This window comes from Tropicimonas sp. TH_r6 (genome assembly GCF_033101155.1).
Classification (GTDB): domain Bacteria; phylum Pseudomonadota; class Alphaproteobacteria; order Rhodobacterales; family Rhodobacteraceae; genus Tropicimonas.
This window is the reverse complement of record NZ_JAWMPX010000015.1, coordinates 1-115,343: the sequence shown is the minus strand read 5'-3', so window position 1 is coordinate 115,343 and position 115,343 is coordinate 1. Positions and strand designations below refer to the sequence as shown.

The window sequence follows — 115,343 nt, the reverse complement described above, 5'->3', positions numbered from 1 at the left end:
AATGGCGAAGCGCTGGCCAAGATGCCGGAAATGGGTGTGACGACCTATGACTGGTCGGCCGAGGACCGCGCACAGTTCCGCGAAGCCGCCAAGGGCGCCTGGGACGAGTGGGCCAAGAAGACGCCTGAAGCCGCCCAGATGGTCGAAAGCCACAAGACGTTCCTGAAGCGGATCGGCCTGAGCGACTGATCCCTCGGATCTCTCTGGCCCCTCGGTCTCACATGACGGGGGGGCCAATCCCCACATGCATTTCTCCGGTAGGAACCGCGGGATCCGTTTGCGGCCGTCATTGACCGGCCTCAGCAGCGGACGCGGTGCTTTCGCGGAAACCCTCAGGAAATCAAAATGGCAAGGATCCAATCCGTCCAGACCCGCCTGTTCGACGTGCCGCTCGCAGAAGTGCTCGTCGATGCCAGGCACGGCGATCACACCAAGTTCGAACTGATCACCGTCACCATAACGCTTGAAGATGGCAAGGTTGGCACCGGCTATACCTATACTGGCGGCAAAGGTGGCCGGGCGATCGCGGCGATGCTGGACTTCGATTTTGCGCCACTCCTCACGGGCCGCGATGCCGCTGACGTGGAGGACCTCTGGGAGGAGATGCAATGGCATGTCCACTATGTGGGCCGGGGAGGGGTCGCCTCATTCGCAATCTCGGCGGTCGATATTGCCCTTTGGGATCTGCGCTGCCTGGCCGCCGACCTCCCCTTGTGGAAGATGGTCGGCGGAACCTCGGATCGATGCCGGGCCTATGGCGGCGGGATCGACCTGAATTTCCCTATTCCGAAGCTGCTCAAGAATGTTCAGAAATACCTCGACAGCGGCCTGAACGCCGTGAAGATCAAGGTGGGCCAGCCGACTTTGGCGGAAGATATCGCGCGCGTGCGCGCGGTTCGGGAGCATATCGGGCCGGATGTCGCCTTCATGGTCGACGCAAACTATTCGATGGATGTCGAGCAGGGGATCGCCGCGGCCCGGGCCTTCAAGCCCTTTGATCTTGTCTGGTTCGAGGAACCGGTCATCCCGGATGACTACATGGGCTTCGCCCGCATCGCAGACGCCACCGATCACCCGCTGGCCGCCGGCGAAAACCTCCACACAATGATTGAATTCGAACTCGCGTTCGAACGGTCCAAACTCTCCTATATCATGCCCGATACAGGGAATTGCGGGGGCGTGACCGGGTTCCTGCAGGTGGCCGAGATGAGCCGGAAGCACGGGCTGCCGGTCTGTAGCCACGGGATGCAGGAACTCAATGTCAGCCTGCTGAGCGGGCAAGCCAATGCCGGTTGGCTGGAGGTTCATTCCTTTCCGATCGACGCCTACACGACCCGCCCACTTGTCATCGAAGACACTCTCGCAGTCGCACCTGGCGACCCCGGCACGGGGGTCCGCTTCGCTTGGGACAAGCTTTCTTCTTTCGACGCAAAGCCGTGGTGAGCGAGCGGTGCGATCCTGTCGCTGCGGTCTCGACCTCGGTCGAGGCCTTCCTCGCCGCCACGAGGTCCAGCGACACCGCACAGATCAGGGGCGCCGTGGGCTGGGTCGAAGAACCCCTTGCAAGGCCGTTCGTGACGTTCGGCTGAGCGTGGCCCCGACCGGCGTCAGAAACCGCCGCCGATCTTTCGGTGCCGTTGCTGGTCGGCCTGGGAGCCATACGGATAAACACCATGCGCCGGGGCGCTGATTTCGTTCAGCAATTTCAGGTTCTCCAGAGAAAGTTCGAGATCGGCCGCTGCAAGATTGTCGGCAAGCTGTTTGGAATTGCGCGCACCAACAAGCACGGACGTGACCGCCGGTTGCGCAAGCAACCAGGCGAGCGCCACCTGGGCCATGGAACAGTCCTGCCGCTCGGCAACCTTTTGCACGGCATCGAGGATTGCCCATGTCCGCTGCTCGGCATTTCGCGGAGCATAGGCTTCCATTCCGCGATCCGGCTGCTCTCCGAGCCGGCTCTCACCGCGCGGCGTCTCGTCGCGTTGGTACTTGCCGCTCAACCATCCTCCGCCCAGCGGAGACCAGGGAAGCAGGCCGATACCCGCATCCAGCGCTGCCGGCACGATCTCGAACTCGATGCCCCGGACCAGAAGATTGTATTGCGGTTGCAAGGTTACGGGCGCGCTGAACCCGCGGGCCCGGGCAACATGAACCGCCTTCGTCAATTGCCAGCCGAGAAAATTCGAGACGCCGTAATGGCCGATCTTTCCCGCGCTGATTGCATCATCGAGAAAACGCAAAGTCTCGTCGATCGGGGTCAGGGCGTCCCAGGCGTGCATCTGGTAGAGGTCGATGAACTCGACCTTGAGCCGCTTCAGGGATGCCTCCAGGGCCTTGCGCAGGTGGACGCGCGACAGGCCAAGGTCATTCGGCCCGTCGCCCATCGGAAAACGTGCCTTGGTGGTCAGCACGACCTTGTCCGCGTCGGCCGGGTGATCGGCCAGCCAGCGACCGACGATTTCCTCGGAGAGACCGTTGCTGTAGACATCGGCCGTATCGATGAAATTGCCCCCCGCCGCGACGAAATCGCTCATCAGTTGGCGGGACGTCTGCTCGTCGGCCTCGTCGCCGAAGGTCATGGCCCCGAGGGCGAGTTGCGATACGATGGCGCCGCTGTCGCCAAGCCTGCGATATTCCATGACCATTTCCTCCCGTTACAGCCACTCGCCACCATGACCCGGGTTGCATCGCACAGGTCAAGCGCAGAAGCCCGGACAAAGCCGCGCATGGCGACCGCAGGGCGACAGTATGGGCCGTGCGGACTCGGACTGGCAGTCCGAACGTTGAAACCCGCGGGCTCGGACGATACTGTCCCGGCAAGTATCAGACGCAGTTAGGGAAAACCGGCAATGTCCATCGTCCACGTCCTGGCCTTCATCACCACCAAACCCGGCCAGCGGGAAGCTGTCCTGGAAAAATTCAACGCCAATGTTCCGGCCGTGTTGGCGGAGAATGGCTGCATCGCCTACGAGGCGACAATTGACACGAAGGACGCCGGCCCCATCCAGACCGCCGTGGGCCCGGACACGTTCGTTGTTGTCGAAAAATGGGCCAGCCTTGAAACGCTCGCCGCGCATGGCGCTTCCGCGCATATGAAAGCCTATGGCGAAAGCACCAAGGATATGGTTGCCGACCGCGCGATCCACGTCCTGTCTGCGACCTGAGCACAGCCCTTTCGAGCTTCGTCGGAAACACCGGACAAGATCGTCACGGCCGCCTGGAGCCGTGCGACCATGACGTGTCGGGCGACCAAAACAGCGCCGCGCAACGGTTCCTGTGGATGCGGGGACCGTGTGAAACCTTATTTTTCCATGGAGTCAGGCTGGGGCGTCGAGTCGGGAAAGACGCGTTGACGGGTCTCCCTATCCCAGGTGTCTAAGGCCCGCCATCAGGCTGTGAAACTTCTCGCCCTGCACGGCGACGTGGTCGCGCATCGCCTGTGCGGCGGCGTCGGCGTCGTTCTGCGCGATGCTCTGGACGATGGTTTCGTGTTCGCGCAGGGATTCCTTCATGCGCCCACGGACGCCAAGTTGCTTGCGGCGAAATGGCGTGAGCCGTTTCTGCAAACGTTTGGTTTCCCGTCTGAGAAATCCGTTTCCGGCTTCCAGGTAGATGATCTGATGGAAGCACTCGTTCTCGGCGTAATAGGTGTCGCTGTCGCAGGAGCCGACTGCGTCGCGACATTTGTTATTGGCATCCATCAGACGCTCGAGGCCATCCTCCGTGATCCTGCGCGCCGCAAGACGGGCGCAGGAGGCTTCCAGTTCCGCCATGACTTCGAACATCTCCATGAGATCCAGCGGTCCCAGTTGATGAACGAATGCTCCCCGGCGCGGCACAAGTTCCACGAGCCCCGATTGCGCAAGCCTTTGCAGCGCTTCGCGAAGCGGTGTGCGCGAGACATCGAAACGGTCGGCAAGGCGCACCTCGTCCAGCTTCTCGCCATTGGAGAATGTGCCATCGAAAATGAGGTCTTCGAGTTCGTGAACGATGTTTTCGACGCGCGAGGAAGTCATGGCCAAAGTCTATCCTGACAAACCAAAAATGCAATTGGGCTTATCTTGCATGCAGGATCGTTGACTCAAAATACATCTGCCACATAATGCCCGTGTGAACCGATACCCATCGGTTCACCAAAGGGAGGACATCGTGAAAATCATACTTGGAACCGCTGCGGCGGCTATTTCTATTGCATTCGCGGGATCGGTGGCGGGGGCGACCGAACTTCGCCTGTCTCACCAATGGTCCAACAAGGACGTGCGCCATCAGGTGGCGCAGATCGTGGCCGATGAGGTTGCCGCCGCCGATGTGGATCTGGAGATCAAGATCTTCGGCTCCAAGTCACTGTTCGCGCCGCGCGAACAGTACAAGCCGCTCAGCCGCGGACAGTTGGACATGACGGTCCTGCCGCTCAGCTATGCCGGTGGCCAACAGCCGGCCTACAACCTGACGCTGATGCCGGGGCTGGTGAAGAACCACGACCACGCGGCGCGCCTGAGTGACAGCCCCTTCATGGAGGCACTCGAGGCCAAGATGGCCGAAGACGATGTGATGGTGCTGGTGCACGGCTATCTTGCGGGCGGGTTTGCCGGCAAGGACAAGTGCATCACCGGACCGGACGACGTGAAGGGGCTCCAGACCCGTGCTGCCGGCAAGAGCTTCGAGCTGATGTTGGCGGGCGCTGGCGCGTCGATTGCATCCATGGCGTCATCCGAAATCTACAACGCGATGCAGACGGGCGTTCTCAACGCGGCGAATACATCGTCGTCGTCCTTCGTGTCCTACAGGATCTACGAACAGGTTTCCTGCTACACCCCGGCCTCCGATATCGCGCTGTGGTTCATGTACCAGCCACTGCTGATGAACAAATCCGCCTTCGAGGACCTGTCGGAAGAGCAACAGGCTGCGCTGCTGGCAGGGGCCGAGAAAGCCGAAGCGCATTATCTCGCCGAGGCAAAGAAGCAGGATGCGGCATCCGTCGAGGTCTTCAAGGAAGCCGGTGTCGAGATCGCCGAGATGAGCGCGGAGGATTTCGAAGCCTGGCGCGCGATCGCCCAGGACACCTCCTACAAGTCCTTCGTGGAAGAGGTTCCGGACGGGCAGGCGTTGCTCGACCTCGCTCTCGCCGTCGAGTGATCGCGTCTTGAGACAGTCGGGGCGGCGCCGCGCCGCCCCGCGACAAACAAGCAAAAGAAATCCCCGGAGACATCCATGGCGAGCCACAGCTCAGCAGCCGTTGCACGTACAGGGAACAACCCGTTCCTGAAAACCGTGGCAGCCCTTTCCACCCTCGCCGGATGGTGTTCCGCCGGCATGATCGTCGCAGCCGTCGCGATCACTTGCCAGATGATCGTCATCCGGTTTGTCTTCAACGGGTCCACCGTCTGGCAGACCGAGGCCGTGATCTATCTCATCATCGCGGCCACCCTCGTGGGCCTGCCTTATGTCCAGCGTTTGCGGGGCCATGTGAACGTGGACCTTGTCCCGATCTCGTTGGCGCCCAGGGCGCGGTTCGCAATGGCGATCCTGACGTCGGTTCTGTCCATCGCCATCGTGTCAGTGATGTTCTGGTATGGTTTCGAATACTGGCACTTTGCATGGGATCGCGGCTGGAGATCCGACACTGTGTGGGGCGTCAAACTCTGGATCCCCTATCTCGCCCTTCCCATCGGGTTCGGGTTGTTCCTGCTGCAACTGATCGCCGACCTCGTGGCCTTGCTTCTGGGGATTGAGAAGCCCTTCGGCCTGGAGATCGGTTGATGGATCCGCTTACACTTGGCGCGCTTGTTGCCCTTGTCACCATTCTCGTGCTGTTTTCCGGCGTCTCGGTCGCGATCGGGCTGCTGATCGTTTCAGCCGGGTTCCTGATCATCTTCGACGGCATGCGCTCTCTGGAACTCATGCCCGAGATCCTGTTCGGAAAGCTCGACAATTTCGCGCTGCTCTCGATCCCGATGTTCATCATCATGGGCTCCTCCATTGCCTCGACCCGTGCGGGCGCAGACCTTTACGAGGCGCTGGAGCGCTGGCTTTCCCGGGTGCCGGGCGGCCTGGTGGTGTCGAATCTCGGGGCCTGCGCCCTGTTTGCCGCCATGTCCGGCTCCAGCCCCGCCACCTGTGCGGCCATTGGCAAGATGGGCATTCCCGAGATGCGCAAGCGCGGCTATCCGGACGGCGTCGCCGCGGGCTCTGTTGCCGCGGGAGGGACGCTGGGCATCCTGATCCCGCCCTCGGTCACCATGATCGTCTATGGTATCGCCACGGAGACCTCGATCGGCAGGCTGTTCCTTGCCGGCGTCTTTCCGGGGTTGATGCTGGTGGGGCTCTTCATGGCGTGGTCGCTCTACTCGACCTGGCGCTCGGGTGAGGCCTCCCGGCTCAGTGCCGGCAGCTACACATGGGCCGAACGTTTCGAGATCCTGCCCCGCGTCCTGCCTTTCCTGGCGATCATTCTCGGCGTGCTCTACGCCATGTATGGGGGCATCGCGACACCGTCGGAAACGGCCGCAGTGGGGGCTCTGCTGTGTCTGCTGATTGCCATGATCATCTACAAGCTCTGGCATCCCGCCGAGCTCTGGGTCGTCCTGCGGGACAGCACCAAGGAATCGGTGATGATCCTGTTCATCATCGCGGCGGCCGGCGTCTTCAGCTACATGCTGTCGAGCCTCTTCATCACGCAGTCGATCGCCGAGTGGATCGGAACATTCGATGTGAACCGATGGGTTCTGATGGGGGCGGTAAACGTCTTCCTGCTGATTGCCGGGTTCTTCCTGCCGCCGGTTGCGGTCATCCTGATGGCCGCTCCGATCCTGCTGCCGATCATCACCAGCGCCGGGTTCGATCCGATCTGGTTCGCGGTTGTGCTGACCATCAATATGGAGATCGGCCTGATCTCCCCGCCGGTCGGACTGAACCTCTATGTCATCAACGGGATCGCGCCCGATATCCCGCTCAAGACCATCCTGCTCGGTTCGTTGCCCTTCGTGGCCTGCATGGTGATCGCCATCATCCTGCTCTGCCTCTTCCCCGGTATCGCGACATGGCTGCCCAATGCCGTCATGGGAACATCGATCTGACGTCTTGGCGCTCCCGGCGTCGACCCGATTTGATCGAAGCTGACCCGTTTCGGGGGACGTGAAACCCGGTGCCGGGGTCGCTATCCCGGCCGTCGCTCGGACCCATTCAAACGGCGTTTCGCCGGATCTTCCCGGCGGTCGGGCATGTCGGGCAAACCTGCTTGCCACGGGGCAGGGGGCCGGGCAGCCCCGCTGCGGGATCGCCCTCAGAATCGTCCGGCCTTAGAAATTTGCGACCGATACGCTCTGCTCCCGTGGCATCGCCTCGACACAGTAAGAGAGACAGCTCTCCTGCTATTAAAAGAGGCGCGGACGAATTTGCCTTTTATCACCGATCTTTATGTCCCGATACGCAATGCGGAATTGAGCCGAGAAAAGATTGCCAATCCGGGATGCACAAAGCCGATATCATGTCAAGGTTGACAATAAATACAATTGGGCGAAGCTGTACCTCTATATTTTGAGTCAGCCATAGCGCGCTGAGTATTGTTCGACCATTTGTGCTTTTGGGTGTGGTTTAGGGATTATGATTGGAGATGCGCTTGAATATGTCCGGCGTGAGCTCAGGACACATTTGGACGTCTCGGACGGTGAGGTGCGGATCGATTCCGCACGATCGCTGAACGAGGCGGGGCCGCAAGGCGCGCTGATTACCCTGCTGAACATCGAAGAAGAGGCAGCTTTGCGCAATACGCGTCAAAGCATTGAATTGGGTGGATCGCCGCATTACCGCGAACCATCGGTATTCATGAATATTTATCTTCTTTTCAGCTTTGATTTCATAGATTACGGCGCCTGTCTCCTGAATCTTTCGCGCACAATCGAGATGTTTCAGCATCGCCGTTTCCTGAGTGCAGCAAATGCGAATCCGGCTCTGATTTTTCCGAGCGGAATCGAGAGGTTAATCTTCGAACATCACAATATGAGCTTCGAAGCGCTCAACAATGTGTGGTCGGTGCTCGGCGGCGAGCATTACCCGTCGGTGATCTACAAGGTGCGCTTGCTGGAACTGCGGGATGTTCAGCCAACGGTCGAGGCCGATGCAATCACGCGCATCGACCTTGAAACGGTGCGGCGATGAGCTTTTCGATCGCAGCACAGCGGTTCATGTCGGTGTCGTTCCAGGATGATGCGGGGGCCGCGATAAGCGACTTCACTCTGCAACCGACGCGGCGGACTGTCGGGCTGATGAACGATCATGGCATCCTGTTTCGCCAGGTGACCGGGGGGATGGCGCTGTATTACACGACAAACCCATTCGCGACGCCGCCACTCACATCTCCGATCGGCGATCGGGTGCGGTTCAGCTTTTCCCTGACCGCCGCGGCAGGAGATCCCGGCCTGCGCTATGATGGGATGAGCGGCGCGGGCGGGTCGCACCTGTTGCTCGACAATCTCGACGGGGCGGGCACGATCCAACCGGCGGGACCGATCACCACGGCGGCGCAGGTCGGGTCCGGCGAGCATATCTATGCCGGACCGCGCGCCTATCCGGTGCAGCTGGACCTCACGGGCGGCATCCCGGCCGTGATCGAGGCGCAGGACCGTTTCACCGGCACCGTTGCGGCGAGCACGCCCGTGAATGACCCATTGGCGGAGCCGCCGGTTGCGCCGCCTCCGGGGAGCAGCGCGATCTTCGCCACTGTCGACATTCCCGAAAGCCGGGCTGGGGCGCTCCAGCTGGTGACGCCCGCACCGGGCACGCTCAATCGTTTGATTTACGCCGATGACGACGTCGCCGCAGACCGCGCGATCGGCATCGTCGATCTGTATTGGACCGGGCCGCAAAGCACGGCCCCGGCCAATACAGGCACCGCATATACCGCCGCTTTCCAGCGACGTTGATGACGAACTCCCGGGTTTTACGGGAGAAAGATTGATTTTCATGGGCGCGGAGCGCCTGCCTGTTGGAGGAAGACCATGCGCACATTGACGACCCCCGGCGTTTTCGTGGAAGAGATCGCCTCGTTTCCGCCCTCGGTGGCTCCTGTTGCAACCGCGGTGCCCGGATTCATCGGGCACACCCGGCAGGCGGTGGACCTGAATGGCGATGACCTTACCAACGTTCCCCGGCGCATAACCTCGCTGCTGGAATATGAGCGGATGTTCGGCCGGCCCGCGGCGGCGGCGGTGTCGGTGCAGGTCACCAAGCGGGTCAGCGCGGCGGGCGCGATCCTCGGCGTGAATGTCGGTTTCGCGACCCCGCCGCCGGCGCTGCCGCCCAACATGATGTATTACGCGATGCAGCACTATTTCGCGAATGGCGGCGGCCCCTGTTACGTGCTGTCCATCGCGGACGAGACAACGGCCCGGACCGAAGGGCGCTACACCACGGCGCTCACGACGCTGCAATCGGTGGACGAGGTCACGCTGATCCTGTTCCCGGACGCGATCTCGCTGGCCAACGCGACGCAGCATGGCAATATCATGGTCGCGGCGCTGCAATCCTGCGCCGCGACACAGGACCGGATCGCCGTGGCGGATGTGTTCGGCGCCGATGGAGCAGCACCCGATCCCTTCACCGTGGGGACGGCTTTCCGAACGAACGTGGGCTCCAATTCCGAGGACCTGCTGAAATATGGCTGCGCCTATTACCCCTACCTGCGGACCTCGCTGCCGCGGATCGTCGAGGACAGCACCATCACCATCGCGGGGGCATCGGAGCTGATAACCGTTGCCGATGACGGCACCGAAACGACGGCCGCGCTGTTCGATACCGATGCGGACACCGTGGGGGACGACACCACGCTGGACGCTGACGTCGTGCAGGGCACGGCAACGACCCCCGGCGACAAGGCGGTTCTGAACGCGGTGCGCGCCTTCCTGACCTCGGACTACGTCACCCTGCCGCCCTCGGCCGCGGTGGCCGGTGCCATCGCCCGGCAGGACCGGCTGAAGGGGGTGCATTATGCACCGGCAAATATCGGCCTCTTCAACACGCTCGGGCCGGTGGTGCCGATCACGAATGACCTGAACGGGCGGTTGAACGTGGATGCCACGGGCGGCAAATCGATCAACGTGATCCGCACTTTCACCGGCAAGGGGACGCTGATCTGGGGCGCGCGCACGCTTGCGGGCAATTCCAACGACAATCGCTATCTCAATGTGCGTCGGTTCCTGAACTTCGCCGAGGAAAGCATCGAGAAGGCCGTCGGCGCCTTCGTCTTCGCACCCAATGACGCCAATACATGGGTGCGGGTCCGCTCGATGATCGAGAATTTCCTGACCAACCAATGGGCGGCGGGCGCGCTTGTCGGGCCGAAGCCCGAGGACGCCTTCCAGGTGCAGGTGGGCCTGAACCAGACGATGACGTTCGATGACATCCTCAACGGGTTGATGATCGTCCGCGTCGGGCTCGCGATCAGCCGGCCGGCGGAGTTCATCGTTCTGCAATTCGAACAGATCCAGCAACAGGCGTGATAGGGCGGGACACAAGACATGGAAAACTATCCTCTTCCGAAATTCCACTTCCGGGTCGAATGGGGCGGTGCCCGCATCGGCTTCACCGAGGTCTCCGGTCTCGATGTGGAAACCGAGATCATCGAGTATCGCACCGGCGATCAGCCGGAATATTCCAAGATGAAGATCCCCGGCATGCAGAAATACTCCAACGTCACGTTGAAGCGCGGCGTGGTGCAGGCGGATAACGAGTATTTCAACTGGTGGAACACCGTGGCGCTCAACAAGGTCGAGCGGCGCGACATCACCATCAGCCTGCTCAACGAAGAGCACGCGCCGGTCATGGTCTGGAAGCTGAAGAACGCCTGGGCGTCCAAGATCCAGTCCACCGACCTGAAGGCGGATGGCAACGAGACGGCGATCGAAAGTGTCGAGATCGTCTATGATTCCATGAGTATCCAGAACGAGTAGGCGCGGGCAGGATGGTCGACGAGACGCTCCCCATAAACTACCCCTACCAGCCGCCTGTCGGGTTCCACTTCCGGGTGGAGTTTGACCTCGGCGATGCGGGCGAGCAGGACATTCGCTTCCGCGAAGTGTCGGGCCTGTCGATGGAGCTGGAGGAAGAGACCTTCAACGAGGGCGGTGAGAACCGTTTCACGCACAAATTCCCGGTGCGCGGCCGCTATCCCGACCTCGTGCTCAAACGCGGGCTGATCCGCGACAGCGCGGTGTCCAAATGGTTGCAGGATGCGCTGGTCAACCCGATCACCGTGCCGTTCGTGCTGCCGACAACTGTCTGGGTCACACTGCTCAACGACGCGCATGAACCGCTGGAGACCTACACGGTGGTCAATGCCTGGCCCAAGAAGTGGTCTGTCTCCGATTTCAACGCCGAAGCCAGCGAATACGTCACCGAGACGCTCGAGCTGGCCTATGCCTATTTCAGGGTGAACTGAGCATGCCGGTTTTCATCAACGAGATCGTGTTTCGCGGCCGCGTCGAGGAGGCGGAGAAGCCGAAACCCGAGGCAGAGCGCACGCGCACCGACTGGGTGCGCGACCGGGACCGGATCATCGCCGATGCGGTGGCCGAGGTGCTTCGCCAGCTTGACCGGCAGGGGAGCAGGTAGATGGACGGTGCGCTGCTGAAGCTGACAATCCTTCCCTTCCTGACCTCGCGCACCTTCGCGGGCGGCCCGCCCTCCGGCCCGCCTTTCGTGGCGCAGTTCAACCCGACGGAGCTGACCGACAGCTACGAGGTCAATTTCCAGAACGAGACCAAGCAGGGCGATAGCGGCGAGCCGGCCAAGCAATATTACATCAAGCCGCGCAATTTCACCTTCGAGCTGATGCTGGACGGCTCCGGCGTGACTTCGGCCACCGGCTTTCCGGAGAACCTGCCGTCCACGCCGGCCTCGGTCATCGGACAGATCGAGCTGTTCAAGCTGACCACGGGCTATAACGGCAAGATCCATCGCAACCCCTATCTGCTGCTTGTCTGGGGGCCGTTCTTCGTCACCTCGGTGCTGGAGAGCTATTCGATCAACTACAAGATCTTCAACTCCATCGGCCTGCCGGTGCGGGCGATCCTCTCGGCGACCTTCCGGGAGCATAAGGACGACGTGCTGGGCAACCTGCTGGACAATCGCAGCTCGCCCGATGTCGCGCATGCGCATCTGACAGGCGAGGGGGATACGCTGCCGAACGTGGTCAACGAGGTCTATCGCGATCCGGGGCGCTATATCGACGTGGCGCGGGCCAACGGGCTGAACACGGTGCGGGCGCTGGAAACGGGCAGCGAGATCGTGATGCCCCCGGTGAGGTCGGCCTGATGCTTCTCGATCTCACACAACAGGACAGCTCGACCCCGAGTTTCAGCATTCTCGTCGATGGGACGGATATCAGTGAAGACCTGTCATTGATCTCGCTGGAAATCTGCCGCGCGCTGGATCGGATCCCATACGCACAGCTGGTCCTGCGGGACGGCGACGCGGCCACCCAGACTTTCGAGCTAAGCGAAGGGCCGCTCCTGCCGCCCGGCGCGCCGATCGAGCTGCTCCTGGGGTACAATCAGGCGGATGAGACCGTCTTCAAGGGCACGATCACGCGGCAGCGGCTGGACGCGCCGCTGGGCGGGTCGACCCGGCTCCTCATCGAGGCCAAGCATGACGCCTTCAAGATGGCGCATGCCCGCAAGAGCCGGGTCTGGCAGGAGGTGACGGATGCGGATGCGCTCGCGGAGATTGCCGATGCGCATGGGCTGGGCTTCGATGGCCTGACGCCCGTGACCCGCCCGAGCCTCGTGCAGCACCAGGCGACGGATTGGGACTTCATGGTGATGCGCGCGCAGATGGTCGGGCAGGCGGTGCTGGCAGCTGATGACGGGTTGCAGCTCGTGGTGCCGGGGCCCGCGGCGCCCGAGGCGACGGTGGCCTATGGCGCGGATGTCTTTGCGCTGGAGATGGAGTTGGATGCCGAGCGCCAGCCTGCATCGGTGCAATCGGGCGCATGGACGGCAGCGGATGCGGCGGTGACCACGGCCGAGAGCGAGGGACCGCCCTTCGTCGGGCCGGGGAACACGGATTACGGCGCGTTGGGCGAGATCGGCGGAGACGATCCGCATGAGCGGACGAGCGGCGCGCGCGATCAGGCGGAACTGGATGACTGGGCCGGGGCCACGGGGGTGCGGCGGCGCTTGTCGGCGGTGCGGGGCGTGCTGGAGGTGCAGGGCAAGGCGACCTACCAGCCGGGCATGACGATCCAGCTGGAGGGCATGGGCGCGCGGTTCAACGGGCCGGCCTATGTGGCGGGTGTGCGCCATCAGTTCTCGCGCGGGGACTTTCGGACCTTCCTCCAGGTGGGGATCGAGCCCGAGTTTCATCGCGAGCGGGTCGATGTCGAGGCGCCGGCGGCGGCCGGGCTGCTGCCGGGCATCCGTGGCCTGCAGATCGGGACGGTGGATGCGCTGGAAGGCGATCCGGCGGGCGAGGAGCGCGTCGCCGTTCTGCTCGCGACGGACACGGAGACGGCCGAGACCGTCTGGGCGCGCCCGCTCTCGATCGGCGGCGGGGCGGAGCGCGGGCTGGTCCTGCTGCCGGAGATCGGCGACGAGGTGTTGCTGGGGTTCCTCGATGGCGATCCGCGCGATCCGATGCTGCTCGGAGGGCTGCACAGCTCTGCCAGCGCGAGCCCCTATCCGGGCGCCGATGACAACCACGTCAAGGGGCTGGCCTCGCGCGCCGGAATGAAGATCTCCTTCGACGACGATACCGTCGCCCTGACGCTCGAGACGCCCGGTGGACACAAGCTGGTGCTGGATGACGATGCCGGCAGCGTCCTGATCGAGGATTCGAATGGCAACACGGTCGAGCTGAGCTCCGACGGCGTCAGCGTCAGCGCGCAGGGGGATCTGACCCTGGGGGCGACAGGCGACATCAACCTCGAAGGCACGAATATCAGCATCGCGGCCAATGCCGAGGTGAAGGCCGAAGGCTCTGCGGGCGCCAAGCTCCTGAGCAGCGGACAGACCACCATCGAAGGCTCCTTGGTGACGATCAACTAGGAAGGGAAGGCTATGCCGCCTGCAGCACGCGTTGGAGACAATCATGTTTGCCCCCAGGTCACACCGGGCGGCACCCCGCATGTGGGCGGCCCGATCATCGGGCCCGGCGTTCCGACCGTCCAGATCGGCGGGCAACCGGCGTCAGTGGTGGGCGACAGCTGCACCTGCGCTGGTCCGCCCGACACGATCACCGCGGGGTCCGGGACGGTCAAGATCGGCGGTGCGGGCGCGGTGCGGCTGGGCGACAGCACCGCGCATGGCGGAACGGTCATCGGGACCGGGGCAACAGTGATGATCGGGGGTTGAGCGTATGGGTATCGAAGATCCGTTCATCGGTCAGGGCTGGTCCTTCCCGCCGCGTTTCGAGGCGGGCGAGGTCGAGGTCACGGGCGGTCAACACAGCATCACCGAAAGCCTGCGCGTGATCGTGGGCACAGGTTTGGGCGAGCGCCTCATGCGACCCGATTTCGGCTGCGCGATGGATGGCGAGGTCTTCGGGCTGATGAACACAAGCCGCATCACCTGGATCGAGAACGTGGTGCGTCAGGCAATCCTGCTGCATGAGCCGCGCATCGACGCGAAGGCTGTCAACGTCACCTCGGACGGGCCGGAAGGCCGGCTGATGGTCGAGGTGATCTATGAAGTGCGGGGCACGAACTCGCGCTTCAACGTGGTTTTCCCCTTCTACCTTGAGGCCGAGACATGAGCACATGTGACCGCAGGGGTGTGTTGAGCCGGTCGGGGACCGCGCAACCGGACCGGGATCCGGTCGAGCGGGATCCGGGGTATTTCCGGCTGGATGAGCGCGATGCGGGGGACCTGATCCTGTTCGGGCGGCGTTTCGCGCGGCATGTGAAATACTATGACCCACAGAACCGCTACACTGCATCCGATCCCGCCTTGCGCGACTGGCTCGCCTTCTTCGAGCGGGACATCTCGGCCATCCTGGCGAGCCTCGCGAAGCTCCCGGTCGTGCCCTTCCGCGCCGCCTTCTCGGATATCCGGACTTTCCTCGAGGAGGACCCGGCGCGGCCCGAAGCGGAGCTCTCCGCGCATCTCAACGCCATCTTCCACCTGCCGCTCACGCTCTATCGCGAGATGGCCGGGCGGATGGCCGTGGTGCCGGCCGAAGATCCGCTCTGGCCGGTCCTGAAACAGCTGAGCCTCTCGGATATCGCCGCGCCGCTGGCCGATTTGGCAGCGTATCATCAGGGCGCCGTCGCGCAGGGATTGTTCACGGCGGATGCGCTCGATCGGAGCGATTTCACGCTGACCGGGCAACCGGGGGTGGGGCCGCGCCTGACGGACCAGGTGGCAGGGTTGCTGCTGTCGGAGGAGGCTTTCGGCGCCATGGCCGTCCCCCAGCGGGCGCTGGCGCATTTCGCGCCGGATGGCTGGGCCGCCTATTACGCGGCTCAGGCGGCCAAAGAAGGCCCCTATGTCGATGCCACCGACAGCTATGGCAAGATTTTCGATGCGTTGAACCACAACCTTCTGGTCTCCACCATCGAGCGGGTGTTTCGCGCCATGGTGCGGGTGCAAGCGGAAGCCAGCGCGCGGCTGACCGAGAGCCTGGAGGCCTTCGCCGGGCACACGCCGCATTACGCGCTCTGGCTTGCCTTCCTGACGATGTTCGACCGCGCACAATCCGAGTTGAACGATTTCACCGGCCGGCATCTGGACTTCTATTACGAAGAAATCCTGCGGCTTGCGCGGCGCGGACCGGAGCCGGATCACGTCCACGTCACCTTCGAGCTTGCCAAGGGGCGCGAGGCGCATCTGTTGCCGGCAGGCACAGGGCTGCGCGCTGGCAAGGACGCGCTGGGCCGGGAGGTCAGCTATGTCACCGACGAGGACATCGTGGTGAACCGCGCCGAGGTCAGCGCGTTGCGCGGCGTGCGGATCGACCGCTGGATGCAGGGCGGCGCGGCGCATGAAACCCTGCGCGCGGCACCGGTCCTGGCCTCGTTGGACGGGCTGGGCGAAGAGGATTTGCCCGAAGAAGCACCGCATTTCGCGCCCTTCGGCTCGGAAATCGCACCTTTCGGGCGCATGGGCCTTGCGGTGTCGCATCGGCAGCTCTTCCTGCGCGAAGGGGAGCGCATCTTGGTCCTGACGGCGACGCTGACCAGCGCGCCGGGCGACGCGAGCGGGCTTGGCGGGATGATGGTGCGCCTGACCGCCGAGGAGGACTGGCTGGAGCTGCGCGCGGGCGACAGCCGGCTGGAGGTGGAACTCGACGGCGCGCGGATCACCGTCACCATCACGCTGGACGGGGCCGACCCGGCGATTGTTCCGCATGATCCCGAGTTGCATGAAGGCCCGTACCCGGCCGACCGTCCGGCGATGGAGCTGCTGTTTGATTTCGACGGCGCGACGGACGCGGCGGCCAAGAGCTTTGCCCGTCTGCGCGGCGCGAGCCTTGCCAATGTCGCGATCCGCTCGGAGGCCTCGAACCTGCGGCAGATGTCCATCCGGGCGGCGGATGGCGTCGCCGACCCCTCCGACAGTTTCATGCCCTTCGGCGTGACACCGCGGATCGGGGCGCGCTGGATCATCGGCTCCTCGGAGCTCTTCGCCAAGCCGCAGGCTGAGATGAAGATCCACGTCACCTGGGCCGAGGCCTACACCCAGGACGGGTTCCTGCGGAACTTGCCCGCGACGAGCTTCGGCATCGGCTTCGAATACCTCCGCGCCGGCAAGTGGCAGGCCTTCGAGAATTACTTCGTGCTGCTGCTTCTTGCTTTGATGGAGGAACTCGGGGAGGAGCAGCCAAGCGAGCTGGGCTTCGAGTCGAAGGACTCGGAGATCTTCGTCGAGACGCCGGGCTTTGCCGCGACCGATGCCGGGCTCGTGCTGGAGGAACCGGCCTACGGGGCGGGCAGTGTCACCGGTTTCATGCGGATCACGCTGGGCAATCACTTCGGCCATGGCGCCTATCTCGATCACAAGACCCAGATCCTGATCGAGAAGGCGAAGCCGACGGCGGACCAGACAGATCTGAAGGATACGACCCGCTACAACTACTCGTCGGATGGCCTCACCGATGATCCCTATGCGCCGGATGTCCTGCCCAAAGAACCTTATACGCCCGAAATCGAGGAGATCGCGCTCAGCTACAAGGCAAAGACGCAGGCGGTGGACGAGATCTGGCATGTCCACCCCTTCGGTGCCGCTGCACGGTCCGCGACCGGGCCGGTGCTGGACCCGACGCCCTTCGAAGGGGCGCTCTATGTCGGTCTCGATGCGCTCGATCCTCCTGAACGGGTGATGCTGCTGGTGCAGGTTGCAGACGGCACGGGCGACCCGCTCCTGGCCGTGCCCGACCTCGATATCAGTTATCTGGGCGCCAGCGATTGGGAACATTTCGTGGCACAGGGCATTGATGACCGCACGAAGGACTTCACGACCTCGGGCGTTCTCGGTCTTGCCGCCCCGCGCGAGGCGCGCCCCGGCGCCGGGTTCATGCCGGCAGGCAAGCACTGGCTGCGGATTGCCGCGCCCGAAAACGCGGGTGCGATAAACCGGGTGCTGACGATCGAGGCGCAGGCCATGCGGGCGACGTTTCAGGACGCGGGCAACGATCCCGCCTTCCTCGAAGTGCCGCTGGAGCCAGAAACGATCTCCAAGCTCAAGCTGCCGGACCGGGCGGTCAAGACCGTGACCCAACCCTTTGCCTCCTTCGGCGGCCGGGGGATGGAAGGCCGCACGGCCTATCACCGTCGCGCCTCGGAACGGTTGCGACATAAAGACCGTGCCGTAACGCTCTGGGATTACGAACATCTCGGGCTGGAGGCCTTCCCGTCGCTCTATCGTATCAAGGCGCTGAACACGACGGAGTTGAAGCGGGTCGGCGGCGTGGTCGTGGCCGATAACGAAGCCGCGCCGGGGGCAGTGACCGTAGTCGCTGTTCCTTACACGCAGGGCCGCAGCCAGCTTGACCCGCTCCGACCTTATACCGACCAGGCGACGCTGACCGCGCTCGATGCGCATCTGCGCCGCCGCCAGTCGCCCTTCATATGCTTCGAGGTCGCCAATCCGAAATTCGAGGAAATCCATGTGGATATGCAGGTGGCCTTCCTGCCGCATATCGCCGATCTCGATTTCTATCGCGACCTGGTGGAGGCTGCGCTGATCGAACACCTAACTCCGTGGCGGCAGGCGGGCGCACAGGGGGTCGAATTCGGCGGGCTGGTCTACAAGTCCACCATCATCGATTTCGTCGAGGAACTGCCCTACGTCGACTACCTTCAGGATGTGCGCATGTTCCACCGGCCGGACCCGAACCAGCCCGGCTGGACAAAGGTCGACGCTGAAATCGCACGGGCCTCGACGGCAAGGTCTGTTCTGGTCTCGGCCGGTGAACATTTGATCGGGGTGCTGTCATGACGTCCGAAGCCTTCATCCCGCGTGTGCAGGTCCTGCCCGGGGCGCAAAACTATGCGGATCTGCGCGCGCTTGGCCTGCGCCGGATACAGGAGCTCTCCGGCGAGATCTGGACCAATCACAACACGCCCGATCCCGGCATCACGATCATGGAAGCGCTGGCCTACGCGATCACCGACCTGGCCTATCGCACCTCCTTCCCGATGCGGGACCTGATGACGGGGCCGGACGGGCGGATCGGTACAGCCGAGGAGACCGGCCTGTTCCCGGCCGAGGAGGTGTTGACCACCACGCCGGTGACCATCGATGACCACCGGCGGCTCCTGCTGCGGATCGAGGGCGTCAAGAACGCCTGGCTCGACCCCATGACAGACCCCGAGCGCGCCAATTTCCGCAGCAGCGAGACGCCGATTCATGCCGACTGCCTCGCCGATGCGCTGTCTCATGAGGCGCTCAATGCCGATGGTGGCGCGAACCATCCCGTGCAGCTCAGCGGTCTCTACGACGTTCTGGTCGAGCTGGAGCTTGACGATACGCTGGGCGCGCTGAGTGAAACCGCGCTGGTCACGACCCTGCGGCAGGGACCGCTCAAGGGGGTGGTGATCTCGATCGACCACGCGACGCCCTTTGGCCCGCCGCAAACCGCGCCGCGCATCGACGGGCCGATCACTCCCACGAGTGTCGAGGCGAGCAACATGACCGCCGTTGGCAACGGTGTCGAATTCGGCGCCGACCTGCGGGCGCTGGACGGGGCGGTGGAAATTGGCGCCGTTGCCGGTCTGGCCATCACTGTTCTGGAGGATCGCCCGCGCCGCGCGCCCGCACCGATCCCGGTCACGCTCGCGGACCTTCGCGCGGCGCTTGAGCTGCCCGGCCCGGACGGCCCGGCGGCCATGTTCCTGCGCAAGCGCGAAGCTCGTCGGCGGGCGATGGTGGCCGTTGAGCGGGTGCTGCACGCCCATCGCCCGCTCTGCGAGGACTACCTGTCCATCGACACGGTGGCCCCGTTCCGCGTGGGCGTTTGCGCCGATATCGACCTGCTCGCCGAGGCCGATCTCGAGGCGGTCGAAGCGACGATCCTGCATGCGATTGCGCAATACCTGAACCCGGCACCGGTCTTCGAGACGCTCGACGTGCTGCTGGCGCGCAACGTCCCGGCGGACGAGATCTTCAACGGTCCCTTTGTCGATTTCGGTTTCGAGGTCGAGGCGCGCGAGGTCTTCACCAAGCCCGGCTTCCTGACAGAGGCGGCGCTGGCGAATTGCGCGCTCCGGAAACGGGTACATGCGTCCGACCTGATCAATATCATCGTCGATCTCGACGGTGTGCGCGGGGTGCGCAACCTCACATTGCGCGGCTATGACGGGCAGGGCGTGCCCATCGGCGAGAGCGAAGCATGGACGCTGGACGTGCCGCCCGGGCACCAGCCCGTGCTGTTCGCCTCCGGGACCAAGCTGCTTCTGTTCAAGAACGAGCTGCCCTATCGCGCGCAGCCGGCCGAAACACAGCAGACGCTGGCGCATTTGCAGGCGCTGGCCCGCTCCGCGCTCTATGTCCCGCCCGATCAGGTCCTGCCGGCGGTGACGGGGCAGTGGCGCGAGCTTGACGCGATCTATTCGGTACAGAACGACCTGCCGCCGATCTACGGCACGAGCGCGGTGGGGCTCGACCCCGATGCGCCCGCCGGGCGGGTTGCACAGGCGCGGCAGCTCAAGGGCTACATGACTTTCTTCGATCAGGCGCTCGCCGATTTTCTCGGTCAACTGACCGCGGCTCGGAAGATGCTCTCGCCGAAGGAGATCGACCGGATGTGGCACAGCCCCTATCTCGACGGGCTGCCGGGGCTGCGGCGGGACTTTCCGGAGGAGTTCTACGTGGACCCGCCGGTGCTCGCCGATGACACCACCCGCACGCGGCTGAACGAGACCGAGGACCAGTTCCTCGACCGTCGCGCCCGCGCGCTCGACCACCTGATCGCGCGGTTCGCCGAGCGTTTCGCGGATTACGCCCTGATGTCCTTCCGCCTGAGCGGCGCCCGGTTGAAGACGGCGCGGGAGTTGCTGACCGACCGGGCCGATTTTCTCGCCGATTACCCCAGGACGAGCCGGGAACGCGGCAAGGGCTACAATCAACGGCCCGAGGACCTGAGCGAGCTCTGGGACAGCGACACCGTGGCTGGGCTGGTGCGGCGGGCAACGCGGCTTCTGGGCATCGATCCGGCGTCCGGGCCGATGGCGCGCGACCTGCATTGCGCGGCACTGGCCGACCAGCTCTTCGCCGCGCGCGCGCTGGCTGGGCAGTTCGTGGCGGTGATCCGGGGGCCGGGCAGCCAGCGGCTTCTGACCTCGGAGGAAACCTTCGTCGATTCCGCTTCGGCGCTGGCGGCGGCACGGGCCTTCGCCTTCGCGCTCACCAGGGCCGAGACCTACGAGGTCGATGCAAGTGCCGGCGTTGGTGCCGTGCGGCTGCGGCTGGTGACAGACGGCGTAACGCTCACCGCCCGGCGACAGTTCGACACCGAACAGGACGCCGTGGCTGCCGCGCGTGCGATTATCGACCGGCATAACGAAGTGCTCGCCTCTGATCTCTGCGACAGCGAGGGCATGCACCTGATCGAGCATCTCCTGCTGCGGCCGCGACGCCCCGGCGACGGGCTGTTCGAGGTCTGCCTCGGCGATGAATGCGATTTCTGCGGCGAGGAGGATCCCTATTCCTTCCGCATCTCGGTCATTCTTCCCTTTTGGCCCGAACGCTTCGCCAATCTCGATTTCCGCCGTTATGCCGAACGGCTGATCCGCGAGGAATGTCCGGCCCATATCCACCCCAGAATCTGCTGGATCGACAATGCGCAGATGGCGGAACTGGATGCCACGCATCGCGCCTGGCGCGTCGCCCGCGCGGCCGACCCCGTCGATTCCGGTGATCTTGGGGCCGCCTCGGACGCGCTGATCGCCCTCATGGATCGGCTGCGGACGATCTACCCGCCCGCCACGCTGCATGACTGCGATGAAGCCGGCGATGATGACAACCTCGTGCGTCTCGGCAGCACGAATCTCGGTCTTTTCTGAAGGAGACATGCCATGACTGTTCAAACCTTCTATCCGATCTTCGAGCACGGTCAGGTGCTGACCTCCAGCCAGCTGAACGACATGGTGGACTATCTGGAACAGCAGGACCGGCTGTCCCGGCGGATGCTGAGCGGGGTCGGGATCGTCTGTGGCTTCGAGCTGGATCGGACGGGACGGCAGGTGGAGATCTCCGGCGGGGTGGCTGTCACCTCCGAAGGCTTCCTCATCACCTCCGGGGCGCAGAGCTATGACCGGGTGCGGCCTTATATCGTTCCGGTGCCGACGGCCGAGGAAGCCACGCCGGCCGAGATCGCCGAGGCACAATATCCCTTCCTGTTCGATGGGGCGGGCAACCAGATCCCGGTGCTTGAACTGATCGACACGGATTTCGTCGCCGCGCCGGGCGAGGACGACCCGCGCGTGATCACCGAACCGGATCTCGGCGAGGCGGTCGTGATGCTGTTTCTCGAAGCGGAGCGGGCGGCGCTGAAGAGCTGTGACGTGAATGATTGCTCCGACAAGGGCGCCGAGCGGCGCTTTGCCTTGCGGCGCCTGCTGCTCACGCGCGCGCAGGCGGAAACCATCCTGGCGCGGGAGGCCGGGATCGCTGCCCGTCCCGTCGATCTCGGGCGACACCCGAGGCTCGAGCTGCCTTACATGCGCGTGGAGAAACTGGCCCTAGCTCGAGAAGGTGTCGACAATTTCGGGGCCCTGGTGCAGCGCATCCTCGTGATCGCCCAGCGGCTGAGCGGGGAATTGCCGGGGGCTTTGCGCGATGCCTATGCCGCCTATGACTACCTGCTGCGCGACCTCTTCGAAGACGGCGCAAACCCCTTCCCGGACAGCTATTTCAGCAATGTCTGGGGGCAGCTCGCGAACAATATCTTCCTTGTGCAGTATTTCTACGACTACATGCGCGACGCCTCGATGGCCTATAACGAGTTCACGCAGGCGGCGATGCGCTTCGAGGCGGAGTGCCAGCCCGACATGGAGCGATTCCCGCGCCATGTGCTGCTGGGCGATCTCCGCGACGCGCCGGACGCCTTTGCCACCAGCTTTGCCACCGCCGCGGATGTGGCCGCCTTCAGCCCGCAAAGCGCCAACAGCGGGGCAGGACTTTCGATCCGGCCACCCTTGCGACGGACGCATTTCATCCCGTCGCCCGCTCATGACGGCACCGGGTTGGCGGATCTGCGGGCGCTCTTCCTGCGGATGCACCTGCTTGCCTATAACTTCAACCTGCAGGGCCGCCTGACCGCGCCGATCCGCATCACGCCGGACCGCCATGCCAGGGCGCCGCTCTCCGAACGCGCCATCCCTTATCACTATGACTTCAGCACGTCGTCGGACCTGTTCCGAAACTGGTCGCCACGTAAGACCCGCGAGAACCTGCTGAACACGGTCCATTCCTACGAGTTCAACCCGCCAACCGCGTCGCACCCGCTGTTCTTCCGCATCGACGATCAGGAGTTCTACCGGATCGAGGGGGTCGTGGGCAAACCGCTGGGCACGGCCATGGCCGAACTGATCGCGTGGAAGCGGGAGCTGGCGCTGAGCTTCGGGATCGAGCCGGTCTATATGCGGCTCTCCACCGGGGCGGAGGACGATGTCGGCCGGGAGATCGATATCGAAGCGCTGGCGGTCCTCGCGCAGGTGCTGCGCAAGCTGCTGCTCTGCCGGATGTCGGATTTCGACGCGCTCCTGCTCACGCTTCTCAAGACGCTCTTCGCGCTCCTCGTGTTCATCGTGCGCGCGATCGGGCAGGCAATCGCGCGGTTGCAGGCCGAGATCGATGCCGCGGGAGACGACACGCCCGCCACCCCCGGCAGTGCGGTCATTGGCAATATCGCCGCCAGCGACCTTGTGCTCCTGAATCGGGGCGAGGTGAATGTTGCCAGCGTTGCTCTCAACGAGATCGCGGCGCGACGCTTCCTCGTCGATCTGCCGCCGCAGGACCAGGAAAAACTCAAGCAGGACGCGGTCCTTATACAGACCCAACTCAAGGGCCAGGGATTCGCGCGGGGAGCGGCGATCTCGCTTGCCGTGCCCGAGGCGCAGGCAGGCAGCATCGCCAATGTCTACAGCGCTGTCAGGGACGACGCGGCCGGTGGCAACCTCTTTGACCGAACGCAGACCTTCGTCACCCGTGCCGGCGGCGGCGAGGCGGAAACGCAGGTGGTCTATGCGCAGGTGGCGATGCTCGATCAGGGCGACCAGCTGATGCAGGTGCTGAACGTGGACCGGCTCGCGGATTTCGACACGGGTGCGTTCGATCAGGCCTATCGCGGCTTTGCCGGGGCCTATCGCAACTACGCCCAGATTGTCGGTGCTATGCCGGAGAAGGCGGGCACCACGCCCGAGGCGACCTTGCAGGTCAGCTCGGCGGCCAATGCCGTGGCCTCCGACAGTACGGCCTTTGCTGTGTCCAACCTGCAGGACGAGATAGGGCGGGTCGTGGCCGGTGTTCTGAGCGGGCTGACGCTCGACGGGTTCGCGAAGCGTCATCCGGGGCTGGAACACAGCGCCGGTGTGCCGAAGGGCGGCACGTTCGTGCTTGCCTATGTGGGACGAGCCGAGTTGGAGCGGCATCTTGCGGCCATCGCCGGCAAGTTCAGCGCACGCAGCGACGCTGTTGCCGGTATCCTCGGGCGCGGCGTGGCAGTGAATTTGGGCAACAGTCTGACCGAGCTGCGCAAGACCCTTGCCGGGCGGACCGAGGAGCAGTTCGACAATTACGTCGTGATGGCCGATTTCTGCCTGCCTTACAAATGCTGCGACAGCGACTGCTCGGACGTAGAGCTTTCGGACATGATCCTTGCCGACCCGTTCGGTCGCGCGGTGGCGCCCGCGCCGATGGCCGTCCCGCCAGTTCGGCCGTCGACAGGCAGCGACCCGATCCGACCGCCGTTCGATGGCGGAGGGTTCGAACTGCCGCCGCCAGTGGTCTTCGTCGCCCCGCCCCGGCTCGACCGCGTCGTGGTCGCGGATCTCAATCGGTTCGAGAGACCGCCCGGCGTGACGGAGCTGCTGGCGGACCGTTTCCGGCGCGTGGACCCCGTCCCGACCGATGATCCTGCGCCAACGGACGATCCCGCGCCTGATCCGGTCGTGAACCGGCCAACGCGCCCGACGACGCGGGAGAGTGCGCTGCTCTCCGGCCAGGTCGTGACGGGGACCGGGCGCCTCCCGCGGCCCGTGCCGAACGCTCAGATCGTGGCCGAGCCCGAGGGGGGCAGAGAGGTCGTCGCGACCGCCGATGCGCGCGGCAATTTCAGGATCGAGGTTCCGGCCGGGAGCCTCGCCATTCGCGCCGTGCTGCGCGGTTTCACGGGCCGCCGGCAGACCCTGGTGCTGGAACCGGGCGAGGCGCGGGAGCTGACCCTGCGCCTCACGGCACGGAGCTAGGGCGGGGTCGTGGCGCAGGCACATCATATCGGCCGTATGCGGTTCGAGATGTCTGCCGCGCGCGAAGGTGATCTTCTTGGCCTCCGTCAGAAGCTGGAGGCTGCCGCCCGGCACCGTCTGCAAGAGGCGCTGGCGCGGCGGCTGGACCAGATGGCCGGATCGGGCGAGGTGCTGCATTTCGACAGGCTCGAGGTCGATCTCGGCACCCTGCCGCCCGGTGCGGAACCGGATGTCGATGCTCTTGCCGAGGCCGTCGCCGACGCGATCATCCGCGCCGCGGGAGGACGCATCGAGACAATGGACGCCGCGGGCGATCCGGATCTGGAGGCGGCTGCCGCCAAGCCGGTTCGGCAAACGATCGGGCAGGCGCGGCTTCGGGCTTTCCTGACCTATCTCGCGCAGGGCGTCCTGCCTGCTTTCGTTCCGGAGCGCGCGCTTGACGCGCTTGTTGCCGCTCTCTTCGAAGCACCGGACGGTCCTCTTGCAATGGCGATCCTGCAAGCGGTGCACCGCCATCCGTCCGCCGCGCGGCGTGTTCTGAAGGGGATATCAGCCGCGCACCTCCTGACGCTTCTGGCTCTCGCGGAAACCGATGCTCCGCAGGAGCTTGCGGAGAGACTCCGGGAGACCTCCTCGCAGATCCGGGCTGGCCTCGCGGCGGACGGGTCTTCGCCCCAACGACTTGCCACGCTCCTGACCGAATTCGCCTCCACACTGGTCGTTGGCGTCGCTCTGCCGGATCATGCCAACAGGCTTGGCAATCCGCAGAGCGCGTCGACGCCGCCTGACGCGGTCCGCGCGCATCCGGGCCCCGAAGCCCCGGAAGACGAGACCGCGCAGGTCCCGGCCGATCTTCCGGTGCCCGTCGCCGATGCGGGACTGGTTCTGCTGTGGCCCTTCCTGCCGCATCTCCTTGAGAACCTCGCGTTGGATATCAGCGACGAAGGCGCTCCGCGTGCCGCGCAGGTGCTGCATTTCCTGGCGCGGGGACGGAGCGTCGCACAGGAGCCTGACCTGCTGATCGCCCGTATCCTGCTGAACATTCCCGGTCATGTCCCCTTGCTTGAGGACAGCGAGTTGCCTCCCGACATGCAGGAAGAATGCGGCAAGCTCCTGCAAGCCGTGATCGGGCATTGGAACAAGCTGGGCCGGACCTCTCCGGACGCGCTGCGCGAGACCTTCCTTCAGCGCCCCGGTCTGTATGATGCGACAGCCGCGCAGATCTCTGTCGAAACCCGCGGAACGGACGCGCTTCTGGCGTCGATCCCGTGGTCGCTGGGGAGTGTCATGCTGCCCTGGCTGGATCGGCCCATCAAGGTTGCCTGGGCATGAAACAGGCGGCGGCGAAACAGGGCATGCCAGCGGAACGGGGCAGGGGGAAAGCACCGGAGCCCTTCTTCACGCCACTTCAGACCAAGCTCAATGTGTCCCGTCCCGGCGAGAAGCTGGAGCAGGAGGCCGATCACGCGGCGGATGCGGTCGTCCATGGTCGCGGACCGATGGCCGGTGGCGTGCGGATTTCCGAACAGGTGAGCCCGATCGCGCAACGCAGCGAGGAGGAAGCGCAGGCCGCGTGCGAAAGCCGCGAGAGCGACCCGCTCTGGCACCAGCATGAGCCGGCCTCTGACATGCGCCCCGGCGATGTCGCGGATGAGCCGTTGCAGATGATGGCGGAGCCGGAGGCGCAAAAGCAGGAGGAGGGCGAAGAAGAAGAGCTGCAGGCGCGGGAAGAGGATGCGCAGGCCGTGTCCGAACAGGAGGAGGCGGTTCAGGCCCAGGAGGAAGAGGAAGCCGTACAGTCCCGCGAAGAGGAAACACAGCGTCAGCCCGAGGAGGAAGAAGAACCCGTCCAGGCGGCATCCGAGGCGGATGCGCAGCTGGAAGCCGAGGAGAAAGAGGACCTGCAGGCCCGGGACGAGGAGGCGCAACGACAGTCCGAGGAAGAAGAGGAACCGGTTCAGGCCAGGGACGAGGCGCAGCGTCAGCCGGAGACCGAGGAAGAGGAGCCGGTGCAGATGCGCGCGGCCAGACCGGCCCTGTCGCCGCGCGCGCTTCGGCTCAACCGCGTCGAGACCCAGCTGCGTGCCTCGCGCGGACGCGGCAACCCGCTGCCCGAGGGTGTGCGTCGGAAGATGGAGCAGGGGCTGGGGGCCGATTTCTCCGGTGTGCGCATCCATACCGATCATCCGGCCTTCCTGATGACGCGGCTGTTGAACGCAAAAGCCTTCACGTCCGGGCGCGACATCTATTTCTCCCCGCATCGCTTCTCGCCGGGATCGCAGGACGGGGACCACCTGCTGGCGCATGAGCTGGCCCACACATTGCACCAAGCGGCTGTGCCCGTGCGTGAGGATACCGTGGCGCAGCGCGTATTCGAGGAGAACCAGCAGCAGGTGCGGCCCGAAACGCTTGAGGCGCTGCGGATCGCCTATAGCTACGAGGGCAAGATCAACTCCAACTTCACCGACGAGACGGGCGAACGGATCGGGTGGGAGCAGCTGAAGGAGGTCTTTCATGGCGCCTTCGACCGGGACCTCTTCCCGGATGCGCTGATGAAACGTCCGCTCGCTCATCCGCAAGACCTGCCGCATTGGTGCGGGATCTTCGCATGGTCGGCGTTGCGGCGTGCTGGCGTGCCGCTGCCACCCTGGTCGCTGGGCATGCCGATGCTCAAGCATACGCAGCTGCGCCCAGCCGGCGAGCTGCCGCAGGTGGGGGATATCGCCTATCGCGACAAGCTGCCCTGGATGCCTGAAGGCTCAAAGCTGACGCATCACCAGGCACTGGTCTCGGCGGTTGAATCGCACGAGACCGCCAAGGCCGCGGATTTCAGCAAGATCAAGGTCACGACCATCGACGGCAACACGGCCGGCAGCAACAACATGGGCGGGCAGGTGCAGGAGACGACCCAGCCCATCGGCTACTGGAAGCATTTCTTCGATCCGGTGGGCAAGGTGGACATGCCGTCCGTGCCGCTTGTGACCATTGACCGCTCCGCTCCTGATCTGGGCGCGAGCGAGGCGGCCAAGGAGGACAGCCTTCAGGAGGATGCTCCGGCCACCGATGTTGCCGGGCTGGAACAGGAGGTTTCCGCGAGTGAGGAAGCCATGGCCGGGCCCGAGGCCGAGGTTGCGGTCGATCTTGATCTTCCGCCGGTCGTGGAGGCGCAGGCGGAGCCGGCGGCCAAGGTCGAGAAGGTGGCACTGGTAGGCAAGTCCGACGAAGCCACGGCCAGCTACACCCGGGCCAGCCCGTCCTCGATGGCGATCACCGCGCCCGATCTCGGCGCGACGCTCGATCGCAAGACGCAGGTGGAAAAGAAGCAGGTCGCGGAGGAAACTCCGAAGCTCAAGGCCGAGACCGGCGGCGCTGTGGATCCGGCCATCACCGCGCCCGACCAGATCCCGGTGCCAGAGGATGTGACGCTCAAGGATGAGGGGCAGGGCGCGGAGGTCGGCGATCTGGAGCCGGGGCCGCACACGGACAAGGGGGAGGCTCCGAGCACCGCAAACACGACGTTCGGCCGACAGATGAAGCAGAATGAGAGCTCCGGCGGTTTCCTCGACTGGTTGCGCAAGAGCTTTGCCTCCTTCCTGTCGGCGATCCGGGTCCGCGATGACGGGGTCACCACGACCGCCGGGCCGAGACAACGCGTGGCGCTGACCGGGGACGCGGATACCGGCCGCATGGGGCGCCAGCGCGAGGAAGGCACCGCGAAGCTGCGGCAAGAGCGTGACGCCAAGGCCGCCAGTTTCAAGGCCCATCCGGGGCAATCGAACATCCAGCCACGCAAGGTCGATCAGGACTTCAAGTCCGAACAGGCGCCGCAGACCTCCGAACCGGTCAAGGACATGGAGGTGGGGACGGACACCGACGATTACGCGAAAGCCCAGTGGCCCGCCGATTTCCGCGGCGCGGCGGATGCGAAGATGGCCAAGAAGCTCGATGGGAGCATGTCGAAAGCGCGCGGCGATGTGGAGACGGCCGGGAGTGCCCGCGACGCGGAGAAGGACGCGGCCATTGCCGATGCCGAGGCAAGGACCGCAGCGGCCAACACGTCGGCTGATGGCAAGCAACGCGAGGCCGTCGTGGCCGGGCGCTCCGATGCCGCGCGCCAGCAGGGTGAGGCGGTTCAGGGCGCCTATGACGGCGTGGCCGAGTTTTCGAAGGATGCGGCGGGCGAGCAGACCACCAAGGGCAAGGCCATCGCCGCCGACGTCAAGGACAGCGAGGGAAAGGCCGACAAGGATCTCGCTGATGGGGAGAAGAAGGCCGACGGGTTGAAGACCACGGCCGAGAGCGATGCCAAAACGGAAAAGGCCGAGATCAAGAAGAAGGAGAGTGACGACAGCTGGTGGGGCAAGCTTACAAAAGCCATCGTCAACAAGATCACCTCGGCGATCGATTCCATCTTCACCGCGATGCGCGCGGCGGTGAAGAAGGCGCTCGACGCTGCGAAGAAATGGGCGGTGGAGAAGATCAACGCCGCCCGAAACCGGGCGATCAAGGCGCTGAACGGCTTCCGCGACTGGGCCAAGGACAAGGTGAATACATACGTCAAGGATCGCTATCCCGGCCTCGCCAAGGCGCTCAATGACGGGATCGACAAGACGGTCGACGTGGCGGTTGCCGGGGTGAATGCCGCCGCCGACGGGGCGATTGCAACGGTCGAGAAACTGGCCGATGCGCTGGCCGGCGCGCTCGACAAGCTGCTGGAGAAGTTCCAGGCGGCGCTGAAGGCCGTCGTGAAGGTCATCGGCGCGGCCTTGCGCGGGGATTTCGTCGGTGCGCTCAAGATCGCCTTCGAGGCGGCCTGCGAACTGGCCGGGGTGAACCCCAAGCCGATCCTCGATTTCCTTGAGCGGGCAGGGCAGAAGATCCTGTCGATCCTGAAATCTCCCGGGCCCTTCATCAACAACCTGTTCCGCGCCGTTGGCATGGGGCTGCGCAATTTCGCCGATAATTTCGTGCAGCATTTCAAGACAGGCGTGATTTCCTGGCTGACCGGCACGCTCTCGGCCGTGCCGATCACCCTGCCGACCAAATGGGACATCAAGGGGTTTTTCAGCCTGATGGCGCAGATCCTCGGGCTCACCTACGAGAACATCAAGGCGCGCATCATCCTGAAATTCCCGAAAGCGGCCGGCATCTTCGCCAAGATCGAGGCCGGATGGAAATTCGTGAAGATGCTGCTCGACAAGGATTACGCCGGGCTCTGGGAGGAAGTGAAGGCGAAGCTCGCCTCGCTCAGGGACACGATCCTCGGCGCGATCCGCAACTGGACCCTGCTCAATGTCATCAAGCAGGGGATCATGTGGCTCCTGTCGATGCTCAACCCGGCCTCGGCCATCGTTCGGTTGCTGAAGATGCTGGCGGATCTGGTCTTCTGGCTGATCGACAATATCCGGCGCATCAAGGATTTCGTGCTCAGCGTCTATGGCGCGATCTCGAATATCGCGGCGGGGATCCTCAAACCCGCCGCCAAGGCGGTCGAGAACGCTCTGGCGCGGGCGCTTCCCATCGTGCTGTCTTTCATCGCCTCGGCGCTGGGGCTGGGCGACATCGCAGGCGCCATCCAGGGGGTTATCACGAAGATCCAGGCCCCGGTGAACAAGGCCATCGACGCGCTGATCGACAGGGTCGTGGCCTTCGCGCGAAAACTGATCGCAAAGATTGTTGGCGGGGCAAAGAAAGCGGGCAAGAAGGCCAAGGACGCGGCGATGAAGCTGATCCGCTGGTGGACGGAAAAACGGCCCTTCCGCTCCAAGGATGGCGGCGATCACAAGATTTACTACAAGGGCGAGGGCACCCGCGCGGATCTCTGGATCGCCTCGACACCGAGCGCCTTCCAGACGTTCATCGCAGCGCAGATGAAGTCCGACGATAAAGCGCAGGCCAAGCTCGCCAAAGAGGCCAACCGCATCTACGTCAAGCAGGTGCTGAAATCCGAAGAGCGGATGGACAAACTGCAGGCCGAGCGCAAGGCCATCGGGTCGGCGAACAAGGATGCCTATCGCAAGAAACAGGGCGAGCTGCAGACCGAGATCCGCAACTTTCGCACCCAGCTTCTGGCGCTGTCCGGCGTGTTGAAGCAGATGAATATCGATGATGTGGCCGCCGCGCGCACGAAGGTCACCTATACGGATGCCGGCCACAAACAGGTCACGGCCCTGCCGCTCACCTTCATTCCGGGCGACGAGAAGGGCAGCAGCCCGTCAGAGGACCCGCCGGGCTACGACTACGCCCGCCGGATCAACACGGCCGAAGGCAAGACGGTCTGGATTCGCGGCCACCTGCTCAATGACAATGTGCACGGGCCGGGCAAGGCGCGGAACATGGTGCCGATCCCGCAATCCACCAACCGGCTGATGGAAAGCAAGGCCGAAAGCGATCTGAAGCGCCGCGTGCATTCGCAGAAGGAACAACTGTATTTCCGCGCCACGGCCACCTTCTGGCCGTCGACAAAAGAGGAAACCCGGGGCTTCCCGAAAAAGCTCGTCCTTGTCTGGCACAAGGCGGAGAAGAAGGACGGCACGTGGAAGAAGGGCCCTCATATCAGCAAGGCGCTGTTCGACTCGCCCAAGCCCCCCGACAATGTGAATGCCAGCATTCCCGGTATCACCTCGGGCAGCAGCAGCCAGCTGGTCTCGGCGATCAACACCCAATCGGCCGGCCTGCCGGTCACCACCCATTTCGTGGGGATCCTGAAAGAGCAGGCAAGCTACGCCGATGCCGCCGCCATCCGCACCAAACTGACCACGACCGAAACGAGCTACACCGCGCTCAACCCGTCCCAGAAAGAGAACCGCGGCAAGCAGATCTACCGCACCATCGCCGCCGTGAATGCCAAAAAGATAAACCTGAGCTGACCCATGACCCTGCAAGACAGACCCGTGCCCCTCTCGAATGCCGACAATCTCGACGCGGCCTTCGACGTTCTTTCGCGGCTGATCCGGTCGCGCCTCAATGACGAGGAAATCGCGCCGGAAGGCAGCGTCACGTTGAGCTATTTCGATGACGGCTCGTCGCTGGGGAATTTCATCCGCGATCACCAGCCGCAATTCGTGGAATATGTGATCGTGATGCTGGCGCTCCTGCCGCATGTGCGTCCGACGCTGCTGGATTCGATCCTGCGGCCGATGCTGGACGCACCGGCGCAGATGCCCGAACTGGGCGGTGTGCGCGACCCCGACAGCCGCACCTTCATGCCCACCGGCCAGACGGCGGCCTTTCTGCTGGCCGGGCACGACATGGACGGGCGCTTTGCCGTGCACCGCGTCTTCTCGCCCAGTCACTGGTTTGCGCAGAAGGGAATCCTGCAGCTGGAGCCTGCGAAACCGGGGGCGCCGCTCCTGTCGGGCCAGATCTCCATGTCGCCGGAATGGATCTACCAGCTGACCCTGGGCGAGTTGCAGCCGCCGGCATTCTCCGCCGAATTTCCCGCGCATCGCCTCTCGACGCAGCTGGAATGGAACGACCTGATCCTGCAACCTGCCACCACCGAAGCGCTCGGGCACATCCGGGCGTGGATCCTGCATGCGGCGGAGCTGCGCGAGAGCTGGTTCGACGCGGGCCGTTTTGCGCCGGGTTATCGGGCGCTGTTCTTCGGGCCGTCGGGCACGGGCAAGACGCTCGCGGCGACGCTGCTGGGGAAATTCACCAAACGCGCGGTCTATCGCATCGACCTTTCGGCCATCGTCTCGAAATATATTGGCGAGACGGAGAAGAACCTCGCCAAGGTGTTCGAGATCGCCGAGAGCCGTGACTGGATCCTGTTCTTCGACGAGGCGGATGCGCTGTTCGGAAAGCGAACGAACGTCAAAGACAGCCACGACCGCTATGCCAACCAGGAAGTCAGCTACCTGTTGCAGCGGATCGAGAATTGCGACGCGCTCTGCATCCTCGCCACCAACCTGCGGAGCAATATCGACGACGCCTTTCTGCGCCGCTTCAACTCTATCGTGCAGTTCACGGAGCCCGGCCCGGAAGAGCGCATGCGCATATGGCGCCGTGCGGCGCGGCCGCAGCTTTTGCCTGACGCGGTGATCGGGAAATTGCGCGACTACGAGCTGACGGGCGGGGCGATCGTGAATGTGGTGCAATTCGCCGCGATCCAGGCCATTGCCGCCGGTCGCGATCACATCTCGCTTGAGGATGCCGAGCTTGGCATCCAGCGCGAGGTCGAGAAAGAAGGGAAGGTATTTCGCCGGCTCAATTCCTGACGGTTTAGTCAGGCGACCCGGAGCCGCGCACAGACGTTGTCGCCCAGAGTGCCGCGCCGACGACAAGACATGCGCCGACTGCGAAGGTCGGGCTCGGGCGTTCGCCAAAGAAGACGAAGCCGGTGCTGACCGAGAAGACGAGGCTGAGATAGCTCAGCACCGACAGGAACCCCGCCGCGCCAAAGAAATGCGCCCGCAGATAGCAGAGCTGCGCGGTCTGCGCGAAACAGCCGATCAAGATCAGGGGAACGAGGTGGCCGGGCTGGATTGGAGTCCAGGTGAGCGCCGTGAACGGGGCCGAGAACACCGCCAGGCCTGCGGTGTAGAACAGCATCATGACGATCACGGGCGCATGGCGCAGCCGCCGCGTGGCGATCACAGCGGCGGATCCGGACAGCACCACGATCCCCATCGCGGCCAGCCCCCAATTCCATGGCAGTTCGCTCGGGTTCACGGCGAACAGGATACCGAGGAACGCAACGCCGGCGGCGATCCAGCGGCGGCGGCCGATCACCTCGCGGAGCAGGATTGCGGCCAGCACCATGGTGACCAACGGGCGGGTGAAGCCGATTGCGGTGACCGTCGCCAGTGGCACCCGCGGGATCGCGAAGAAGCTGGCGGTCAGTGTGACGACGGCAAAGCCGACCCGCAGCAAATGCAGGTGCAGGTCTGCAACATGTCGAAACGCCTCTCGCCGGTGCCACGCCACCGGCAGGACCAGGATCAATCCAACCAGCGCGCGCAGAAAGACGATCTGGGTCGCCGGATAGTCCGCTCCAAGCCATTTCACGATCGTCAGCGCCCAGATGTTCAACATCAGATCCGCCAACAGCCACGCCCCGCCGCGAAGATTGTCGCGCGGCGGTTCACCTGTCATTGACGCGGCGCGATGAGATTCGCCATCAGGCGGAAGGCGCCGGGGACGAGATGTTCCATCTGGTGGTGCAGGATCAAGGATGTGTGCACGTGGCGGCCCTTGCCAATATCGGCCACGAGCAGCGCCCCGGATTGCGGTGCCTCGCCGGGATCGGACATCTCCAGCAGGGCGCGATAGCTCTCATCCCAACTCTTCGCGAAATAGAGACCGCGCTCCTTGACCCAGCCGTCCCAGTCGTCCGGTCCGATCCGGTTCGGTTCCCGCAGCAGGCTGTGATCGGCGATCTGGCGCACCTCGGCTGTCTGGTCGGTGACCCGCCAGCGGATCGATGGCTGGCCGATCTCCAGCCGGCGCGGCGGAATGCTGTCGGGATCCCAGTTGTCCCACGGACGGTGGTAGAGCGTGATCAGCGTCCCGCCGGCCTGCACCCAGCGGTGGATTCGTGGCATGGCCTCGGCCAGCCCGGGCCGGAAACGCATGGCGAAGATGCCGATGACGATGGTTCCGAACTCCGCAAGTGTTGCTTCGCTCGCAAGTGCTTCGTCGGTGAGCGCAGTCACATCCGCCCCAAGTGCCGTGAGCCAATGATCGACACGGTCATTGCCCGCGCCGATATAGCCGACCCGCACGTTCGGCACCGCGACATCGACGACCCGCAGCCGCAATTCGGCCGGACGGGCCCGGGCCGTGGGCGCCACGTGGGAATGATCGATGAGGCGCAGGCTCGACGCTGCCTGACCGTCGAGGCGCAGCGGCAACTGGTAGAGCCCCGGCTCCGCCGCGTTCGGGGCCGTGAGTGTCGCCGCGCCGGTCTGCATGGCGACCTCCCATCCCGGCGGCGGAACAAGGGACAGTTCCGCACCGGTGGGGCGGATGTCGCGGAACCGGACATCCATACGGCGGTTGGTGCCGGCGAGATTGATCAAGGTCGCCTCGGGCGACACGGAAACCGTGTGCGCGGGCAAGACGACCGGCTCTGCCTCGAATGGCACCCGGGTTTCGATGCGCTCGCCCGCCGCTGAGAACGTCAGGCGCAGCGCAGGCGCCGCGGGATCCGCCGGGTCGTAGCGGCTGCGATAGGGATCACTCGGCAGGGCCGAGCCGGACAGGGAGAGCACCCCATCCCCGACGCTCCAGCCGTCGGGGAGCTCGAAGGCCACGTCCACCGACGTCGCCGCGCCACAGGTCCACTCCACGGCAAGCGGGCTGCTCTGTCCCGGCAGAAGGAAGACCTCGCCCGTCCGACAGCGCGCCTCGACACCCAGGGCCAGGCGGATCACGCGGGAAAGCTGCACCTCCTTGGCGTCCAGCCGATGCAGGATCTCGTCGTGCAGCGCCTCCGGACAGTGCTCACGGGCTGCGCGCAGGGCGGCAAGCGCGGCAACGGCCTCTCTGGCGACGGAAGCCCCATCGGGGAAGGCCGCGATCGCCGCCTCGATCGCCGCCTGCGCGGCAGAGAGAGCGTCGGCAATCGGCGCGGCTCCCGGCAGCTCGGCCAATGCGCCAAGGGTGCCGGCAAGCCCGGAGGCCAGCGCGGTATCCGGCCCGGCCACATGGCTCTCCGCAAGGTGCAGGTCCCAATCGCCAGAAGCGGACAGGCCGACCCAGCGTCCCATGCCTTGCGTGCGGTGAAAGGCGCGGGATTGCTGGCCGATCCGGTCCCAGCTCCAGCCGCTCATCGGATCTTCGCCTGATCCATCGATGCGGAGCGTTGCGGGCGGGGGTGGCTCGTCATCGTCATAGGCCGTCCCGGCGCCGGAGCTTGCCGGCAGGTAGAGCTTGCGCACTTGCCACAGCGGCAGGTTGGAGGGGAAGCCGGGATCGGCCGCCGCCGACATCACCTCATGCGCGGCCTGGGTCATCGCCCGGTGGTGGCCATGCTGGCCCGGCACATCGAGGAAGGTCGGGCAAAGGACATCCGGACGTTCGCTGCGCACGATTTCGACGAACCGTGCAAGCGTCCGCGCATGACCCCAATAGCCCAAGGTCTCGACGCCGCTCTTGGAGAAGCCGAAATCGGAGATCGGATCCTCTGGGGTCTCGGAATGCCAATACATCCGCATGCCGAGGATATCGCAGGCCCGCTCCATCTCGCGGGTTCGCAACGCACCGAGATCGGCCCCCGCCTCGGTGCCGATATCGTTCTGCCCGCCCTCGCCACGGGTCGAGCAGGCATAGGACAGGTTTATCCCGTCCCGGAAAGCCAGGGCCGCAAGCATGCCCGACATCTCGTCATCCGGATGCGCGCCCGACTGCATGAAGCGTATCACCGATGTGAGCGGACGGAGCGCCCACCACAGCTCGAGGATCCGCGGGCGTGCACGGTCCTGGTCAATGCGGGTCTGATCGGGAGTGGGCATGGCGTTTCCTATGATTGAGCCGCGATCCGGGGCGTGAAGGCCTTGTTGAGAACGAGGGCGGCGGCGCCAAGCGTGGCCGTCATCCGGCCCGACGCCCCGCGCAGGAGCCGCGGATGGCTGCGATGCTCGCGCGACGCCACGGACCGTTCCGACAGGCGCACCGATCCCAGAAGGTGGTCGAGGATCGGGTCCGGCATCGCGCCGCCTAGAATCACGGACTGGGGATCGAACAGGTTCTCGATAATCGTGACCGCCGCGGAGAGCGGCTCGATTGCGTCTTGGAGCCAGATCAGCAGCGCTTCGTTTTTGTTGTCGTAGAGCCGGACGAGGTCTTCGCCGCTTCGGGTTTCGATTCCGGCGGCCTGTAGCGCGCGTTGAATCGAGAGGCGACTGACAACGCTTTCGAGCGGCACGGTTCCGCCGGAGCCCGGCACCGGGATATGGCCGATCTCGCCCGCATTCCCGAACGCGCCGGCCATCAACCGCCCGTTCTGGACCGACCCGAGGCCAAGCCCTGCGCCGAAATAGAGAAAGGCGTAGCTGTCGAGCCCCTGTGCCACGCCGGTGATCCGCTCGGCCATGGCCGCGGCGTTGGCGTCGTTTTCGACCACCGTCGGCAGATCCAACGCCTCGGCGAACCACGCGTCTGGCGCGACATCGTCCCATGTCAGAAGTTCCGACCCGTTGCCCCGAATGCCGGTGCTGCCGAAGGGACCCGGCATCACCACGCCCGCGCCCAGAACGCGCGTCTTCGGTATCCCGGAGGAGGCCAGTGCCCGGTCACAGAGCGCGACTACGGAGCGGGTCACCGTGCCCCGATCCGTCGCCGACAAAGCGGCACGCTCCGAGGCGATGGTGGCGCCGCAAAGGTCTAGAATGGCGGCAAAAACGGCGTCCGGGCGAATCTCGACGCCGAGCGCGAACCCACCCTGCGCATGCAGCGCGTATTGGACCGGAGGCTGGCCGCGTCCGGCGACCCGGCGGCCCTGTTCGAGGATGAACCCGTCCCGGAGCAGGTCGGCGATGATATTCGAGACCGCCTGGATCGAGAGGCCCGAGGCCCGTGCGATCTCGGCCCGCCCGATCTGACCGGCGCCTCGGATGCGCCTGAGCACCACCTGGCGGTTGTGGCTGCGTGCGCGTTCGGCATTCGCGCCGACGACGATGTCTGTTCTGGAGATCATGTTTCGGGATTAGCGCACTTGACTTTAAAGCTCAATACAGTTGAGTTAATCGCAGTGACGATGCGGCCCGCCGCGAATGGATCGGCGATGACCGACGACAAAACCGGGGAGACCAATCATGAAAATCAACAGATTGAAGGCACTGGCTCTTGCCTCCGCCACGAGCGTCGCCGCGCTGGTGGGGTCCGTGGCAAACGCGGTCGAGATTGAATACTGGCAGTATTTCTTCGATGCGCGCGTCAAGGCGATGGAGCAGCTCATCGAGAATTTCGAGGCGGCGAACCCGGATATCACGGTCAAGATGACCCATTTCCCCTATGCCGATTACCGCACCAAGGTCGCCGCCGCGATTCCCGCGGGCGAGGGGCCGGACGTGGTGCAGCTCTTTTATGGCTGGCTGAACGACTACGTGCAGGCCGAGCTGATCCAGCCCTTGCCGGCGGATGTTTTCCCGGCCGAGAAGATCGATGCAGAGTTCTTCCCGATGGTGCAGGCGATGAAGGATGGCGACCAGTACTGGGCGCTACCAACCGCCGTGCGTTCGCTGGCGCTTTTCTACAATGAGCGCCTGCTGGAGGAGGCCGGTGTCGAGCCGCCGACCACGCTGGACGAGCTGATGGCTGCGGCCGCGGCGATGACGAAGCGCGATGGCGCAGGCAACATCACCCAGGTCGGCATGACCGCCGGCATGACCGCGCAGGACCACCACTGGTGGCGTGAGGGGCTGGTCCGGCAGATGGGCGGCGAGCCCTACGCGGACGATTACCACACCGTGAATTACAACACCGAGGCCGGGCTGAAGGCGCTGGAATTCTACACCAACATGTTCATGGGCGAGGACCCGGTCACGGCGATCGGCTTCATGGACGAGCCGCAGGCGGCCTTCAAGGCGGGGCTTGCCGGCATGCATATCGATGGTTCCTTCCGCATCGGCGCGCTCGACAAGCAGCGCGGGCTGAAATGGGGCGTGACAGAGCTTCCGGCCACGGCTGACGGCACGCGTTCGAACTATTCCTCCTACTGGGTCAACGCGGTCACGACCAAGGCCGAGGGCGAGAAATACGACGCCGCCGTGAAGTTCATGGACTACGTCACCTCCGACGAGGCGATGCAGATCTGGCTCGATGTCGTGGGCGAGTTGCCCGCGAAACCGTCGGTCGGCATGACCGAAGCCAATGCGAGCAACCCGGTCTACGGGCCGTTCATCCGCGGGCTCGAATATGCCAACACGACCAAGTTCGCCGATGAGAGCGGACAGCGCCAGCTGATGGTCGAGATGGTCGAACGTATGCAGCTTGAGGGCATGTCCGCCGCCGACAGCCTCGCGGTCGCCGCCGAAGCCGAGCAGAAGCTGCTCGACGAATACTACACCAAGTGATGCGATCCGCCCCGGCCTTCGGGCCGGGGCTTGCCTGACAGGGGGTCCGATGAAGCTCTACCGCGATCTCACGATCCGCCAGAAACAGATCGCATGGGCCTGGGGCTTCCTGGCGATACCGGTCCTGTTCTACGGGGTTATCCGTTTCTACCCGACCGGAAATGCCATCCTGATCAGTTTCCAGGACTGGAACCTGCTCGGGGAGCGGACATGGACGGGGCTGGACAATTACACCAAGCTCTTCTCCGATCCGATCTTCTGGAAAGTCTTCAAGAACACCTTCGTCTACCTGCTGCTGGGCACGCCTGTCAGCCTCGTGATTTCCTTTGTCATCGCCTACCACCTCGACAAGACGCGGTTCATGCATGGCTTCCTGCGGATGCTCTACTTCCTGCCCTTCATGACCTCGGCGGTGGCGATGGCCTGGGTCTGGCGGTGGTTCTACCAGCCGGTCCCGATCGGGCTGTTCAACAATTTCCTTGCTTCGCTTGGCATCCCGCAGATCAATTTCCTCAACTCCACCACCAACGCTTTGCCCTCGATCCTGGCGCCGGCGGTTTGGGCCGGTCTGGGCTTCCAGATCATCATCTTCATGGCCGGCCTTCGGGCGATCCCCAAGAGCTACTACGAAGCCGCGCGCATAGACGGTGTCTCGACCTGGACAGTGCTCTGGGAGATCACGCTGCCGCTCCTGAAGCCCACCATCGTGTTCATCGTGGTGTTCTCCTCGATCGGCTTCCTGCGCATCTTCGACCACGTCTTCAACATGACGACGCAGAACCCGGGCGGGCCGCTCAACTCGACCAAGCCGCTCGTGCTGATGATCTACCAGACCGCGTTCAGCTCCTTCGACATGGGCTATGCGGCGGCGCAGACGGTTGTGCTCTTCCTCGTGCTGCTCGTGGTGAGCCTGCTGCAACTTCGCATCCTGAAGGACCGCTGATGGCTGTCACCGAAGACATCAAGATCAAGCCCAGCTCCGAGGAGCTGCTCAAGACTGGCCCGTCCCGGGCACCACGCAACATGGGCCAGATCATCCGCTTCCTGCTGCTCTTCGCGGGCGGCATCCTGATGGTGATGCCCATCGCCTTCATGATCTCGACCTCGCTGAAATGGCCGCACGAGGTCTATAACCTGAACTTCATCCCCGACGAGCCGACGATCGAGAATTACACCTATGTCCTCGAAGACGGGCGGTTCTACTGGTGGTTCCTCAACTCGCTCATCATCGCCGTGATCACCACGATCTGCAGCGTGATCTTCGACAGCCTCGTGGGATACACGCTCTGCAAGTTCCGTTTCCCGGGCCGCTACATCATCTTCATCGCGATCCTGTCGACGCTGATGATCCCGACCGAGATGTTGGTGATCCCCTGGTACCTGATGAGCCAGCAATTCGGGTGGCTCGACACCTATTGGGGCATCATGTTCCCCGGGTTGATGACCGCCTTCGGCACCTTCCTGATGAAGCAGTTCTTCGAAACCGTGCCGGATGACTTCATCGAGGCCGCGCGGATCGACGGGTTGAACGAGCTTCAGATCTGGTGGACCGTCGCCATGCCGCTGGTCCGCCCGGCATTGGCCGCGCTGGCGATCTTCGTCTTCCTCGGCAACTGGACGGCCTTTATCTGGCCGCTGATCGTGACCAACTCGGTCGAGATGTACACGCTGCCCGTGGGCCTCTCCTCCTTCGGCGACGAGGCCGATGTGGCCTGGGAACTCATCATGACGGGCGCGGCAATCTCCACCATCCCGACGCTGGTCGTCTTCCTCATCTTCCAGCGCTTCATCATTCGTGGCGTTGTCATGGCGGGGCTCAAGGGATGACGGACAACACCATCTTCCCCGATCCGACCTATCGCGACACCGTACTCGCGCCGCTCTTCGAAGGCGTGAAACGCCATTACGCGGCCGATATGGGCGCGCTCAATCAGGCGCATCTGATCATGTTGGCCGAAACCGGGATCCTGGCACAGGCCGAGGCCCGCCAGATTGCCGGGGCGCTTCGGCAGATCGATGCGGAGGTGGACATCGAAGCCCTGAGCTATACCGGGGAACACGAAGACTATTTCTTCCTTGTCGAGGCCGAACTGCGCAATCGCCTCGGCGATCTTGGCGGCGCGCTGCACACGGCGCGGTCCCGCAACGACATGGACCACACGTTGTTCAAGATGGCGCTGCGCACGCGCGCCGACCGAATGCTGTCGCAGGTCCTGCAACTGGCCAGGGCGCTCACCGACAAAGCCGAGGCCGAGGCTTCCACGCTGATTGTCGCTTACACCCATGGCCAACCGGCGCAGCCATCCACCTTCGGACACTATCTCGGCGCGGCCGTGGAGGTTCTCCTGCGGGACGCCGAGCGGCTCAATGCCGCCATTGGCGCGCTCGGCCATTGCCCGATGGGGGCGGCCGCGATCACCACGTCCGGCTTCCCGATCGACCGGCCGCGCGTGGCGGGTTTGCTGGGCTTCGAGGAGCCGCTGCTGAACTCCTATGGCTGCATCGCTTCGGTCGATTACGTCACCGGGCTCTATTCGGCGATCAAGCTCGTTTTCCTGCATCTCGGGCGGCTCATCCAGGACATGCAGTTCTGGTCCGCCTTCGAGGTCGGCCAGCTCTACGTGCCCAACAGCCTGGTGCAGGTCTCCTCGATCATGCCGCAAAAGCGCAACCCGGTGCCGATCGAGCATATGCGACACCTCTCCAGCGTCACGGTCGGGCGCTGCGACATGATGGTGAACACGATGCACAACACGCCTTTCACCGACATGAATGACAGCGAAGGCGAGGTGCAGCAGGCCGGCTATGCCGCTTTTGACAGCGGTGGGCGGGTGCTGGAGCTGCTCGCGGCAATGCTCCCGGCCTGTTCGATCAATGCAGACCGCGTCCGGGCAACCACCGAGGCCGCCTGTATCACCATCACCGAGCTTGCCGACACGCTGGTGCGGGAGGACGGGCTGAGCTTCCGCCAGGCGCATGAGATCGCCGCCCGCACCGCCGCCGCCGTGATCGCTCAAGGACAGGCCCTCGGACAGGGCTACGTGGCTTTCGCCGACGCCTTCCGCGCAGAAACCGGTCGCGAGACCTCGCTCTCGCCGGCAGCCTTCGAGACAGCGACAGCACCGGAGCATTTCGTGGCCTGCCGCGACCGGCCCGGTGGCCCCGCCCCCGAGGCGCTGCGCGCCGCGATCAAGAGCTACCGCGCTACCGCCACTGCCCTCGACCAACGCCGGCAACGCCGGATCGCCCGCATTGCCGAAGCCGACGCGACCCGCAGCGCCGCCTTTGACACGCTTCTGGAGACCTGACCCGTGGCCAACCTCGTCATTCGAGACCTCGTGAAGACCTATGACAAGACCGAGGTGCTCCACAGCATCAACCTCGAGGTCGAAGACGGGGAGTTCGTCGTCTTCGTCGGCCCCTCAGGCTGTGGCAAGTCCACGACGCTGCGCCTCGTGGCCGGTCTCGAGGAGGTCACCTCCGGCAGCATCGAGATTGCCGGGCGCGTGGTGAACAACCTGGAACCGAAGGACCGCGATATCGCGATGGTGTTCCAGAACTACGCCATCTACCCGCATATGACCGTGCGCAAGAATATCGGCTTCGGTCTGCGCAGCTCGAAAGCGCCGAAAGCCGAGAAGGAGAAGCGTATCGAGAGCGTCGCCGAGCTGCTCGGCATGACTGAGTATCTTGACCGAAAGCCCAACCAGCTTTCCGGCGGACAGCGACAGCGCGTTGCCATCGGGCGCGCCATGGTGCGCGACCCGGCGGTATTCCTGTTCGACGAGCCGCTTTCGAACCTCGACGCACAATTGCGCACGCAGATGCGCCTCGAGATCAAGAAGCTGCACCAGCGGGTCGGCTCCACCATCGTCTTCGTCACCCATGACCAGGTCGAGGCGATGACCATGGCCGACCGGATCGTCATCATGAAGGACGGCCATATCCAGCAGGTCGGATCGCCCGCGGAGGTCTATCACCAACCGGCGAATATCTTCGTCGCCCAGTTCATTGGCGCGCCCTCGATGAACATGATCCCGGGCAATGTGAATGCCGATGGCGCGATCGAGTTGTCGACGGGCGGCACGCTGGCCTTTCATCGCAAGCTGCCGGCGGGTGCCCGGATCATCCTCGGCATCCGTCCCGAGGACCTCCACCCCGGCGAAGGGCAGGTCGTGATCGAAGGGGCCGTCAACGTGCGCGAACCGCTCGGGCATGAAACCCTGATCTATGTTGGCACGTCGAATGGCGACGTGATCGCCAAGGCCGATGGCCGCACCCCGCCCGCCATCGGCGAGATCGTATTCCTCGGGGCAGATCCCGAGAATATGCATGTTTTCGATGCGGATAGCGGCGAGGCGCTCGCGTGACCGACAAGCCAGTGGTCCTCTGCGTGGGGCGCCTCTATTGCGACCTCATCTTCACCGATCTGCCACGTATGCCGACGATGGGAACCGAGATCTATGCGGGCGGCTTCGGCGTGCATGCCGGCGGCGGCGCCTTCATCACGGCCGCGCATCTGGCCGCGCTCGGCCATGGGTCGGCTCTGTCGGCGATGTTGCCGCCCCAGCCGTTCGTGGAGATCGTTTCGGACGATTTGCAGAAGGCCGGGATAGACTTGCAGCTGTGCCGCACATCGCAGGCGGGCCATGACCCCCAGGTGACGGTTGCGCTTGTCGGACAGGGGGACCGCGCCTTCGTCACCCGACGCACGGGCCCGGCTTGTCCGCCGCTTCAGGCCAGCGATCTTCTCGGGATCGGCGCAACCCATGTTCACATCGGCGAACTGGCCACCCTGATCGAACGCCCGGATCTCGTCGATATTGCCCGGAGCGCCGGGGCGACGATTTCGCTTGATTGCAGCTGGGACGACAGCCTTGCAGCTGCCGAGATCGCCGACGCCTTGGCAAAGGTCGACCTGTTCCTGCCCAATGACACGGAAATGAAGCACCTGCTCGAAATCGGTGTGCCGCAATCGCAATTCCCGCTGACCGTAATCAAGCAGGGAGCGGCAGGGTCAACGGCGGTGCTCGGGGGAGAGCGGATTCACGAACCGGCCGAGTCGGTCCGCGTGGTCGACACGACCGGCGCGGGGGACGCGTTCAACGCCGGCTTCATGAGCGCCTGGCTGGCAAACGAGACCCTGCGCGCCTGTCTGGTGTTCGGCAATGCACAGGGCGCAAAGGCCGTCTCGCAACGCGGCGGGTATCACGGGCCATCCGCCGCCTGAAATCAACCGGGATCGTGCGTGCGGCAGCGCCATTGAGGCGGGCAGGGGGGCAACCTGCCGCCAAGCCTTCCCCCGTGCTACTCAACAACGTTCACGGCAGTCCTGAAGGCGTCCGGCCCACGGCGACAAAACACCTTCGGTTCCCGCTCGGGGGCGGCGAGAGGAGCGGGCGACACCGCGCCGGCCTCGCGCCGTCATTGACACAGGCCTGAAACGCTCTGCCCGACGGGCAGAGCGTCGCCGCGCCATCCTTCACGCGGCGCTCTCTGCTGTCTGCGACGCGCCGATGCGGTTGATATCGGTATGCGGAAAGAACTCGACCCAGACATGCCAGAAGAGGCCCGCACGCAGCGTCTCGACACGGGTGAGCTGGCCCTGATCGCTGTTGCCCCAGAAATCGCAACGTGTCACCGGTTGGCCGCTGTCATTGTACCAGACCCCGAGGCTCTCGAATTTCGGGTCGAGGCTCACAACGAGGTCGCGCCCGCCGACATTGGTGTTGATCAGCCAGTCGTTCTCTATGACGAAATCGTCGGTCCAGCACACGGCATCCCGGCCGATCGTCACGCCCCAGACATAGGTCTTGTTTGGCAGCCGGTCGTCGGAATGCTCCATGTTGTCCATCACGGGCGCAGATTCCTGATGCTGCCGACTGATCCCCCAGCCAAAGGTGATCTCGGTGGCCATGTCGAGCAACCGCAGGATCGGGTTGGCGGGTGGCTTGTTGAGGAACACCTCGCCCTCCGGATAGGCCTTCTGGAAGCCGCGGAAGGTCATGCGGTAGGTCGGCCAGGGCTTCATCTGTGCCTGCGGGCGCAACGGACAGGCCGGACCTTCGGTATCGGTGTCGCGGTCCGCCTCACGCCAGCCGTAGATATGCTGGATCGGCTCGCCGGTGTCGTTGTCGCGCAGGATCAGGTTGTTTCCGTGCTGGGCCAGGACTTCCAGGTCGAGCCGCTTGCCCTCGATCGCGGGCACATACCCCTGGCCGAGATTGGCCATGGCGCAATAGGTCATGATCACGTCCTGCCCTCCCAGCCCCTTTTCGTCGCCGGCAAGGTGCGGCCGCATGATCTGGGCGTCGGGATGGGCGCGTGCATGGCCGTCATTCTCGATAACCATCACGGAGGCGGAGGGGTTCACCCAGTCGCGGGCCTCCTCAATGGAGAAATACTTCGCCTCGTCCTGCTGGTTGCGCAGCCCCAGATGCACCCAGACCCAGGGGAAGATATAGAGGAACAGGACCAGAAAGGTGACGATGGGCAGGCCCATGAAGAAGAGCCACCCGGGACCGCCGCCCATGAAATGCCCGATCAGCATCACCACGAGCCCGCCGAGGCCGATGGCGGCGTAGCGGTATTCATTGCGGATGAAGCGCAGCGTGTTTTCGCGTTTCACTTTCAGGATCATCTGGGAGACATCCCCCAGATCTCGAAAATAGAGGAACCCGATCACAAGCGAAACAGCAAGACCGGCATAAAACAGGATATTGGCGAGCATTGGAGCTGTCTTTCAAAGATGGTGGTCTGGAGTGCCCGGGCAGAGGGTCCGCCCGGGCGGGTTCGGGCTACTTCTGCGGCGCGTTGCGTCGGATCAGGAAGGTCTCGACAGCGGCCTGGGTTTCCGGCCGGATATTCTCGATCCCCTCATAGGGAACGCCAAAGGCCGGCGGAGTGTCCGGGAACTTCTCCTTGCGCGCCATGTGACGTCCAAGAATGCGGACGAATTCCTGGCCTCCCCAGGCGCCGACTTCCGTGGAAACCGAGAATTCCTCGCGCGTGTCCCGGTAAAGATCGTGGAACTTGGCGATGATCGGGCTCTCGCCCGGCGCGGGCAGGTTGAGCCGGAACTGGTCCTTGATCACCGCCTTCGCGCTGTTGATCGAATAGATGATCACATGGTCGCGGCGCGCTTTCTGCTCGTCGGCAAAGAGTAGCGCGGCAGACTGGTCCACCCCGTCCACGAGCCTGTCGCGCGGGATGAAACTTTCCGCGCCTCCCAGACGTGCCAGGGTCGTGTAGAGGTCGGAGACATGGATGATGCTGTTGAGCAGGGCGTCTTCCTCGATCATCCCCGGCCAGCGGATGAAGGCATCGACCCGCACACCGCCCTCATGCGTGGACGCCTTGCCGCCCTTGTAGATCATCGGCGTGAAGCCCGATTGCGGCGAGTATTTGTCGAAATGCCCGTTATCGCCCATCACCACCACGATGGTGTTCTCGGCGACGCCAAGCGCCTCCATCCGGGCGAAGATATCGCCAAGCCAGCTGTCGAGTTGCTGCATCTTGTCGACATAAAGCCCGCCATTGGGGCTTTGCGGCCCGTCGCGCCCCGCGCGCGTGTTGTCGAGCGGGATCATCGGCCAGTATTGCAGGAAGAACGGCTCCTCGCCGCCGGCGAGCCGCTCCAGTTCTTCCAGGGTCTTGTCCTGGAATGCCTGGTTCATCTCGTCATATTTGCTCGCGCCCCAGGTTTCGCCCGGCTCCATGCGGATCTCGCGGATCGGACCGCCCGCCTCGCCTTCGATCACCGTCATCATGGCGGAGGCGTCGGGGCGGAACCAGTTATCGACAGTATAGGTGTCCAGATAGTCGCCGATGCCAACGCTGACCTGCTCCTTGATCGCATCCTCGTTGAAGATCGTAAGCTGGCCTTGCTGGTGGATGGCATGCTGCGCATAATCGAAGCCCTGGTTCATCGCCCAGCTCTCCGGAATGTCGCCCATGTGCCATTTGCCGACATGCGAGGTGGCGTAGCCGGCTTCCTTCAACACCTCCGCCAGGGTGACTTCTTCGTCCGGCAGGCCAAAGCCGGCTATGTCGACCGTCGTGTCTCCCATTCCCATCCGCACCGGAAGGCGACCGGTCATCTGTGCGACGCGGGTCGGTGTGCAGGAGGGTTCGGTATACATCCGCACCATACGCATCGCTTCGTCGGAGAAGGCGTTGATGCTGGGCGTTTCATAGCCGCGGATCGCATTCAGCTCCGGAATGCCGAGATCGCCAAAGCCGATATCGTCGATCAGGACGCTGATGATATTGGGGGACCGCCCGCCATTGCTGTCGCGAAACTCCGCAAGGGCGGCGTCGACAGCGGCATCGTCTTCGACCCATTGCGCGCTGCGCTGTGCTTGCAGGATGTAGTATTCGGCATCGTGGTTTATCGGGGCGTCCTGAGCGACAGCGGCCGTGCTGCCTGCCAGAAGGCCAGCAAATGCCAGTAATCTCTTCATGTGTGGTTCCCTCCCGAATCCTTGTCTCGTTTACCTTCTTCCAGTTCTCGCCCTAGCGCAATCAAGGCGTGTGCGGAGGTTGGAAGAGACTACCAGAAAGCGATGATGGGCCGGCCCGGGTTATGTCGCGGCGCCACGGGCAGGAAGGTCATGATCCGCTTGAGGCGCACTTTCATTGGACACCGTGCTCGACTGCGTTGTGATCGGGGGGCGCCCGGACGTCGTCACCGTCGAGCGCGAGACGTTGCTGGGCGACCGCAGACGCCCCGTGACCGGGGTGTCTTTGGAGTGACGTGGAAAAGAAGTCGCTGTTTCTAGTTGGCTCCGGCCAGAAGCACGGCGCCGCCGACGATCCCGAGGACCCTTGCCACATCCGCCAGCGTCGTCACGCCGCTGTCATAGCAGGCCATTGCGTCGCCCGGCAGAAGGTAGGGGTCGTAATCGTCCCTGTCCTGACGGACCCGCATATCCTCGATCTTGCGCTCGACCACGATCGAGACATCCGTCATCGGATTGCGGGAGAACAGGGCGACCGCCCGGTTCGCATTCGTTGCCCGCACGCCCCCGACGCAGTTCGTCGAGACCACGCCTTGCGTCAGCCGCGTCCCGTAGGGGACCTGCCGCGCCTCCCGCCCGATTGCGGCCGGGGCATTGCCTTGTGTCGGCTGGACAAGATTGGACAGGAACAGGCTGATCCCGGGCGGGCTGATCGGGCTTGGAACCATCAGGTCGTCCTGGAAACACAGCCGGCTCGGCACAGTCACCTCGTCGCCGGAGACGAGCATCACGTCCTCGAAGGCGCGCCCCTCCAGCACTGGCCGCAGATCGAGCCGGTAGCGTCGACCGCCGCGCCGCAGTTCCACCGCCGACAGGTCCGCATCCGGGCGCACACCGCCGGCCTGGCGCAGCGCCGCCGTCAGGTTGCGCGCCTCCGTGGACGCGCCTCGGGCCTGCTGGCGACGTTCGTCTATGGGGCCACTCCCCGCGCCGCCAAGCTCGATCGGTCTCGGCTCGAACACGGCGCCGCCGACATTGACCCGGGCCGCGGCGAGGCCGGACAGTATCACCGTCGTGCGCGGCGGCTCGTTATAGATCTCTCCCGATGAAAGCGCCCGGGATATCTCCGCGGAAAGCGCTTCCGGGGTCCGGCCTTCTGCCGGGAAATCCCCGAGGAACGGCAGCCGGATCTTTCCTTCGCGCGAGATGACGTAATCGCCGGAGAAAACGGCCTCTTCCCCAAGCAACGGCTGGTCACCTTCCACGTGAACCTCGATCAGGTCGCCACGCGACAGGATCTCGTTTCGCAACACGGCCGCCGGGACACCTGCCGCCTTGCCGGGGGTGCCGCCAATGGCGGGCTTGCAGCCCTCGGCATTCATGCGTGGTGCGATGAGAAAGTCGTTCGCCGCGCTTCTGGAGGGCGGATCACGGTATTGCGCCTGGTAGGCGGGGTTCGATGCGGCACGATCGACCGTCTCGAAATTGGCGGGACGCCCTTGCGGTCCGCAACCGAAGAGCGCGAGCGCCATCGCTCCTGCTCCGAGAATCCCGATGCTCCGTGTCACGCCTGCCCACTCATTCTGCTCTTTTTCATACGTTAGTCCCTGTCGCCCGCCAAGTCTATCCGAAGGGATAGGAGCCTGTCCGACTGTGCCGTCCGAGTCTCCGTCCTTGTCCGGGACGTCGAGCGACGCAGGGGGTATCCAGATGTCCGAACGGTCCAAAAACCGTCCACAATCCGGGAAAGCACACGCCAATGACAGTTCAGGAACATTTTGCACGGTACGGCCCCTTTGCCCGTAACCTGCTGGCCTATGCTGCCTCCGAGGCGGCGGCCAAGGCGTCTCGCCTACTTGTGGTCGTTGCCGTTGCCCGGACCATGGATGCGGCCGCCATCGGGGTCGCGGCGGCGGCCCTGGCCGCCTCGGACATCCTCAAGGCCCTGACCGAGAACGGGGCGGTGCAACGGATCATCGCCGCACCGAAAGCCGAGTTGGAGGCCACCTGCCGGACCGCGCGGCGGATCTTCACGGTCTGGTGCCTCGGGCTGTTTCTCTTGCAGGCGTCTGTTGCCGGCCTCTTGCTCGCCTCGGGCGGCAGCGTCACCGTCTCGGTGCTGATCCTCGTACTCGCCGGAGAATACCTCTTCATGCCGGCCGGGCTGGTGCAGGTCGCGCTGGCGATGCGGGAAGGCAAGCTGCGTCAGACCGCGGCGATCTCGGCCGGACAGGTTGTGGGCGCGAACTTCATGTGTGTTGTCCTCGCCATCCTCTGGCCGGGGCCGTTGGCGCTTGTGCTGCCACGGCTGATGTCCGCTCCGATCTGGCTGATCGCGGTGCGACGGCTGCGTCCCTGGCGCCCGGACCGCAGCCAGCCCGCCGCGCCACTGGCACCGTTCCTGCGTTTTGGCTGGGCTGTGCTGGGTGTCGAGGTCGTCAAGGCGCTGCGCCTGCAGGCCGACAAGCTGCTGGTCGGACTGCTGCTGGGGGCGGAGAGCCTCGGGCTCTATTTTATGGCCTTCAACGCAGGTCTCGGCCTCGCGAATTCCTTCTCCGTTGCCTTTGCCACCGTCCTTTACCCGCATCTGTGCGGCAGCGACGACCGCGCCAATGCACTGCAACGCGCCTTGTTCCTTGCCGTGGGGATCATTGCGCCGGTGGTCATCCTGCAATCGCTGGCCGCGCCCTACTATGTGCCGCTTCTCTTTGGCGAGCAGTGGGCTGACCTGAGCCACGTGGTGTCGATCCTCTGCCTCGCCGCAATCCCCGGGGTGATCTGGTCGGCCGCCGCCCAGTGGCTGCGGGCCGAGAATCGTCCGGAGATCGAATTCCTCGCCACCGCTGCGATGACCGTCGCCCTGATCGCCAACACCGCACTCATGGCGCCGCACGGTCTCGAGGCGCTCGCTTGGGGCTACCTGGCCGTCGCCACCATCACCCAGCTCGGCGCGGCGCTGCGCCCGCTCGCCACCGCCCTGAAACCCAAGCTCGTGGAGGCCTGATCCATGCCGACCTTCAGCATTGTCATCCCGTGCTACAATGCCGCCCGGACCCTTCCCGACACGCTCGACAGCCTGCTTGCGCAGGATTTCGAGGATTGGGAGGCGATATGTGTCGACGATGGCTCGACGGACGAGACCATTGACCTGTTGAAGACCTATGCCGCCCGCGACAGCCGCATCCGCCCCGCGCGCAATCCCGGCAAGGGGCCGAGTGCTGCGCGTAACCACGCGGCACTGACGCTGGCGCGTGGCGCGTTGATCGCCTTTCTGGACTCCGATGACATCTGGATGCCAGACAAGCTCGCACGGACCGCGACCGCTTTCGAAAACCCGGTCCTGCACGCGAGCTTCGCGCGCATCGCCTTCTTCGACGCAAGACCGGACGAACCAAGCACCTTCTCCACCGTCCCGGATCGCCCGCTCTCTCTCGATGACCTGTTGGGGGAGAACCCGGTCTGCACGATGTCCAACGTGACCGTGCACCACTCGGTCTTCATCGCCACTGGTGGTTTCGACAAGAGCATCGTCCACAACGAAGACCTGGAGTGGCTGATCCGCCTGGTCGGAGAGGGCTACGAAATCTCGGCCCTGAACGAGGTCCTGGTGTCCTACCGCGCCAGCCCAAACGGCCTTTCGGCGGATATCGAGCGTATGCGCGTCGGCCGGGCTGCGGCCATGGCCACGGCGCGGCGCTTCGGTGCCCGTCCGCTGCCCCGGCATGAAGCGATCCACCTGCGGTACCTCGCCCGCCGCGCCCTGCGCATGCAATCGGGCCGGCTCCTCCCCCTGCGCCTCTCGCTCCAGGGGATCCGGACCAGCCCATCCGGGTTCTTTTCGGATGTCCGTCGCGGAGCGCTTGTGACGCTTGCATCCCTCCTCGTGCCATTCCTGCCCAGGAGGGTTTCGCACGCTATCGTCTCGCGCTGAGACAGGAACGACTTCGCATCGCGGCCACCACTCACAGCAAGAAACAGCGATGCGACGAGCCGCCCTGTATCTCCAGGGCGGCTCGATTTTCGTTCAGAGCACCGAGTCAGGGATCACGGTCCTGCGGCACCTATCCCGACGGATAGGACGCCGCGCAGAACGGACAGCGGATGACCCGAGAGACCCGGATTTGTCTCCGTCCGCTTCGTTGAGACTGCCGGTCTGACGCCGCATCCTGCAAGCAACACGAGTTACCGACAATCCAGCGCCGCACCCGACACGGCGCTGGCTCGCAAGGAGAAACAGAATGCCCACGGTTTCCATCATCGTTCCAGCCTACAATGTCGCCGAAACGCTTGCCGCCACCCTCGACGCCCTTCTCAGGCAGAGCTTTCGGGATTTCGAGATCATTCTCGTCGATGATGGCTCCACCGACGACACGCTCCGGATCGCCGAGAGCTATGACGACCCGCGCCTGCGCATCGTGACCCAGACCAACCGTGGCCTTGCCGGCGCCCGCAATACCGGCATCCACGCCGCCCGCGGGGAGTTCATCGGCCTGTGCGACAGCGACGACCTCTGGCATCCGGTCAAGCTGGCGCGGCATGTCCTGCACCTGCAGTCGCTCCCTGATGTCGGGGTGAGTTACAGCGGCTCGGCCATGATCGACGAGGACGGTCAGCGTCTTGGCCTGTCGCAGCGTCCGCGCCTGCACGATGTCTCGGCCGCACATATCTTCCGACGCAACCCGGTGGGCAATGGCTCCGCCGCAGTGATCCGGCGCGCGGCGCTGGACGCCGTCGCCTGGCGGCCCGCTGGTGAATATCAGCGCGACTGGTGGTTCGACGAGACCTTCCGCCAGTCCGAGGATATCGAGTTCTGGTTGCGCATGGCGCTGACCACGGATTGGCGCTTCGAAGGCGTCCAGGGAGACCTCACTCTCTACCGCATCAATTCCGGCGGCCTCTCGGCCAGCGTGTCGCGCCAATACGAGGCGTGGCAGCGCATGGTCGACAAGCTCACGCCGCTGGCACCGGACTTCTTCGCGCAGAATACCGGCGCCGCCCGGGCCTACCAGCTTCGCTACCTCTGTCGCCGCGCCATCAGCGACGGCGACGCCGGGACCGCCGCGACACTGGCGCGACAGGCAGTTGCGGCGTCGCGGCGCCCCCTCTGGGAAGAGCCGGTCAAGAGCGCGGTCACCTTCGCGGCGGCTCTGACCCTGAACGTGATCGGCGCAAGCCGTTTCGCCCGACTTCGCGCCGCCCTGAGTGGCTCATCCAACGCCGCCTGACCGTTTCCAGACAGATCGAAAGCCAGTCCCATGCCCCTCAAGACCATCGTTCATCTCGTCGACGACACCAATGCCGGCGGCGTCACCCGAATGCTCGACCACATCCGCACCGCGCCCGGCATGGCCGAGATCGGCCACCACAAATTGCAGGTGGTCAAGCGCGGGCGCTTCTCCGCCCCCGATATCTCCGGCGATATCATCATCAGCCATCTGTCGGTCAGCTGGCGCACCCTGCCAATGCTGATGGCGCTGCGCGCCCGTTATGCCGGGCTCCCGTTGATCCATTTCGAACACAGCTACACCGAGGCCTTCACGGCCACGCGGGTCCCCAGGCAGAAGCGCTTCATGACCCTGCTTCGGACCGCCTATTCGCTCTTTGATCATGTCGTCGCGGTGAGCGAGGCGCAGGGCCGCTGGATGCGGCAGCGCAAGCTGGTAAGGGCCGACGCGCTCAGGGTCATTCCGTCCTGCGTCGATCTCGCGCCGTTCCTGACGCTGGAGCCGGTCTACAGCCAACCGCGCACCATCGGCGCCATTGGCCGGTTCGACACCCAGAAAGGGTTCGACATCCTCATCAAGGCCTTTCGCGCCACCTCCAATCCGGATTTGCGCCTGCGCCTGATCGGGGACGGTGTGGACCGGACGGAACTGGAGGCGCTTGCCGCTGGCGACACCCGGATTTCCTTCGCCGGCTACCAGAAAGACCCTGTCGCGGCGATGGCAACGCTGGACGTCGTCGCGATGCCCTCCCGTTGGGAAGCCTATGGCCTCGTTGCGCTGGAAGCGCGCGCAGCCGGTCGTCCGCTTCTGGTCTCTCCCGTGGACGGCCTGAAGGATCATGCGGATCAGGGTGCCCGTGTGGTCTCTGGCGGAACGCTGGAAAGCTGGCGTGAGGCGCTTGAGCAACTGGCCTCGGCGGGCCCGGCCCTGCATATCGAAACAGCCCGCGCCCGCGCCGCCGCACGGGCCTCCATGTACGCGGTCCACGCCAGCTGGAAGGACCTTTTGTCGCCGCGCGAGGCTACGACCGGCGGCGCCCCGATCCTGGCAGCCTGAACGCACCGAAGGGAAAGCGACTGTTGCCGGTTTCCCGAAGTGGAAGGGGCTGCTCCGACGGCTAACGCCGTGCCGGATGGGGTGTCGCGATTGGTGGAACGGTCGCGACACGGCGGAGCGTCGACGTGGCCAAAGTATTTGTCGCTTTCCCCGACCACCATCCCGCGCGCGGCACGAGAACCTGGCTCTGCCGGTGGTCGACGCCACCGGAAATTCAGCCGGACAAAAGCGCAATATCGGTGCGGCCACGCGAATGCCGGCTTCGGGGAACCACGCTACGCCTGATAGGAGATGACCTTCGCATTCCACGCATCGTTGTCTGCTACGGTCTCTTCGTCTGGCTCCGGCAGACCACCCACACCGTCTGTAAAGCTGCATGCGTAACGGTGATTGATTTGAAGCGACGGCGGAGCCTGCTCAGGATCATCAAGCGTCGCGGTCGCGATCTCGACCTGATCATCGTCAAAATTTTCAAGGCTCAGAGGCGTTCCACAATCGCCACAAAAGCCACGCTGGCTGATATTGGAGCTGGCAAACAGGCGGCGTGCTCCCGATGTCCATTCCAAGCCCTCGGCTATGACCAACGCAGCATAGAACGAGCCGAACGCCCGCTGGCACATCCTACAGTGACAGACCGAGGATCGTCCAAGGGAGACAACGCTGTAGCGCACTGCACCACATTGACACCCACCGGTGATTTTGATCGCGTCAGCAGTCATGTGAGCCAGTTTGAGCAACCACGGCTTCATGTCCATAGACGAAAGAACGAAAGCCGGCGTTTGTGCGCCAGGCAGGATCAAACGCAAAGGTCGCATCAGGGTCATTCGCCGCGCCAATCGTGAGTGGCTGCATCTGGGGTGGTGGCGGATGACACCTCGGGTCTGGCGTATTGCTTCGCGCTGAACGCCAGGCTCTACGACATATCTGGAAAATGGTTTGCTTCGAAGGACAGGACCTCCTCCGATTTCGCCAATGGAGTTCAATCGAATTGCCAAACGGGGCGACCGAATACATCACCAGACGGCGGTGCCTCACGCGTGATCCGAGCCTCTGGCCGGTCAACGCAATGACCTGCCGGGCGCCGCATGGACCGACAAGACCCGATGGTGTCAGGCCGGCAGGGCGTGCGGTGCGGCGGCGCGGCTCTGTGCTGCGTCGGCCAGTTCGCGCGCATGCAGGCCGAGGATGATCAGGCCGGGCCACATCATGTAGGCCTCGATTTCGATATTCTCTCCCATCGAGAGCAGCACAAGCGTCATCATGATGCCAAGGGGAAGCCGGCCACGGGGGCCTCGCGCGGAATCGATCAGCGCCAGAGCGGTCTGCCAGACCATCGGCACCAGAAGGGCAAGAAATCCGACCAGCCCCTTCACGAAAAGCAGCCCCCACCATGTGTGGTGGCTGCCGATCGGCATATATTCCACCAGGTGCGGCCCCGGCGCGATGGTTCCATGGCCGAACCAGTAAGCCTCGTTTTGCCAACGCTCGCCGGCGATACGTTGCAGGGTCTCGCGCACGCGGGTGCTGTCGGCCCGCGCGCCCTTGAAGGCCGCAACGCCATCCTTGAAGCCTTGCACAAGCGTCGGACCGATCAGGGCAAGGGACGCCGTCAGCCCGGCAACGAGTTGCCAGGCCCAGCCCTTGAGGAGGAGCGGCATCATCCGTGGGCCGATGGTGCAGGCCACAAGACCGACAAGCCCCATGCGGGATTTCGACATCAGGATCATGGCAATGCCCGCCCCGATCCCGGCGGCGCGCCAGCGTCGGTCCTTTTCCTCCAGTGCAAAGAGCACCATGACCACGCCCAGCAGCGCCGCGAAGGGCGACCATGGGGCGTAGAACTGCCAGCGTGGCGTCCAGCTGGCCGGATCGAACGTGTAGAAATACACGCTGAAATACTCCGGCCCGGGGCCGCCGATTGCCTTGAACGGCGAGGTGAAGATCCGCTCCGGCAGGCCGACATAAGGCGCGGCGGCAAGGATCGGCACGAGCGCCAGCGTCCAGAGCCCGACAATGCATTGGCCCCTGATCAGGATCTCCCGGCGGATCGGCAGAACCGCGCCAACCAGCGGGAACAGCGCCAGAAGTGCCCAGCCCTTGGCCCAACCGATGGAGGACTTGATGGTCTGCTTCAGCCCCAACCCCCAGTCCACATGGCCAACCCAGAGCGCGATCAGCATCACGAACATGCCGAGAAACCAGCCCCAGACCACCGGGGGCACCGGGCCGGTGGCCCGAAGGTCCTCTCGGATCGCCGGGCCAAGATAGAGCGAGAGGGCCGCCAGCCCACCCAGCGTCCAGCCCAGAACCGGACCGACCACGTAGAGCGCGCCGATGAAATAGAAGGGCCATGTGAGCGCGAGCGTCTTCAGGACGATCCGTTCGGCCGGGTTTTCCGGCTGGACAATGGGTCCGGACACGACGCTCATTCGGCTTTGGTACCCGTGGCGAGCAGCTTGCCGATCAGCGGACGGCGAATCCAACCGAGGAGGAGGCCGAACAGAAGGAACAGTGTGGCCGCGACACCTGCGGCGACGGCCAGCTTGCGCTTGGGCGATGTCGGTTCCTCGGGCAGCGAGGGGTTTTCCAGTACCTGGACCAACGGGTAGGAGGCGAAGAGATCGACCTTGGACGTCTGGGACCGGGCAGAGGTGGAGGCGAAGACGGCCTCGGCGACCGAGAAGTCGCGTTGCAGGTCTTCGAGCCGGGCTGCGGGTTCGATGAGGCCGAGCATTCTGTCTTCGGTCGCAGAGAAGTGTTGCTCGAGTTCGGACAGCTCAGCCCGCTGGCCAGCCTGCTCGCTGTCGAGTTGCACAAGCTTGGCGAGAAGCTCGGCGCGACCGCCGATTGGGGAAAGGTCGAGCCGTGCGACCTCCTCACGCGACAGCCCCGTGACCGCCGCCGCCTTGGCAAGCGCCCGCGCGCGGGTCGCCTCGTAGCTCTCCCGCGCCGATTTCAGCGCCGGGTGCCGGGCGCCGAAGCGACCCTCGGCCTCGGCCAGCGCAGCCGCATGCTGGCTCATTTCCTCGATAATGTGGTTGAACTCGGTGTCGGCATGCAGCTTCAGCGTCGCTGCCGCTTCCATCGGGGTGATGCCGAGCGTCTGTTGTAAGGCCAGCGCGGCGCGATGTTTCTCCGTCACCTCGCTCGATATTTCGGCCCGCTTGACCCGAAGAGCGTCGGTCTCGCGCACGAGGTCCTCATACTGTCCGGCATTGATCAGGCCGGTCTCGCGCTGTAGACTCTGGATCTTGAGCCGGGTTTCGGCGACGGAGGCGCGGTATTCGTCGAGCGCATCGCGCCCACCGACCTCGCGCACCGTCACCTCGTCATTTCGCAACGCATCGATCTCGTTGAAGAAGGCGTGCAACAGCGCTTCGCCGCGCTCCTGCGCATCCTCGGGCGAATTGCCGACGGTCTCGATATGGATCAGGCCGGTCTGGTCCACAAGGTTGATCCGGGGCGCGCCGAAATCCTGCCGGCGCATGTCCACGCTGCCGGCGGCGGCTGCGAGGATACGGTCGGCGGCCAGGAGGCGCTTGTAGGTTTCGGTCGGGCTGACCGACGAGCTGGCGAAGGGAGAGTTCGCAAAGGAGGAGGCCTGGCCGATCTGGTCGAGATTGACAGAGGCCGACGCGCCCGATCCCGGCAGGATCAGAGACATCGACGAGGTGTAGCGCAGTGGCGCCGTCGAGAGGTAGCCGTAGATCGGCGCCCACAAGGTGACCGCGCCCAACAGGAACAGGAAGAGATAGCGCGGCAGGCGGCCGGCATCGTTGATCCGTCCGCCCCGGAAGATCCGCGCGAAGGTCAGGCTGCGCAGTGGCATACGCAGGAAACCACGCGAACGGGCAGGCTGGTCCGGCCCGGGTGCGAAGGTCTCGTTTGCGGTGCAGTCGGTCATTGCGGCTCTCCTTTGCCGCATGATCTATCGCGAAGCGGTCCGCTTCTGCATCCGCGCCGAGGGGTAGGTCGCGGTGCATCGGAAGGCCCGCCTATCCGACCGGATAGGGTCGCGGCTCAGAAGAGACCGGCATCCTTCGCCACCATTGCCGCCTGGGTCCGATTGGCGACGCCGATCTTGCGGTAGAGTGTCTTGACGTGGAGCTTGACCGTGGGTTCCTGCACGTCGAGATCGCGGGCGATCTCCTTGTTGGACTTGCCCTGGGTCAGCCCTTCCAGCACCTGCAACTCGCGCCGCGACAGTTTCTCGGCGAGCGCGTTCTTCGGGGCGGTCTCCTCGGCGGTCATGAAATCGAGCGGCGCATATTGCTCACCCATCGCCATGAACCGGACCGCATTGACCAGCGACTTGGCGGAGAGCGTCTTTGGCAGGAACCCGGCGGCGCCCTCGGCGAGCGCCTTCTCCGCGACCGCACGATCCGCAACGCCGGAGATCAGCGCCACGCGCTGCCCGCGCCCGGCGGCCTTGGCCCGGTCGAGCCCCGCAAGCCCGTTCATCCCGGGCATGTTGAAATCCAGCAAGACCAGATCGTGGGAATCCTCCGCGTCGATCAGCGCAAGTGCTTCGTCCAGGGTTGAGGCGGCGGAGGTCTCGATGTCCTTCTCGCTCTCGAGGAACGCGACCAATGTGTCACGCAGCAGGTCGTGGTCGTCGGCAATCAATATCTTCATTTCACTCTTCCTGCTCCCCAAACGTGGCGCAGAGCATAACGCCGCAAAAAGCGTTGTCACGGCCCAATACCCGAGAGAGACACCCGGCTATCACAACGGCTAGGTCGGCGTTCCATGTGGAGAGAGCGCTCTGTCTGCAAGGATCGGCGACGCTCCGAACGACGCCCTTCGGTAGCCAGATTGCGGGCGCCAAACCCCGTCCGGCCGTGCCGCTAACCGTTGTTCCCCGTCGCCTCTCCGTCCGCTTTGTTGAGACGAGCCCGGCAAAAAGTCAGTTTCGGATCAAACACCTGCATGATCGGAAACCCAATGACTCAAGCCTTCGCCTCGCCTCTCCCGGATCTGTCCACCGCTCGTGACATGCCTCGCCCGGCTGCCTCCTCGCCGCGCGGAACCGTGCCGCTCTTCGGCATCGATCTGGTTGACGCGCGCGGTCAGGAGGTTGTCGAACGCCTGCTGGACGGGCAGCGCCACCGCGTCGCGTTCCTGAACGCCCATTGCGCCAACCTGATGGCTCGGAACGCCGCGTATGCCGAGGCGCTTTCGACCGCCGACATGGTGCTGCCGGACGGCATCGGGGTGGAGCTTGCTGCCCGCATGACTGGCACACGCCTGACCGAAAACCTCAACGGAACGGATTTCACGCCGCGGCTGCTGCGCGAAGCCGCGCGGCGCGGCCTCACGGTGTTTCTCTTCGGCGCCGCACAGGGGGTCGCTGACGAGGCCGCGAACCGTTTGTGCCACGACATTCCCGGATTGCGGATCGCCGGCACCCGGGACGGATTCGACGGGGCCGCCGATGATGACGCGGCAATCTGGGCGATCAATGCCTCCGGCGCGGATATCGTGATCGTCGCCATGGGGGTGCCGCGGCAGGATCTCTGGCTGGCGCGGAATGCCGATCGCCTGACCGCCAAGGTCTGCCTCGGCGTTGGCGCCCTGCTCGATTTCCTCGCTGGCCGGGTGCAACGCGCGCCCGACGCCGTGCGCAGTCTCAAGATGGAATGGGCCTGGCGCCTTGCGATCGAGCCACGCCGCATGGCCGGTCGCTACCTGGTGGGCAATTTCACCTTCATGGCCCGGGCCGCCGCCCATGCCTTGGCCACCGCCGACGGGGAGGCTGCCTCGAAGCGCGGGCTGGACGTGCTTCTTTCAGCGGGCGCGTTGCTGATGCTGTCTCCGCTGCTTTTGCTGGTTGCGCTGGCGATCCGCCTGGAAAGTCGCGGGCCGATCCTTTTCACCCAAACCCGCATCGGCAAGGATGGCGTGCCTTTCAGCGTCTACAAGTTCCGCTCGATGCATATCGATGCCGAGGCGCGCCGGGCCGCCCTGTTGGCCACATCCGATCGGGACGGGGTCTGTTTCAAGTCCCGCCACGACCCGCGCGTCACCCGTGTCGGGCGGCTGCTGCGGCGCTATTCCATTGACGAGCTGCCGCAGATCCTGAACGTCCTCAAGGGCGAGATGTCGGTGATCGGCCCGCGCCCCGCGCTGCCCGAGGAGGTCGCCGCCTATCCCGCACGTGCGCTTGGCCGGCTTTCGGTGCGTCCCGGCCTGACGGGGATCTGGCAGGTCTCCGGCCGTGCCGATATCGGGTTCGACAAGATGATCGACATGGATCTCGCCTACGCGGCATCCCGCACCTTGCTGCTCGACCTGACGTTGATTGCGCTGACCTTCCGTGCCGTCATATCCGGGCGTGGCGCCTATTGAGACCCGGTCGATTTCGCTTCAGACTGCGACTGCCGCCTATCCCTTCGGATAGGTGGCAATCCTTTTGCCCGCATGACGGCCCGCGAGAGGAGATGTAGTCCGGTATTGGTAAGAAAGAGTGTGTCCCTCAGAACAGGATTTCGAGAATGTATCGGATCGCGTCGCCCCTTCGGAACAAAGCGCTGGCAGCTTGCCTCGCTCTAACGTCGGCCCTCAGCGCCGCGGTGGCGCAGGAGCTGTCCGAACCGGCGGGAGACGTTGTTCTCACGGTCAGCGGGACCATCGGCGCAACGAATGGCGACGGCGCGGCACGGTTCGATATGGACATGCTGCAAGCCATGCCGGCCCGCACACTCGTCACCACGACCATCTGGACCGAGGGGGAGCAGACCTTCACCGGTGTCGAATTGCACGCCGTCCTCGACCTTCTTGGCGTGGAGAACGGCGAGATCACCGCGACGGCGATAAACGATTACGCCGTATCCATCCCCGTTTCGGACGCCGTGAAAGACGGGCCGATTGTTGCCTATGCGCGCAACGGGGAGCCGATGTCCGTGCGCGAAAAGGGGCCCCTCTGGATCATCTATCCCTACGATTCGAGCGCGGAGTACCGCACGGAGACCACCTATGCCCGCAGCATCTGGCAACTGGACCGACTGACGATCGCCGATTAAACGCAACGTCGCTCACCGAGCGTGGGCGAGAACCTGGAGCCAGGAATGATGGGTCGCGAATTCTCCCGCGCAGGCAGCCTGTTGGGCGGCCTGCGCCTTGTTCTGGTTGCAGCCGTTGTCCTGCTGTTTTGCTTGACGATCTACTGGCTCTACGATGAGGTCCTGCGGGATCTCAAATCCCTCAATGCCGCGGACTCGGACAACGCCCAGTGGACCCTGTCGCAGGTCGAGGTCGAATATCTTTTGCTGCAACAGACCCTGAAACAGGCCGACCCCAGCGATCCCGCCTGGCTTGCAGAGCTCCGCAAACGCTACGACATCTTCTACAGCCGGATCACGACCGTGCAGACCGGCTCCCCCTATGCACGGCTGCACCAGAGCTTCGAGTTCGAGCATCATCTCATCAATGTGAAGGATTTCCTTGATGGGATGACGCCCGTCATCGACGCTGACGACGAGACGCTTGGCAACGCGGTTCCGTCGCTTGTCGCCGAGACGGAAGCGTTGCGCGACGATGTCCGTGCTTTGGCGCTCAACGGGCTCGGGCAGTTTGCCGAGATCGCCGACGAACGCCGCGCCGAAGTTGCCCAGACACTTCGACACCTCGTCCTTGCCATGGTCGGCCTGGTGATCGTCCTGCTCTGTCTTGTCACCATCCTCTACAAGATGAACCGGGCCTCCGTGGACCGTGCCGTGGAGCAGCGCCGCTTGTCGGGCCAGATGCGGGCCATCATCGGCTCCTCGCTCGATGCGGTGGTGGTGGCCGATGATGCGGGCCGCGTCCGGGTGTTCAACGGCCCGGCCGAGGATGTCTTCGGCTACACCGAGGCCGAAGCGGTCGGAGAAATGCTTTCCGACCTGATCATTCCCGAAAAATACGCCGCGGCGCATTCGGCTGGCCTGAAACGGTTTGTCGAGACCCGACAAAAACGGGTTGTCGGGGCAGGGCGCGTGGAGCTGGAAGGCAAACGGAAGTCGGGAGAGCTCTTCCCGGTCGAGCTCTCGATCGATGTTGCCGAGAGCGAAGACGAGACCATCTTCGTCTCTTATCTGCGCGACATCACCGACCGGCGCCTGGCCGAGCAGGAACTGATCGAAACCCGCGACCGCGCGCTTGCCGGAGAGAAGGCAAAGGCCGAGTTCCTTGCCATGATGAGCCACGAGATGCGCACGCCGCTCAACGGCTTGCTGGGCACGCTCACGCTGCTGCGGGAGACCGATCTCACCGAGCGCCAGGTGACCTTTCTCGACAACATGGACGTCTCCGGGCAATTGCTCCTGCATCACGTCAATGACGTGCTCGACATTTCGAAATTCGAGGCCGGGCGGATCCAGATTGAAAACGTCCCCTTCGACCTCGACGGGTTGCTGAACGAAATCGTGGGCGGTCAGAGCAGCGTGGCAGCGACGCATGGAAACACGCTGGCCTGCACATGGGTCTCGCAGACACCCGGCGAAGTTCGCGGCGATCCCGTGCGCCTTCGGCAGGTCGTCCTGAACCTCGTCAACAACGCTATCAAGTTCACCCAGTCGGGCGATGTCCGGCTGGAGGCGGAGAGGATCGGCGAGGGGCGGCGGCCGATGTTCGAGTTTCGCGTGATCGATGACGGAATTGGCATTGCCGAGAAGGACATGGAGCGGATCTTCAACGATTTCGAGACGCTCGACCGCTCCTATGGCCGGATCGCGGGCGGAACCGGCCTGGGTCTGGGGATCGCGCGGCGTCTGGTCGAGGCCATGGGGGGCGAGATCGGTGCCGAGAGCGAGGAAGGCGAAGGCAGCCTGTTCTGGGTGCGCGTACCGCTCGAAACCGCTGTCAGCCACAGGGCCAGCGCCGCCAAGCCGACCCGCGCCGCTCCGCGCAACAAGTTGGACGTGCTGATCGTCGAGGATAACGAGATCAACCGCCAGGTCCTTGAGGCGATGCTGCTTCAGGACGGGCACAGCGTGGTACAGGCGGTCAATGGGAAGGAAGGTGTGGAGGCGGCCACGGCCAGGCGGTTTGACGTGATCCTGATGGATATCAGCATGCCGGTCATGGATGGTGTCTCGGCGACACGGGCGATCCGCGAAGGGCACGGTCCCTGTCACGACATTCCAATTCTTGCAGTCACCGCACATGCGATGCCCGGTGATCGGGAAACCTTCCGGGACGCTGGAATGTCGGCTCTTGTCACCAAGCCGATCGTTCGGGACGAGTTGCGGGACGCCCTTGATCGTTTTGGCAGTCTCGCCGTCAGCGCGGCGGGGACGGACGTGGTGGAGGATGACGGTTCCGACGATGGGTTTGCGCCGCAAGACCTGCAGGAACTCGTCCAGACGCTCGGCTCCGAGCGCGCAGCTGTGCTTCTGGCAGAGTTCATCCGCGAAACGGATGCCGGTGTTGACGCGCTTGAACGAGGCGAGGCGAGCGGTGTCGAGCTTTCCGAACTGATCCGCTCCGTCCATCAGATGGCCGGGTCCTGTGGAACCTTTGGTGCGACCCGGATGAGGATGGCGCTGTTCGATATCGAGACGCAGGCAAAGTCAGGCGACGCGGCCGGCGCTCGCGCGGGCATCGGCAAGCTTCCGGAACTCTGGTACAGGGACCGGAGCCATTTCGAGCGTTTCAAACTGGATGCGTAAAGGCAGGCCGGGGTCATGACACACTCGCAGTCTGTGTGACGGAACCGTCATGTGGGAGAAGGGCCGGCGACCGCTGGAGCATGAACTGTTCTCGCGCCGATCTGGCAGCTCCGCGCCGACACATCGTCAAGAGATCCGGTCACGCAACGAGGCGTGAAGCGGGGCAGGGGGGATCAAACGAGACCGGTGCCGGGACACGCCGTGGCGGGGCTGCTCACTCCGAAAGAACCGCAGGATCGAAACCGCCGCTGCGCCATTGCTGCAATGCAGATCTGAAATTGGGTCCCGGAACACCATCGATCGTGCCCGCGTAATACCCGGCCAGTTGCAGGAGTGCCTGAACCTCTTTCATCGTGTTCGTCGACCATTCGGCGGCATTCGTGTTCAGTTGCGCTATGGTGCTCCCGTCGTCCTCGGCGGCGCCGCGGAGCAGCATTCTGGCAGCTTGCGCGCTGTCTTGTTCTACCCCGCGCCCTTCGTCCAGAAGGATCGCCGCAGCAAGATAGCCCTGGGATTCGCCATTCCGTGCGGCCTTCTGGAAATAGCCGAGCGCCTCGGTGGGGTCCCCAACAACCCCCTCCTGCGACAGGACACCGAGATTGAAGGTTGCCTTGGCAGAGCCCCCCGACGCTGCCTGTTTGAGCAGCTCGACCGCACGCACCTCGTCCTGTTGAACATCTTTTCCTTCGAGGAGGCTCACAGCGAGGTTGATCATCGCATCGAAACTTCCGTTCTCGGCCGCCCGTTCATAGAGTTTCCGTGCTTCGTCGAGATCTTGCGGGACCCCGATCCCGCTTTCATGGAGCTGCGCAAGGGACACGATCGCGCGCAGGTCACCACGGTTGGACGCTTGCCTGTAAAGCGCCACGGCGCGGTCAATGTCGCCTGCCGCGATTGTCGCCCTGGCCAGCAAGGCGGTGTAATGGGGCAGTTCGGGCGACTGCGCCGCGGCCGCGCTGCAGGCCTGAATCGCCGTCATGGCGTTCTTCTGAAGGCGATCGAACGGCACACCGGGTTCGCTCCCGGTCGCGTCGCGCGGATGGGTTGCCAGGCGTTTGCAGATCCCGGCCGGTGTCGCGCTTTCCGGATCCGGAAGTGACTCGATCAATCGCTGGGCCTGATCGGCATTGGCGCCATCGGGGTATTTCGCAAGGTAATATTCCAGGAGTGGGCGCAGTCGGCTTCGTTGAGCCAGAGCCCAGATCCGGGCGGCCTCCGCCCCCTCTTCCTCGGCGGAAAGCGAACGGGTCGCGGTCCTCGCGCCCCCGGTATCCTCGAGAAAGGCCATGACCTCTTCGACATGCGCCCCTTCGGGATAGCGGTCGAGATAGAGGCTCATCAGCGTCGGCTCCTGTGCCTTGGCCGCGACCTGCCACAACAGGGTATCCTCCGATGCGGTCGCGGGGCTGGTGTCGAAGCGGAACTGACGCGTGAGAGAGGAATTGTCCCAGGGGACCTGGCGTCCGCCGGTCGCGGCCAGGACGTCCCGTCGAACGGAGATCATGAGATCCGAGATGTCTTCGCCGGGCGTGTAGATGTGATTGAGCAGGGCCTCGGTGAAGAAGCTGTTCCGCCCTGTCCCGTCATAGGCGACGTTGTCGGGTTGGGTCGCATAGGTGAAGAGGAAATTCGCATCGCTGCCGACACGCGCGAGGCCGTTTCCGGCCAGGTCGATCCCGTCACCTTCGAACGGATTGTCCCGGCAGGCGTCCAGGATCACGAGCCGGATTCCCTGGGATTTCTCCATCTGCGCGACGAATTCACCGAGCGCGACGGTCTGCTCCGAAATGTCTTGCGCAGACTGGATCGTCGCGTCCACGGGCAGGAGGTAGTTGGCTCCGTTGACCTGGAAACCGTGCCCGGCATAGAACAGCAGCGCGACGTCGCTCTCCTCTGCCGCCATGCCGAAATCACGCGACCTGGCGAGCATCTCTTCCCGCGTCAGATCCAGTCCGAGAAAGACCTCGAAGCCAAGACCCTCGAGCGCGATTGCGAGATCGGACGCATCGTTGATCGGGTTGTCGAGAGGGCTCACGGTCTCATAGTCAGAGTTTCCGATGACGAGAGCCGTTCGCGACTCGGCCAATCCCATGCCAGCCCCCAAGGTCGCGACGACCAAGGGCGCGAGTAAGCGCAACACGAGCACGGTTGAATCTCCCAGATGTTAAAGACCGATGGCGCGAGAGAGGCCTATCTCGGCTTTTTCTACCGCGGCTACAACCGTTTCTACCTGCTGCCGCTGCACGCTGGCAAGTTCTGGGTCTTCCGCCCGGATGAGGGAGATCTCCTTGCGGATTTCCTGTTGCGCCCCGCGCAGGATCGTTCTCGCCTGCAGACCGGCCTCGCGCCGGATGGCAGCACGCTCCACGACGGTCGTGGCAAGCGCGAGCTTGCGCCCGGCATCCTCGCCGACCGCCCGGAGCCCGGAGCTCGCGTCGCGGATGATATTGGCGACGTTGTCCATCTCCGGCGGAAGCCCTTCGCTGATCGCTTCCAGACTGTCCGCGAAGTCCTCCGTGGCATCCGCGAGGCAGGACAGGTACTGGCTCACATCTTCGCCCTGCGACGCGCAATCCGTGATCCGTTGCTCGAAGCTCGTATTGGCATCATCCAGCGTTTGCAGCGCCGCGCGCGCCTGGGAGACCGGGATCACCAGGGTTCCACCGCCGCTGATCGTGGTGTCGATCGTCGGGGTGATCTCGATTTTTGGCAGTGGCACCGGCAGGATGATCGTCTCTTCGGGCTCCTCAACGTCAGGCGGCTCGACGGGAGGCTCGACCGGATCAGGCGTGACGGTGGCGGTGCCTTCAAGGGCGACAACCCTGTAGGGCATCCCGCTCGCACTGCTCAGACCGCTGGTATCGACCGAGAAACCCGTCGTTCCGACCGCGTCGCTGTCAAATGCAAGAGTGGCGAAGATCGGGGATGTGTCCAGGCTGTCAGGGTCTCGGTAGAACCGGTAGATTGACGGGCCGCCATAGACGGTCCCGGTGGTCGACGCCGTTGGCACGTCGCTCTCGGACACCGTGAGATCGTCGGGGATGGCGAAAACGACCGGCGAGGTGGCCATGAGGGCAGGGTAGAAACCGCTCCCTCCCGGCGCCCAGACATCCGTGCTCGTCGAGGAAATCCATCCCAGGTCGATCGCGAGGTCATACATGAACTGCGTGTCCTGGAACTCGGCCGTGGTCAGCGGGGCTCCGCCGGCACTCGTTCCCTGGCCAGAGCTCTCGAAATCCCAGAACGAGTCCTCGACGGTTCCGAGATTCTCGCCGATTAACCCGCCAAGGGTTTCAAAGGCGCCTCCGGACGCGGTGAGTTCCCCTGTGGAAAAGGTTCTTGCGATCGATCCCACCCGGCCTTCGCCGTCATCGTCATTCGAGCCGACAAGGCCGCCCAGGATCGTCTCACCGCTCGTGGCGAAGTTCGTTCCCGAGACATCCGACATCGAATAGGCATCCTCGATCTCGCCGAAGTTCCGGCCGACAAGTCCGCCGCCATAGATCGTCCCGTTCACGATAGCCTCGACCGAGCCAGTGCTGTGCGACTGTTCGATAAGCCCATAGTTGACGCCGACAAGCCCTCCAGCCTCGACAACGCTGCCTTCGCCGACTTCGACGAAGACATCGGCGGTCGAATAGCTCTGGGAGATGACACCGTCGTTGAAACCGACAAGCCCGCCTCCGGTGCCTTCAAAGGCACTGAAGGAGCCGGTTGTTCTGACACCGCTCACGGTCCCGAAGTTTTCGGCCGCCAGGATCCCGCCAATGAAGGACGACACGTTGGCGTTGGTGATCGACAGGTCCTGAACGGTTCCGAAAATGATACCGAACAAGCCGCCGTAAGAGAAACCGTCGAGGAAAAGCCCGTCGATCGCGTGGCGGTTTCCATCCAGTGTGCCGTAGAAGACCTCGATCGGAAAGAACCCGTCGCCGTCGTTCCAGCCCGTCGTACCAGAGGCATCTATGTCATTTGCCAACCCGAAGTTCAGGGTGCTCAGACTTTCGCTGTCGACGCCCTGGACCCCGAAGATGTCGAAAAGTTGGTAAGGCGACCCTGTCGAGCCGTCACCGCCAAGGGCGCGCAGGAAACTGCGGCGATCTGGTTCGAAGCCAAGCTGGAAATCGTCGGCGGAGAAATCGGCCGGACTGGATCCGACCTGCTGCCAGTCGCCGATCGACAGGATGAACGTAGCCACGTCGATATCCGCAGACGCTCCGGCAAGGATGGGACTCGAGGGGTCGCTTCCGCCGGCGGCCACGAATGTGAGTTCGCCGTCTGGGGCGAAGATAGGCGCGTCGAGACGGATGCTGCCCGCGCGCGCGGTAAAGTCGATGGAAGCCGTGCTGCCGGCATCGGTGTCCGGCGCTGAAATCGCGCCGGAGACGGTGATATCGCCACCCGAATTGAAGGCGATGGTGGATTCAGGGGCGGTGATGACTCCCCGCGTTTCGAGGGTGGACTCGGCGTCGAACACGATGTCGGCCTCCGCGGCCTCTATGTCGCTCGTGACGAGCACGCTCCCATCCGCGGAGGTGAATTCCAGGTCCGCGCCGTCGGCCTCGATCGTTGTCCCGGTCACCGACAGGCCGGTGTCGCCTGAGAGGAAGAGTGTTGCCGCGTCGGGCGCGATGATATCTCCGGTCACGATTGTCGTACCGGCGGTGGCAAGGTCGATTGTTGCGCCGGTCCCGGCGGAAATGTCGCCATTCACGGTTAGGTCGCCAGAGGGGCTGAGTCTGAGGCTCCCGGTGCCGATCGTTATGTCGCCGGATGTCCGGATGAAATCCGTCGCCGTCATCGTTACGTCGCCGGAATTCGTCGAGATGCTACCGGATGTCTGGATGTAATCACCGGCCGTCATTGTTATGTCGCCGGTATTCGTCGAGATGTCCGAACTGGTGTCGATGAAGCCGCCGGCGGTGAGAATGGCGTCGCCAGCACCGGTGGACGTAATATCCCCGGTTCGCAGGACGATGTTGTTGTCCGCCACAAGGGTGAGCGATTGTGGCGTGCTCCAGGTCACATCCGCGTCGACCGTGATGTTGCCCGGTTGGGAGCCAGGCACCTCGGTGTCGTTCGTTGTGACGATGACGTTCGAAAGTTCAAGTTGGTCGGTGATGGTCGATGCCAGCAGGATCGAGCCGTCATTCGCCGGATCTGCGCCCTCGGTTTCGGCGTAATAGGTGTCGCCATCCGACGTAGTTTCAATGAAAAACGGGTCTTCCGGGGGGATGTCGTCGATGATGATATTGTATGGGTCAAGCAACAACGTGCCGGTCTCGCCGTTCGGCGCCTGCGTGTCCACCAATCCGGCGAAGGCGAGTTTGGCCTTGCCGGAGACCTCCACGAGGCCGCCGTCACCGCCATCGGCCCCGCCCCGGGACGAGATCTGCCCAGCGAAACTGGTATACTCGTCGGACCAGACGATGACCGTTCCGCCGTCGCCCTCGTTGCCGCCATCGGAGATGATCCGGGTGTCGGCATCGACAGTCGTGATCCAGGATGTCTGCAAGTCTCCGCCACCCTGGAATTCGCCTCCGACGCGGATATCGCCACCGCTTCCGGACCCTGTGCCGCTGGCGTCGAGCGTCGCACCGGCAAGCCCGATTGCTTCTCCGGTGATGGTGATCGATCCGCCATTCTCCGGCCGCGCCGCCGGCCGGGGCGAGCTTTCAACCAGCGCGACGCGCGCCGATGTATCGATCTTTCCGGTGACGGTGACGACACCGCCGCTTCCACCGAGCACAACGGCTCCGGAGACGCCGCCCACCGAGCGCGCTTCGATCACGCCGGACATGTTGACGACCCGGCGCGCCGCATCGCGGGCGCTGGCGGCCTTCAGGTGCACGATGCCGCCGTCGGCTTCAATGCGACCGGAGTTTGAGACCAGCGCTTCCATGGTATCGTCGGCAGTGTCCGAGGGAACGGCAACCTGCAGGAAACCGTCGCCAGAGATATCGAGCGTCACTTCCTCGCCCGCGCCGAGCCCGACCTTTCCCAATGGTACCCGGATCAGGCCGGAATTGCTGACGCGGCCGCCGATCAGGGCAGCATACCCGCCCGGAACGATCGAGATCGTCCCCGCGTTCTCGACCGAATTGGACGTGCCATTCCCGCGATAGCGCAGCGCGCCGTTCATGAAATCGTCGTCGGAGATGTCCAGCGTGGAGGCAACAAACCCCGATGCACTGATCATGCCGCTTGGGCCGATATAGATACCGTTCGGATTCACCAGGTGCACCTGGCCATTGGCGCTCAACTGACCAAGGATCTCGCTGGTGGCGGAGCCGGTGACCCGGTTCAGGATTGCGCTCTGCGAGGAGGGCTGCCGAAAGTCGAGGCGGGCGTCCGTCCCGATCGAGAAGCCATCCCAGTTCACGACCGCGGAATCCGAGGACTGGTTGATCGTCATCCGGGTTGAGCTTGATTGGGAAATGACGGCATCGCCCGCGGCCACGGAGCCGCCGGTTGGCAAGGATTGTGCCAGTGCCGTGCTCGTCCAGAGCAAGGCTGCCAGTGATCCGAACAGCCGGGACAGCGGCTTAGAACCTGCGGCTGGCAATGATCGTGAAACGATTCCCATCTGACCCCAAGTCATCTCGTTCCCCCCTCCCATATTCGACCCGCACAGATCCGGACCGGTACGGCGATTCCTCAATGGTCATGAGGTCGGCTCCGATCCCGTAAGAATATGCGCTTGCCTCGTCTTTTTCAAAAATAGTCGGTTCCTCGAGGCTGACCGCGCCGTAGGCTCCGAAAGTATAGAGGTTGCTCAGAAGCGGGAAGCCGAAGAGATCGAATTTCTGCAACCGGCCGAGTTCTGTTCGCACGACCCAGCCACTGTCGCCCCGGACATCTCCGGCATCGAAGGTCGAAAGCTCGCTGGTATTGGCAATGGTGAACTGTTCGGATGTCACAAGCGCTTCTCCGAAACTGCTCTGAATGCGACCGTTGACCGCGAGAGACCAGTTCGGCGAGAGCGGGCGGTCATACGCCGCCGCGAACACGAGCTTGGTGAAGTCCTTGCTCGCGCCCTGTCGTGACAATGGCGTGTCGTCGGAACTAGACTCCGTATCGGCCCCGAACCCTTTCGACAGGACTACGCTTGCCTGAAGAAACGAGCCGTTCTCGAAGTTCCAGCTGCCGTCGATGCTCGCTCTGAGGGCGCTGAAATTGTCCTCGTAGATCGGAAATTCGGTGGAGCCGAGGAGAAGGTCCTGCGAGTCCCAGACGCGGTCGAAGATCAGTTGCGTCGAGAGGTTGCGCTGCCGGGATCGAATCCACGGGTAGAAGAGGCGGAAAGACAGGCGGTCGAAGGAGCTCTCATTGGGGAAAAGGTCCACATCCGGCTGCGAGTCGCTCGAGGTTCCTTCGATATTGAATGTCAGGCCGTCATATCCGATCGGGAAGACCGCGCCCGCGGCAAGGTATCGGTACCTCGCGGAATCCGTGAAATAGTCGACCGGTGAGCCACCCGCGCGGAGATAGATAGTCTCGCCCATCTTGAGGGCGCCGTTCATCTCGGCGCCAAAGCTCAGGTTCAGTGTTCCAAGGTCGTCCGAAAGCGTGTTGTCGAGGCCGACAAACCCGGTGTACTTGCGGAAATCGCCATCGATCACAAGCTCGGTGCCGCCGGCGCTTTGGCCGGTCGCGAGCGTCGAGGACAGGCTCGCGCCGTAGGTGTCCCCGGCCAGAAGCAGGGCGCGTTCGATATCTTCCAGGCGAACCTGGCGCTGCTGGGCCAAGGGGGCCGTGATCTGGACCGCCCGTGCACGTGCCGGGTCAGGGACGCCCGTTGCATCGATCCGTTCGATGAAGCCGTCGACGATCACGATGCGCAAGGTGCCGCCATCGCGGATTTCCTGCTGCGGGAGCACCACCCGGCTGAGAACGTAGCCTGCGTTGGAATAAGCCGCCTCCAACTGGCTGGTCGCCAGGAAGATCTCGGAGACCTGCACCCGCTTGCCGGCCAGGCTCTGCTCGAAGGCGGCATTCGCTTCGGCCAATTGCGGGAAGGCACCTTCAATACGAACGTTCCCTACGCTCACGGAGAGCCGATCGGCGCCCGCCGGAACCACGGCGCCGGGATCGCGAGCGACCCGGACTGTGCCCGCGGATTGCTGGCCTTGCGGTTCGAATGTCGACGGCACGAGATTGCCCGCGCCCTGTGCGAGCGCATGTTGAGGGAACAACATCTGCAGCAGCAGCGGAATTGCCACAGCAATCCCTGGGTGGCGTTGAAGCATTGCAGTCCTCGTTCTTTGTCCGGATCCCGACAGCCCAACTGTGCCACAATTCAACCAGAACAGGTTACCTAATGGCAACAGCCTCGATCAGGGCGAGAACCTGTTGTTTTCTCGCACACCTCTCAGTGCAAGACCTGCGCGTTCCATTTTGCCGGCCCAGGTTCTGTCGAAGCCAGCGCGGTCCCCGGTTGGCGTGGCCGAGCTTGCAGGAACCATTCCAACTTGGAGCGGAACAAGGGGCAGGGTAAGTACCTGATTTGAAAAGAGTTTGATCCCGTCTGGCTGCCCGCCTGTCGGCGCAAACAAAATGACCGAGCCCCGCTTGAAGGCAGGGATCGGTCACTGGCATGGCCGTGTCGGCCGTCTTGGGAGCGGTGGACGCTCTATCCTTTCAGGTCGTTGTAGAGCTGGAACGCCTTGTCAGGCGTTTCGAGTTCGTGGACGACTCGGGAAACCGCCTTGATCATTGCGACGGGATCTTCGGCCTGGAAGATGTTGCGCCCCATGTCGACGCCGGCAGCCCCTTGATCGACAGCCTTGTAAGCCATTTCGAGCGCTTCCAGTTCCGGTAGCTTCTTGCCGCCTGCGATCACGACGGGAACAGGGCAGCCGGCGACAACGCGCTCGAACCCTTCCTCGACGAAATAGGTCTTGAGATAATGCGCCCCGAGTTCCGCCGCGATGCGCGACGAGAGCCCGAAATAGCGCGCATTGCGCTCCATATCCTTGCCGACGCCGGTCACGGCCAATGTCGGAATGCCGTAGCGCATGCCGGTATCGATGAGCTTGATCACGTTGGAGATCGATTTGTGCTCGAACTCGGCGCCGATATAGACCTGTGCGGCCATGGCCGAGGCATTCAGGCGGATAGCGTCTTCGATGTCGACGGCCACCGTCTCGTTCGACAGTTCCGAGAGAATCGAGTTGCCGCCCGATGCGCGCAGCACAACCGGCTTGTCGGTTGTCGGCGGGATGCAGCTCCGGAGCGCCCCGCGCGTCGCCATCAGCACGTCCGCATGTTCGATCAGCGGGACGATGTTCAGGTCGATCCGTTCGAGCCCGGTGGTCGGACCCTGGAAGTACCCGTGGTCGAAGGCCAGCATGACGGTCCGGCCGGTCCGCGGGTTGAAGATTGAGCTGAGGCGGTTCTTCATGCCCCAATCGAGATGGGAGCTTCCCTTCAGGAAGAAGCCCTTCGTGTCGGCCGGCTGGTCGAGTCCAAAATCCTTGCCGTCCTTGATGTTGTCCAAATCGGCCATCTGTGTACCCTTCTTCTGGCGTTGCGGAGAGTCAGCTCCAATGAAAACCCCGCCGCAGCACCAGCCGCGGCGGGGCAGGTTTAAAGCGCCTCAGAAATCGTAGTTGTCGATATTCTCGGCGGTGAACACGGCACGTTCCGGCAGCAGGATGATGCCGTTATTGTCGGCTTCGAACTCATAGCCCTGCACGGCGTTCGGCGAGATCTCGACAGTGCCGATACCCGGAACGTCCAGCGTGTCGCCGACCTTCCAGTCTGCACCCTTCACCAACTCGTTGGCGATGAAGACGGAGAGCTTGCCCTGCACGACCACGTCCCAGAGACCGAACTGACCGACCGTGCCGCTCTTGACGTATTGGCGCATCGTGTTCGGGGTCGAGAACCCGGTGACGATGACATTGCCGGAGATCCCGAGATTCTCGGCTGCCTGAGCAGAGCCGGGCAGCGCGTTGGCATCCGGGCAGATGATCGCGTCGAGATCCGGATAGGTCTGATAGAGCGCGCTCGGAACCTGGACGGCCTTCTGGGCGTCATTGTTGGAGAACTCGGTCGCCACGATTTCCCAGCTCGGATAGTCCTTGGCAATGATCGCCTTGGCTTGTTCGGCCCACTGGTTCTGGTCTGTTACGGTCGGCGACGAATAGTGAAAGGCGACCTTCTTGTCGGCCGTGGGATCGTCCATCTGGTCTGCGGCCATTTTGACCAGCAGCGCACCAAGCTGTTCGGCGGTGCCCTGGTTTATGTAGTAGGAGCGGCATTCCGGGCTGACATCGGAATCCCAGGTCAGAACCTTGACGCCGCGCTTCTGGGCCCGCTTGAGCGACTCGCAGAGACCTTGGGGCGACAGCGACGAGATCGCAATCGCGTTGAAGCCCTGGTTGACGAAGTTGTTGATGAACTCGACCTGGCCCGAAACGCTTGCTTCGGAGGGGCCGTCATATTTGACCTCGATGCCGAGCTCTTCGCCCATCGCCATCGCGCCCTTGCCACCGGATTCGAAGAATCCGACGCCGGTCAGTTTGGGAATAAACGCGACCCTGGCGTCCGCGGCGAGCCCGGCCGAGGCCGAGATGCCGAGTGTCATCGCCGAAGCAACGGCCAGTCCAATGGCTTTCATTCCGTATTTCATCACTGGTTCCTCCTCTAGATCCATTCTGTCGTCTCTGCGGCGCGTCACTCCTCTGCGCGTCGCTCATGCCTGCTTGGCATTGCCTCCAACCGTGCGCATCTCGGCCTCGTAGGCGGCCTTGTTGGCGCGGCTTGTGTTCAGGGAGGACATGCCGATCTTGAGCGCCACACTGCCGATCAGCAGCGCGCCGACGATCACGGGCACCACGTCGCTTGTGACGCCAAGGGCCAGCAGGCCCTGGCGCAGATAGCCGAGCACCAGACCGGCCAGGAACGTTCCCAGCACCGAGCCCTGGCCGCCATAGATCGACGAGCCACCGAGCACGACAGCGGTGATGATGTTCAGCAGGGCCTCGGATCCAAGATCGGACCGGGCCGATGTGAAATAGGCGGTCAGCACGAGGCCGGCGACCGCCGCCGCAAAGCCGTTCAGCGCATAGACGGTCACCAGCGTGCGGTTCACCGGCACGCCGCTGAAACGCGCGACGTCCTCGCTGACGCCGATCAATTTCAGGAACCGGCCAAAACGGGTGTGATGCAGCAGCCAGGTCGCGCCAGCCGCGATCACGACGGCGATGATCAGGGGCACCGGCACCCAGCCGATGGTTCCCGTGCCGATCCATGTAAAGCTGCGCGGAAGGCCGGTGATGCCTTCGTATTGATAGGCCTCGAAACCGCCAGCGCCATAGGCCTTGAAGCCGATGATGTCGAGCAATGTCGGCAATCCGGTGGCCACGCCGGCATAGAAGAACAGCATCGCCAGGGTGACAACCAGCGGGTTGATATCCGTCCTGGAAATCACCGTTCCGTTGAACGACCCCGCAAGCCCGCCAACGGCCAGCGCAAGGATGACCGCCAGCACGATCGGCACGCCGGCCACGAAGCTCAGCCCGAGAACGATCGAGGCCAGCCCCATGATCGAGACGCCCGAGATATCGATGCCGCCGGTCATGATCACCAGCGTCAGCCCGACGGCGGCGATAATGACGTGGATGAAGTCACAGGTGGAGAACAGCAGGTTCTCGATGTTGAGAAAGGCCGGGTTGATCAGGCCGAGCACCATGAGTTCCGCCACCAGCACCACGGCCAGCATGAACTCCCAGCTCTTGAACCATTTGGACGTCATGTGGCGATCTCCATGGGTTGCAGCCTGTCGGCTTCCTGCTCGGAGCGGCGCATTTCGGCGGCACGGGCAGCGAGCTGACGTTTCTGGACGGTGCGCCGGATCAGGTAGTCGAAGATGACCACGGCCAGCAGAACCGCGCCGGCAACGGCGTTGTTCCAGGAGCCCGGCACCTTGAGAAAGATCATCATCGAGTCGACGGTCGTCAGGAACATCGCGCCGATGACGGCGGAGTAGATGCTGCCCGTGCCGCCCATCAGGCTCACGCCGCCGAGCACCACCGCCGCGATGGCCTTGAGCTCCTGCCCGTTGCCGGTCTGCATGGGCACGAAGCCGATCTGACCAACGAAGACAATCGCGGCGGCCCCGGCAAACAGGCCGGACAGCGCATAGGCGGCAAAGACGGTGGCGTTCACGTTGATGCCCAGCAGATAGGCCCCCTCGCGATTGTCACCGACGGCGTAGAAATAGCGCGCGGCCCGTATCCGGCTGAGCAGGATCGCCACGACGATCACCAGCACCAGCACCGCCCAGACCATCAGTGGCACGTTCAGGAAGCGGGTCACTGCGATTGACTTGATGTTTTGCGGGATCGACTCGATCCAGCTTCCACCCGTCAACACCCGCATGAAGCCGCGATAGGCGCCAAGCGTGCCGAGCGTCATGATGATCGGCGGGATGCCGACATAGACCACGCCAACCGAGTTCACCATGCCGGCCAGCATGCCGGTGATCAGCGCAAAGAGGATCGCGACCGGCAGCGGCATGCCGGCATTGAGCGAGAACCCGAAGATCACCGCCGACAGCCCGGCAATCGCGCCCACCGAGACATCGATGCCGCGGGTCTGGACCACGAACATCTGCCCGATTGCGATCAGCATCAGGAACAGCGACGAGTTGACGATGTTGATGAGCGCGATCGGGTTGAGCACCGCCTTGTTGACCGAGGCCACGGCCAGGACCATGGCGACCAGCAGGATCAGGACAAGGAATTCCCGACTTTTCAGTATCCGCATCATGCCAGCACATCTCCGTTCGTGTCGAAGGCCGCAGCGGAGATCTGTTCGACGCCGCGCACCCCCGGTGGCAATTCCCGCAACCGCCCGCGTTTCATGATCAGGATGCGGTCGCTGATCTCGGCGATCTCGCCGACCTCGGAGGAGATCACGACGATCCCGACGCCATCGGCGACAAGCTCAAGGATGATCCGGTAGACATCCTGACGCGCGCGGGCATCGATGCCGCGTGTCGGCTCGTCGAGGATGATGACGCGCGGCTCGGAGGCCAGGGCCTTGGCCAGGACGACCTTTTGTTGGTTGCCGCCCGAGAGCGTTCGCGCGAGCTGCAACGGCGAGGCGACCTTTATGCGCAGCCGGTCCACGAACCGTGCGGCGAGAGAGACTTCCTCTCGTTGGTTCATGTAATGGGCGTCACTCAGCGACAGCACGCCGGACGAGATCGTGTGCGCACTTGGCAAGGCCAGGAAAATCCCGTGCGCATGGCGATCTTCGGGAACATAGGACAGGCCCATTTCCTGGCTGATCCGTGGTGTTCTGTCTGTGGTGGGCGTTCCGGCGATGATGACCGATCCGGTCACGTTGCGATCAATGCCGTAAATCGCTTCGGCCAGTTCGGTTCGGCCGGAGCCGACTACGCCCGAGATTCCGACAACTTCGCCGGCCTGGACCTTGAAGCTGACATCCTGAAAGACCTGACCGCAGAGGTCGGACACTTCCAGAACGCAGGTCTCGCCAAGGGGGGAGGGCGTGTCGTGGCCTTGTGTGGACGCCGTGGTGTAATCCGCTGGCAGCATCGCTTCGACCAGCATATCCGCCGAGAGCGTATCGGCTGGCTGCGAGAGCACGAAATGCCCGTCGCGCAGGACCGAAATCGTGTCCGAGAATTCCAGAACCTCGTGCAGACGGTGCGAAATGAACAGGATGCCGATCCCTTGCGCGGAGAGCTTTCGCATCTGCTCGGCGAGGCTGGCCACTTCGCGCCGTGTCAGTGAAGAGGTGGGTTCGTCGAGGATCAGGACCCGGGCTTTGCGCAGCAAGCCCCGCACGATCTCGACCAGCTGCTGGTTGGCGATGGAGAGCCGCCCGGCCGGGGCGTTGAAATCGACATTCAGGCCGATTTCAACCGAGGTCTTGCGGGCCAGCTGAGCGTTTTCGGCCGCGTCGCCCGACAGGCCCGTCACCAGATTCTCCAGAACCGAGAGGTTTGGAAAGATATGCGGCTCCTGCGGCACCATATAGATGCCTTGCGCATGCGCGTCAGAAGGGCGGGAGAATGTCTTCGGGGTGCCGTCGATCTCGATCGTGCCGGCCGTGGGGCGATGGGCGCCCGATATGATCTTGACGATGGTCGACTTGCCGGACCCGTTCCCGCCCAGAAGGGCCAGAACCTCGCCGGAATGAATCTCGAAGTCGATTCCGCGCAGAACCGTGACGCTTTCGAAAACCTTCCAGAGCCCGCGAAGAGCGACAAGCGGAACTGTCGATCTGTCTTCGTCCTTCATTGCGGTTCTCCGTTCATGGGGTTCGTGGCGCTTTCCACGCGGCCTCGAGATTGCGGAACGCGGCACCGGGATCTGGCGCGCGGAAGATCGCGCTTCCGGATACGATGATGTCGGGTGTGATCGCGGCCGGGATCTGGATGGTCTCACCCGTCACGCCGCCGTCAATCGCGAGAACAGGGCGCGCGGGCGATACCATTTGCGCCAATGTCTGCAGGCGCTTGCAGGCAAGCGGCAGATCGGCAGGGGCGTCGCCGCGCGGATCGATGGCCACCGACAGGATCAGGTCCGGTGCCGGGTCCAGCAGCGGTGCGACCAGTTCCAGCGGTGTTCCAGGCATGACTGCAAGCCCGGCGAGGATCGGCCTCTCCAACCGCTCCGCCTCTTGTCGGATTCGGTCGAGAGCCCCGGCGGCACCAGTCGCCTCTGCATGAACGGTGATTATGTCGGCGCCAGCCCGGGCGAACGCCGCCACGTGGTCTTCCGGCGTCTCGACCATCAGATGCACATCCCGCACGCAGCCATTGCCCAATGCGGCGACAACAGCAGGCCCCACGCTGAGCGGACGGACAAACGCGCCGTCCATGACATCAACATGAGCGATGGTTCCGCCCCATCCGATCAGATCTTTCACGGCCTGATCGAGATTGCCGACATCTGCCGAGAGCACCCCGGCGCTGATCCCGCAGCATCTGGCCTTGAGCGCCTTCATTGACGTATCCGACACAGGGTCATTCTCCGGCCAGAGCGGCGTCATGATCCGGCATGACCATCTGGAAGAAATTCTTCTCCCGCGTGCCGGTCGTCATCAGATCCTTCAGCCCTTCGACCGTGACCCGATAATGTTCGGTCTGACGATGCGCATCCACGGCGGTCTCGTTCTCAAACGCTTCGTAGATCACAAAGTGATGCTCATCCTCGGGATCCTGGAGCACGTCGAAACGGTAATTTCCCGGCTCCGCGCGGGTGCCGTCAAAGTTCACCTGAAAGACCTCGAAGAACTCTTTCAGTCGACCCTGTTTGATCCGAATGTGAACGAGTTGGACGAACATTGCGCACCTCCCATTTGTTCGATTCGGCCGGGGTCAGCACCATTCCGTGGCGACTCTCTAGCTGATCATATGGCGCACCAAAAAACTTTTGATCGACTACGTCAAGCCGTGATGGATCCATAATTTCTTTTTTTGTTGAGTTTTTTGTTGAAGCTGTGTTCCTCTTGGTGTCATGTTTATCAAATGATCAACTTCTCAAGGGAGCGAAGACGCAAGAATGGCAGCTCAGGACTCCTTCCAGGACCAGACAGACGCCCCCGACGCCGACGAGATCGAGAAGATCACGCGCGCCGCCTGGCATTATTACAATGACGGCCTGACGCAGAATCAGATTGCCAACATGCTCGGAACCTCGCGGATCAAGGTCTCGCGGCTGCTCGAAAAGGGCCGCCAGACCGGCCTCATCGAGCTTCGTATCAATTCGCAATTCGGCGGTTGCCTGACATTGCAGACCGAACTGGTCGACGCGTTCGACCTCGTTGACGCCCGCGTTGTCCCGGCCGCACCGGACATTCCCTCCACTCCGCGGATCGCGCGCGCCGCGGCAAGCTTCCTGAGCCAGAAACTCGAGGCGAACGACCTGCTGGCGATCGGTTGGGGCGAGGCGACAATGACGACGCTGCGCTACATGGCGCCAACCTTTCAGCAGGCGAATGTCTCGCTTGTCAGCCTGACCGGTGGGGTTTCGGCCTATATCGGAACGACGGGCATCTATGGCCCCACCAACAATGCGCATCTGATCCCCACGCCCTTGCGCGTGTCCTCCGAAGAGCTGGCCGAGATGCTGCGCGTCGAACCTTATGTGCGGCACGTGCTGGAGATGGCCGCCACGGCGCGTTACTCGCTGATCGGGGTCGGGTCGGTGTCGAATTCGGCCACGCTGGTCCGCTACGGATACTGCTCGGCGGCCGAGATCGAGCTTTTTGCCCGGCGCGGAGCCGTGGGCGATGTTCTGGGCTTTTTCTATGACGCGGACGGTCAGATCCTCGACCTGGATCTGCACCGGCACGTGGTGGCGATCCAGCCCGGCGAGTTGAGCAAGATCCAGAACGTGGCGGCCGCGGCGGGCGGCAGTGAAAAGGTCGACGCCATTCTGGGGCTGTTGAGGGGGCGTCTCGCCAACATCCTCGTGACAGACGAGGACACGGCCCGCGAACTTCTGAGGAGAGTCGGATGAAAACCCATCTGTTGGTTCTGGACGCGGGCACCGGAAGCGGCCGCGCCGTCATTTTTGACCGCAATGGTCACCAGATCGGATTCGCGCAGGAGGAGTGGCTGCACCGGCCGGTCGAGGCTGTCCCCGGCTCGATGGAATTCGACGTCGATGGCTGCTGGGCCTTGCTGCGGCGTTGCATCGACCGGGCGCTGGAGAAATGCGGGCTGGTTGGGGCGGATATCGCCGCGATCAGCGCGACCTCGATGCGCGAGGCCATCGTTCTTTATGACGCGGCGGGCAGGGAGATCTGGGCCTGCGCCAATGTCGACAGCCGTGCATCCGCCGAAGTGGCCGAGTTGAAGGCGCGGTCGACGGAGTTCGAACGGGGATTCTACGAGATCAGCGGCGAGACCTTCGCCCTGGGGGCGCTGCCGCGCCTGAACTGGCTTCGCAAGCATGCCCCGGAGCTTTTCGCGAAGGTCCGCGCGATGTCGATGATCAATGACTGGATCGGCGCCCGGCTGACCGGCGAAATCACGATTGAACCGACAAACGGATCGACCAATGGCCTTATGGACCTCACGCAACGCGATTGGTCGGAAGAGCTGATCGAAAAGGCGGGGCTGGATCGGGCGATCTTTCCACGCGTGGTCGAGCCGGGGGCTGTGGTCGGACATGTGACGCACGCCGCGTCCGAGGAAACCGTTCTCGCCGAAGGCACGCCATTTGTTGCTGGCGGCGGAGATGTCCAGATGGGGTCTGTCGGCCTTGGCGTTCTGGGGCTTGGCGATGCGGCTGTTCTGGGCGGTACATTCTGGCAGCAGGTGGTCAATATCCCCGCCGGATCGGTCGACAAGACCATGCGCGTGCGGATCAACAACGCGGCATTGCCCGGCATGAACCAGGCCGAGGCGATCAGCTTTTTTGTCGGCCTGACTGCGCGCTGGTTTCGCGATGCCTTCTGCGCGGAGGAAGTCCGTCTGGCCGCAGAGCAGGGCCGGGACGCCTATGATCTGCTGGAAGATCTCGCAAATCAGGCGCCCGTCGGGTCCCACGGCATCATTCCGATCTTCTCGGACGCCATGGATTTCGGCAATTGGTATCATGCCGCCCCGTCCTTCCTGAACCTTTCGATCGATCCGGCCATCGCCAACAAGGGCTCGATGTTCCGGGCAATCCAGGAGAACGCGGCCATTGTCGCTGCCGTCAACCTGGCGCGGGTCGAGGAATTTGCGAAAGTTGACAGCTCCGGTCCGCTTATCCTCGCCGGGGGAGCGTCCAAGGGGCGGCTCTGGCCACAGATCGTTGCCGACGTCACCGGGCGCCAGCTTCGGATTCCTAGGGTCCGCGAGGCGACCGCCCTGGGCGCGGCGGCGGCCGCCGCGACGGGTATCGGACAATATGCCAGCCTTGCCGAGGCCGGGCGAGATTTTGTCGAATGGGAGAAGACGGTCGAGCCGAACCTGGATCACCGTGCCGCCTATGATGACGCAACGGGGCGTTGGAAAGCGGCATATGCCGCTCAGAAAGCTCTGGTCGATGCCGGTGTAACGACATCCCTCTGGAGCGCTCCCGGTACGTGACGCGTGGGCGGCCTCTGCATCGGCTGCATGGCAGAGAAGCCTCGCCCGCGATCCCGGTCGGTCGGGACGGGTGGTCAGGCCCGGATGTCAGACGGTGAGGTGATCCTGATCTCGCGAGGGTAACCGCCAGCGGCCTCCATCGGCGACGCACCCCGAGCCATCGTATCGGCTGCAGCGACCGGCCCAAAGTCCAGATGCACCAGCCTCGAAAGGTCCGGAATCGAGATCTGGAAGACACCGAACTCCTCCAGCTCGATCCGTTCCAGCGGGAGATCCACCAACAGTTCCTCCTGACCGAGACGGAATGCCATCGCTCGAAGAGTTCCGTGCTCCGCGAAGGCAATCAACTTCCAAAAACCCTTCGGGATCTTCAGATCCCGGTGGGTGCGATCGCCCGCCTCGAATATCGGCCCGTTGAAGACCGAGAAGCGGGTTCCCGACGCGTTGGCCTGCTCCATGACAAGATTCTCCAGCCGCCCCCACAGCCCCTGAAGGTGGGATTGGTTGAACGCCTTGTGCTGCGGCGCGATGTTCGTCCAGAAATAGGTGTCGTGATCGGCGCGCAGGGCCGCGTCCTCGGTGTAGCCCCAGGAGCCGTCCACGCGACGGAAGAGATGTCCGCGGTCAAGGTCGTTTCCCTTGTAGAACTGGTTCCCCGCCTGTTCGGAGGCGGAAATGCGCGGATCGAAACCCCAGGGGGAAGCATCGCGCGCCGGCTTCCATGGCGCCTGCGGATCGTAATTGCCGGCCGAGACATAAGCCGTTCGCCGGTCGGCGTTCATCACGACGCTATAGTGATCGTAGTCCAGCCGCGTGCCCATGCCGTCGAGCCGCATCGCGGGCCGGCCCAGCTCCGTCGACCGCAGGGACGGCATTGGAACAGGCAGGCCAACGAAGTCGGAATCGTAGCCTGTTCGGTCGGCGAGGGGCATGGAGGTAGCAGGACGTTCCGTGTCGATCTCGGTCGGTCCGGCGGCGCTGAGCGTGGGTTGGAGCGAGGACAGTGCATTGGCGCCGCCCGACATTTCGGCGGGAACTCCGAGTGACAGCTCGATGTTCAACGGCACCGTCATGTGAATGCGGTTCCCGGCCTGGCGGGTGTGCCAGACAGACGCCGCCGACGAGACGCCTGCTTCCGGTGCGGTCCCGCCTGCGGGAACGCCGTCCAGGCTCTCGGTCTCTCGGGGCAAGGAATGGCGTTCGCGTTCCGCCATGGTCGAGAAGATCCGTCTCGGCAAGGGACGATTGAAGGCACCGTCCCGGCCTGCCTTGTCTCCGACCGCAATGACGCGCTGCACAAGGTCGAGCTCCGTGCCGGTGAACGCGCCGTCATCCATGAGCCCACGCAGATGCCGCATGATCCGGGAAATCCGGATTCCCTCGTTCGCCAGCCATTTCACGCTGTCACCGTCGCGAATATCGGCAACGTGTTTGAACGAACCGTCCTGCATCCGCAATTGACCCTGCGCGTTGAGCTCAGCGACGGCGCTGTGATGGAGGGCGACGACCTCCCATGTGTCGCTGAAGCAGGGCGAGCCGGAGGAACCGGGCTTGGTGTCGCCGGTGTAATGCGCCGCCATGTCGATCGATTTGCCGGAGTAGGAGTTGCCGGGGTCCAGTTCCGAGGGCATTGCGTAGAGCTTGCTGTCGCGGAAGATGACCTGTTTCAGACCGGCGGCCGGGTGCTGGATGATGTTGATCGCCCCTTCGGCGCGGATCTTCCCCACTCGTTCGTCGAGCGGCAGGTAGCCGTAATCCGTGATCGCAAAGCCCTGACCGAGGCTTGTCGGCGCAACCGCCACCAATGCGAAGTCCAGCGAGCGATCGGCGTGAAACAGGTCCTGCGGGCGAAGCTCGAATGTCTCGGCGGTGATCTGGCGGTAACGATAGCTGAGTTCGAAATCGAACTGCACCGCGGCTTCGCGGGCTTCGGCCTCGGTCCCGAGAACGTGGTGATTGGTCATGAGCACACCCGGCGCGACGAGGAAGCCGCTCCCGAACCCCTGGTGGGTGCTGCGATGGACGATACACCCGACCGATTTCGCAACAATGGCGCCGCGCTTGAGATACATGACCGACAGGAAGTCCTCGGCCACGCCGAGGACCCGCTCATTCAGGAGAACCGCTGTCGCGGCGCTCGTGTCGAGCTCGGCCATGGCGGCCACCTTTTGGAGCTCGGGCGGCATCTGCACGTCGCCCGGGGTATCCTTCGCGATCTGCATCAGGCGTTCGGCCATGCGCCTGGCATAGATCGGCTTGCGATCCCGGCTTTCGGCGGCAAGTGGTCCGCCCCGGACGGCGGCCTGTTCTGCCGTGTTCCGCTGCTGTTCCGCGGCCTGCCAGTTTTCTGTGGCTTGCCGAACGAGGTGGGCAGGATAGCCGCCGATCCGAGGCAGGTCAGGGGCGACCGGAGCGGTGGCCGCGCCCGTTGCGCGCTCCGCCGGGCGGCGTTCGACGCCGAGAAACTCGGCGGCAACATCCGTAACGCGCTCTGCGTGGCCGGTTTGGGCCTGGATGCGGCTGCGCAGGTCATCCTCGGAAACGGACAGGTCGTCGAGAGATTCGAAGAGGATCTGCGGCGCGTAACGCGCGCGTTCGGCCCGGGTCTTGGGAGGCTTGCCCTGAAGAAGGCTCAGCACTGCCGTGTAGACAGCCTTGTTGGACAGCATGCCGCCATGGCTGTCCTCGACAAAGGTCTTCGGCAGGCCATCGATTTCGGCCAGATCGCGCGGGACGGTGCCGTCTCCGTCCAGCGAATACAGAAATGACAGCGACTTTCCGTCCGTGCGTGTCGACACCGGCGTCCGCTCTCCGATGCCGATGATCTGGTGGAAACGATCATCGGGGGGAGGCAATTTGCGGCGTGCCTCAAGGGCGGCGTCAAGCACCGCCGCCAGCGGGCGCATCTTGCTGTCAGGCCAGTTGACGTGGTCAAAGAAGTTCTCCGTCGGACGCAGTTCCGGATCCGGCATCATTTCGACCAGACCGGGAAATCCCCGCAGGACATCCCTGACGATCTCCTCGGCCGTGTGGCTCTGGTCAAGCCGCCCGAGTTGGGCGACGAGAGTGTGCGCGTTGCGGAACACCATGACTGGGGAGTAGGACCCGCCATTCGGGGTGCCGATGGTGATGACCCGATCGATCTGCCGCGTGTCCTTGTCGCGCGCTGCAATATGCCGGGCCAGAAGGCCGCCCATGGAATGCGCAATCACGGTTATGTTTGAGTCACCGTCCGCAGCGATCTGTCGATGCGCGATCTCTCCCAACTCATCGGTTGGACGCCGCCAGTCGAAAGAGACGAACCGCACGTCGTAGCCTTTGGTGGCGAGCCGCAGCCGCAGCCGACCATAGGCAGACCAGAAGACCCCGGCCGGGATAACGCCATCATCCGCAGGCCTGTATTTCAGTTGCGACACATGCCCGAGCGCAAGGCTGGTCGGCTCGAACCAGACAAGGTTATGATCGCCGCCTTTCTTGACCGCGAGCTTGGAGCCCATGATGCCGGGAAGGACGAAAACCGTTTTCTTTCGCTTGCGGCCAAAGCCGAAAGCCTCGCTGGCCAGGGCGTCGGCCCGGTGGGATGAGAGCTCGGCCCCAAGGCTGCGCAACTCCTGATAGGTGACGTCGCCGAGATCCGTTCGCAGTTCTTCCGCATTGGTTCCGTTGAGCAATGCCGTTTCGATCTGTTGATCGGTAAGATGTGCCATGGGACGGGTCCTTCCGGAAATTGCCTTTTAGCGTCTGTGTCTCGAAACCTTTGGGATCTGGACGCACCGCATGAACGGGATTGGGGATTGGCGCGTGGCGCTGGGAAGATGGGGCAGCTTCAGACCGTAGCGTCGCTTCCTGCCAGGTAGCGCAGCGCGTTGCGCCCCGGCAGGAAGAAATAGCCGCCGCCACGGACACGCACCACGTCCTGGAAACCCTGGACGATGACTGGTCCGCGGGCGGTCGGGATTGTGAGTTGGCCACCTTTCTTGCCCCGGCCGATGATCGCGTCGACCTCATCGGTCAGCCCGTGGAACTGGCGCGACATGTTCCAGGTTTGCTGCACGAACTCGAACTGCCGTTCGATATCCGCGTTGAGGCAGAGGAACAGGACGCCACGCTCCTCGCCGCCGTCGTCACGCCGCGCCCGGTAGCCGCGCCCGCTGCGCAGGATCCGGTGGCGGTTCACGATGGACATCTGTTCCCTCGAGCCGGGCGAGAAACTGTCGCGCGGGTTGGAGCGGCGGATGTGGGAGCCAAAGGGACAGCGCGTTCCCTCCGGATCTTCGACCCCGTGCAGGAAGTCGTTGTCGGGGGAGGCCTGCGTCTCGCCGTCCCAGCCGCTGGCGGGCGCGTTTGGATGTCGGGTCAGAGAGGACCCGTCGGGCCAGCGGCCGACTGCCTTGGACTTGATCCAGATCATCAGCCGGTCGCCCGAAATCCCGGCGGGCACGCAGGGGTGGCCCTCGAACCTGTCGGCCATTTCGCGCGCCTGCGCATCGAAGCGCTCGACGTCTTGCTCCAGCTGCCGGATGACGAGGTAGGACCCGTTGCAACCGAGGTCGCGCTCGGCATTGGCGGTGCTTCGGCGCGGGTCCGGCCAGTCGAGATTGGCCGGGTCGCGGTCGAGCGCGGGGAGATGGTTTTCAGGATCGGCCGAGGCTGCGACGCTGGGAGAGGGCGGCAGGAAACCCCGGTTGTCGGGATATCCAAGCAGGAATTCCCCCGGCTCGACCACGTCCGGAGAACCCTGGTTGGCCGGCCAGCGACGTGTGCCACGCAAGATTGGCTGGGAAATCCCGTCCACGAAACCGAATGGCTCCTTGATCGGGCCGGATGGTGGCATCCGCTCGGCCTCGATCATGGCCACGCCTCCGCCTCCCGCCGCTTCGAGCGATGCGAGCAAGCCATCGGCCTGCGCGCGCGCGGCATTGTCCTCGCCTTGCGGGGCGGCCAGCAGGTAGAGCGCGGCGTCGACGGTCGTCTCGCCATGTCCCCATCGCCACGCCTCGGGTTTGTCGTCGCCAGTATCCATCAAGACCGAGCGGGCCCGGCGCGGCTCGTCCATGCCTTGCCGGAAGACGGCGGGGAAGGTGGCCATCTCGGCCTCGCCGAGACCCAGCCGCTCCAGTCCGCGCGCCGTGAACGCCAGCGCGAGGGCCGAGTCGCCCGGCTTTTCATCGCCATAGGACACGTGCGGCACGACCGTCCGCAGCCAGCCCCGCGCCGCCGCTTCGTCCTCGGGCAAACGAACGAGGCAGCAGGCCCCATCGGCCAGCGACCGCATGCCGCCAAAGGCGATCTTCTGGATCTCGGGCGCTTGCAGCGAATTGGCCCGACGTTGGCGGGAGCCAAAAAGACCGAACCATTCGCCCGCCTGATCCTCGGTTGCGGCAGTCAGCAGCCCGTGCCGCATCGCCGCGTTGAGCCGGACCGTATTGGTCGTCTTGTTGGGATAGGCGCGATACCAGAACCACGCAGGCCGCTGCTGGCGGCGGGCCCAGCGTTTGAACCGGTCTCCATCCCGGGCGCCCTCGGAGAAAAGGTTGGAGGTGCGCGGGAAGCCCAGTGTGTTGCTCCAGACGCCGGTCAGCCCATTGGCGGCCTTGGTGATGAAATCCTCAAGGTAGCTTTCCCAGCTTCCACCGAAATTGGAGAAGAACAGGAGCTTGTCGGTCCCCGGCAGCAGCACCCATCGCGCCGAGTGGATCGTTCCGATCTCGCCGAGATAGCCGGGGCGGAAACGTATCGTGGCAAGCTGGCCCACGAACCAGAAGGCGATCTTGAGCGTCAGCCGCCGAAGCAGCCCCGGTTTCATGATCGAGATCCCGGCAAGGAGGTTGATGTCGCCATCATCTTCCAGGCTCATGACATCCTGCAGGACCTTGAAATCGGGCGCGCTGTCGTCCGGTGCGTCGGTCGTCTCGCGTTTGCGCAAGCCGGTATAGACAAGCAGGAGCAGGGCAATGAGCAGGACGACCCAGCCTATGAGAGTGAGACCGGCGACAGTGATCCCTGTCCAGACGCCGCTTGCCATGCCGGCCCAGAGGCCCAGCCCGACAATCATGAGCCCGGCGAGGATCAACACAGGCCAGGTGAACGTGACGATGCCGCGCAGCACGAGGCCCGGCAGGTATCCGCGCCCGTCAGCGGCCTCGTTCGGGGCGAGGAAGGAGACATCCTCAGGCTCCATCATGCCGTTGGCCTCGGGCAGGTCGGCCACCTTTGCCCGGATCGCGTTGAGGCGTGCGAGCGGCGAACCGGTGCCGCGATCTGCGACCACCATGTCCCGCAGGCAGTTGGCGAAATCCTCCTCGCGGAAGATCCGGTCGACCGTCATGCCAGGGACGCCCCTGTGGTTCAGCCCCGGCGTGTCGAACAGGCCGATGCCGGTATCGATCACGTTCTCCCCGAGAAACCGGCGAAGCCCGCCCGCCGGTGCATAGATGCCGGCAGCGGCGAAGATGGTTGCCAGGGTCTCCTCCAGGGCTTCGGCGATCACGTCCAGCGCGGAAGACCTGTCGCCGTCATGCGAGGATTCGAGCACGAGATGCGCCTGTTCCGCCCCCGTCGCCGGGACCGTCGTGATCGACAGGAAGTGAACGCACTTGCCGCGCAACGCGGTACGGACACTGCCGCCGCGATAGGTCTCGCGGCCTTCTCGGGCCAGCACAGCGTCGGTCTCTTCCGTGCGGCCGGAGTCAAAGGGGAAGGCGAGGGTCAGGTAGGTAAAGGTCATCACATGTCTCCCAGTCTCACGACGAGTTCATCCGGAAACGGTCCGCGGGCGGCGGTGCTTACAATCTTGTCGCCGCCCGCGCGCAGCAGGTGGGCGACGAGGGCAGGGATCTGCACGGCATTGATGTCGCGTCCGGCGCAGACATGCAGCCCGTGGCCGAAATGCAGGTATCGGCACATCTCCCTCTGCGGCAGGAGGCGGCCGGGATATGCAAAGACGCTCGCATCCTGCATCGCCGCGAGGGTCACGGCGATGACCGAGGCGCCGGCGGGAATGTCACGACCGGCAAGGCGTGTGGCGTGCCGCGTCCGCCGGAGAATGATTGGGTTGTGTGGGCGATGCCGCAGCGCGTCCATGCACCAGCCATGCATTGCGGCGGGAGTGTCGAGGTCGCGGCGGACCGCCCGCAGCACCTTCGGGCGTTCGAGGATCACGCGGGCGGAATTGGCCACTGATGTCGCCGTCGTGTCGACCGCGCCAACGATCAGCCCCGCTGCCATCCAGGGCACCGCCTCCGGTTCCAGCGGCAAACTGCTCTGCGCCCGGATCAGGCCGCCGAGCACATCCGTGCCGGGCTCATCGCCACGCCGTGCGATCTCGGCGGTGAACCACTCCATCAGTTCCTTGCCCGCCGCGCGGCCTCGTGCCTGAACATCCGGATCGTCGCCGGGATTCAGGAATGTCTCGTGAAAGACCGACCGGATGACCCGCATCAGGTCTGCCTCGCTTGGCCCGGAGATGCCGAAAATCTCCGCCGCCGTACGGGCGGCGATGGGGCGGGCATAGCCGTTGATGACGTCGATCCTGCCGTTGCGGCCGCGTGCCTCCTCCAGCAGGGCGCGCGCTTCGCGGTCGAGGATGTCACGGGCGGCGCCGGCCCCGGTTTGCCGGAGCGCCGAATAAACGGCCTCGCGCTGTGGAAAGAGATCGGGATCGCCGCGATCCATCGAGAGGATGAAGGGGCCGCTCACGCCATTGATCCGCGGTGCGTTGATCGGACCGATGATGAAATCGCTGTCGCGCTCGAGCATCTCGGTGACGCTCTGCCAGTTCACCGCCAGCACGGTTCCGCGCAGCAAGATCGTGGACCGTCGTCTGGCGAGCGCGCGCGCCAGCCAAAGCGCCGCGCGCGATTCCGTCAACCGGTTGGCCAACCCGCCGCGGCTGCGCTCGCGTTTCATCGGCGGTTGCGGCGTTGGGCGGGCGAGGCGGTAGGTTTCGAGTGCAAGGATGCCGGCGCGCCGGTCGCGCATGCGTGATACGACTTCACGGTAGCCCTCGGGCAATTCCTCGATCGCCGGAAGCGGGGCGGCGAACTCGGCCGGCAGAACCAGCGGGCCGGCAAGTGCGGCGAAGATGATATCCAGATCGCCCGGCGTCGCGCCGCCGAGGAATCCGGCCTCTGCGCTCTCCGTCTCGACGGCGTCGAAAACGGTGGAGATGCTGTCGAGCGCCGCCTGCAGGCTGAAATCCTCGAGGCCGATTCCCTTGATCATCGCCTTTTGCCAGAGCCCGAAGGCATTGCGGACAATGAATTTTTGGTAGTTGGGGGCGCGGTCCAGCGCATAGCGTGTCACGGTCTCCCGGTGCTCGAGCATGAAGTGGTAATAGACCTGCACCGCCGGCCAGAAGAGCTTGTCATAGAACAGCTCGACCCATTCCTCGGCGCGGTCCCGCTCCGCCGCCGTTTCGCCGAGAACCTTGTCGCCGGGCCGGCATTTCGCATCCAGCCCGCGCAGGAAATCCTTCAACCCGACCCAGGGACCCTCGGGCGTGAGCACCAGCGGCAATTCAATTCCAACGCCGTGGCGGCGCGAAACAAATGCGTGGAAAACTGGGGCATGTGCCTGTTCTTCATATGGAATTCGGCGGCTTTCCAAAAGCCATCGAGCCATTTCCACTGGCGGTCCGAGGCGCGTGGAGACAAGGGTAATGCGCGGCCGCTCGTGAGGGCGTTCGTTCATGAAATGCTCCGACAAAAAGATCTTAATCAACACGAAAAGTGTACATGAAGCCGGTGTTTGCTCAAACAAGGAATTTACGTAACGTCCGGCAGACCTCCGGAGAGGGCGAGACTGTCCAGAATGTCGCCAAATTCAAGCCCTGCACCGTCGGGATTGAAATGGCTTGGAACGTGATCCGCAAAGCGCCATCGATACCGGCCAGATTTCTTTCGGATGACCCTAGGTAAGTCCATAAATATGTGGTAGGATTTCGGATTATGGGCTTTGGAAAGGCCAGGTTATGATTGTTGACAGGAAAGTTTTTTACCAACGATATCGGGCCATTTTCGGCGCGCTCTCTCAATCCCAGGTCGGTGGCTTCGAAGCGTTTTTTGATTTCTGGGATTCCCGGAGCGTTCTGACCGACAAGCGCTGGCTTGCCTATGCTCTGGCAACGGCATTCCACGAGACCGGCCGGCGCATGCAGGCGGTGCGTGAGGGGTTCTGCGATTCGGATGCCTGCTCGGTGCGCGCCGTGACGCGGCTTTTCAATCAGGGCCGAATAAGCCGAAACTATGCGCTGCCGCACGCAAACGGAAATAGCTATTTCGGCCGTGGATTCGTCCAGCTGACACATGGTTTCAATTACAAGAGAAGTGGTCAGAGCATTGGTCTGGGAAATCAGCTCTACGATATGCCGGACTTGGCTCTTGAAGCCGAGACCTCGGTAAAAATCACCTTCGTCGGAATGCTGATCGGAAGTTTCACGGGCAAACGTCTGGAGGATTACTTCACGGACGGAAAGAGCGATTGGAAGAATGCTCGCAAGATTATCAACGGCCTGGACAAGGCGACCCTGATTGGCGGCTACGGCAAGTCATTTGTGGGGTGCATCGAATACAAGCCGCGTGTCGACGCCGTTCCAGATCCAGATCCGAATCCCTTTGCGGAAACGCCTCCGCCGGCGACCGGGCTCGATCCCTCCGATGCCACTGCGATTCTCGCGGAAATCGACCGTCTCAAGAAACTCGTGGAAGACCTTAGCGGTATTTCGGGCGGGCCCGCGCACAGGGCGCCGCCTCCGCCTCCGGATGCAGACACCGTCTTCCTTCCGGCAGACGTGCAGCGACCAGATCGCGACCCGAACGCATGGTCCGACGTTCTCTTGGAAGGGGCGGCGCCGGAACGCGTTTTGAGCTACGAGGAATACCTGTCCTTGCCCGATGATCCAGCAGACGCCACCGAGTGAACCGAGCTTGTTTCCGAATATATGCGGGCCGGTTTTCTCGGCGCGCGACTTCGGACGGAAAGAAGGAGACGCCGAAGAGAACCATTCGTGGCAGCCGGGGCCTTTTTGTCGTTTCCGGATATTTCTTCTTTCATTGACGCATATCTTTGGCGGGACATATTGCCGTGTCGAAAACAAGTGAGCTCGGAATTGACCAACTGACCGTTGAAGGTGTTCGACGGGATTGGGTGGACCTTCGCGACTACCACTACACGCCCAGCCTGGCGACGCTGCGAGGCGAATGCCTTCCCGCGGATGTGTTTTTCGCGAATGGTGCGGGGCCGTCTTTCGGGTTGAGAGATCAGGGGGAAAACGGGCGCTGCGTTGGCTACGCCTTGGCAAACCTGATCGATATTCAACGTTCGCTGCAATCGGGCCGGAGATTGCAGCCGGACGAACAAGTGAGTGCGGACATGCTCTATTGCATGGCGCGCTTTCACGAAGCGTATGGTGAGTTTGCGACATCGCACCGGTCGGAGGGACCGTCTGGCGAAGGTGTCCGTTCGCTGCGCTCGGCGATCAAGGGGTTCTACCATCACGGTGTCTGTCTGGATCATCCGCGTGGCTGTCACATAGCGGATGCCCTGGAGCGCGCGCGCCGTTGGAAAAGCCTGTCCTATTGGGAAACGGGGTGCAGCGCGGAGCAGGCCTTTCCGTCTGTCGAACAAGCGCAGGCTGCGCACCAGATCTCGTTGGGGGCCTATTTCCGCCTCAGGCCGGTTCTGAACCACTACCACGCTGCGCTGAACGAAACCGGAGCGGTGCTGGTCTCGACCGGATTGACGGAGGGCTGGCAGGCTCCGGACCCGGACGGAAAGATTGCCCATGGTCAGGGCATTCGCCCGCTGGGAGGCGCCCATGCGGTGGTACTGGTGGGATACACGCGCGAGGGCTTCCTCGTTCTGAATTCCTGGGGAAAATGGGGCGGTTACCGGGGATATGATGGTGTCGCGCTCTGGCGATACGCGGATTGGGCGGAAAACCTGCGAGATGGGTGGGTCTTGCGTCTCGGCGTCACCGCGCCCGAAGCGTTCGATCTGACCATCGGCGAGCAGGGGACGAACCGTATATACGGCTCCATTCAAGCGGGCTCCGTTCCGTGCAGAGAGCTTCTCGGTCACTTTCTCCATCTGGATGACGGTCACCATGTCGAGTTGGGGGCCTATCCATCGACAGATGAGCTAGTCGACAAGATGATGGACTTCCTTGATGCGCGCCTGGATGCCACGAAAAACACGCCGGAGCGCCGGTATCACGGCGTGGTGGTCTGGTTTGCGGGCAGCCTTGAAACGATCGACGAGGGCTTTCCAGCGGCAGTTCGGCGCAAGAAATGGCTTCAGGAACAGGGGCTTTTCCTGATCACTGTGTTCTGGTGCAACGACTTCGTGGAACAGGCGATGGGGGTTCTGCAGCAGGTTTTTGCGGAATGTCGCGAGCTGGCTGGAAAGGATGCCGACCATCTCGACCGGCTTATCGAGACCCGCGCCCGTGGCATCGGGCGGGCGTTCTGGCGCGACATCGAACGTGCGGCGGAGCGATCCGTGGAAGGGGTCTTTGATTTTCCGCGGGACCCCCCCCCCACACAGGGCAAGAAAGGGCATGTTCATACCCTGCTGGACAAGCTCACCAGCCAGGCGAAGACATATCGCACGTCGCTGCACATCGTGACGGAAGGCGCCGGGGTCTTGCCCCTGACCGAGTGGCTTGAAATGCCCCTCGCCGGAGAGCAATCCCGGGTCGCCCAAAGCATGCAGGCAAACGCCCGCCATACGCGTCTGTGGACGCGGGCCGGCCAGGTTTCATCGGTGCAACTGGCGCTTCCGGCGATCGACCTTCTGCGCGCGCGTGGTCAAGGCGGGCTTCTGGATTTTCTGGAATTGCTGAACGACGGCGCCGAAGGGTGGCAGAGCCAGGTCAACCTTCTCGATGACGCAACGAGACCCGTGTTGGGGGAAGGCGAGGAAGTGACCGTGGGCGAGCCACCGAGGGTCCGGATCTATGTTCCCGACGGTTCTCTTGAGCGCCGTATCCATCTGGGAGATTACGGCCAGTCCATTTTACACCTTGTCGCCAACGCGTTCGAGGATCGGCGCGATCCACAGCCGGACGCGCCGGCGCGTGTGATGCTGGGCATGGCCTGCGCGCCCGATTGCATCCTCCGGGGCGAAATGGCGCTTTCGGCTGACACGGGCGAGCAGACCGACACGAAACACCCTCTTTTCAGCAGGATCAGCCAGCCTTCGGGTCAATCGGACGCGGCGGGCAAGATCGAGCAACAGGACCTGACGCGCCACGCGGCCCTGGAGAGAGAAATTTTGGAGACGATTCTGAAACTGACGAATTGAAGCACGCATCAGGACGGGCGGCGGTCTCAGCCGGTCCAAATCGGGAGGATAGAATGCCACGTATTTCACTTGACGAATTGGAAGCCCTTGTTGCCGATCCCGCGCGTCCGGACACGGACATCGCACAGTATTTCGTTCTGGACGAGACAGCGTCCCGACCGTTTGCGCCCGTTTACAAACTCGATCCGGAATTGGTCGAAATCCCAGTGGGGCCGGAAGGCCTTGAGCGGTCGGCGGCGGCGCTGAACCTGGCCAACTGGTATGCGCATACCCGGCGCATCGGCCGCTATTACGCCAAGGTGAACGGTGGATATGCCGGACCTGTGATCGTCTCCGAGGGCGATAGCTGGTTCCAGTACCCGGTGCGCCTGCATGATACGATCGACAAGCTCATGGAGCGTTACGCGGTGTATTCCCTGGGCGCGGCGGGTGACCTGCTCAAGCAGATCGCCAGGAAACAGCAATATCTCAAGGCGCTGCAGGAGACCGGAGGGTCCATCCTGCTGCTGTCCGGCGGTGGCAACGACCTCGTGGCGGGAGGGGCATTGGCCGACTATCTCGAGGAGTTCGATGTTGACCTCCGGCCCGGCGATTACCTGAAATCCAGCTTCCAGTCGCTGCTCGACAGTGCTTTTGGCCATTACGAAACGATCTGCCGGCAGGTGCTCGGCGCATTCCCGCATGTCGAGATCCTGTGTCACGGCTACGATTACCCCGTGCCCGCGTCAGGCCGCTGGCTGGGCAAGCCGATGGAAACGCGCGGTATCCGTGACAGCGGACTGCAAAAGGCGATTGCCGCGGAAATGATGGACCGGTTCAACCGCGGTCTGTGGCGCATGGCGCGGCGGTTCCGGCAGGTCACTTATATCGACTGTCGAGGTGTCGTCGGGGACAATCGTTGGTTCGACGAATTGCATCCGACCAATGCAGGCTATGCCGATGTGGCCGCCAGGTTCGATCGCGAGATCCGCCGCATCGCCAATGCCACGCCCACCCGTCGCGCACGCAGCGGCGGCCCCTTTGCCAGCGGACTCCCGGCCACGAAATCGACGCCTCGGGCAGGGCGGGCCATATCGTTGCATTGCGGTCTGAACGAGGTGGATCCGCAGCATTACGCCGGCTGGGACGGAGCGCTGGTTGCATGTGAGAACGATGCGCGGGCGATGGCGAAACTTGCCGCCGCACAAGGCTTCGAAGCGGAGATCCTCCTGACCCGGGACGCGACCCGCGAGGCCGTGGTCGCCTCCATCCGCAGCGCCGCCGAGACGTTGAAGGATGGTGACATGTTCCTGTGGACGATCTCCTGTCACGGAGGGCAGATGCCGGATCTCAACCGCGATGAGGCGCCTGACCGCGACGGCTATCTCAAGGACGAAACGCTGCTGCTCTACGATTTCCAGATCGTCGATGATGAGCTTTTCACGCTCTGGAGCGAATTCGCGCCGGGGGTGCGGATCCTCTTCGTTCCCGATTGCTGCCACTCCGGCACCAATATCCGCGCGGCGATGCCCGGGTCGCAAGCGCCGCGTATTCGCCAGATCCCGGCCGCCTATGCAGCGCGCACATTTGTACAGAACGAACGGGCCTATCGGGATTACGCCAGCCACTACGACGCGATCCGTGAAGAGGTCATCCACAATCCGCTGACGACGCCGGTCAAGGCCTCGGTCATGAGCCTGACCGCATGCCAGGATCATCAGGTCGCCATGGACGGCGCGCGGCACGGCGCGTTCACCGGGGCCGTCCTGAAGGTCTGGGCCGATGGAAAATTCAACGGCAATTACAAAAGCTTTCGCGACGAAGTTGACAGAACTATCGACAGTCCGGACCAGACCCCGAACTTTCATTCGACAGGTGCCGAGGACCCGGCTTTCGCTGCGCAGGTGCCGTTCACCGTCTGGACAAATCCCGGTGGAACGGTGCTCGGGGCCGGCGCGCAGCTTGCGCTCGCGGCCCCGCTCAGCGGGTCCACCGCTCCGATGGCATCAGGGTCGCCCCTGGATTGGCTGACCGGCACCGAGGGGATCGAGACGGATGATCTCTCCGAAGCGGTGGTTGCGGCCATCGCGGCGGGCACCTGGCGCAGTCCCGTCGACCCGTCCGTTCGGTCGGGAGAGACTTGGGGGGATGCGCAGGCGTTTTTCGATTTCATCGGCGCGCTCGGTTTGCGGCATTTCTCGCCCGGGGAATTCGTCATTCTCGGCGACGCTCATCATGGCGCAGGGCCCTGTGCCGGCCGGAACCTCTATCCGCCACGTCACCTGTGGGGGAATGTCGTCAACACCGCGCGCGTTGTCGATGAGTTGCGCGAACGGATCGGCAAGCCGGTGGTGATCGTGAGTGCCTACCGGGCACCAGGCTACAACGCCTGTATTGGCGGCGACGGGGCGAGTGTGCACATGAGATACAATGCGCTCGACTTCAAGGTGCCGGGCATGTCCTCGGAGGACGTGGCCTGGGCGCTGCGTCAAATGCGGGATGTGGAAAACCGGTTCAGTGGCGGAATCGGGCTCTACGACAGTTTTGTCCACGTCGACACGCGGGGCTTTGATGCGACCTGGCCGGCCGCGTTCCGCGAGGCGGGAGCGCCATCCGGGACCGATCTGCGCCCGTCGGTGGCGAATCTCAGTTCTCAGGAACGGCGTGCGCAGATAGAGGGCATCGAACTCGCCGCGCCTGCGCGTCCGCTGCCCAGGGTCCGGTCGGCTTTCCGGGCTCCGTCGAACACCGACGAGGCGGCGACGCTGACAATGAAGAAGCAGAAGCTGAACGCGGCCATCGATGCGTCTGGCGTGATCTCTTTCGTGGACAACCTGACGCCGCAGCAGAAGGACGATGTCCTGCTGTCGACGCTGTTTGCCCAGCGTGCGGCGACGGCGCGAAAGAACCCGGTCACGGAAGTGCAGGCATGGTTCACCATCTATCTTGATACGTTGAGCCTGCTTGGCTGGTCCGTGGAGAGCGCACCGGAGTTGCGACAGTCCACGCTGACACAGAATGCCAGCTTCCATGACGCCATCCTGAAGATCCTCGCATCGGTGGCAACGCAGAGCCAGTTCGCCATCCTCGAACAAGCGCTGTCCTCCCTTGCCAGCCTCTCGGAAAGTTCCAGCCAGATCCGGCTCTTCGACCGGGCGACTTCGGTCACCGAGGGCGGGCATTTTCAAATCGGCGCCGCCGAGGCGAGTGGCGATGTCGTCGCAATGGCCCTGGGCGCCTTCCATTATCGCAACGAGGATGAGCGCAAGAACGTGCTTTTCGTTTCCTGGGGTGACAACGAAGTGACGTATTGGATGGGGGCGCAGAAAGTGAATTTGAGCACGAGGCTCTACGGGGAAGTGCGAGATCTCGTCAGCGAGCGGCTCGGAGAGAACAGACGCAAGCTGATTGCCGATATTGATCTGGGATAGCGAGCAGGCGCGTTGCCGGGGCTCGGAAATGCCGGAAAGAGGCGGGGAAAGTCGACCGAAACCGGATTTTTCGGTACTGTCGATTGATTTAGGAATGGGATGACCAAAGTGGATTTTCTACGCGCTATCGGGAATGCGGCAGCCAAACTTTGGAACTGGATCTGGAAAAAGCCGGGTCCATTGCGCTATTTCGTCAGTATCGTTTTCATCCTGTCGCTTGTGTTCCTGCTCTTCCTGCTTGGCTCCTTGGCGGCCCCTGTGGTCGTTACCAAATACCTTGATGCGCGTGGGGCAATCGAGAGCGCGATGCGCGGCGGTCCCGATCGTCCTGGCCAGTCAGGCTTGATCTATGTCGAAAGCCCGGAAGTCTATACGCGCCAAAGGCTTGTGAACGATCGCTACCTTCAGGACGCGTGGTTGCGCGACCGGCTGAAGGAAGTGAACGACACCGAGGCCGGTTGGATCGAAGCTGCCGAACTGGATCGACGTCAGCTCGCGTTTCGCCTTGCGGCCGGCGACACCAGCCCGGACATCTCGGAGCCGGGGTCGGACGATAGGGAGCCGATCCCGCCTGCAAACCTGTCCGAGAAAGCACTCGACCTTCTGGCGGAAGTGCCATTTTCAACCCGTTTCGAGCTCCAGTCGCAGGCACGGGACGAGATCCGCCAGCTCATCCTGGAGAATGCCCTGGACGACCGTCACGACCTGAGCGGCAACACCGTCTTTGGCCTGAAGTTCGACACGGCGATCCTGCCCGGCTCCGATGCGCGCCTGAATCCGACGGTCGTCGTAAAAATGGAACCCACGCCCCTCGATGCCCTATTGTCTTACACCGATCCGAATGGCGCGACCTCTCTGAGAGCGCCGGAAGAGTTCGTGAGCTTTTTCACCCGGCTGGGACGAAGTGCGGCCGACGAGGAGGATATTCCGGAGGAGGACAAGCGGATTGAGGCCATCCTGACGCATGTGGACGGCTACTTCCGGAACTGGCGGCGCAATGTCGAGCAGCGGGTGGAGGAGAAATGGCGGCCCCGAGAGCAGACCTGCACGCCGCAAATCCTGTCGCGGCCTCTCTGTGGGGCAGGGGGGCTGGACGACTCGGCGCGTCAAGGCATCGCGAGACTTCTGGAGCAGACAGAATATGTCGATGCGGCCCTTTCCTATGTGACGCGGTTGCCTTTGGAGGATGCCTTTCTGGCGCGGGAGCTGCGGGGGCAGATCCTCGAGAATGCGTCCGTCGAATGCCAGAAGATTTCAAAGGATGAACCGTCCAGCGCGCTTGGCAGATACCTGAAGGAGAACAAAAAGAGCAACACGACGGTAACGGTCGGTGATTTCCTGAAGGTCGAGGCGGAGAACCGCAGCACACGATATGGCCAGCTGCCGGAGCCTTGGGGACGTTTCTTCCAGACGGTTACGCGTTTCCAACTACGCGAGTACCGGGATTCCTGCGAGGTGATTGTGGATTTCGGCCTTGAGGAACCGAATGTTCAGCTCTTCTTTTACCAGGGTGAAAAAGCCCCGCGCGCGGATGCACGACAATTGTCCTGTTCAGAATGCCAGTCCACGAGCCAGTGGATTGTCCTCCCACCGCGCAATTCGAAGGTCCACAGTATTCAGGTCAACGCGGTCACGCCTGAGACGTTGCTGAATATCGAGAAGGAGACGCTTCCCATCGACTCTCACGACATTTGTCGACAGGGCGGCAGCGGGATCCCGTTCGAGCTTCCGGTGGATCCCGACGCAAGGGCGATCGCGTTGAAGGAGTATTTCGAACTCGACACGAGCGAGACCACCTGGGAGGCGTTCGCCAGGGATCAGGGTTTCTCCTGCGTGCCGGGGCGGCAGGTCCAGCTTCGGTTCGGCGCGTTCGAGTTCTTCCGCAAGATGAGCGAGGTCGAAAGCTACACCTATGCTGCCTTTCCACGCGGCGACGTGAGCGGCGTCGTGACCGAGGCGGAAACCGGCGTGTCAGCCGCTGCCGGCGGGTCCGGCGGCGGGCTTGTTGGGAAGATCGGTGGCTCCGTGGAGCAGTCGCGCCGGGAAATCGCGGCTGAACCGGCTGTGGTGAACTTCGCGGCGGGCCAATCGCGCTTGCGCAGCCCCAATCCCTGGGACGACCCCGTCGGGCAGATTTCGCCGGAACTGTTCGATTTTGGCTGGACCGTGGTGAAACCCGGCCTCAAGGACCCGATGATGGTCTCGCAATTGGTTCTGGTATCCGTGCCCGCCTATCTGGACGAGATCAAGCTGACCGTCTGGAAGGGGTTCATGGATCTCAACCGGGTCCCGTCGGATCGGGCCGCGTCGCGGGACGAGCGGCCACCATTCAATCAACTCTCTCTCGAACAGCGTATTTCCGAGCTCATGGACGGTGTCGAGCGGCGCTCCATTACCCTGAAGGTGCCGTCCGACTACAACGCGCTCGACAATATTGCCATTGACCGAACCGAGATCGTCGGACCGCAGATCGACACGGCACAGCTCGGGGCGGCCAGTGAGAACGGCACCTCGCTGGACGTGTTCAGTCGGCTTTGGGACAACAATTGCCTGCGTCCGATCCGGACAATCGAGAACGAGCAGGAACGTTTCAGCCTGAGCCTCGTTATTCCCGGGGAGCGCTTGTGGCGCTCCACTGTGGTGACACTCATGGGCCAGAAGGCCGACAGGATCGAGGTCATGCCGGACATGCGGGGCATCGTCGCGAGCTTCTCGTTCGCGGAAGTTCCGCAAAGGCGGACCGCTGAGTGGGATCTCTGGGTCTGGACGAGCGAAGGCAAGGCGCGGGAAAAAATCACCATCTGTCCACCGGTCGATGTCGGCGAAGCGGCCGCGACACCGGAGGCGACACCTGCCGAGGCCGGGCAGGCTGCGGCGCAGCCTTGACCCGAGGGCCACGAAGAGAGGACGGGATCAAGGAAACGGCTTCTATTCGTAAAAAGGAGGTCGCTGGCCTACAACAGGCTGCGGTCTCCCCAAAGCCTGTTGCGCTCGGCTGAGATCCTCTCCGCGAGATGGTGCGAGTCAGCATTGGTGAAGCCGGGGCCTGCGGTGCAGACGGTGAGGCCGATGTTATGCAATACCCCTCGAAGGTCTGCCGCGATCCAGACGGATCATGGATCGCCCGCCATATCCGCAGAACGCCAGGAAGAGACCGGGACCTTTCGCCCTCCTGAGGGCGGTGCAGGCCCTTAGCGTGTGATCTGACCCCAGGTATCGCCGCACTGACAGGGCGCATTGATCGGGCGATCGGGAACAGTGCAGGACCCGCTGGGGGTTTCACAGACCGTTCCGCTTGTCTGTTGAACCAGATTCAGGCCCGTGCCTCCAGAAGCACGTCGCTTGGTCGTCGGCGATATGGATCTCGTCTTATAGGTGGGTTCTGCGGCTTGAGGCGCCGGAGTTGCGGTCTGGTTCAGTGTCTCGCGCGAATCCGGGGTATCGCTCTCGCCGAAAAACCAGTCCTGGCTGCTGATCACGGCAACGGATGCCACGAGCAGCAAAGGGACCACGACGATGATGGGTTTCAACATCAGTTCTGCCTCTTTCTCCAGCAGGCTTCATGCGTGCGTCCTACCTTGGAACAAGACTACAGTATCTTGAAGTTTGCGTTAAGGGGTGTTGTCCGGCTTTGCCGGCCAGCCGTCTCGGACCGAAGCGGGTTGATCTCTGCGAAACGGCCGTGCCTTCTTTTTCGATGACGCATCCTGCCCGCCTTTGAATTCTACTGATCCCGCCGGAAAATTCGCTGTCTGAGGATGAGAATCTTTGGTCGTTTTCCGTCGTCGCTCAGCAACCCCAAGGACTTGTCGGACGCGCGACATCGGCATCCGCCTCGACTTAACCAACCTGTCCAGAGGAAAGGGACCACAATATCTACCCACTCAAGGGCGAAATCGCTGTCAACCATTGCCCGCAGAGAGGTGTCCTTCACCATGCGAAATCGGGCCCGACGTTCTGAAAATGATGGGCGGATTATCGCGCTCGACGTCTTGTCGAGGCCAGTTGAACGGCCACAACCCTTTCCGCGAGCGGCCGGGTCAGGGGATCCCACCGATCAGACAGCCGAGATCCACATTCGCTGCGTCGCTCGAACCGGTGGGGGTCACCTGATCAGTCACAAGCGGGTTCAAAACGCGCGTCGCCGCCGAGATCGGCGCTGCGGCCTGAAGTCGAAAGAGCAGGGGGAAATTCTGTCTTGAATTGGAATGGAGCCCCCTGACCAGACCAGAAATCCGAGTGCCTAGCTTGGCGGAAGATTTGGTCCCACAAGGAAACCGTCAGGATAGCAGGATGATATGAAGAGAGCGTCGCCATGGGAGCGCATGTTGATTGAAACGGTCGATATCTTGCGCGGGTAGTCGCCCTGGGCCCTTGCATAGCCATAGAAATGGCCGGACACCGGAATCGCGTGGATCCACTCCTGTTCGTTGGGCTGCGGGTCCTGGTCCAATCGCGCAAGCGCATCTTTGACTTTCTGGTGTGTCATGATCTCGACAATTGCCGCGATTGCGGTTTGCGTGTCCACGAACAGGGATCTGTCATCGCGTCCTGCACCCGCCCCCACCGTGGAATCTCCCGATCCTTTCACGTGGATATAGACATGACCGACCTTTTTGCCTGTCGGCTTTGCGTTTCGCATTGATTGCGGCAATTCGGGACCGTAGGCATACGCCGTCAGAGCCGTGCCACCCGATCGTGACAGGGCGCGTTCAATCATGCCTCGGTCAAAGTTCAAATTCGAAACACCCATTTCTTTCTCCCGTAAGTCAATGCGGTCAATATCGCTCCGCATTATTGAAAAGCAGCTTGTCGGGGGCTTGCCCCAATAATTCACTGGAACGCCGAAGTACTGTGGCGCTTTCCTGTTCGTCAGTGAAGCCTCCACGAACCCCTCACGTCAAGAACCACGGTCGAAGAACGACGATAAACTCCTGTCCGCTTTCGGAAAGGAGCTGCCCAATCTGGTGTCGAAAAACGGCTGGTTCTGCTTTTTGCGTCTGGTCGCGTGCAGGCCTCGCTTCGTCGCCGGGGGCAGGCGGGTTCGAGAGACAGTCGCCTCAGGAATGTCTTCGATCGCGTCTCCCGACGCGTTCGGGCACTGCCATTGCGCTCGGAGCTTTCCGCGACAGGACACTGTCGGGGACCTGCGAAATGCCGGCCTTGCAGCTTTCCACCGTGGCGGTGATCTGTCTTGACAAAGAGACAAATGAGACAAGCCGCGCCCGAATGTCGTGGTGAAGGTCGTCAAGATCGTCAAGGGTTGTTGCAAGTCCTGAATCGAAACCTGAAAGCCGGCCGCACTCGACCCGACCCATGACGCGGATCGTATCCAGCCCGAGGACAACGCGCCGGACCCTTTCGCTTGCGATTTCCATCAATCCGGCAACCGTCGCCGCCTCTGCCAGCCCATCGAGTGCAACAGCGATACAGTTTTGCTCTGTCCTGGCAAGCAGGGCCATCTCGGTGGCCATGTCGTTCGGACCCTGGTCGTTGCTCTCTGCACCGTATTGGCGGACAAGTTCCTGCTGTACATACGAGATTCCAAGTTGGAAGGCGCCGCCGCGAACGACCTCGACCATCTCGTCAAAGGCGCTACGTTCTTTCCCCACGAGAGCCTCCAACTGCGTGAGTATCTCCGATGACAACGCCATGTAGCTTTCCGAGATGGCGGTAACCGGTCCACCGGCGGGTTCAAGACGCGACGCAATGATCCGCATGTTCGTCGTCACGGTCTGCATAGATGCGACGTTTTCGAGCAAGGTCTCCTGTTCGGTGGTTGCGGATCGAAGGGTGTCGCGGATCGTATCAAGATGGTCAATTCCTTCATGGGCGAGTGCGGAATTCGACGCGGCGCGTGCGCTCAGTTCCCGGCCCAATGCCCGGGACATGAAATCCGGATAGCTTGCGAAGCCCAACTCGCTAAGACGCGCCAGAAGGAGGCCCGAGCTTTCTTCCGGAGAGAGAGACTCGTTGATTTCGCGTTGGCGCAATGCCTCATATTCGGCCTCGATAATCGGGAAGAGGTCGCTCGTCGGCTTGATCCGGACGGACAGATACCCGTCTTCAAGCGGCATCACGGCTGCGAAAACCCAGTAATAACGGCCATCCTCGGCCCGGTTCTTCACATAGGCGCCAATCGTGGATCCGGCCTTGATCCTGTCCCACAGCAACCAGAACACGGCCTTCGGCATGTCCGGGTGGCGGATGATCTTGTGCGGGGCGGAAACAAGATTGGGCCAATCAAAGCCGCTGACGCGCTGAAAGACCGCGTTTCCTGCTCGGATCACGCCCCGGTGGTCCGTTCGGGAATAAAAGATCTCATCAAGTCCAAACCACACTTCTTGGTGCGTTTGGGAGGGAGAAAAACACCCATCCAGACTCATGCCAGTCCTCGCGAAGCTGTCTGTACGGGGTGTTTGCATCCGTGCTGCCCCGGCAGTCCTTTCTTGCACCGGCGATGTGAACAAGTGCTTATCATCGGGCGGCGTTCTTGCTTTCCCACGCGTCGGAGGTCTCTTTGGAGCGGAGTTGGATGATGGCGCCCACTCAAAGCGGCGCAAAGGTCAGCCCTCCCGCAATTGGCGAAGTTGGACCGATCTGGTTTGCCACCAACGAAAAAAAAACCGGCGCGGGTGATGCGCCGGTCTGTCGGTTTTGTCGGGCCACGGGCATGACCTCAGCACGCACGGAGCCTTCGGCGGTGTCACACCGGCATTGGCAGCAGGGTCCACAGGCCGACAGCGGTCAGGAAGTTGAACAGCATAGTGCTCGCCGCGATGGTACAGGCCGGGGGGTCGATATGGGTGTCGCGATGATCGAGGAAGGCGCGTGCAAAGAACTCGCCCAGGAAGGCGCAGAGCAGGCCCGCCAACCCGGCCCAGATCAGACTACCGGACGCGGCGCCGACGATGGCGGCGGGAAGGGTGATGTGATGGGTGACAGGGGTCAGAACGCCGACGGTCAGGAACATGAGGCTGGCAGCCGAGACCCCGAAAGCCAGCAGCGCGCCGGGCGTGCCATAGGTGACGCCGAGCCAGCCAGCGATGAGCCCGCCACCGACGCCGATCATGGCAAGTTGTCCAAAATTACTCTGGAAGGCCAGCCACTTGGTGGCGTCGGTGGGTTGGAAGAACTTCCGGCCTTCTTCCGCCTTGCCGCAGAACCCGCAGGTGCCCCAGAGGAACCTTGCGATGAAGCCGGAGATCACCACGGTGATGCCGGGATAGTCTGTCCAGGTCAGTCCTTCGCCAAAGCCGGGGATCTTGGCGATGAAGAAGATGATGACATAGCCGAGAATGCCGAAAATGCCGCCGACCAGCAGCACGTCGGGACTGTTGAGCCCCATGCCGGCGGTGACGATGTTGCGACCGCTGTCGAGTTTGCCTTTCTTGGCAGCAAAGGCTGCGGCCGCTACGCCCGAGGCGAAGCCGCCAACATGCGGACCGAAGACACCGAAGGGGATGTTGAAGAAGTCGGTGGCTTCCGGTGCGATCGCGAGTTGGATGCCCACTCCGAACAGGGTCAGCAGGCCGACAAAGGCGAAAGCCGGTAGCGCTCCGATTGCCGCGCCAAATATGCCCGCGCCAAAGGCGGCGAGTAGTCCAATAGCAGTAATTTCATCCTCTCTTCCGTGTTTATTGACAGCTCCGGAGAAACCGGAGGATTCCGTCGATTCTTGTTTTTTCGGCGCCCTCGCGCGGGCCGAATTGATAAAGGCAAAGATATTTCGATCTCGGAAATCAGCTTTCCAAGGTATGGTTCCATTATCTGCCGGCAGGGCCGAACGGGGGAGATTTTCCTCCGAACGAGGGGCGTTGGAGCGAGAGTCTATAGAACCGGCATTTGCCCGGTCAACGAGACGGGCTTGCCAAAGGTTGGGGGATTTTTGTCCCCCGTCCTTGTCTGCTTTCCAAGGTAGGAAGATGGTAGGGGTGAGAATTTATGCCTATGAAATATATGTGTTTATTCTTGTTGCGCCAGGCTTTGGTGTTCCCGTTTTTCTTGTGGGCGTCGGGATCCTGCGCTGTTTTCGTGCTGTCTGAGGCGCAAGAAACCGCATTTCGAGTGCAAGAAATTACTTTTCCGACGTGGGATGTCATGGATTTCCAAAAATCGTCTGCTTTCGATATTTTGGAATGTCCTTTTTAAATGGCCTGTTGGGGAGGATTCCGAAGTGGCGTCAAATTTTTCCCTGCCATTGTCAATTCCCTCGCGTTGATGCCGGCAGAATTCTGGAGCAATTTCCAGGAAATCGAAACCGCAGTCGAGTCCCGAAATGACGTCCTTGAAACAGACCCGCATCCTGACGATCGTCGGAGATTACTCCGAAGATTATGAAGTGATGGTTCCGTTTCAGGCGTTGATCATGCTGGCTATGCAGGTCGATCCGGTTTGCCCCGGCAAACGCGTGGGCGTTGTGGTCAAGACGGCGATCCATGACTTTTAAGGCGACCAGACCTATCGCGAGAAGCCGGGCCACCCGTTCCGCCTGACCGCGGATTTCGGGATGGTCAGGCCGGCCGACTATGCCGGGGGCTATATCGCCGGTGGGCGCGCCTGCGAAGACTTGCGGCTCGACCAGCGCGTGCTCGGCAGCGTCCGCGACTTCGATGCCAATGGCCGCCCCATCGCCGGGATCTGCCATGGCGCGCAGATCCTCGCCGCGGCTGGCATCCTAAAGGGCCGCCGGCGGACCGCCTATCCCGCCGTCGCTCCCGAGATTTCCGCTGTTGCGGCCAGTTCGTCGACGTGGCGCCCGACCGAGTCATTACCGATGACAACCTGATCACTTTCCCGGCCTTGCCGGGGCATCCCGAATTGCTGCGCGGTTTCGTGCAGCGCTTCGCTCCCGAAACCCTGACCTGAGACAAATGGCAAATCGCCTGGAGGAAACCATGATTGAGAAGGGATTTTCCCAACCGACAGACCGCATCAAGCGGCTGAAGGAACAGATCCTCAGCGCGCGGCCCCATGTGGAGTCCGAGCGTGCGGTGCTGGTCACCGAGGCTTTCAAGGCAAGCGAGGGCTTGCCCGCGATCACCCGGCGCGCCAAGGCGGCCGAGAAGATCTTCAACGAGCTTCCGGTGACGATCCGCGACGACGAACTGATCGTCGGCGCGATCACCAAGAACCCGCGCTCGACCGAGATCTGCCCGGAGTTTTCCTTCGACTGGGTCGAGGCCGAATTCGACACCATGGCCGGTCGCGTGGCTGACCCGTTCGAGATCCCGAAAGAGACCGCCGCCGAGCTGCACGAAGCTTTCAAGTACTGGCCCGGCAAGACCACGAGCGATCTCGCCGCGTCCTACATGTCCAAGGAAGCCAAGGATTGCCAGGCCGCAGGCGTCTTCACTGTCGGCAACTACTACTTTGGCGGTGTCGGCCATGTCTGCGTCGATTACGGCAAGATCCTCGCCGAGGGTTTCCGCGGTGTCATCGCCGATGCGGTGATGGAGCTGGAGAAGCTCGATCCGATGGATCCCGGCTCGATCAAGAAAGAGCAGTTTTACAACGCGATCATCGTCACCTACTCCGCCGCGATCAACTTCGCCCATCGCTACGCGGCCAAGGCCGCCGAACTGGCCAATGCCGAGAGCAACCCGACCCGCAAGGCCGAGCTGCAACAGATCGCGCAGAACTGTACCCGTGTGCCCGAAAACGGCGCCCGGACCTTCTGGGAAGCCTGCCAAGCGATGTGGTTCGTGCAATGCATGTTGCAGATCGAATCCAGCGGCCATTCGATCTCCCCGGGCCGGTTCGACCAGTATATGGACCCGTTCCTGCAAGCCGATACCAGCATTGATCGCGCCTTCGCGCAGGAGCTGATCGACTGCATCTGGATAAAATTGAACGACGTCAACAAGACCCGCGACGAGGTTTCGGCGCAGGCCTTTGCCGGCTATGCCGTGTTCCAGAACCTCTGTGTCGGCGGCCAGACCCCGGACGGGCTCGATGCCACCAACGAGGTCTCCTACATGTGCATGGAGGCGGTTTCCCATGTCCGTCTGCCCGCGCCGTCCTTCTCGATCCGCGTCTGGCAGGGCTCGCCGGATGCCTTCCTCTTCCGTGCCGCTGAAGTGGTCCGGCTCGGGCTCGGCGTGCCGGCGGTCTATAATGACGAGGTGATCATCCCGTCGCTGCAGAACCGGGGTGTCACGCTCGAAGATGCCCGTGACTACGGCATTGTCGGCTGTGTGGAACCGCAGGCGATCCACAAGACCGAAGGTTGGCACGACGCTGCTTTCTTCAACGTTGCCAAGGTGATGGAAATCACCATGAATGGCGGCAAGGCTGGCGATCAGCAGCTCGGGCCGGTGACAAATCCGATGGCGGACTGGACATCGATCGACGATTTCTACGCCGCCTACGAAGCGCAGATGTCGTATTTCGTCCGCTATCTGGTCGAAGCAGACAACTGTGTCGACCTCGCCCATGCCGAGCGTGCACCGCTGCCCTTCCAGTCGGCCTTGGTCGATGACTGCATGGGCCGCGGCATGTCGGTGCAGGAAGGTGGCGCGATCTACAACTTCACCGGCCCGCAGGCCTTCGGCGTCGCAGATACCGGCGACTCGGTCTACGCGATGAAGAAGTTCGTCTTCGACGAGAAAAAGATCACCTCGGCTGAGCTGAAAGAGGCGCTCGATGCCAATTTCGGCATGGCAATCGGCGAGGCCAACCCGGCCGCTGCTGCCAAGGACGACATGACCGAAGAGCGCGTCTACGCCGCCGTCCAGAAGGTGCTTGCCCATAGCGGTTCCACCGATGTGGCGACGCTGAAGAACGAGGTCTACGCAACACTGGCCAATGAGACGGATGCTCCGGCTGACACGTCGAAATACGCCCAGATCCGGCGCCTGCTCGACAGCGCTCCGGCCTTCGGCAACGATATCGACGCCGTCGATCTCATCGCCCGCCGCTGCGCGCAGACCTACTGCAAGGAGGTGGAGAAATACACCAACCCGCGCGGTGGTCAGTTCCAGGCCGGCATCTATCCGGTCTCGGCCAACGTGCTCTTCGGCAAGGATGTTTCGGCGCTTCCCGATGGCCGCCCCGCCAAGGCGCCGCTCGCCGATGGTGTCTCGCCCCGCCAGGGCAAGGACGTGAACGGGCCGACGGCCGCTGCCAACTCGGTGGCCAAGCTCGACCACTTCATCGCTTCCAACGGGACGCTCTACAACCAGAAGTTCCTGCCCTCCGCGCTTGCCGGAGATGCTGGCTTGCAGAACTTCGCGTCGCTGGTGCGCTCCTATTTCGACCACAAGGGCATGCATGTGCAGTTCAACGTGATCGATCGGGAAACGCTGATCGAGGCCCAGAAGAATCCCGATGCGCATCGGGACCTCGTGGTTCGCGTGGCCGGTTACAGCGCCCAGTTCGTCGTGCTCGCCAAGGAAGTGCAGGACGACATCATCAGTCGGACCGAACAGTCGTTCTGATCCAGCTCTCGGTCTCGCGGGGTGTCCCTTTCCCCGCGGGATCCGTCTCCGGTCGCGTCGCCCGGGTGCTCTCCTCCCAAGGCGCATCTCGGCGCCCGCGATCCGGACCTCTTCTGCGCCCATCCCATGGCCGAAACACAGGAACACCGATGACCCGCTACAACAGCTTCTTTCCAAAGACCGAGATCGTGTTCGGCCCGGGATTGCTGGAGCGTCTGCAGGATTTCCGCGGCCAGCGGATCGGGATCGTGACCGATACCTTCATGGCTTCCTCCGGGGCGCTGGAGCGTGTGCGCTCCTATCTCGACGGCTGCGAGGTCGAGGTTTTTGCCGAGGCCGTGCCCGAGAGCCCGCTCGACACCGTGTCCGCAGGTGCCCGCCAGTTCGGGGCTTTCGCGCCGGATGTGCTGATCGGCCTGGGCGGCGGTTCACCCATCGATGCGGCCAAGGCGATGCTGGCGATCCTGCGCGAAATGGCGCCCGAGCGCCGGATCCGCCTCGTCGCCATCCCGACCACCAGCGGCACCGGCTCCGAGGTCACCGCCTTCGCGGTCGTCTCCGATCCTGCGAAGGGTCGCAAGTTTCCCCTTATTTCCAGTGAATTGGTTTCCGATATTGCCTTGCTGGACCCGGAGCTGGTCCGTTCCGCTCTGGCCGGCGTCACCGCCGATACCGGCATGGATGTCATCACCCACGCCGTCGAGGCGGTTGTGTCCACCGGCGCCACCCATTTCAGCGATGCCTGCGCCGAGAAGGCGCTGGAGTTGGCCTTTGCCTTTCTGCCGCGCGCCTTTGACGATGGCGACGACATGGAAGCGCGCGATGCCATGCATCAGGGCTCCTGTCTGGCCGGGTTGGCCTTCACCGCGGCCGGGTTGGGGATCAATCACGGCATGGCCCATGCGCTCGGCGCGCAGATGCACATGGTGCATGGGCGCAGCAATGCGCTGCTGCTGCCCTATCTGATCGCCTGGAATGCCGAGCTGCCGGCCACCGCGCGCCGCTATGCCCGCATCGCCCGCAATCTCGGTCTCGACGTGCCGAGCACCCGGGCCGGTGTCCGGGCGCTGATCCGCGAAATCGAGAAACTCAACGCACATCTGGGCATGCCTGCCACGCTGCAGGCCGCCGGATGCGATCTGACCGAACTCAGCCGCCGGCGACCAGAGATCGCGGCGGCCGCCATGGCCGATGCCTGCACGGCCAGCAACCCACGCAAGCCCCGTCAGGACGAGCTGGAAGACTTGCTCGCCCAGATCGCGGGCCATGCATGAGGGAGGATGAGTCAGCGCAGGAAATATTGAGACTCTACAGAACCTTACTGAAAATCGGAACATCGTGAGCAAGGAGAATACGATGCAACAGGAAGCACTGGGAATGGTCGAAACCAAAGGCCTCGTCGGCGCGATCGAAGCCGCGGACGCCATGGTGAAATCGGCCAATGTGACCATGGTCGGCTATGAAAAGATCGGCTCTGGCCTCGTCACCGTGATGGTGCGTGGCGATGTCGGCGCGGTGAAGGCCGCCACCGATGCGGGCGCGGTTGCCGCCGAGAAGGTTGGCACCGTGGCCTCGGTCCATGTCATCCCGCGGCCGCATACGGAAGTGGAGCGGATCCTGCCGCACCCCGCCGCCGTCGCCGCCGAGTAATCCAAGACACGCAAAGGAGGATCGGTCATGAAAGACGATCTTGTCGAACAACTGATGGGGGATGTGCTCCGCAAGATGGGTGGCGATTCCGCTGCCCCGGCAGCCCCTGCCGCGCCCGTGGCCGAGGCTCCCGCGGCGCCCGCGCCGGTCAAGCCCTGCGCATTGACCGAGTTCGTGGGCACCGCCATCGGCAACACGATCGGCATGGTGATCGCCAATGTCGACCCGTTGCTGCACGAGCAGATGGGCATCGACAAAAAATACCGCTCCATCGGTATCGTCGGTGCCCGCACCGGCGCCGGCCCGCATATCTTCGCGGCCGACGAGGCGGTGAAGGCCACCAACAGCGAGGTCGTGCTGATCGAGCTGGCCCGCGACACCGAAGGCGGGGCCGGGCATGGCTGCCTGATCCTCTTCGGCGCGCAGGACGTCTCTGACGCCCGCCGCGCCGTCGAGGTGACGCTGAGCGAGCTCGACCGCACGTTTGGCGATGTCTATGGCTCGTCGGCCGGGCATCTGGAATTCCAGTACACCGCCCGCGCCAGCTTCGCGCTGAACAAGGCCTTCGGCGCTCCCGTGGGGCAAGCCTTCGGCATCACCGTCGGCGCACCTGCCGCCATCGGCGTCATGCTCGCGGATACCGCGGCCAAGGCGGCGACGGTCGAGGCGGTGGGCTATGCCTCTCCGGCCAAGGGGACGAGCTTCTCCAACGAGGTGATCTTCACCTTCAGCGGGGATTCCGGCGCCGTTCGCCAGTCGATCCAGGCCGCGCGCGATGTCGGCAAGCAGCTCTTGGGCACGCTGGACGCCGCCCCGCTGGTCTCTTCGACCACGCCCTACATCTGATTGTCTGAGCAAGGAGACACATCATGCCACAGCTGAGTCTGGGATTGATCGAAACCGTCGGACTGGTCGCTGCCGTCGAAGCCGCGGATGCGGCGGTGAAGGCCGCGAATGTGGAACTGGTCGGCTACGAGTCAGCAAAGGGCGGTGGCATGATGACCGTCAAGCTGCGGGGCGAGGTTGGCGCCGTGAAAGCGGCGGTGGCCGCAGCGGAAATGGCCGCGAGCCGGGTCAACAAGGTGATCGCCACCAAGGTCATCGCCCGCCCCGCCGAAGGGCTGGACGGGCTGGTCACCGGCGACGAGACGCGGGGGCTGCCCGCCAAACCCGCCCCGGAACCCACTCCGGAGCCCGCCCCGGTTGAAGCGAAGCCCGAAGCGCCGAAGCCCGCGCAAACGGCATCGGCAAAACCGACAGCGCCCGAGGCAGCGGCCAAGCCCGCCGCCGAGACGGCTGCGGCAAGCCCCGCTCCGGCAAAGAAGAGCGAAGACGTCAAGAAAGCGCCGGCGCGTCAGGCGCGCAAGCCCGAACCGACGTCGCATTGACCCGGGGGGCCGCCACGGCTTGGTGGCGTGGCGGCCGACCCACCGGAACAGACGAAACGCTAGAGACAGGACAGGAAGATGGCTGCCACAGAAACCCTGGTTGACCGGATTGTCGCCGAATTGCTCGAACAGGGCCGGTCTGCCGCGCTGCAGATCGCGGAAGGGCCGGACCCCTCGCTGGTCCCGGTCGGCGTGTCCAACCGGCATATCCATCTGTCCCGACAGGATATGGACGCTCTGTTCGGCCCCGGCGCCGTGCTGACCCGCAAGAAGGCGTCCAAGCAACCCGGCCAATATGCGGCCGAGGAGGTGGTGATCCTGCGCGGCCCCAAGGGCGAGATCGGCAAGGTCCGCGTGCTCGGTCCGCTGCGCAAGGAGACACAGGTCGAGATTTCGAAAGCCGATGGCTTCGTGCTCGGCATTCACCCGCCGGTTCGCATGTCCGGCGAGCTTGAGAACACACCGGGCTTCGAGATCATCGGTCCGCAAGGCGTGGTGAGCAAGGAGCGCGGCATGATCCTCGCGCAGCGCCACATTCACATGCAGCCCGAAACCGCCGCCCTGCTGGGGCTGGCCAATGGTTGCGAGGTCGATGTGCTGGCCGAGGGCGCGCGCGGCGGCGTGCTGCACCATACCGCGATCCGCGTCGCGGAAGCCTCGGCGCTGGAGCTGCATATAGATGTCGAGGAGGCCAATGGGCTGGGGCTGAGGAACGGCGACACGGTCCGGATCCGCAAGGCCTGAGACGAGAGGGGGATGCCATGAATACCGAGCTGACATTGCGCGAGTTCGCCGGGCTGATCCGTTTCCGTTCGGTCGCGCCGATCGAGCAATGGGCCGATGGGCCGCTCAAGGTCGGGGTCGATCTCGGCACCGCCAATCTTGTGCTGGCCGTGCTGGACGTGCAGAACCGCCCTGTGGCCGGCATCACCCACCGCTCCAGCGTTGTGCGCGACGGGATCGTGGTCGATTACATGGGCGCCGTGCATGCGGTGCGCAACATGAAGGACGAGCTAGAAGAGCGCATTGGCCGCAAGCTGACCCGCGCCGCCGCCGCCATCCCGCCGGGCATCCATCCGGGCAGCTCCCGCGCCATCGGCAATATCGTCGAGGCAGCGGATTTCGAACTGGCCGAGATTGTCGACGAACCGACCGCCGCCGCCCGCTTCCTCGGGCTCAGCGACGGCGCCGTGGTCGATGTTGGCGGTGGGACCACCGGCATCAGCGTGCTGCGCGATGGCGAGGTGCTTGCCTCCTTTGACGAGGCCACGGGCGGCACGCATATGACGCTGGTCCTGGCTGGCGCCAAGCGGATCTCCTTTGCTGAAGCGGAGGCCGAGAAGCTCGATTCCGACAGCGAACGCGATGTCTTCGCGCTGGTGCGGCCGGTGGTCGACAAGATGGCCTCCATCGTCAACAGCGTGCTGGTCGACTACCCCGAAATCATCACGATCCATGTCGTTGGCGGCGCCTGTGCCTTCAGCGAGTTCAAGGACGTCTTCGCCAACCAGACCGGCAAGCAGGTGGTCAAACCGGCCGAACCGCTTCTGGTCACGCCGCTGGGCATCGCCATGTATCCGGGGGCGGCATGAGCAATCGCCCCGATCTCGACCGACTGCTGGACAAGGCGCTGCTGGACCTGCTCTCGGACCGCATCGTCGAGCGGCTGCGGGCGCGGCAGCGCTCGGCGCTGGTGCTGCTCTCGGGGACGGATCTGGGGCTGCGCGGGGCCACGGCCGCGCTGGCGGGGCTCTCGGCCCGGGGTTGGCGGCTGGAGATCCGTCGCAGCGCCGATGCCGGCGGAGTGATCGGCGCAGAACAGCTGCGCGAACTGGCCGGCGGGGTCGAACCGTCGGCCCCGTCAGATGCTGCGCTCACGCCGGAGGAGATCGAGACAAGCCTGATGCGCAACGCGCTGGTGCTGGTGCCCGCGCTGAGCCTGCCGCTGGCGGCGCGCGTGGCCGGCGGGCTGACCGACAGCGCCCTGCCGGGCCTGCTCTGCGGCGCACTGGAACGGGGAATGCGGGTCATCGCGGCGCGTGATGGCTGCTGCCCGGGGAACCGGGAACGGCAGGCGCGGAGATGGGCGGCTTCGGAGGGCTATCGCGCGATGCAGGCGGGACAGCTGGACCGTCTCGCAGGCCTTGGCGTCGAACTGGTCTGGGCCTCTGGCCTGGCCGAGGCGGTTGCGCCGACGCAGGCCGCAGCCCCCGTGCGCTCCGTCGCGCCGGAGGCGGCATCCGAGCGGAAGGTCTTTGGCTGGAACGAGGCCAGGGCGGTGGCCACGGCGACGCTGCGGCTAGCGCCCGGCGTGCTGGTTACGCCGCTCGCGGCGGAAGAATTGCGGGCCCGCAATGTGCGGCTCGTTCGGGAATGAGGAGAGGCAGATGCATCTGGGACGCGTGATCGGCACTGTGGTGTCCACCAGCAAGGACCCGAGCCTTTCGGGCTCCAAACTGCTGATCGTGGCACGGCTGAACGAGAATGCCGAGCCGGACGGCTACACCGAGATCGCTGTGGACACGGTTGGCGCCGGACATGGCGAGACCGTCATCGTGACCACGAGCAGCGCGGCGCGGATGACAGAGTCGCTCGATGGCTCGGTCGCCGATGCGAGCATCGTCGGCATTGTCGACACGGTCGAAATCCACTGAACCGCGCGGAAGGAACACCGGGATGCAGACCGCTGAGATCATCGACCGGCTTCTGAGCGAGGCGCTGGACGTGGCGCGCGAGGGCAGGGGCGATGTCACCCTCGCCGAGGCGGTCGGGCTGGCGGCGCGCGCCGAGGCGCGGGCCCGCGCGATGGGTGTCCCGGTGGCGATCTCTGTCGCCGACCGGCAGGGCCGGCAGATCCTGTTTCACCGGATGGCGGACATCCTGCCAGCCTCCGCGCAGCTGGCCAGCGACAAGGCCTGGACGGCGGCCGCACTGCGCATGGGCACCCATGAGCTGGGCCAGCTGGCGCAACCCGGTGGGATGCTCTTCGGCGTGCAGGCGACTCTGGGCGGGCGGGTCGTGATCTTTGGCGGCGGGCTGCCCATTGCCCGCAACGGAATGCTCTGCGGAGCCATCGGCATCAGCGGTGGCACAGTGGAGGAAGATATACAGATCGCCCGGCATGCCCTGGGCGACAGATTTGATGAGGCGGGCGCGGGCCCGAAGGCGGAGTAGAGATGATGAAAGACACAGAAATCACCAGCACCGTGGATCGGGTCCTTGCCAGGTTCGGACAGGCCCCCGCGTCCCAGCCGCCCGCACTGGAACAGGACAGCTCCTCCGGCCTCGCCGCCGAGCTTGTCGCCGACCTTCTGGTCGGGTTCGGCGCGGAGACTGCCGAGGCCGCGACACCGGATTTCGTGCCCGGTTCGAAGCGCTGCTGCTGGTACCCCGCAAAGCCGCAGGTCGATGCGGAGGATGGGATGGTGAGCGGGATCGTCGCCCGGGCGCTGAGCGAAAAGCTCGACCCGCCGCTGCTGCCTGCCGTCGAGACCGTGGCCGAGGATGTCGAGGCGCTCTCCGAGACCGGCTTCACCGGGCTGGGCGACGGCGTGTTCGCGACCATGGAAGAGGCCGTCGAGGCTGCGCATGAGGCGCAGCGGCAATATCTCTTCTGCTCGATGGCCGCGCGGCAGAGCTTCGTCGAAGGCATTCGCGCCGTCGCGCTTGAGCCGGCGATCCTGAACCGGATCTCGCACATGGCCGTTGAAGAGACCGGCATGGGCAACACGGCCCTCAAGGTGATCAAGAACCGGCTTGCCGCCGAACGCACGCCGGGTGT

81 protein-coding genes and 2 pseudogenes (1 of these 83 running past the window's edge) are annotated in these 115,343 nt (G+C 63.6%); 54 read left to right on the top strand and 29 right to left on the bottom strand.

Annotation, left to right across the window (positions count from 1 at the left end):
- Both R3X27_RS15270 and R3X27_RS15265 read left to right on the top strand, forming a co-directional pair.
- Window positions 1-189 carry the final stretch of a TRAP transporter substrate-binding protein gene (locus R3X27_RS15270; RefSeq protein WP_317709736.1) on the top strand. 831 nt of this gene lie to the left of the window's left edge, so 189 of the gene's 1,020 nt are visible here — the last part of the coding sequence; the start codon falls outside the window, past its left edge; it ends in the stop codon at window positions 187-189.
- Between the two features lie 156 nt (window positions 190-345).
- Complete coding sequence (locus R3X27_RS15265; RefSeq protein ID WP_317709735.1) at window positions 346-1,443, top strand: mandelate racemase/muconate lactonizing enzyme family protein; 1,098 nt, start codon at window positions 346-348, stop codon at window positions 1,441-1,443.
- Between the two features lie 164 nt (window positions 1,444-1,607).
- Here the strand turns inward: R3X27_RS15265 and R3X27_RS15260 are convergent, their stop codons facing one another.
- Window positions 1,608-2,639 carry an aldo/keto reductase gene (locus tag R3X27_RS15260; protein WP_317709734.1) on the bottom strand — a complete coding sequence of 344 codons (1,032 nt, stop codon included), beginning with the start codon at window positions 2,637-2,639 and terminating at the stop codon, window positions 1,608-1,610.
- Between the two features lie 210 nt (window positions 2,640-2,849).
- Here R3X27_RS15260 and R3X27_RS15255 point away from each other — a divergent pair, with 210 nt between their 5' ends.
- On the top strand, window positions 2,850-3,164 hold the full coding sequence (locus R3X27_RS15255; RefSeq protein WP_317709733.1) for a putative quinol monooxygenase: 315 nt from the start codon (window positions 2,850-2,852) through the stop codon (window positions 3,162-3,164).
- Window positions 3,165-3,362: 198 nt separating this feature from the next.
- Here the strand turns inward: R3X27_RS15255 and R3X27_RS15250 are convergent, their stop codons facing one another.
- Window positions 3,363-4,016, bottom strand: a complete 654-nt coding sequence (locus tag R3X27_RS15250) for a GntR family transcriptional regulator (protein WP_317709732.1) — start codon at window positions 4,014-4,016, stop codon at window positions 3,363-3,365.
- Between the two features lie 142 nt (window positions 4,017-4,158).
- Between R3X27_RS15250 and dctP the strand changes: the two genes are divergently transcribed.
- The 19 genes from dctP to R3X27_RS15155 all read left to right on the top strand — a co-directional run bounded on the left by dctP (window position 4,159) and on the right by R3X27_RS15155 (window position 33,120).
- Window positions 4,159-5,136 (top strand): TRAP transporter substrate-binding protein DctP, encoded by a 978-nt coding sequence (dctP, locus tag R3X27_RS15245; RefSeq protein ID WP_411572499.1) that lies wholly within the window; start codon window positions 4,159-4,161, stop codon window positions 5,134-5,136.
- Window positions 5,137-5,211: 75 nt separating this feature from the next.
- The gene (locus tag R3X27_RS15240; RefSeq protein ID WP_317709731.1) at window positions 5,212-5,760 is read left to right on the top strand and encodes a TRAP transporter small permease; all 549 of its coding nucleotides are present in this window, start codon (window positions 5,212-5,214) and stop codon (window positions 5,758-5,760) included.
- Window positions 5,760-7,076 (top strand): TRAP transporter large permease, encoded by a 1,317-nt coding sequence (locus R3X27_RS15235; protein ID WP_317709730.1) that lies wholly within the window; start codon window positions 5,760-5,762, stop codon window positions 7,074-7,076. The genes R3X27_RS15240 and R3X27_RS15235 overlap by 1 nt, the downstream gene beginning before the upstream one ends.
- Before the next feature lie 526 nt (window positions 7,077-7,602).
- Entirely contained in the window at window positions 7,603-8,157 is a 555-nt protein-coding gene (locus R3X27_RS15230; RefSeq protein WP_317709729.1) for a DUF4255 domain-containing protein, read from the top strand.
- A complete protein-coding gene (locus R3X27_RS15225; protein ID WP_317709728.1) occupies window positions 8,154-8,921 on the top strand; it encodes a hypothetical protein in 768 nt (255 codons plus the stop codon). The genes R3X27_RS15230 and R3X27_RS15225 overlap by 4 nt, the downstream gene beginning before the upstream one ends.
- 75 nt (window positions 8,922-8,996) lie before the next feature.
- Complete coding sequence (locus R3X27_RS15220; RefSeq protein ID WP_317709727.1) at window positions 8,997-10,496, top strand: phage tail sheath family protein; 1,500 nt, start codon at window positions 8,997-8,999, stop codon at window positions 10,494-10,496.
- Window positions 10,497-10,514: 18 nt separating this feature from the next.
- Window positions 10,515-10,946, top strand: a complete 432-nt coding sequence (locus tag R3X27_RS15215; protein WP_317709726.1) for a phage tail protein — start codon at window positions 10,515-10,517, stop codon at window positions 10,944-10,946.
- 11 nt (window positions 10,947-10,957) lie between these two features.
- Entirely contained in the window at window positions 10,958-11,434 is a 477-nt protein-coding gene (locus tag R3X27_RS15210) for a phage tail protein (protein ID WP_317709725.1), read from the top strand.
- A 2-nt stretch (window positions 11,435-11,436) separates the two neighbouring features.
- Window positions 11,437-11,607, top strand: coding sequence for a DUF5908 family protein (locus tag R3X27_RS15205; RefSeq protein WP_317709724.1), 171 nt, complete (start codon window positions 11,437-11,439; stop codon window positions 11,605-11,607).
- Entirely contained in the window at window positions 11,608-12,309 is a 702-nt protein-coding gene (locus tag R3X27_RS15200; protein ID WP_317709723.1) for a hypothetical protein, read from the top strand.
- On the top strand, window positions 12,309-14,039 hold the full coding sequence (gene vgrG / locus R3X27_RS15195; RefSeq protein WP_317709722.1) for a type VI secretion system tip protein VgrG: 1,731 nt from the start codon (window positions 12,309-12,311) through the stop codon (window positions 14,037-14,039). Before R3X27_RS15200 ends, vgrG begins: the two co-directional genes overlap by 1 nt.
- Before the next feature lie 12 nt (window positions 14,040-14,051).
- Window positions 14,052-14,345: a PAAR domain-containing protein gene (locus tag R3X27_RS15190; RefSeq protein WP_317709721.1), complete on the top strand. Its 294-nt coding sequence runs from the start codon at window positions 14,052-14,054 to the stop codon at window positions 14,343-14,345.
- A 4-nt stretch (window positions 14,346-14,349) separates the two neighbouring features.
- Window positions 14,350-14,745 carry a GPW/gp25 family protein gene (locus R3X27_RS15185; protein WP_317709720.1) on the top strand — a complete coding sequence of 132 codons (396 nt, stop codon included), beginning with the start codon at window positions 14,350-14,352 and terminating at the stop codon, window positions 14,743-14,745.
- The gene (locus tag R3X27_RS15180) at window positions 14,742-18,428 is read left to right on the top strand and encodes a hypothetical protein (protein WP_317709719.1); all 3,687 of its coding nucleotides are present in this window, start codon (window positions 14,742-14,744) and stop codon (window positions 18,426-18,428) included. The genes R3X27_RS15185 and R3X27_RS15180 overlap by 4 nt, the downstream gene beginning before the upstream one ends.
- A complete protein-coding gene (locus tag R3X27_RS15175; protein WP_317709718.1) occupies window positions 18,425-21,493 on the top strand; it encodes a hypothetical protein in 3,069 nt (1,022 codons plus the stop codon). The genes R3X27_RS15180 and R3X27_RS15175 overlap by 4 nt, the downstream gene beginning before the upstream one ends.
- A 12-nt stretch (window positions 21,494-21,505) precedes the next feature.
- Complete coding sequence (locus R3X27_RS15170) at window positions 21,506-24,898, top strand: carboxypeptidase-like regulatory domain-containing protein (protein ID WP_317709717.1); 3,393 nt, start codon at window positions 21,506-21,508, stop codon at window positions 24,896-24,898.
- Between the two features lie 9 nt (window positions 24,899-24,907).
- Complete coding sequence (locus tag R3X27_RS15165) at window positions 24,908-26,230, top strand: contractile injection system tape measure protein (RefSeq protein WP_317709716.1); 1,323 nt, start codon at window positions 24,908-24,910, stop codon at window positions 26,228-26,230.
- Window positions 26,227-31,767 carry a DUF4157 domain-containing protein gene (locus R3X27_RS15160; RefSeq protein WP_317709715.1) on the top strand — a complete coding sequence of 1,847 codons (5,541 nt, stop codon included), beginning with the start codon at window positions 26,227-26,229 and terminating at the stop codon, window positions 31,765-31,767. The genes R3X27_RS15165 and R3X27_RS15160 overlap by 4 nt, the downstream gene beginning before the upstream one ends.
- Before the next feature lie 24 nt (window positions 31,768-31,791).
- Window positions 31,792-33,120, top strand: a complete 1,329-nt coding sequence (locus tag R3X27_RS15155; RefSeq protein WP_317709714.1) for an ATP-binding protein — start codon at window positions 31,792-31,794, stop codon at window positions 33,118-33,120.
- Window positions 33,121-33,124: 4 nt separating this feature from the next.
- On the opposite strand, the gene R3X27_RS15150 is transcribed toward R3X27_RS15155, so the two are convergent.
- The 3 genes from R3X27_RS15150 to R3X27_RS15140 are packed head-to-tail and all read right to left on the bottom strand — an operon-like array spanning window position 33,125 to window position 37,541.
- Complete coding sequence (locus R3X27_RS15150) at window positions 33,125-33,937, bottom strand: DMT family transporter (protein ID WP_317709713.1); 813 nt, start codon at window positions 33,935-33,937, stop codon at window positions 33,125-33,127.
- Window positions 33,938-33,993: 56 nt separating this feature from the next.
- Window positions 33,994-36,357 carry a PIG-L family deacetylase gene (locus R3X27_RS15145; RefSeq protein WP_317709712.1) on the bottom strand — a complete coding sequence of 788 codons (2,364 nt, stop codon included), beginning with the start codon at window positions 36,355-36,357 and terminating at the stop codon, window positions 33,994-33,996.
- A gap of 8 nt (window positions 36,358-36,365) precedes the next feature.
- Window positions 36,366-37,541, bottom strand: coding sequence for an ROK family transcriptional regulator (locus R3X27_RS15140; protein WP_317709711.1), 1,176 nt, complete (start codon window positions 37,539-37,541; stop codon window positions 36,366-36,368).
- A 118-nt stretch (window positions 37,542-37,659) separates the two neighbouring features.
- Here R3X27_RS15140 and R3X27_RS15135 point away from each other — a divergent pair, with 118 nt between their 5' ends.
- From R3X27_RS15135 to R3X27_RS15110, 6 genes are read left to right on the top strand one after another with little or no spacing between them, the layout of a single operon-like run.
- Window positions 37,660-38,919, top strand: coding sequence for an extracellular solute-binding protein (locus R3X27_RS15135; RefSeq protein ID WP_317709710.1), 1,260 nt, complete (start codon window positions 37,660-37,662; stop codon window positions 38,917-38,919).
- Window positions 38,920-38,968: 49 nt separating this feature from the next.
- Window positions 38,969-39,862 carry a sugar ABC transporter permease gene (locus R3X27_RS15130; RefSeq protein ID WP_317709709.1) on the top strand — a complete coding sequence of 298 codons (894 nt, stop codon included), beginning with the start codon at window positions 38,969-38,971 and terminating at the stop codon, window positions 39,860-39,862.
- On the top strand, window positions 39,862-40,746 hold the full coding sequence (locus R3X27_RS15125) for a carbohydrate ABC transporter permease (protein ID WP_317709708.1): 885 nt from the start codon (window positions 39,862-39,864) through the stop codon (window positions 40,744-40,746). Before R3X27_RS15130 ends, R3X27_RS15125 begins: the two co-directional genes overlap by 1 nt.
- Window positions 40,743-42,227 carry an argininosuccinate lyase gene (gene argH, locus R3X27_RS15120; protein WP_317709707.1) on the top strand — a complete coding sequence of 495 codons (1,485 nt, stop codon included), beginning with the start codon at window positions 40,743-40,745 and terminating at the stop codon, window positions 42,225-42,227. Before R3X27_RS15125 ends, argH begins: the two co-directional genes overlap by 4 nt.
- 3 nt (window positions 42,228-42,230) lie before the next feature.
- Complete coding sequence (locus R3X27_RS15115) at window positions 42,231-43,289, top strand: sn-glycerol-3-phosphate ABC transporter ATP-binding protein UgpC (protein ID WP_317709706.1); 1,059 nt, start codon at window positions 42,231-42,233, stop codon at window positions 43,287-43,289.
- The gene (locus tag R3X27_RS15110) at window positions 43,286-44,149 is read left to right on the top strand and encodes a carbohydrate kinase family protein (protein ID WP_317709705.1); all 864 of its coding nucleotides are present in this window, start codon (window positions 43,286-43,288) and stop codon (window positions 44,147-44,149) included. The genes R3X27_RS15115 and R3X27_RS15110 overlap by 4 nt, the downstream gene beginning before the upstream one ends.
- Before the next feature lie 252 nt (window positions 44,150-44,401).
- On the opposite strand, the gene R3X27_RS15105 is transcribed toward R3X27_RS15110, so the two are convergent.
- The 3 genes from R3X27_RS15105 to R3X27_RS15095 all read right to left on the bottom strand — a co-directional run bounded on the left by R3X27_RS15105 (window position 44,402) and on the right by R3X27_RS15095 (window position 48,946).
- Complete coding sequence (locus R3X27_RS15105; protein WP_317709704.1) at window positions 44,402-45,649, bottom strand: DUF3179 domain-containing (seleno)protein; 1,248 nt, start codon at window positions 45,647-45,649, stop codon at window positions 44,402-44,404.
- A gap of 67 nt (window positions 45,650-45,716) precedes the next feature.
- Window positions 45,717-47,381 (bottom strand): sulfatase-like hydrolase/transferase, encoded by a 1,665-nt coding sequence (locus R3X27_RS15100; RefSeq protein ID WP_317709703.1) that lies wholly within the window; start codon window positions 47,379-47,381, stop codon window positions 45,717-45,719.
- A gap of 314 nt (window positions 47,382-47,695) precedes the next feature.
- Window positions 47,696-48,946 (bottom strand): polysaccharide biosynthesis/export family protein, encoded by a 1,251-nt coding sequence (locus tag R3X27_RS15095; RefSeq protein WP_317709702.1) that lies wholly within the window; start codon window positions 48,944-48,946, stop codon window positions 47,696-47,698.
- 191 nt (window positions 48,947-49,137) lie between these two features.
- Here R3X27_RS15095 and R3X27_RS15090 point away from each other — a divergent pair, with 191 nt between their 5' ends.
- From R3X27_RS15090 to R3X27_RS15075, 4 genes are all read left to right on the top strand, one after another.
- A complete protein-coding gene (locus R3X27_RS15090; protein WP_317709701.1) occupies window positions 49,138-50,382 on the top strand; it encodes an oligosaccharide flippase family protein in 1,245 nt (414 codons plus the stop codon).
- A 3-nt stretch (window positions 50,383-50,385) separates the two neighbouring features.
- Complete coding sequence (locus tag R3X27_RS15085; protein WP_317709700.1) at window positions 50,386-51,309, top strand: glycosyltransferase family 2 protein; 924 nt, start codon at window positions 50,386-50,388, stop codon at window positions 51,307-51,309.
- Window positions 51,310-51,616: 307 nt separating this feature from the next.
- On the top strand, window positions 51,617-52,603 hold the full coding sequence (locus R3X27_RS15080; protein WP_317709699.1) for a glycosyltransferase family 2 protein: 987 nt from the start codon (window positions 51,617-51,619) through the stop codon (window positions 52,601-52,603).
- A 30-nt stretch (window positions 52,604-52,633) separates the two neighbouring features.
- Window positions 52,634-53,659, top strand: a complete 1,026-nt coding sequence (locus R3X27_RS15075) for a glycosyltransferase family 4 protein (RefSeq protein ID WP_317709698.1) — start codon at window positions 52,634-52,636, stop codon at window positions 53,657-53,659.
- A gap of 275 nt (window positions 53,660-53,934) precedes the next feature.
- Here the strand turns inward: R3X27_RS15075 and R3X27_RS15070 are convergent, their stop codons facing one another.
- The 4 genes from R3X27_RS15070 to R3X27_RS15055 all read right to left on the bottom strand — a co-directional run bounded on the left by R3X27_RS15070 (window position 53,935) and on the right by R3X27_RS15055 (window position 58,294).
- The gene (locus R3X27_RS15070) at window positions 53,935-54,483 is read right to left on the bottom strand and encodes a GFA family protein (protein WP_317709697.1); all 549 of its coding nucleotides are present in this window, start codon (window positions 54,481-54,483) and stop codon (window positions 53,935-53,937) included.
- Window positions 54,484-54,768: 285 nt separating this feature from the next.
- Entirely contained in the window at window positions 54,769-56,088 is a 1,320-nt protein-coding gene (locus R3X27_RS15065; protein ID WP_317709696.1) for an O-antigen ligase domain-containing protein, read from the bottom strand.
- Window positions 56,085-57,563, bottom strand: a complete 1,479-nt coding sequence (locus R3X27_RS15060) for a hypothetical protein (protein WP_317709695.1) — start codon at window positions 57,561-57,563, stop codon at window positions 56,085-56,087. The genes R3X27_RS15065 and R3X27_RS15060 overlap by 4 nt, the downstream gene beginning before the upstream one ends.
- A 116-nt stretch (window positions 57,564-57,679) precedes the next feature.
- On the bottom strand, window positions 57,680-58,294 hold the full coding sequence (locus tag R3X27_RS15055) for a response regulator transcription factor (RefSeq protein WP_317709694.1): 615 nt from the start codon (window positions 58,292-58,294) through the stop codon (window positions 57,680-57,682).
- Window positions 58,295-58,603: 309 nt separating this feature from the next.
- On the opposite strand from R3X27_RS15055, the gene R3X27_RS15050 reads away from it, so the two are divergent.
- From R3X27_RS15050 to R3X27_RS15040, 3 genes are all read left to right on the top strand, one after another.
- The gene (locus R3X27_RS15050; protein ID WP_411572498.1) at window positions 58,604-60,007 is read left to right on the top strand and encodes a WecB/TagA/CpsF family glycosyltransferase; all 1,404 of its coding nucleotides are present in this window, start codon (window positions 58,604-58,606) and stop codon (window positions 60,005-60,007) included.
- Between the two features lie 146 nt (window positions 60,008-60,153).
- Window positions 60,154-60,681, top strand: a complete 528-nt coding sequence (locus R3X27_RS15045) for a molybdopterin-dependent oxidoreductase (RefSeq protein WP_317709693.1) — start codon at window positions 60,154-60,156, stop codon at window positions 60,679-60,681.
- 45 nt (window positions 60,682-60,726) lie between these two features.
- Entirely contained in the window at window positions 60,727-63,306 is a 2,580-nt protein-coding gene (locus R3X27_RS15040) for an ATP-binding protein (protein WP_317709692.1), read from the top strand.
- Window positions 63,307-63,520: 214 nt separating this feature from the next.
- Here the strand turns inward: R3X27_RS15040 and R3X27_RS15035 are convergent, their stop codons facing one another.
- The 10 genes from R3X27_RS15035 to R3X27_RS14990 all read right to left on the bottom strand — a co-directional run bounded on the left by R3X27_RS15035 (window position 63,521) and on the right by R3X27_RS14990 (window position 78,634).
- Window positions 63,521-65,398: a caspase family protein gene (locus tag R3X27_RS15035; RefSeq protein ID WP_317709691.1), complete on the bottom strand. Its 1,878-nt coding sequence runs from the start codon at window positions 65,396-65,398 to the stop codon at window positions 63,521-63,523.
- A gap of 72 nt (window positions 65,399-65,470) precedes the next feature.
- Entirely contained in the window at window positions 65,471-69,817 is a 4,347-nt protein-coding gene (locus R3X27_RS15030) for a filamentous hemagglutinin N-terminal domain-containing protein (RefSeq protein WP_317709690.1), read from the bottom strand.
- Between the two features lie 34 nt (window positions 69,818-69,851).
- Window positions 69,852-71,555, bottom strand: coding sequence for a ShlB/FhaC/HecB family hemolysin secretion/activation protein (locus tag R3X27_RS15025; protein WP_317709689.1), 1,704 nt, complete (start codon window positions 71,553-71,555; stop codon window positions 69,852-69,854).
- Between the two features lie 383 nt (window positions 71,556-71,938).
- Entirely contained in the window at window positions 71,939-72,814 is an 876-nt protein-coding gene (gene lsrF, locus R3X27_RS15020) for a 3-hydroxy-5-phosphonooxypentane-2,4-dione thiolase (protein WP_317709688.1), read from the bottom strand.
- Between the two features lie 90 nt (window positions 72,815-72,904).
- The gene (lsrB, locus tag R3X27_RS15015; RefSeq protein ID WP_411572497.1) at window positions 72,905-73,942 is read right to left on the bottom strand and encodes an autoinducer 2 ABC transporter substrate-binding protein LsrB; all 1,038 of its coding nucleotides are present in this window, start codon (window positions 73,940-73,942) and stop codon (window positions 72,905-72,907) included.
- Between the two features lie 63 nt (window positions 73,943-74,005).
- On the bottom strand, window positions 74,006-75,067 hold the full coding sequence (locus tag R3X27_RS15010) for an ABC transporter permease subunit (protein ID WP_317709687.1): 1,062 nt from the start codon (window positions 75,065-75,067) through the stop codon (window positions 74,006-74,008).
- The gene (locus R3X27_RS15005; RefSeq protein ID WP_317709686.1) at window positions 75,064-76,083 is read right to left on the bottom strand and encodes an ABC transporter permease subunit; all 1,020 of its coding nucleotides are present in this window, start codon (window positions 76,081-76,083) and stop codon (window positions 75,064-75,066) included. The genes R3X27_RS15010 and R3X27_RS15005 overlap by 4 nt, the downstream gene beginning before the upstream one ends.
- Window positions 76,080-77,585, bottom strand: a complete 1,506-nt coding sequence (locus R3X27_RS15000; RefSeq protein ID WP_317709685.1) for a sugar ABC transporter ATP-binding protein — start codon at window positions 77,583-77,585, stop codon at window positions 76,080-76,082. Before R3X27_RS15000 ends, R3X27_RS15005 begins: the two co-directional genes overlap by 4 nt.
- 13 nt (window positions 77,586-77,598) lie before the next feature.
- Entirely contained in the window at window positions 77,599-78,294 is a 696-nt protein-coding gene (locus R3X27_RS14995) for a ribulose phosphate epimerase (RefSeq protein WP_317709684.1), read from the bottom strand.
- 19 nt (window positions 78,295-78,313) lie between these two features.
- Entirely contained in the window at window positions 78,314-78,634 is a 321-nt protein-coding gene (locus R3X27_RS14990) for an antibiotic biosynthesis monooxygenase (protein ID WP_317709683.1), read from the bottom strand.
- A 217-nt stretch (window positions 78,635-78,851) separates the two neighbouring features.
- Between R3X27_RS14990 and R3X27_RS14985 the strand changes: the two genes are divergently transcribed.
- Both R3X27_RS14985 and lsrK read left to right on the top strand, forming a co-directional pair.
- Complete coding sequence (locus R3X27_RS14985; RefSeq protein ID WP_317709682.1) at window positions 78,852-79,811, top strand: sugar-binding transcriptional regulator; 960 nt, start codon at window positions 78,852-78,854, stop codon at window positions 79,809-79,811.
- Window positions 79,808-81,373 carry an autoinducer-2 kinase gene (gene lsrK / locus R3X27_RS14980; protein WP_317709681.1) on the top strand — a complete coding sequence of 522 codons (1,566 nt, stop codon included), beginning with the start codon at window positions 79,808-79,810 and terminating at the stop codon, window positions 81,371-81,373. The genes R3X27_RS14985 and lsrK overlap by 4 nt, the downstream gene beginning before the upstream one ends.
- 74 nt (window positions 81,374-81,447) lie before the next feature.
- Here the strand turns inward: lsrK and R3X27_RS14975 are convergent, their stop codons facing one another.
- From R3X27_RS14975 to R3X27_RS14965, 3 genes are all read right to left on the bottom strand, one after another.
- A complete protein-coding gene (locus R3X27_RS14975) occupies window positions 81,448-85,080 on the bottom strand; it encodes a DNA/RNA non-specific endonuclease (protein WP_317709680.1) in 3,633 nt (1,210 codons plus the stop codon).
- 119 nt (window positions 85,081-85,199) lie between these two features.
- A complete protein-coding gene (locus R3X27_RS14970) occupies window positions 85,200-88,100 on the bottom strand; it encodes a hypothetical protein (protein WP_317709679.1) in 2,901 nt (966 codons plus the stop codon).
- The gene (locus tag R3X27_RS14965; RefSeq protein WP_317709742.1) at window positions 88,100-89,881 is read right to left on the bottom strand and encodes a cytochrome P450; all 1,782 of its coding nucleotides are present in this window, start codon (window positions 89,879-89,881) and stop codon (window positions 88,100-88,102) included. Before R3X27_RS14965 ends, R3X27_RS14970 begins: the two co-directional genes overlap by 1 nt.
- Before the next feature lie 463 nt (window positions 89,882-90,344).
- Here R3X27_RS14965 and R3X27_RS14960 point away from each other — a divergent pair, with 463 nt between their 5' ends.
- The 4 genes from R3X27_RS14960 (at window position 90,345) to R3X27_RS14945 (ending at window position 99,972) form a co-directional block, all read left to right on the top strand.
- Entirely contained in the window at window positions 90,345-91,292 is a 948-nt protein-coding gene (locus tag R3X27_RS14960) for a glycoside hydrolase family 19 protein (RefSeq protein WP_317709678.1), read from the top strand.
- 164 nt (window positions 91,293-91,456) lie between these two features.
- Complete coding sequence (locus R3X27_RS14955; protein WP_317709677.1) at window positions 91,457-93,676, top strand: C1 family peptidase; 2,220 nt, start codon at window positions 91,457-91,459, stop codon at window positions 93,674-93,676.
- Between the two features lie 53 nt (window positions 93,677-93,729).
- Window positions 93,730-97,086 carry a caspase family protein gene (locus tag R3X27_RS14950; protein ID WP_317709676.1) on the top strand — a complete coding sequence of 1,119 codons (3,357 nt, stop codon included), beginning with the start codon at window positions 93,730-93,732 and terminating at the stop codon, window positions 97,084-97,086.
- Between the two features lie 180 nt (window positions 97,087-97,266).
- On the top strand, window positions 97,267-99,972 hold the full coding sequence (locus tag R3X27_RS14945; RefSeq protein WP_317709675.1) for a hypothetical protein: 2,706 nt from the start codon (window positions 97,267-97,269) through the stop codon (window positions 99,970-99,972).
- A 305-nt stretch (window positions 99,973-100,277) separates the two neighbouring features.
- Here the strand turns inward: R3X27_RS14945 and R3X27_RS14940 are convergent, their stop codons facing one another.
- The 4 genes from R3X27_RS14940 to R3X27_RS14925 all read right to left on the bottom strand — a co-directional run bounded on the left by R3X27_RS14940 (window position 100,278) and on the right by R3X27_RS14925 (window position 104,599).
- Window positions 100,278-100,619 carry a hypothetical protein gene (locus R3X27_RS14940; RefSeq protein ID WP_317709674.1) on the bottom strand — a complete coding sequence of 114 codons (342 nt, stop codon included), beginning with the start codon at window positions 100,617-100,619 and terminating at the stop codon, window positions 100,278-100,280.
- A 710-nt stretch (window positions 100,620-101,329) separates the two neighbouring features.
- The gene (locus R3X27_RS14935; protein ID WP_317709673.1) at window positions 101,330-101,839 is read right to left on the bottom strand and encodes a hypothetical protein; all 510 of its coding nucleotides are present in this window, start codon (window positions 101,837-101,839) and stop codon (window positions 101,330-101,332) included.
- A gap of 307 nt (window positions 101,840-102,146) precedes the next feature.
- Window positions 102,147-103,472, bottom strand: a complete 1,326-nt coding sequence (locus R3X27_RS14930) for a PAS domain-containing protein (RefSeq protein WP_317709672.1) — start codon at window positions 103,470-103,472, stop codon at window positions 102,147-102,149.
- Window positions 103,473-103,792: 320 nt separating this feature from the next.
- Window positions 103,793-104,599 (bottom strand): permease, encoded by an 807-nt coding sequence (locus tag R3X27_RS14925; protein WP_317709671.1) that lies wholly within the window; start codon window positions 104,597-104,599, stop codon window positions 103,793-103,795.
- A 765-nt stretch (window positions 104,600-105,364) separates the two neighbouring features.
- Here R3X27_RS14925 and R3X27_RS14920 point away from each other — a divergent pair.
- The 13 genes and pseudogenes from R3X27_RS14920 to R3X27_RS14860 all read left to right on the top strand — a co-directional run.
- Window positions 105,365-105,535: a hypothetical protein gene (locus tag R3X27_RS14920; protein ID WP_317709670.1), complete on the top strand. Its 171-nt coding sequence runs from the start codon at window positions 105,365-105,367 to the stop codon at window positions 105,533-105,535.
- Window positions 105,536-105,595: 60 nt separating this feature from the next.
- Window positions 105,596-105,874 (top strand): DJ-1/PfpI family protein, encoded by a 279-nt coding sequence (locus tag R3X27_RS14915; RefSeq protein WP_317709669.1) that lies wholly within the window; start codon window positions 105,596-105,598, stop codon window positions 105,872-105,874.
- A gap of 109 nt (window positions 105,875-105,983) precedes the next feature.
- Complete coding sequence (locus tag R3X27_RS14910) at window positions 105,984-108,524, top strand: glycyl radical protein (RefSeq protein WP_317709668.1); 2,541 nt, start codon at window positions 105,984-105,986, stop codon at window positions 108,522-108,524.
- Between the two features lie 149 nt (window positions 108,525-108,673).
- Window positions 108,674-109,798, top strand: coding sequence for a 1-propanol dehydrogenase PduQ (locus tag R3X27_RS14905; protein ID WP_317709667.1), 1,125 nt, complete (start codon window positions 108,674-108,676; stop codon window positions 109,796-109,798).
- A gap of 82 nt (window positions 109,799-109,880) precedes the next feature.
- Window positions 109,881-110,174 carry a propanediol utilization microcompartment protein PduA gene (gene pduA, locus R3X27_RS14900; RefSeq protein WP_106207992.1) on the top strand — a complete coding sequence of 98 codons (294 nt, stop codon included), beginning with the start codon at window positions 109,881-109,883 and terminating at the stop codon, window positions 110,172-110,174.
- Between the two features lie 27 nt (window positions 110,175-110,201).
- Window positions 110,202-111,020, top strand: a complete 819-nt coding sequence (gene pduB / locus R3X27_RS14895) for a propanediol utilization microcompartment protein PduB (protein WP_317709666.1) — start codon at window positions 110,202-110,204, stop codon at window positions 111,018-111,020.
- Between the two features lie 23 nt (window positions 111,021-111,043).
- A pseudogene (locus tag R3X27_RS25660) lies at window positions 111,044-111,310 on the top strand (BMC domain-containing protein); the annotation flags it as partial.
- Window positions 111,311-111,640: 330 nt separating this feature from the next.
- A complete protein-coding gene (locus tag R3X27_RS14885; protein WP_317709664.1) occupies window positions 111,641-112,306 on the top strand; it encodes a phosphate propanoyltransferase in 666 nt (221 codons plus the stop codon).
- A 17-nt stretch (window positions 112,307-112,323) separates the two neighbouring features.
- The gene (eutJ, locus tag R3X27_RS14880) at window positions 112,324-113,154 is read left to right on the top strand and encodes an ethanolamine utilization protein EutJ (RefSeq protein WP_317709663.1); all 831 of its coding nucleotides are present in this window, start codon (window positions 112,324-112,326) and stop codon (window positions 113,152-113,154) included.
- Window positions 113,151-113,939: a hypothetical protein gene (locus tag R3X27_RS14875; protein ID WP_317709662.1), complete on the top strand. Its 789-nt coding sequence runs from the start codon at window positions 113,151-113,153 to the stop codon at window positions 113,937-113,939. The genes eutJ and R3X27_RS14875 overlap by 4 nt, the downstream gene beginning before the upstream one ends.
- Before the next feature lie 10 nt (window positions 113,940-113,949).
- Window positions 113,950-114,216, top strand: a complete 267-nt coding sequence (locus R3X27_RS14870) for a EutN/CcmL family microcompartment protein (RefSeq protein ID WP_317709661.1) — start codon at window positions 113,950-113,952, stop codon at window positions 114,214-114,216.
- Window positions 114,217-114,238: 22 nt separating this feature from the next.
- On the top strand, window positions 114,239-114,736 hold the full coding sequence (locus R3X27_RS14865; protein WP_317709660.1) for a heme-binding protein: 498 nt from the start codon (window positions 114,239-114,241) through the stop codon (window positions 114,734-114,736).
- Window positions 114,737-114,738: 2 nt separating this feature from the next.
- Window positions 114,739-115,343 (top strand): annotated as a pseudogene (locus R3X27_RS14860) (aldehyde dehydrogenase EutE); the annotation flags it as partial.

Bases quoted from the DNA above. Each gene is read 5' to 3' on its own strand.
- R3X27_RS15265 (WP_317709735.1), top strand. From the start codon at position 346: ATGGCAAGGATCCAATCCGTCCAGACCCGCCTGTTCGACGTGCCGCTC.
- R3X27_RS14950 (WP_317709676.1), top strand. From the start codon at position 93,730: ATGCCACGTATTTCACTTGACGAATTGGAAGCCCTTGTTGCCGATCCC.
- R3X27_RS15065 (WP_317709696.1), bottom strand. From the start codon at position 56,088: ATGAGCGTCGTGTCCGGACCCATTGTCCAGCCGGAAAACCCGGCCGAA.
- R3X27_RS15255 (WP_317709733.1), top strand. From the start codon at position 2,850: ATGTCCATCGTCCACGTCCTGGCCTTCATCACCACCAAACCCGGCCAG.
- R3X27_RS14935 (WP_317709673.1), bottom strand. From the start codon at position 101,839: ATGGGTGTTTCGAATTTGAACTTTGACCGAGGCATGATTGAACGCGCC.
- R3X27_RS14910 (WP_317709668.1), top strand. From the start codon at position 105,984: ATGATTGAGAAGGGATTTTCCCAACCGACAGACCGCATCAAGCGGCTG.
- R3X27_RS15000 (WP_317709685.1), bottom strand. From the start codon at position 77,585: ATGAAGGACGAAGACAGATCGACAGTTCCGCTTGTCGCTCTTCGCGGG.
- R3X27_RS15225 (WP_317709728.1), top strand. From the start codon at position 8,154: ATGAGCTTTTCGATCGCAGCACAGCGGTTCATGTCGGTGTCGTTCCAG.
- R3X27_RS14905 (WP_317709667.1), top strand. From the start codon at position 108,674: ATGACCCGCTACAACAGCTTCTTTCCAAAGACCGAGATCGTGTTCGGC.
- R3X27_RS15215 (WP_317709726.1), top strand. From the start codon at position 10,515: ATGGAAAACTATCCTCTTCCGAAATTCCACTTCCGGGTCGAATGGGGC.
- R3X27_RS15045 (WP_317709693.1), top strand. From the start codon at position 60,154: ATGTATCGGATCGCGTCGCCCCTTCGGAACAAAGCGCTGGCAGCTTGC.
- R3X27_RS15190 (WP_317709721.1), top strand. From the start codon at position 14,052: ATGCCGCCTGCAGCACGCGTTGGAGACAATCATGTTTGCCCCCAGGTC.
- lsrF (WP_317709688.1), bottom strand. From the start codon at position 72,814: ATGGCCGATTTGGACAACATCAAGGACGGCAAGGATTTTGGACTCGAC.
- R3X27_RS15240 (WP_317709731.1), top strand. From the start codon at position 5,212: ATGGCGAGCCACAGCTCAGCAGCCGTTGCACGTACAGGGAACAACCCG.
- R3X27_RS15235 (WP_317709730.1), top strand. From the start codon at position 5,760: ATGGATCCGCTTACACTTGGCGCGCTTGTTGCCCTTGTCACCATTCTC.
- R3X27_RS15125 (WP_317709708.1), top strand. From the start codon at position 39,862: ATGGCTGTCACCGAAGACATCAAGATCAAGCCCAGCTCCGAGGAGCTG.
- R3X27_RS15175 (WP_317709718.1), top strand. From the start codon at position 18,425: ATGACGTCCGAAGCCTTCATCCCGCGTGTGCAGGTCCTGCCCGGGGCG.
- R3X27_RS14975 (WP_317709680.1), bottom strand. From the start codon at position 85,080: ATGGCACATCTTACCGATCAACAGATCGAAACGGCATTGCTCAACGGA.
- R3X27_RS15185 (WP_317709720.1), top strand. From the start codon at position 14,350: ATGGGTATCGAAGATCCGTTCATCGGTCAGGGCTGGTCCTTCCCGCCG.
- R3X27_RS15170 (WP_317709717.1), top strand. From the start codon at position 21,506: ATGACTGTTCAAACCTTCTATCCGATCTTCGAGCACGGTCAGGTGCTG.
- R3X27_RS15055 (WP_317709694.1), bottom strand. From the start codon at position 58,294: ATGAAGATATTGATTGCCGACGACCACGACCTGCTGCGTGACACATTG.
- R3X27_RS14985 (WP_317709682.1), top strand. From the start codon at position 78,852: ATGGCAGCTCAGGACTCCTTCCAGGACCAGACAGACGCCCCCGACGCC.
- R3X27_RS15145 (WP_317709712.1), bottom strand. From the start codon at position 36,357: ATGCCCACTCCCGATCAGACCCGCATTGACCAGGACCGTGCACGCCCG.
- R3X27_RS15210 (WP_317709725.1), top strand. From the start codon at position 10,958: ATGGTCGACGAGACGCTCCCCATAAACTACCCCTACCAGCCGCCTGTC.
- lsrK (WP_317709681.1), top strand. From the start codon at position 79,808: ATGAAAACCCATCTGTTGGTTCTGGACGCGGGCACCGGAAGCGGCCGC.
- R3X27_RS15025 (WP_317709689.1), bottom strand. From the start codon at position 71,555: ATGCTTCAACGCCACCCAGGGATTGCTGTGGCAATTCCGCTGCTGCTG.
- R3X27_RS15010 (WP_317709687.1), bottom strand. From the start codon at position 75,067: ATGACGTCCAAATGGTTCAAGAGCTGGGAGTTCATGCTGGCCGTGGTG.
- R3X27_RS14865 (WP_317709660.1), top strand. From the start codon at position 114,239: ATGCAGACCGCTGAGATCATCGACCGGCTTCTGAGCGAGGCGCTGGAC.
- R3X27_RS14995 (WP_317709684.1), bottom strand. From the start codon at position 78,294: ATGAAGGCGCTCAAGGCCAGATGCTGCGGGATCAGCGCCGGGGTGCTC.
- argH (WP_317709707.1), top strand. From the start codon at position 40,743: ATGACGGACAACACCATCTTCCCCGATCCGACCTATCGCGACACCGTA.
- pduA (WP_106207992.1), top strand. From the start codon at position 109,881: ATGCAACAGGAAGCACTGGGAATGGTCGAAACCAAAGGCCTCGTCGGC.
- R3X27_RS15070 (WP_317709697.1), bottom strand. From the start codon at position 54,483: ATGACCCTGATGCGACCTTTGCGTTTGATCCTGCCTGGCGCACAAACG.
- R3X27_RS15140 (WP_317709711.1), bottom strand. From the start codon at position 37,541: ATGATCTCCAGAACAGACATCGTCGTCGGCGCGAATGCCGAACGCGCA.
- vgrG (WP_317709722.1), top strand. From the start codon at position 12,309: ATGCTTCTCGATCTCACACAACAGGACAGCTCGACCCCGAGTTTCAGC.
- R3X27_RS14930 (WP_317709672.1), bottom strand. From the start codon at position 103,472: ATGAGTCTGGATGGGTGTTTTTCTCCCTCCCAAACGCACCAAGAAGTG.
- R3X27_RS15050 (WP_411572498.1), top strand. From the start codon at position 58,604: ATGACTCAAGCCTTCGCCTCGCCTCTCCCGGATCTGTCCACCGCTCGT.
- lsrB (WP_411572497.1), bottom strand. From the start codon at position 73,942: ATGAAATACGGAATGAAAGCCATTGGACTGGCCGTTGCTTCGGCGATG.
- R3X27_RS14915 (WP_317709669.1), top strand. From the start codon at position 105,596: ATGGTCAGGCCGGCCGACTATGCCGGGGGCTATATCGCCGGTGGGCGC.
- R3X27_RS15090 (WP_317709701.1), top strand. From the start codon at position 49,138: ATGACAGTTCAGGAACATTTTGCACGGTACGGCCCCTTTGCCCGTAAC.
- R3X27_RS14970 (WP_317709679.1), bottom strand. From the start codon at position 88,100: ATGACCTTTACCTACCTGACCCTCGCCTTCCCCTTTGACTCCGGCCGC.
- eutJ (WP_317709663.1), top strand. From the start codon at position 112,324: ATGAATACCGAGCTGACATTGCGCGAGTTCGCCGGGCTGATCCGTTTC.
- R3X27_RS14940 (WP_317709674.1), bottom strand. From the start codon at position 100,619: ATGTTGAAACCCATCATCGTCGTGGTCCCTTTGCTGCTCGTGGCATCC.
- R3X27_RS15130 (WP_317709709.1), top strand. From the start codon at position 38,969: ATGAAGCTCTACCGCGATCTCACGATCCGCCAGAAACAGATCGCATGG.
- R3X27_RS14870 (WP_317709661.1), top strand. From the start codon at position 113,950: ATGCATCTGGGACGCGTGATCGGCACTGTGGTGTCCACCAGCAAGGAC.
- R3X27_RS15005 (WP_317709686.1), bottom strand. From the start codon at position 76,083: ATGATGCGGATACTGAAAAGTCGGGAATTCCTTGTCCTGATCCTGCTG.
- R3X27_RS15205 (WP_317709724.1), top strand. From the start codon at position 11,437: ATGCCGGTTTTCATCAACGAGATCGTGTTTCGCGGCCGCGTCGAGGAG.
- R3X27_RS15105 (WP_317709704.1), bottom strand. From the start codon at position 45,649: ATGCTCGCCAATATCCTGTTTTATGCCGGTCTTGCTGTTTCGCTTGTG.
- R3X27_RS15220 (WP_317709727.1), top strand. From the start codon at position 8,997: ATGCGCACATTGACGACCCCCGGCGTTTTCGTGGAAGAGATCGCCTCG.
- R3X27_RS15160 (WP_317709715.1), top strand. From the start codon at position 26,227: ATGAAACAGGCGGCGGCGAAACAGGGCATGCCAGCGGAACGGGGCAGG.
- R3X27_RS15150 (WP_317709713.1), bottom strand. From the start codon at position 33,937: ATGTTGAACATCTGGGCGCTGACGATCGTGAAATGGCTTGGAGCGGAC.
- R3X27_RS14990 (WP_317709683.1), bottom strand. From the start codon at position 78,634: ATGTTCGTCCAACTCGTTCACATTCGGATCAAACAGGGTCGACTGAAA.
- R3X27_RS15135 (WP_317709710.1), top strand. From the start codon at position 37,660: ATGAAAATCAACAGATTGAAGGCACTGGCTCTTGCCTCCGCCACGAGC.
- R3X27_RS15040 (WP_317709692.1), top strand. From the start codon at position 60,727: ATGATGGGTCGCGAATTCTCCCGCGCAGGCAGCCTGTTGGGCGGCCTG.
- R3X27_RS14960 (WP_317709678.1), top strand. From the start codon at position 90,345: ATGATTGTTGACAGGAAAGTTTTTTACCAACGATATCGGGCCATTTTC.
- R3X27_RS15080 (WP_317709699.1), top strand. From the start codon at position 51,617: ATGCCCACGGTTTCCATCATCGTTCCAGCCTACAATGTCGCCGAAACG.
- R3X27_RS15060 (WP_317709695.1), bottom strand. From the start codon at position 57,563: ATGACCGACTGCACCGCAAACGAGACCTTCGCACCCGGGCCGGACCAG.
- R3X27_RS15230 (WP_317709729.1), top strand. From the start codon at position 7,603: ATGATTGGAGATGCGCTTGAATATGTCCGGCGTGAGCTCAGGACACAT.
- pduB (WP_317709666.1), top strand. From the start codon at position 110,202: ATGAAAGACGATCTTGTCGAACAACTGATGGGGGATGTGCTCCGCAAG.
- R3X27_RS15085 (WP_317709700.1), top strand. From the start codon at position 50,386: ATGCCGACCTTCAGCATTGTCATCCCGTGCTACAATGCCGCCCGGACC.
- R3X27_RS15075 (WP_317709698.1), top strand. From the start codon at position 52,634: ATGCCCCTCAAGACCATCGTTCATCTCGTCGACGACACCAATGCCGGC.
- R3X27_RS14875 (WP_317709662.1), top strand. From the start codon at position 113,151: ATGAGCAATCGCCCCGATCTCGACCGACTGCTGGACAAGGCGCTGCTG.
- R3X27_RS15100 (WP_317709703.1), bottom strand. From the start codon at position 47,381: ATGAAGAGATTACTGGCATTTGCTGGCCTTCTGGCAGGCAGCACGGCC.
- R3X27_RS15250 (WP_317709732.1), bottom strand. From the start codon at position 4,016: ATGACTTCCTCGCGCGTCGAAAACATCGTTCACGAACTCGAAGACCTC.
- R3X27_RS15200 (WP_317709723.1), top strand. From the start codon at position 11,608: ATGGACGGTGCGCTGCTGAAGCTGACAATCCTTCCCTTCCTGACCTCG.
- R3X27_RS15180 (WP_317709719.1), top strand. From the start codon at position 14,742: ATGAGCACATGTGACCGCAGGGGTGTGTTGAGCCGGTCGGGGACCGCG.
- R3X27_RS15035 (WP_317709691.1), bottom strand. From the start codon at position 65,398: ATGGGATTGGCCGAGTCGCGAACGGCTCTCGTCATCGGAAACTCTGAC.
- R3X27_RS15260 (WP_317709734.1), bottom strand. From the start codon at position 2,639: ATGGAATATCGCAGGCTTGGCGACAGCGGCGCCATCGTATCGCAACTC.
- R3X27_RS14885 (WP_317709664.1), top strand. From the start codon at position 111,641: ATGGCTGCCACAGAAACCCTGGTTGACCGGATTGTCGCCGAATTGCTC.
- R3X27_RS14920 (WP_317709670.1), top strand. From the start codon at position 105,365: ATGACGTCCTTGAAACAGACCCGCATCCTGACGATCGTCGGAGATTAC.